Annotated in this window: 85 protein-coding genes, 7 tRNA genes and 1 riboswitch (1 of these 93 only partly in view); of the genes, 43 read left to right on the top strand and 49 right to left on the bottom strand. The window is 57.0% G+C overall.

Going from position 1 to position 115,343, the window contains the following annotated elements; translation table 11 throughout:
* Positions 1-164, top strand: partial view of a hypothetical protein gene (locus tag HMPREF6485_RS12390; protein WP_004346914.1) — the final stretch only. It extends 433 nt beyond the left edge of the window; only the last 164 of its 597 coding nucleotides appear in the window; the start codon falls outside the window, past its left edge; it ends in the stop codon at positions 162-164.
* 263 nt (positions 165-427) lie between these two features.
* Here the strand turns inward: HMPREF6485_RS12390 and HMPREF6485_RS12385 are convergent, their stop codons facing one another.
* Both HMPREF6485_RS12385 and HMPREF6485_RS12380 read right to left on the bottom strand, forming a co-directional pair.
* Positions 428-670: a hypothetical protein gene (locus tag HMPREF6485_RS12385; protein ID WP_004346913.1), complete on the bottom strand. Its 243-nt coding sequence runs from the start codon at positions 668-670 to the stop codon at positions 428-430.
* Positions 671-1,422: 752 nt separating this feature from the next.
* Complete coding sequence (locus tag HMPREF6485_RS12380; protein ID WP_004346912.1) at positions 1,423-1,890, bottom strand: hypothetical protein; 468 nt, start codon at positions 1,888-1,890, stop codon at positions 1,423-1,425.
* A 380-nt stretch (positions 1,891-2,270) separates the two neighbouring features.
* On the opposite strand from HMPREF6485_RS12380, the gene HMPREF6485_RS12375 reads away from it, so the two are divergent.
* From HMPREF6485_RS12375 to HMPREF6485_RS12365, 3 genes are all read left to right on the top strand, one after another.
* Positions 2,271-3,605, top strand: a complete 1,335-nt coding sequence (locus HMPREF6485_RS12375; RefSeq protein ID WP_004343240.1) for an NADP-specific glutamate dehydrogenase — start codon at positions 2,271-2,273, stop codon at positions 3,603-3,605.
* 269 nt (positions 3,606-3,874) lie between these two features.
* Positions 3,875-3,948 (top strand) — tRNA-Asp (locus HMPREF6485_RS12370).
* Positions 3,949-3,978: 30 nt separating this feature from the next.
* Positions 3,979-4,052: transfer RNA gene (locus HMPREF6485_RS12365), tRNA-Asp, on the top strand.
* A gap of 236 nt (positions 4,053-4,288) precedes the next feature.
* On the opposite strand, the gene HMPREF6485_RS12360 is transcribed toward HMPREF6485_RS12365, so the two are convergent.
* Positions 4,289-5,569, bottom strand: a complete 1,281-nt coding sequence (locus HMPREF6485_RS12360) for a CobW family GTP-binding protein (protein ID WP_004346909.1) — start codon at positions 5,567-5,569, stop codon at positions 4,289-4,291.
* A gap of 259 nt (positions 5,570-5,828) precedes the next feature.
* Here HMPREF6485_RS12360 and uvrB point away from each other — a divergent pair, with 259 nt between their 5' ends.
* The 6 genes from uvrB to HMPREF6485_RS12330 all read left to right on the top strand — a co-directional run bounded on the left by uvrB (position 5,829) and on the right by HMPREF6485_RS12330 (position 13,484).
* The gene (gene uvrB, locus HMPREF6485_RS12355) at positions 5,829-7,871 is read left to right on the top strand and encodes an excinuclease ABC subunit UvrB (RefSeq protein ID WP_004346908.1); all 2,043 of its coding nucleotides are present in this window, start codon (positions 5,829-5,831) and stop codon (positions 7,869-7,871) included.
* A gap of 145 nt (positions 7,872-8,016) precedes the next feature.
* The gene (locus tag HMPREF6485_RS12350; protein ID WP_004346907.1) at positions 8,017-8,964 is read left to right on the top strand and encodes a DUF4468 domain-containing protein; all 948 of its coding nucleotides are present in this window, start codon (positions 8,017-8,019) and stop codon (positions 8,962-8,964) included.
* Positions 8,965-8,987: 23 nt separating this feature from the next.
* Positions 8,988-9,257 carry a hypothetical protein gene (locus HMPREF6485_RS12345; protein ID WP_004343040.1) on the top strand — a complete coding sequence of 90 codons (270 nt, stop codon included), beginning with the start codon at positions 8,988-8,990 and terminating at the stop codon, positions 9,255-9,257.
* A 23-nt stretch (positions 9,258-9,280) separates the two neighbouring features.
* On the top strand, positions 9,281-11,620 hold the full coding sequence (locus HMPREF6485_RS12340) for a putative porin (protein ID WP_044126111.1): 2,340 nt from the start codon (positions 9,281-9,283) through the stop codon (positions 11,618-11,620).
* Between the two features lie 323 nt (positions 11,621-11,943).
* Positions 11,944-12,846 (top strand): 1,4-dihydroxy-2-naphthoate octaprenyltransferase, encoded by a 903-nt coding sequence (menA, locus tag HMPREF6485_RS12335; protein ID WP_004346905.1) that lies wholly within the window; start codon positions 11,944-11,946, stop codon positions 12,844-12,846.
* On the top strand, positions 12,843-13,484 hold the full coding sequence (locus tag HMPREF6485_RS12330; RefSeq protein ID WP_004346904.1) for an HD domain-containing protein: 642 nt from the start codon (positions 12,843-12,845) through the stop codon (positions 13,482-13,484). Before menA ends, HMPREF6485_RS12330 begins: the two co-directional genes overlap by 4 nt.
* A 93-nt stretch (positions 13,485-13,577) precedes the next feature.
* Here the strand turns inward: HMPREF6485_RS12330 and rprY are convergent, their stop codons facing one another.
* From rprY to HMPREF6485_RS12275, 11 genes are all read right to left on the bottom strand, one after another.
* A complete protein-coding gene (rprY, locus tag HMPREF6485_RS12325) occupies positions 13,578-14,276 on the bottom strand; it encodes a response regulator transcription factor RprY (protein ID WP_004343045.1) in 699 nt (232 codons plus the stop codon).
* Between the two features lie 141 nt (positions 14,277-14,417).
* Positions 14,418-15,980, bottom strand: a complete 1,563-nt coding sequence (locus tag HMPREF6485_RS12320; protein WP_004343046.1) for a sensor histidine kinase — start codon at positions 15,978-15,980, stop codon at positions 14,418-14,420.
* A gap of 196 nt (positions 15,981-16,176) precedes the next feature.
* A complete protein-coding gene (locus HMPREF6485_RS12315) occupies positions 16,177-16,761 on the bottom strand; it encodes a thiamine phosphate synthase (RefSeq protein WP_004346903.1) in 585 nt (194 codons plus the stop codon).
* Entirely contained in the window at positions 16,761-17,540 is a 780-nt protein-coding gene (locus tag HMPREF6485_RS12310; protein ID WP_004346902.1) for a sulfide-dependent adenosine diphosphate thiazole synthase, read from the bottom strand. Before HMPREF6485_RS12310 ends, HMPREF6485_RS12315 begins: the two co-directional genes overlap by 1 nt.
* A gap of 129 nt (positions 17,541-17,669) precedes the next feature.
* Entirely contained in the window at positions 17,670-19,280 is a 1,611-nt protein-coding gene (gene thiC, locus HMPREF6485_RS12305; protein ID WP_004346901.1) for a phosphomethylpyrimidine synthase ThiC, read from the bottom strand.
* 5 nt (positions 19,281-19,285) lie between these two features.
* Positions 19,286-19,930, bottom strand: a complete 645-nt coding sequence (locus HMPREF6485_RS12300; protein ID WP_004346900.1) for a thiamine phosphate synthase — start codon at positions 19,928-19,930, stop codon at positions 19,286-19,288.
* Entirely contained in the window at positions 19,927-20,742 is an 816-nt protein-coding gene (gene thiD / locus HMPREF6485_RS12295) for a bifunctional hydroxymethylpyrimidine kinase/phosphomethylpyrimidine kinase (RefSeq protein WP_004346899.1), read from the bottom strand. Before thiD ends, HMPREF6485_RS12300 begins: the two co-directional genes overlap by 4 nt.
* Before the next feature lie 63 nt (positions 20,743-20,805).
* A riboswitch (TPP riboswitch) is annotated at positions 20,806-20,903 on the bottom strand.
* A 799-nt stretch (positions 20,904-21,702) separates the two neighbouring features.
* A tRNA-Ser gene (locus tag HMPREF6485_RS12290) sits at positions 21,703-21,790 on the bottom strand.
* A 199-nt stretch (positions 21,791-21,989) separates the two neighbouring features.
* On the bottom strand, positions 21,990-23,225 hold the full coding sequence (gene serB, locus HMPREF6485_RS12285; protein ID WP_044126451.1) for a phosphoserine phosphatase SerB: 1,236 nt from the start codon (positions 23,223-23,225) through the stop codon (positions 21,990-21,992).
* A gap of 14 nt (positions 23,226-23,239) precedes the next feature.
* Positions 23,240-23,704: a MaoC family dehydratase gene (locus HMPREF6485_RS12280; protein ID WP_004346896.1), complete on the bottom strand. Its 465-nt coding sequence runs from the start codon at positions 23,702-23,704 to the stop codon at positions 23,240-23,242.
* A 103-nt stretch (positions 23,705-23,807) separates the two neighbouring features.
* Complete coding sequence (locus HMPREF6485_RS12275) at positions 23,808-25,217, bottom strand: amidophosphoribosyltransferase (protein ID WP_004346894.1); 1,410 nt, start codon at positions 25,215-25,217, stop codon at positions 23,808-23,810.
* 452 nt (positions 25,218-25,669) lie between these two features.
* Here HMPREF6485_RS12275 and HMPREF6485_RS12270 point away from each other — a divergent pair, with 452 nt between their 5' ends.
* Both HMPREF6485_RS12270 and HMPREF6485_RS12265 read left to right on the top strand, forming a co-directional pair.
* The gene (locus HMPREF6485_RS12270) at positions 25,670-25,903 is read left to right on the top strand and encodes a YecH family metal-binding protein (RefSeq protein ID WP_004346893.1); all 234 of its coding nucleotides are present in this window, start codon (positions 25,670-25,672) and stop codon (positions 25,901-25,903) included.
* A gap of 104 nt (positions 25,904-26,007) precedes the next feature.
* Positions 26,008-26,304 (top strand): hypothetical protein, encoded by a 297-nt coding sequence (locus tag HMPREF6485_RS12265; protein ID WP_004346891.1) that lies wholly within the window; start codon positions 26,008-26,010, stop codon positions 26,302-26,304.
* 124 nt (positions 26,305-26,428) lie between these two features.
* On the opposite strand, the gene HMPREF6485_RS12260 is transcribed toward HMPREF6485_RS12265, so the two are convergent.
* The 9 genes from HMPREF6485_RS12260 to HMPREF6485_RS12220 all read right to left on the bottom strand — a co-directional run bounded on the left by HMPREF6485_RS12260 (position 26,429) and on the right by HMPREF6485_RS12220 (position 34,870).
* A complete protein-coding gene (locus tag HMPREF6485_RS12260) occupies positions 26,429-26,944 on the bottom strand; it encodes a DUF4890 domain-containing protein (protein WP_004346889.1) in 516 nt (171 codons plus the stop codon).
* A gap of 167 nt (positions 26,945-27,111) precedes the next feature.
* Positions 27,112-27,816, bottom strand: a complete 705-nt coding sequence (locus HMPREF6485_RS12255) for an HAD family hydrolase (protein ID WP_004346887.1) — start codon at positions 27,814-27,816, stop codon at positions 27,112-27,114.
* A 16-nt stretch (positions 27,817-27,832) separates the two neighbouring features.
* Positions 27,833-28,612, bottom strand: a complete 780-nt coding sequence (locus HMPREF6485_RS12250; protein ID WP_004346884.1) for a hypothetical protein — start codon at positions 28,610-28,612, stop codon at positions 27,833-27,835.
* A gap of 503 nt (positions 28,613-29,115) precedes the next feature.
* On the bottom strand, positions 29,116-30,384 hold the full coding sequence (gene nqrF, locus HMPREF6485_RS12245; RefSeq protein ID WP_004346882.1) for an NADH:ubiquinone reductase (Na(+)-transporting) subunit F: 1,269 nt from the start codon (positions 30,382-30,384) through the stop codon (positions 29,116-29,118).
* A 19-nt stretch (positions 30,385-30,403) separates the two neighbouring features.
* Positions 30,404-31,030, bottom strand: coding sequence for an NADH:ubiquinone reductase (Na(+)-transporting) subunit E (gene nqrE, locus HMPREF6485_RS12240; RefSeq protein ID WP_004343749.1), 627 nt, complete (start codon positions 31,028-31,030; stop codon positions 30,404-30,406).
* A gap of 3 nt (positions 31,031-31,033) precedes the next feature.
* Positions 31,034-31,657, bottom strand: coding sequence for an NADH:ubiquinone reductase (Na(+)-transporting) subunit D (locus HMPREF6485_RS12235; RefSeq protein WP_004346880.1), 624 nt, complete (start codon positions 31,655-31,657; stop codon positions 31,034-31,036).
* Positions 31,658-31,679: 22 nt separating this feature from the next.
* Positions 31,680-32,294, bottom strand: a complete 615-nt coding sequence (locus tag HMPREF6485_RS12230; protein ID WP_169310388.1) for an FMN-binding protein — start codon at positions 32,292-32,294, stop codon at positions 31,680-31,682.
* 26 nt (positions 32,295-32,320) lie between these two features.
* Positions 32,321-33,484, bottom strand: coding sequence for an NADH:ubiquinone reductase (Na(+)-transporting) subunit B (locus tag HMPREF6485_RS12225; protein WP_004346877.1), 1,164 nt, complete (start codon positions 33,482-33,484; stop codon positions 32,321-32,323).
* Between the two features lie 36 nt (positions 33,485-33,520).
* Positions 33,521-34,870: a Na(+)-translocating NADH-quinone reductase subunit A gene (locus HMPREF6485_RS12220; protein ID WP_004346876.1), complete on the bottom strand. Its 1,350-nt coding sequence runs from the start codon at positions 34,868-34,870 to the stop codon at positions 33,521-33,523.
* A gap of 218 nt (positions 34,871-35,088) precedes the next feature.
* Between HMPREF6485_RS12220 and HMPREF6485_RS12215 the strand changes: the two genes are divergently transcribed.
* The 6 genes from HMPREF6485_RS12215 to HMPREF6485_RS12190 all read left to right on the top strand — a co-directional run bounded on the left by HMPREF6485_RS12215 (position 35,089) and on the right by HMPREF6485_RS12190 (position 45,154).
* On the top strand, positions 35,089-39,531 hold the full coding sequence (locus tag HMPREF6485_RS12215; RefSeq protein WP_004346874.1) for a translocation/assembly module TamB domain-containing protein: 4,443 nt from the start codon (positions 35,089-35,091) through the stop codon (positions 39,529-39,531).
* Positions 39,532-39,667: 136 nt separating this feature from the next.
* Positions 39,668-40,420, top strand: a complete 753-nt coding sequence (locus tag HMPREF6485_RS12210) for an MBL fold metallo-hydrolase (protein WP_004346872.1) — start codon at positions 39,668-39,670, stop codon at positions 40,418-40,420.
* 57 nt (positions 40,421-40,477) lie between these two features.
* Complete coding sequence (gene carB, locus HMPREF6485_RS12205) at positions 40,478-43,696, top strand: carbamoyl-phosphate synthase (glutamine-hydrolyzing) large subunit (protein ID WP_004346870.1); 3,219 nt, start codon at positions 40,478-40,480, stop codon at positions 43,694-43,696.
* A 357-nt stretch (positions 43,697-44,053) separates the two neighbouring features.
* Positions 44,054-44,779 (top strand): sigma-70 family RNA polymerase sigma factor, encoded by a 726-nt coding sequence (locus HMPREF6485_RS12200; protein WP_244912434.1) that lies wholly within the window; start codon positions 44,054-44,056, stop codon positions 44,777-44,779.
* 184 nt (positions 44,780-44,963) lie between these two features.
* Positions 44,964-45,036 (top strand) — tRNA-Lys (locus HMPREF6485_RS12195).
* A 45-nt stretch (positions 45,037-45,081) separates the two neighbouring features.
* A tRNA-Lys gene (locus HMPREF6485_RS12190) sits at positions 45,082-45,154 on the top strand.
* Positions 45,155-45,916: 762 nt separating this feature from the next.
* On the opposite strand, the gene HMPREF6485_RS12175 is transcribed toward HMPREF6485_RS12190, so the two are convergent.
* From HMPREF6485_RS12175 to HMPREF6485_RS12160, 4 genes are all read right to left on the bottom strand, one after another.
* Positions 45,917-47,026 carry a PDDEXK nuclease domain-containing protein gene (locus HMPREF6485_RS12175; RefSeq protein WP_004343648.1) on the bottom strand — a complete coding sequence of 370 codons (1,110 nt, stop codon included), beginning with the start codon at positions 47,024-47,026 and terminating at the stop codon, positions 45,917-45,919.
* Positions 47,027-47,155: 129 nt separating this feature from the next.
* The gene (locus tag HMPREF6485_RS12170) at positions 47,156-47,794 is read right to left on the bottom strand and encodes a trimeric intracellular cation channel family protein (RefSeq protein ID WP_004346863.1); all 639 of its coding nucleotides are present in this window, start codon (positions 47,792-47,794) and stop codon (positions 47,156-47,158) included.
* A gap of 5 nt (positions 47,795-47,799) precedes the next feature.
* A complete protein-coding gene (locus HMPREF6485_RS12165) occupies positions 47,800-49,086 on the bottom strand; it encodes a replication-associated recombination protein A (protein WP_004346862.1) in 1,287 nt (428 codons plus the stop codon).
* Entirely contained in the window at positions 49,074-49,343 is a 270-nt protein-coding gene (locus tag HMPREF6485_RS12160) for a hypothetical protein (RefSeq protein WP_044126108.1), read from the bottom strand. Before HMPREF6485_RS12160 ends, HMPREF6485_RS12165 begins: the two co-directional genes overlap by 13 nt.
* 89 nt (positions 49,344-49,432) lie before the next feature.
* Between HMPREF6485_RS12160 and pflB the strand changes: the two genes are divergently transcribed.
* Positions 49,433-51,679 carry a formate C-acetyltransferase gene (gene pflB, locus HMPREF6485_RS12155; RefSeq protein ID WP_004346861.1) on the top strand — a complete coding sequence of 749 codons (2,247 nt, stop codon included), beginning with the start codon at positions 49,433-49,435 and terminating at the stop codon, positions 51,677-51,679.
* Positions 51,680-51,897: 218 nt separating this feature from the next.
* Positions 51,898-52,647 carry a pyruvate formate-lyase-activating protein gene (gene pflA / locus HMPREF6485_RS12150; protein ID WP_004346860.1) on the top strand — a complete coding sequence of 250 codons (750 nt, stop codon included), beginning with the start codon at positions 51,898-51,900 and terminating at the stop codon, positions 52,645-52,647.
* A 155-nt stretch (positions 52,648-52,802) separates the two neighbouring features.
* On the opposite strand, the gene HMPREF6485_RS12145 is transcribed toward pflA, so the two are convergent.
* Entirely contained in the window at positions 52,803-55,019 is a 2,217-nt protein-coding gene (locus HMPREF6485_RS12145; RefSeq protein WP_004346859.1) for a S9 family peptidase, read from the bottom strand.
* A gap of 894 nt (positions 55,020-55,913) precedes the next feature.
* Between HMPREF6485_RS12145 and HMPREF6485_RS12135 the strand changes: the two genes are divergently transcribed.
* The 9 genes from HMPREF6485_RS12135 to rpiB all read left to right on the top strand — a co-directional run bounded on the left by HMPREF6485_RS12135 (position 55,914) and on the right by rpiB (position 69,032).
* The gene (locus HMPREF6485_RS12135) at positions 55,914-57,146 is read left to right on the top strand and encodes an aldose epimerase family protein (protein ID WP_004346856.1); all 1,233 of its coding nucleotides are present in this window, start codon (positions 55,914-55,916) and stop codon (positions 57,144-57,146) included.
* A gap of 279 nt (positions 57,147-57,425) precedes the next feature.
* Complete coding sequence (locus HMPREF6485_RS12130) at positions 57,426-59,387, top strand: sodium/sugar symporter (protein WP_004346855.1); 1,962 nt, start codon at positions 57,426-57,428, stop codon at positions 59,385-59,387.
* 89 nt (positions 59,388-59,476) lie between these two features.
* Positions 59,477-60,157, top strand: a complete 681-nt coding sequence (locus HMPREF6485_RS12125) for an NUDIX hydrolase (protein WP_004346854.1) — start codon at positions 59,477-59,479, stop codon at positions 60,155-60,157.
* A 28-nt stretch (positions 60,158-60,185) separates the two neighbouring features.
* A complete protein-coding gene (locus HMPREF6485_RS12120) occupies positions 60,186-60,881 on the top strand; it encodes an L-ribulose-5-phosphate 4-epimerase (RefSeq protein WP_004343741.1) in 696 nt (231 codons plus the stop codon).
* A 107-nt stretch (positions 60,882-60,988) separates the two neighbouring features.
* The gene (araA, locus tag HMPREF6485_RS12115) at positions 60,989-62,533 is read left to right on the top strand and encodes an L-arabinose isomerase (RefSeq protein WP_004346853.1); all 1,545 of its coding nucleotides are present in this window, start codon (positions 60,989-60,991) and stop codon (positions 62,531-62,533) included.
* Between the two features lie 196 nt (positions 62,534-62,729).
* A complete protein-coding gene (locus tag HMPREF6485_RS12110; protein ID WP_004346851.1) occupies positions 62,730-64,322 on the top strand; it encodes a xylulokinase in 1,593 nt (530 codons plus the stop codon).
* A 146-nt stretch (positions 64,323-64,468) separates the two neighbouring features.
* On the top strand, positions 64,469-66,031 hold the full coding sequence (locus HMPREF6485_RS12105) for an alpha-N-arabinofuranosidase (protein WP_004346850.1): 1,563 nt from the start codon (positions 64,469-64,471) through the stop codon (positions 66,029-66,031).
* A 227-nt stretch (positions 66,032-66,258) separates the two neighbouring features.
* The gene (locus HMPREF6485_RS12100) at positions 66,259-68,268 is read left to right on the top strand and encodes a transketolase family protein (protein WP_004346849.1); all 2,010 of its coding nucleotides are present in this window, start codon (positions 66,259-66,261) and stop codon (positions 68,266-68,268) included.
* 317 nt (positions 68,269-68,585) lie between these two features.
* A complete protein-coding gene (gene rpiB / locus HMPREF6485_RS12095) occupies positions 68,586-69,032 on the top strand; it encodes a ribose 5-phosphate isomerase B (RefSeq protein WP_004343174.1) in 447 nt (148 codons plus the stop codon).
* Positions 69,033-69,125: 93 nt separating this feature from the next.
* Here rpiB and HMPREF6485_RS12090 read toward each other — a convergent pair whose 3' ends face one another.
* Positions 69,126-69,305, bottom strand: coding sequence for a hypothetical protein (locus tag HMPREF6485_RS12090; protein WP_004346848.1), 180 nt, complete (start codon positions 69,303-69,305; stop codon positions 69,126-69,128).
* A gap of 343 nt (positions 69,306-69,648) precedes the next feature.
* Positions 69,649-70,971 (bottom strand): DUF3078 domain-containing protein, encoded by a 1,323-nt coding sequence (locus HMPREF6485_RS12085; protein ID WP_004346847.1) that lies wholly within the window; start codon positions 70,969-70,971, stop codon positions 69,649-69,651.
* A gap of 173 nt (positions 70,972-71,144) precedes the next feature.
* Here HMPREF6485_RS12085 and HMPREF6485_RS12080 point away from each other — a divergent pair, with 173 nt between their 5' ends.
* From HMPREF6485_RS12080 to HMPREF6485_RS12060, 5 genes are all read left to right on the top strand, one after another.
* Positions 71,145-72,755, top strand: coding sequence for a CTP synthase (locus tag HMPREF6485_RS12080; protein ID WP_004346846.1), 1,611 nt, complete (start codon positions 71,145-71,147; stop codon positions 72,753-72,755).
* Positions 72,756-72,770: 15 nt separating this feature from the next.
* Positions 72,771-74,669, top strand: coding sequence for a membrane protein insertase YidC (yidC, locus tag HMPREF6485_RS12075; protein WP_004346845.1), 1,899 nt, complete (start codon positions 72,771-72,773; stop codon positions 74,667-74,669).
* A gap of 13 nt (positions 74,670-74,682) precedes the next feature.
* Positions 74,683-76,854, top strand: a complete 2,172-nt coding sequence (locus HMPREF6485_RS12070; protein ID WP_004346844.1) for a S9 family peptidase — start codon at positions 74,683-74,685, stop codon at positions 76,852-76,854.
* A 107-nt stretch (positions 76,855-76,961) separates the two neighbouring features.
* Positions 76,962-78,374: an MFS transporter gene (locus HMPREF6485_RS12065; RefSeq protein ID WP_004343168.1), complete on the top strand. Its 1,413-nt coding sequence runs from the start codon at positions 76,962-76,964 to the stop codon at positions 78,372-78,374.
* A gap of 134 nt (positions 78,375-78,508) precedes the next feature.
* Positions 78,509-79,189: an NAD(P)H-dependent oxidoreductase gene (locus HMPREF6485_RS12060; protein WP_004346842.1), complete on the top strand. Its 681-nt coding sequence runs from the start codon at positions 78,509-78,511 to the stop codon at positions 79,187-79,189.
* A 402-nt stretch (positions 79,190-79,591) separates the two neighbouring features.
* Here the strand turns inward: HMPREF6485_RS12060 and HMPREF6485_RS12055 are convergent, their stop codons facing one another.
* The 4 genes from HMPREF6485_RS12055 to HMPREF6485_RS12040 form a co-directional block, all read right to left on the bottom strand.
* On the bottom strand, positions 79,592-80,815 hold the full coding sequence (locus HMPREF6485_RS12055) for a glycosyltransferase family 2 protein (protein ID WP_004346841.1): 1,224 nt from the start codon (positions 80,813-80,815) through the stop codon (positions 79,592-79,594).
* Positions 80,816-80,863: 48 nt separating this feature from the next.
* A complete protein-coding gene (locus tag HMPREF6485_RS12050) occupies positions 80,864-81,289 on the bottom strand; it encodes a hypothetical protein (protein ID WP_004346839.1) in 426 nt (141 codons plus the stop codon).
* A gap of 66 nt (positions 81,290-81,355) precedes the next feature.
* On the bottom strand, positions 81,356-81,967 hold the full coding sequence (gene recR / locus HMPREF6485_RS12045) for a recombination mediator RecR (protein WP_004346838.1): 612 nt from the start codon (positions 81,965-81,967) through the stop codon (positions 81,356-81,358).
* A gap of 11 nt (positions 81,968-81,978) precedes the next feature.
* On the bottom strand, positions 81,979-83,505 hold the full coding sequence (locus HMPREF6485_RS12040; protein ID WP_004346837.1) for a carbon starvation CstA family protein: 1,527 nt from the start codon (positions 83,503-83,505) through the stop codon (positions 81,979-81,981).
* 297 nt (positions 83,506-83,802) lie between these two features.
* Between HMPREF6485_RS12040 and HMPREF6485_RS12035 the strand changes: the two genes are divergently transcribed.
* Positions 83,803-85,578, top strand: a complete 1,776-nt coding sequence (locus tag HMPREF6485_RS12035; RefSeq protein WP_052296825.1) for a glycoside hydrolase family 10 protein — start codon at positions 83,803-83,805, stop codon at positions 85,576-85,578.
* 18 nt (positions 85,579-85,596) lie between these two features.
* Here HMPREF6485_RS12035 and HMPREF6485_RS12030 read toward each other — a convergent pair whose 3' ends face one another.
* Positions 85,597-86,820, bottom strand: a complete 1,224-nt coding sequence (locus tag HMPREF6485_RS12030) for an anaerobic sulfatase-maturation protein (RefSeq protein WP_044126104.1) — start codon at positions 86,818-86,820, stop codon at positions 85,597-85,599.
* A gap of 794 nt (positions 86,821-87,614) precedes the next feature.
* Between HMPREF6485_RS12030 and HMPREF6485_RS12020 the strand changes: the two genes are divergently transcribed.
* The 4 genes from HMPREF6485_RS12020 to ccsA all read left to right on the top strand — a co-directional run bounded on the left by HMPREF6485_RS12020 (position 87,615) and on the right by ccsA (position 94,471).
* Positions 87,615-88,925: a hypothetical protein gene (locus HMPREF6485_RS12020; RefSeq protein ID WP_004346829.1), complete on the top strand. Its 1,311-nt coding sequence runs from the start codon at positions 87,615-87,617 to the stop codon at positions 88,923-88,925.
* A gap of 128 nt (positions 88,926-89,053) precedes the next feature.
* Positions 89,054-90,379 carry an imelysin family protein gene (locus tag HMPREF6485_RS12015; RefSeq protein WP_004346827.1) on the top strand — a complete coding sequence of 442 codons (1,326 nt, stop codon included), beginning with the start codon at positions 89,054-89,056 and terminating at the stop codon, positions 90,377-90,379.
* 75 nt (positions 90,380-90,454) lie between these two features.
* Positions 90,455-92,221 (top strand): di-heme oxidoredictase family protein, encoded by a 1,767-nt coding sequence (locus HMPREF6485_RS12010; RefSeq protein ID WP_004346826.1) that lies wholly within the window; start codon positions 90,455-90,457, stop codon positions 92,219-92,221.
* A 33-nt stretch (positions 92,222-92,254) separates the two neighbouring features.
* Positions 92,255-94,471, top strand: a complete 2,217-nt coding sequence (gene ccsA, locus HMPREF6485_RS14485; protein ID WP_004346824.1) for a cytochrome c biogenesis protein CcsA — start codon at positions 92,255-92,257, stop codon at positions 94,469-94,471.
* A gap of 156 nt (positions 94,472-94,627) precedes the next feature.
* On the opposite strand, the gene HMPREF6485_RS12000 is transcribed toward ccsA, so the two are convergent.
* The 3 genes from HMPREF6485_RS12000 to HMPREF6485_RS11990 form a co-directional block, all read right to left on the bottom strand.
* Positions 94,628-95,926, bottom strand: coding sequence for an McrC family protein (locus HMPREF6485_RS12000; protein WP_004346822.1), 1,299 nt, complete (start codon positions 95,924-95,926; stop codon positions 94,628-94,630).
* Entirely contained in the window at positions 95,923-98,280 is a 2,358-nt protein-coding gene (locus tag HMPREF6485_RS14415; protein WP_004346819.1) for an McrB family protein, read from the bottom strand. The genes HMPREF6485_RS12000 and HMPREF6485_RS14415 overlap by 4 nt, the downstream gene beginning before the upstream one ends.
* 85 nt (positions 98,281-98,365) lie before the next feature.
* Complete coding sequence (locus HMPREF6485_RS11990; protein WP_004346817.1) at positions 98,366-99,412, bottom strand: IS1595 family transposase; 1,047 nt, start codon at positions 99,410-99,412, stop codon at positions 98,366-98,368.
* A gap of 272 nt (positions 99,413-99,684) precedes the next feature.
* Here HMPREF6485_RS11990 and HMPREF6485_RS11985 point away from each other — a divergent pair, with 272 nt between their 5' ends.
* Positions 99,685-101,829: a M3 family metallopeptidase gene (locus HMPREF6485_RS11985; protein WP_004346813.1), complete on the top strand. Its 2,145-nt coding sequence runs from the start codon at positions 99,685-99,687 to the stop codon at positions 101,827-101,829.
* Between the two features lie 245 nt (positions 101,830-102,074).
* Here the strand turns inward: HMPREF6485_RS11985 and HMPREF6485_RS11980 are convergent, their stop codons facing one another.
* The 4 genes from HMPREF6485_RS11980 to serC all read right to left on the bottom strand — a co-directional run bounded on the left by HMPREF6485_RS11980 (position 102,075) and on the right by serC (position 106,157).
* Positions 102,075-102,704: an IMPACT family protein gene (locus tag HMPREF6485_RS11980; RefSeq protein WP_004346812.1), complete on the bottom strand. Its 630-nt coding sequence runs from the start codon at positions 102,702-102,704 to the stop codon at positions 102,075-102,077.
* A gap of 132 nt (positions 102,705-102,836) precedes the next feature.
* Positions 102,837-104,081: a DUF1015 domain-containing protein gene (locus HMPREF6485_RS11975; RefSeq protein WP_004343438.1), complete on the bottom strand. Its 1,245-nt coding sequence runs from the start codon at positions 104,079-104,081 to the stop codon at positions 102,837-102,839.
* Between the two features lie 21 nt (positions 104,082-104,102).
* The gene (locus HMPREF6485_RS11970; protein ID WP_004346811.1) at positions 104,103-105,020 is read right to left on the bottom strand and encodes an NAD(P)-dependent oxidoreductase; all 918 of its coding nucleotides are present in this window, start codon (positions 105,018-105,020) and stop codon (positions 104,103-104,105) included.
* A gap of 69 nt (positions 105,021-105,089) precedes the next feature.
* The gene (gene serC, locus HMPREF6485_RS11965; protein ID WP_004346810.1) at positions 105,090-106,157 is read right to left on the bottom strand and encodes a 3-phosphoserine/phosphohydroxythreonine transaminase; all 1,068 of its coding nucleotides are present in this window, start codon (positions 106,155-106,157) and stop codon (positions 105,090-105,092) included.
* 37 nt (positions 106,158-106,194) lie between these two features.
* Here serC and HMPREF6485_RS14040 point away from each other — a divergent pair, with 37 nt between their 5' ends.
* Entirely contained in the window at positions 106,195-106,767 is a 573-nt protein-coding gene (locus HMPREF6485_RS14040) for a hypothetical protein (protein WP_155814414.1), read from the top strand.
* A 104-nt stretch (positions 106,768-106,871) separates the two neighbouring features.
* Here HMPREF6485_RS14040 and HMPREF6485_RS11955 read toward each other — a convergent pair whose 3' ends face one another.
* The 7 genes from HMPREF6485_RS11955 to ftsY all read right to left on the bottom strand — a co-directional run bounded on the left by HMPREF6485_RS11955 (position 106,872) and on the right by ftsY (position 114,346).
* Positions 106,872-108,188 carry a DEAD/DEAH box helicase gene (locus HMPREF6485_RS11955; protein WP_004343442.1) on the bottom strand — a complete coding sequence of 439 codons (1,317 nt, stop codon included), beginning with the start codon at positions 108,186-108,188 and terminating at the stop codon, positions 106,872-106,874.
* 23 nt (positions 108,189-108,211) lie between these two features.
* A complete protein-coding gene (locus HMPREF6485_RS11950; RefSeq protein ID WP_004346807.1) occupies positions 108,212-109,420 on the bottom strand; it encodes a tetratricopeptide repeat protein in 1,209 nt (402 codons plus the stop codon).
* 83 nt (positions 109,421-109,503) lie between these two features.
* Positions 109,504-110,301, bottom strand: a complete 798-nt coding sequence (locus HMPREF6485_RS11945) for a tetratricopeptide repeat protein (RefSeq protein ID WP_004343445.1) — start codon at positions 110,299-110,301, stop codon at positions 109,504-109,506.
* Between the two features lie 7 nt (positions 110,302-110,308).
* The gene (locus tag HMPREF6485_RS11940; protein WP_004346806.1) at positions 110,309-111,790 is read right to left on the bottom strand and encodes an HU family DNA-binding protein; all 1,482 of its coding nucleotides are present in this window, start codon (positions 111,788-111,790) and stop codon (positions 110,309-110,311) included.
* Complete coding sequence (locus HMPREF6485_RS11935; RefSeq protein ID WP_004343448.1) at positions 111,768-112,061, bottom strand: HU family DNA-binding protein; 294 nt, start codon at positions 112,059-112,061, stop codon at positions 111,768-111,770. Before HMPREF6485_RS11935 ends, HMPREF6485_RS11940 begins: the two co-directional genes overlap by 23 nt.
* The gene (gene rimO / locus HMPREF6485_RS11930) at positions 112,054-113,358 is read right to left on the bottom strand and encodes a 30S ribosomal protein S12 methylthiotransferase RimO (RefSeq protein ID WP_004346804.1); all 1,305 of its coding nucleotides are present in this window, start codon (positions 113,356-113,358) and stop codon (positions 112,054-112,056) included. Before rimO ends, HMPREF6485_RS11935 begins: the two co-directional genes overlap by 8 nt.
* A 31-nt stretch (positions 113,359-113,389) precedes the next feature.
* Entirely contained in the window at positions 113,390-114,346 is a 957-nt protein-coding gene (gene ftsY, locus HMPREF6485_RS11925) for a signal recognition particle-docking protein FtsY (RefSeq protein WP_004343451.1), read from the bottom strand.
* Positions 114,347-114,613: 267 nt separating this feature from the next.
* On the opposite strand from ftsY, the gene HMPREF6485_RS11915 reads away from it, so the two are divergent.
* Positions 114,614-114,687: transfer RNA gene (locus tag HMPREF6485_RS11915), tRNA-Arg, on the top strand.
* 30 nt (positions 114,688-114,717) lie between these two features.
* A tRNA-Arg gene (locus HMPREF6485_RS11910) sits at positions 114,718-114,791 on the top strand.
* Positions 114,792-115,343: the final 552 nt, after the last annotated feature.

Below are 115,343 nucleotides of genomic sequence, written 5' to 3'. Positions count from 1 at the left end.
ATCCGGTCTATATGCTTTTCAAGTCGAAAAGCACCGAGACGGGTATCAGCAACGTGAAGACCACGGCACGTGGCACGGGCATAGCCTACGATTTGCAGGGCCGCCGGGTGACGGACAGCTACCGCGGCATCGTGATTGTCGATGGGGTGAAGAGAGTGAGGTGAGGAAAGCCCCCTAAGTTAGGGGGTTGGGGGTCTGAACAACCACCCTCCGCCCCATCCAATCCTCTACGAGCGGATGCAAAACGCGGGATACATCAAAACTCTAATGCACCCTCTTATCTGACGGCAGCCACACGGCTGCCGTTTTCATTTTCATCTCTTCATCTTCCCACCTTAATATAGATGCCGAATAAAAGCAAAAAGACACAAAGAGTGGAATGCTTTTATGGCCGACGCTCCTTTACGGGGAGTTTTTAGAACATGCCTTAATTGACAAGGTAACACCAGACCCTCCCTACACTGTCTGTAACACGGTCTATGGACATCCACAAACAAAAGCCCAGCAGACACACGCCAAGCAACAAAGAGTTGATCTTGATGCAGCCTACATCTTTGGCCTTGACGGCTTTAGAAATGACACCTGCCCGTTTGACCAACTGCACGGCTATAAACAGTAAAAGGCCTAATGTCCACAGACTGTAGAAAAGATCGAAAAAACTGACTTCCATCCCGCTTTTGATGCTTTAATTTGTAAATTTGCTTTCTATATGCCTTGCGATGTCGGCCCCTTTGCTGTATGGTCACTAACAAAGGCTCGCCCATGAGTTTTTCTTATCCGGCATTTATTCTGCAAATGTAGCGAAAAAACACCATGACTACTCTTTTCACTTTCATTTTTTAAGCTATATTAGCACTGTCGGGAAAACGCACGCCGGAAGAGCCCGCTCCCTTTCAAGGATTGGCGACCTTCCCGGGATAGGGCCTTTTCCGTTTGGGGCATACGCTTCCGCTTTCGTTGGACCAATCACTCTCCCTCTCCCCTTGGAGAGGAGGCGGGGCAAGGCCACCTATAGCACGAACTATTAAATCTTTAGAAAAAGCCTGACACGGTTTTTCTCTACATCCGTTTATTTACACAAAATCATCCGTCTTATTCGCCTTATCCTCCCCATCAATTTTCTCATCAAGCCCGACCGACATCGCAAAACGGCCACACTCAAGAGCTCACTCGGGCCGAACGAGAAGTTCAAAAAGCCCCTTCCACAACGGCCATTCGGCTCTAATTGTCCGTTGGTGGATTGGTAATCAAAAAAAGGGAACGCCTGCGCGCTCCCTTTGCCATTGCAAAGATACAACATAAATGGGCGAAATGCAAATCATGAGCGAAAAATGCGGACATCCCAAGAAGCGACTGTCGGAAACCAATGCTCCCACACAGGTTCCGCCACCCGCCATGGCTTGCCTCGCCACCCGGCCTGCTTCAGATTTCCTCCGTCACCACCTTACGCCCCGCATAGGCTTTGTCCACGAAGATAAGCAGCAGCGGACGGATGGTGTACGACCGTTTGTCGCCACGCTTCACGCGATAGGTGAACCTCAATGTGCCGTCGGCAGCGACTGTCAGCTTGCCGGGCGTGATGTCGGTGGAGCGGTCGGTCTCGGGCAGTGCCACGAAGATGGCGAAGCTGCGGGCGAAGTCGATGGGCGTGGGCTGACCGTCGGGGCCCATCACCGTTGCCATACCGAAAAGGCGGTTGAAGTCGGCCTCATTGTCCACCTTGGCTGAAGCGGGCATTCTCACATCGCCATTGAGGAAATATCGCTGCGCCACGGTGTAGGCTATGCCTTTCCCTGCGCCCTTTGTCTGCCGGAGCCCCGAAGCGCACGCCGACACGACCATCATCACCGCTGCCGCAGCAGCCACACACCACATCATTCTCTTTTTCATTGTCTTTGTCCTTTAATTTACAATTACTTTGTTTGTTCTTTCCACCGACTTAAACTCACGGGGCGGGAAAATCTTGTCTGAAGGCATCGCCGTTTAACATGTCTTAAACTTGTTTCACCTCATCAGCAGACACCCCTTCTATATATATAATAAGGTGTAAAGAACCCGAACAACAAAAAATCGGACCATCGCAGCAACTGAAAGTTACTTTTTTCTACTTTTCAAGCACTTTCTCTGTCTTTTTGATTGTTTTTCAAAAGAAAACCTATACCTTTGCAATCGCAACCACGGCAAAAAAGCGAGACGAAGGTCTCGAGCCGTCTGCTGACAACAATTACACGAAAGAAGAAGTAAACCAACCTATAAAAAGTAAAAAGATGATGAAAGCTACAGAAGTGGTGGAGAGTCTGAAACAAAGATTCCCGAACGAGCCGGAGTATATTCAGGCTGTGAGTCAGGTGCTGGGCACCATCGAGGAGGAGTATAACAAGCATCCCGAGTTTGAAAAGGCCAACCTCATCGAGCGCCTCTGCATTCCCGACCGTCTGGTGCAGTTTCGCGTCACTTGGATCGACGACCGCGGCAACGTGCAGACCAACATGGGCTACCGCGTGCAGCACAACAACGCCATCGGCCCCTACAAGGGCGGTCTGCGCTACCACGCATCGGTGAACCTTTCCATCCTGAAGTTTCTCGCCTTCGAGCAGACATTCAAGAACTCACTCACGACGCTCCCCATGGGCGGTGCCAAGGGCGGTTCCGACTTCTCGCCCCGTGGCAAGAGCAATGCCGAGGTGATGCGCTTCTGTCAGGCTTTCATGACCGAACTCTACCGACACATCGGACCCGATGAAGACGTACCCGCAGGCGACATCGGCGTGGGTGGCCGCGAAGTGGGCTACATGTTCGGTATGTACAAGAAGCTCACCCACCGCTTCGAGGGCATCCTCACGGGTAAGGGGCAGGAGTTCGGCGGTTCGCGCATCCGCCCCGAAGCCACGGGCTATGGCAACGTGTACTTCCTCCAGAACATGCTCAAGACGGCAGGCAAAGACCTCGCCGGCAAGACGGTGCTCGTCTCCGGTTCGGGCAACGTGGCCCAATACACGGTGGAGAAACTCATCCAACTGGGTGCCAAAGCCGTCACGCTGTCCGACTCCGATGGCTACATCTACGACCCCGACGGCATCGATGCCGAGAAACTAGCCTACGTGATGGAGCTGAAAAACGTGGAGCGCGGACGCATCAGAGAGTATGCCGAGAAATACGGCGTGAAATATGTGGAGGGGGCCAAGCCTTGGTTTGAGAAGGCCGACATCGCCACGCCCTGCGCCACCCAGAACGAAATCAACGAGGAAGCAGCCAAGGCACTCGTGGCCAACGGCGTGATCGCCGTCTCCGAGGGGGCCAATATGCCCACCGTGCCCGAAGCCATCAAGGTGTTCCAAGATGCCAAGATACTCTATTGCCCGGGCAAGGCCTCCAATGCCGGCGGCGTGGCCGTGTCGGGACTGGAGATGAGCCAGAACTCGGAACGCTTGCGCTGGAGCCGCGAGGAAGTGGACCAAAAACTCCACGACATCATGGACGACATCCATGCCAACTGCGTGAAGTATGGCACACAGCCCGACGGCTATATCAACTACGTGAAAGGTGCCAATGTGGCAGGTTTCCTCAAGGTGGCCAAGGCCATGATGGCCCAAGGCATCGTGTAGGTCTCCCTACTCCACCGGCAACATCCACCGCCCGCACTCCTGTGCAGGAGCCGGACATGACGAAAGTCCCGGCAGCTGTCTCCGCCTCTCGACGGAGCATGGCTGCCGGGACTTTCTCTGTGTGAAAGGCCACCAAACGGTTCTTCAAAACCGTTTTCTCCCAATCCGCTGCCGGGTGTTTTTTCACTATAAAAAAATACAAAAATTGTTTGGTGGTATCAAATAATCTTATTACCTTTGCAACCGCAATTAAGGAATGGCCTTTTCAAGGTGCGTTAGTTCAGTTGGTTAGAATGCCTGCCTGTCACGCAGGAGGTCACGAGTTCGAGTCTCGTACGCACCGCACCATCGGCCCGTTCCAAGAGAGCACAAAGGTGCGTTAGTTCAGTTGGTTAGAATGCCTGCCTGTCACGCAGGAGGTCACGAGTTCGAGTCTCGTACGCACCGCACAAGTCCTTCAAGCGCATTTGCCTTGAAGGACTTTTTGTTTAGCGGAAACCCTGACCCTCCCTGTAGGGGACTAATGAGTGAAAATAGCAAGCCTGAATTATTGGAACGGAACCGCATCCGCACGTATATATTAGAAACACGAAAAAGGGAAGCACGCCGTGTGCTCCCCTTACTCATGTCGAAATATCATTTCTGCGGCCGCCATGCGGGCCGAATGCGCTAACGACGGGCCATCAGTCGACCAGACACTTGTCGAGTTCGCGGATGATGGCCTCCTTGTCGAGATGCTGCCCGATGAACACGAGCTTCTGCATGCGGTCGCCGTAGGTCTCGTCCCAGTCGCGGCGCAAGCCTTCCTCACGGGCTTTCAGGGCATCCAGTTCGTCTTTGGGCATGGTGGCATACCAGCGGCCGGCATTGCGCAGCCCCATCTGTTTGCCGGCCTGCTCAAACACGTAGCAGGTGTCCGGTTCGTCGCGGAAGTAGCAGATGCCCTTGGCGCGAATCACACTCCGGGGCCACTTGCGGGCCACAAACTCGTCGAACAGAGCCAAATCGAACGGCCGGCGGCGATAGTAGACAAACGTGCCGATGCCATATTCCTCCACTTCGCCGCCTTCGTGGTGGTGATGGTGGTGATGGGCGTGCCCGGCATGGTGCCCCCCGGAGTGGCCGTGATTGTCGTCATGGTCGTGATGATGGTGGTCGTGACCGTGATGTTCTTCCTCATCCTCGTCGTGGTCGTGATGCTTCCCTTCCCCGTGTTCGTCCTCCTCGCCGTGATGGTTCTCTATCTCGTCTATCCATGCTGCTGAGGTGGCCACGGCATCGAAGTCGAACATGTGGGTGTCGATGAGCTTGCCGAGATCCACATCGCCGTAGTTGCACTCGATGATTTCAGCCTTGGGCTGGATGGCGCGGATAATCTCCTTGATGCGGCCCAGTTCGCGAGGCTCCACCTCGGCAGCCTTGTTGAGCAGCACGATGTTACAAAACTCGATCTGCTGGATGACAAGATTCTCGAGGTCTTCCTCCCCGATGTTCTCCTTCACCAGTTCCTCTCCGTTGCCAAATTCGTCTTTCAGTCGCAGTGCGTCCACCACCGTGGCGATGCAGTCGAGGCGCACGAGCCCGTTTTTGATGTACTTCGGCCCCATCGCGGGAATGGAGCAGATGGTCTGCGCGATGGGAGCAGGCTCACAAATGCCGCTGGCCTCGATCACGATATAGTCAAACTTGCGCATGGCTGTGATTTCGGCGAGCTGCTCCACGAGATCCATTTTCAGCGTGCAGCAGATGCAACCGTTCTGCAAAGCCACCAGCGAGTCGTCTTTCTGCCCCACTACGCCGCCTTTCTCTATGAGGTCGGCGTCGATATTGACCTCCCCTATGTCGTTGACTATCACGGCAAACTTGATGCCGCGCTCGTTCGTCAGGATTCTGTTTACAAGGGTTGTTTTGCCGCTGCCTAAGTAGCCCGTGAGCAGCAATACGGGGATTTCTTGAACCGTCATTTTATCTTTTCTTTTGTTCGTTTAACGCAAAAAGGTGGCTATTCCAAAACCGGAAACCACGCTAAAGGACATTGCAAACACCATGCCAAAAGCGGGACAGGGCGGATGCCCAGCCTCCTTTTTATTGTTTTTTGTGATAAGTCGGCCTTCAGTGCAAGTAGGCATCCACCCGGCATGAAAAACCGGCGGCGAGACGGGAAAATCATTTCCGGCTGTTTCTTCGTCAGTTACGGATTTTTTATGTACTTTTGCGGTAACTATGCAATTTGAACTTACATCAAAATACAAGCCCACCGGCGACCAGCCTGAAGCCATCAGGCAGCTCACCGACGGCATCAAAGACGGGATGCCGGCACAGGTGTTGCTCGGCGTGACAGGCTCGGGAAAAACCTTCACCGTGGCCAATGTCATACAGAATGTGGAGAAACCCACGCTCATCCTCAGCCACAACAAAACGCTTGCGGCACAGCTCTATCAGGAGATGAAGGGCTTCTTCCCCCGCAACGCGGTGGAATACTACGTGTCCTATTACGACTATTATCAGCCCGAAGCCTATCTCCCCACCACCGACACCTACATAGAGAAAGACCTGGCCATCAACGACGACATCGACAAACTGCGGCTCTCAGCCGTATCTGCTCTGTTGTCAGGCCGGAAGGATGTGATTGTTGTATCGTCTGTTTCATGTATCTACGGCATGGGAGGCCCCGTGGCCATGCAGCAGAGCGTGATCAAACTCAAGAAGGGAGAGACGCTCGACCGCAACGAGTTTCTGCGACGGCTGGTGGATGCGCTCTACGTGCGCAACGACATCGACCTGCAACGGGGCTGCTTCCGCGTGAAGGGCGACACGGTGGATGTATTCATGGCCTACAGCGACAACGTGCTGCGCGTCACGTGGTGGGACGATGAAATCGATGCCATTGAGGAAGTGGATGCAGAGACCTTCCACCGCGTGGAGTCGTTTGAGAGCTATGAACTCTATCCGGCCAACCTCTTCGTCACTTCCAAAGAGCAGACGGAGCAGGCCATACGCATGATTCAGGACGACCTTGTGAAGCAGGTGGACTACTTCAACGAGATAGGCGACACCATTAAGGCACAGCGCATTAAGGAACGTGTGGAGTATGACATGGAGATGATCAAGGAACTGGGGCACTGCTCGGGCATCGAAAACTATTCGCGCTACTTCGATGGGCGGCAGGCCGGCGAACGCCCCTACTGCCTGCTCGACTTCTTCCCGAAAGACTTCCTGCTTGTGGTGGACGAGAGCCACGTGAGCGTGCCGCAAATCAGTGCCATGTACGGAGGCGACCGGGCCCGCAAACAAAACCTCGTGGAATACGGATTCCGCCTGCCGGCAGCTTTCGACAACCGTCCGTTGAAGTTTGACGAGTTTCTCAGTCTGCTCCATCAGACCATTTATGTGAGTGCCACGCCGGCCGACTTTGAACTGCGCGAAGCCGAGGGTGTGGTGGTGGAACAGATTATCCGTCCCACCGGACTGCTCGACCCGCAGATAGATGTGCGCCCAAGCGAAAACCAGATAGACGACCTGCTCGACGAGATACTCACCCGAAGCCACCGCAACGAGCGTGTACTGGTGACCACGCTGACCAAGCGGATGGCTGAAGAACTGACCGAATATTTGCTCAATAACAACGTGAGAGCCAACTACATACACAGTGATGTGGCCACACTCGACCGCGTGAAAATCATGAACGACCTGCGGGCCGGCGTCTACGATGTGCTCGTGGGGGTCAACCTGTTGCGCGAGGGGCTCGACTTGCCCGAGGTTTCGCTCGTGGCCATCCTCGATGCCGACAAGGAAGGTTTCCTGCGGTCGCACCGCAGTCTGACGCAGACGGCAGGCCGCGCCGCACGCAATGTCAACGGCAAGGTGATTATGTATGCCGACACCATCACCGAGAGTATGCAGCGCACCATCGACGAGACGGCCCGCCGCCGCTCGATACAGTTGAAATACAACGAGGAACACGGCATCACACCGCAACAGATTGTGAAGGCCATCAGGTCGGCACTGCCCACCAAGGGCGACGAAGATGGCACGGCAGCAGCCCGCAGCGGACACTACCCCAACCTACAGGCCTATCTCGAACCCGACAGTGCTGCCTTTGCCGCCGACCCGATAGTGATGCAGATGACCCGCGAGCAACTCGAAAAGAGCATCGCCAACACCACCGCGCTCATGAAGCAGGCCGCCAAAGACCTCGACTTCATTCAGGCAGCACAGTATCGCGACGAAATCATCCGGCTGCAAAAACAGTTGGAGGAGAAATAAAAAGCGGCAGGAGGAAAGCCGGAGAGCGGCAGGCTGTCGACAGATGGGCCGCGAACGTTAAATTGTGCTTAACAAATCCGGTTATTCAAAGATTATTCCTATCTTTGCAAGACAGAACTTATCGACTCTAAAAATATTGCGATTTATGAAGAAACTTGTAATAGCCTTGATGCTCTGCCTGCCGATGATGGCGTTGGCGCAGACCGTGCTGACACCCGAGGAGCAGCTTGAGCAGGCACAGAAGCAGCTCAAGGAGGCCCAAAAGGCTGTGGAACAGGCCAAAGCAAAGGCGGCGGAAGCGGCACAAGCCAAGGCCAGAGCCGAAGCGCAAGCCAAGGCGAAAGCAGATGCCGCCGCCAAACAAAAGGCCGAAGCGCAAGCCAAAGCCAAGGCAGAGGAGATACAGAAAAAGATTGCTGCGACCAAGGCGGAGGCTGCCCGGCTCAATGCCGAGGCCGAAAAACTGCAACGCGAAATGGCCCCCACGCAATCGTCGGCAGGATGGAGCATACCGGAATCGGCTTCCAAGACGACTTCCTCCCCGGCAGCCAACCGTAACAAAGGGGCACAGGAGGTCAATCCCAACGTACGCTATCTGGACGGAGCGGTATCCACCACAGCCGACGGCAAGGTGATGTTTACCCTCGACACGGAGGCAGCCGGCAAGTCGGCCGGGCAGATCTACGACATCGTGTACGACTACCTCAACCGCCTCACCACCGCCGACGGACAACTTGAGGGCAGTCGGGTGGCACTGGTGAACAAGGCGGAGGGTATCATCGCCGCCACGGTGAAAGAGTGGCTGGTGTTCCAAAACTCCTTCCTCTCTCTCGACCGCTCCAAGTTCGACTACATACTCGTCGCCAAATGCACCGACAATCACCTGCAACTGACGATGGAGCGCATGGTCTACACCTACGAAGAAAACCGCCCCACGGGCTTCAAGGCTCCTGCCGAAGAGGTCATCACTGACCGCTACGCGCTGAACAAGAAGAAAACGGAGTTGGCACGCATCTACGGCAAGTTCCGTCGCGCCACCATCGACCGGAGAAATGAGATCTTCAACGATATCGCGCGGCTGATCCATCAATAATTCATCCCTAAACGAAGCCGATCATGACAGAAAAAGAGAAGCATAACGGACAAACTGCCGAAAAGTCGCAGGAGTCGACAGCCGTGCGCCCGCATCACCGCCAGCAACGGTATAGTGAGCCCGACCAGTTCTACAAATTGCGCAACATTCTGAACATTATTTTTATCGTGACGGCCTTGGTGGGCATCGCGCTCTATCTGCTCACGACATACAGAAGCGCAGCCGTCATCACGATGATAGTCGGCGTAGTCATCAAATTTGTGGAGGCCACCCTGCGCATGATTCGCAGGTGATGCCCCTTTTGACCCAACCATCAATGAAGAAGATTCTCATAGCTCTGTGCCTTCTTTGTGCCGCAACCTCCCCGGTTGTGGCACAAATCGATTATAACAACGGCTACAACTCAATAGACGAAAACGGCACGCTCACCACCGCCGACCGGCGCAATGGGCGGCAAGACTCGCTCCACTCAGACAAAGAGATACCCAAGGGGGTGCATGTGTGGACGATAGACGAACGCTTCGGCGACCGCACGAAGGCCGAAGTGGACACCATGCCCCACATGTATATGAACAGTGTCTTCACCACCGGTCTGCGGGGGGAATACAACTCGACGGGCAATCTGGGCGCACCGCGCATCAACCGCGTCTTTGCCGACCGGCCCGAGGAACGGCAGTTCATGTTTCTCTCGCCCTTCGACTATTTTGTGAGACCGGTATCCACCCACCATTTCACCAACACCTACTCCCCCATCACCAATATCACCTTCAACTCTGCGGGCGACCGCACCAACGGCGAAGACGACTTCAAGGCCATCTTTGCCGTCAATGCCGGCAGGCGGCTGGGCGTGGGCTTCCGCTTCGACTACAAATACGGGCGCGGCTACTATACCAACCAAGCCACCTCGCACTTCGGCTACACCATGTGGGGCTCCTATCTCGGCGACCGATATCAGGCCCATCTGTTGCTTTCCACCAACCACCAAAAGGTGACAGAGAACGGTGGCATCACCAATGACTACTACATCACGCACCCGGAATCGTTCAACGAGTCGTTTTCGACCGACGAAATACCCACCGTGCTCTCGCAAAACTGGAACCGGAACGACAATCAGCATGTGTTTCTCTCCCACCGATACAGCGTGGGCTTCAACCGAAAAGTGCCTATGACACAGGAGGAAATCAAGGCGAAGAAATTCGCTATGGAGGCTAAAAAAGAAGAGGAGGAACGCAAACGGAAGGAGAAAGAGCAGAACCGAAGCAAGCGCGAAGGGCGCAACTTTGACGAAAAAGGAAGTGTCCGACGGCAGACGTTCGGAGGCCGGCCAGACGGAGCGAAAATTGCAGGAGACGAACCGGCTGACTCCACAAGCGGGGCGAACGGGCGCATAGCCGTGGGCGGAAAGGCCGCAGCCGACAGTCTGATAGCCAGGGCCGCCAAGGAAAAGGAGGACACCTCATGGCTGAAAAACGAATATGTGCCCGTGACGAGCTTCATCCACACGGTGCAGCTCGACAACTACCGGCGCATCTATCAGGCCTACGCCACCCCGACCAACTACTATCTCAACGACTATTATGCCAACACGGGCATAGCCCGGGGCGACTCCATCTTCGACAAGACGCGCCACTACGAACTCCGGAACACCCTTGCCATAGCCCTGCTCGAAGGTTTCAACAAGTGGGCCAAATCAGGCATCAAGCTGTTTGCCACCCATGACCTACGCCACTTCGAACTGCCCGACAGCACAGGGGGTGTCTCCAAATACAACGAGCACAGCGTGTCGGTGGGCGGACAACTCACCAAGGCGCAGGGACAAACTTTCCACTACAACGTGACGGCGGAGGTGGGTGTGGCCGGAGAGGATGCGGGCACACTGCGCGTGGACGGCAATGCCGACCTCAACTTCCCGCTGCTGGGCGACACCGTGCAACTGGCGGCTACGGGATTCTTCCACCGGCTGAACCCCACGTTCTACTACCGCCACTACCATGCGCGCCACCTGTGGTGGGACAACAGTCTCGACAAGGTGATACACACGCGGCTGCAAGGCATCTTCACGCTGAAGAAGACACAGACACAGTTGCGCGTGGCCGTTGACGAACTGAAGAATTACAGCTACTTCTCGCGGAGTTACAATGTGTCTTCGACCTACGCCCGCAGCGGAACCACGGTGACTCCCGTGCAGACCGGCGAACCTATCAACCTCATCACCGTGTCGTTGAGCCAGAACGTGAAGTTCGGTCCGGTACACTGGGAGAGTGTCCTGACCTACCAGAAGTCGAGCAAGCAGGATGTGATACCCGTGCCGGCACTCAATGCCTACACCAATATCTTCCTGCGTTTCAAGATTGCCCGGGTACTGGCCACTGATTTAGGAGCCGACATGCGCTATTTCACGCGCTACTACGCACCCGACTATTCACCGCAATTAGGGGTCTACACCGTGCAGGGCAACACCGACACACGTGTGCAGATAGGCAACTACCCGCTCATCAATGTCTATGCCAACTTCCACTTGAAGCATACGCGCTTCTTCGTGATGTACAGCCATGTGAACAGCGGCAGCGGCAACAAGGAGTATTTCTTCGTGCCGCACTATCCCCTCAACGAGGGTATCTTCCGCTTCGGGGTGAGCTGGAATTTCTTTAATTAGGGAGGCCTCCCCCGACCCCTCCGAAGGAGGGGAGGGCCTCGCGGAGGAAAGCCTGCCAAGCCCATAGTTGGCTAAGCCCCTTAAGTTAGGGGGTTGGGGGTCTGAACAAGTTCTCTAAACATTTCTCCCTAAGCTACTCCCCAGCAGCTAAAGCCCCCTAAGTTAGGGGGTTGGGGGTCTGAACAAGCTATCCAAGCATTTCTCCCTAAGCTACTCCCCAGCAGCTAAAGCCCCCTTTAGTGGGGTTGGGGATCTGAACAAGCAACACATAACAAGCCATTCCCCAGTTGGCAAAGCCCCCTTTAGGGGGGTGGGGGTCCGTAATGATCGACGAAAAAATTATAGAAACCAATTCACTAAAAGCCTGGCTACTTGCCACCCGGCCGAAAACTCTCACCGGAGCCATCGTGCCGGTGATGATAGGTGTGGCCTTGGCATGGAAGGATACGCCTGCCGACGAGTTCCAGCAGACGCCTGCCTTGCTCTGTTTCCTCTTTGCCTTTATCATGCAGATAGACGCCAATCTCGTCAACGACTACTTCGACGGACTCAAAGGCAACGACGACTCTGCCACGCGGTTGGGTCCGCGGAGAGCCTGTTCGGAGGGGTGGATCACGAAGCGCGCCATGAAACAGGCCATCCTTGCCGCCACATTTCTGGCTTGCCTTGTGGGACTGCCTCTGGCCTATTACGGAGGGGCGCAGATGGTGGCCGTCGGACTCGCGTGCGTGTTCTTCTGCTTCCTCTACACCACCCGACTCTCCTATCTCGGACTGGGCGATGTGCTGGTGCTCGTGTTCTTCGGTCTTGTGCCCGTGTGTTGCACCTATTATGTCTGTTTGCCGTGGAACCACCAGACCGTCACCCGCGATGTGGTTCTGCACTCGCTTGTCTGCGGCCTCGTCATCGACACGCTGTTGCTTGTCAACAACTACCGCGACCGCGACAACGACCGGCGCGACGGCAAGCGCACGCTCGTGGTGCGCATCGGCCCCACAGCCACCGAATGGCTCTACCTTCTGTTGGGCTTTGCGCCCTTGGCATATATCTTCCTGACCGGCCACGGCTATCTCGCACTGGCCTACCTGCCCTTCCACCTGCTCGCATGGCGCGACATGAGACGCATCCATCACGGCCGCCCCCTGAACATCATCCTTGGCCGCACGGCCCGCAACATGTTTATCTACGGACTTTTCACCACCCTTAGCATCATCATCGGAATATGAGACAACAGGTCAGCCTCGACATCATGGAATTTGTCGAAAAGCAAATCCTGCCCCGCTACACGGAGTTCGGACATAGCCACGGACTGCGCCATGTGACCCGTGTCATCAAAAACTCGCTCGTGTTGGCACAGACCGTCGGGGCCGACATCAACATGGCCTATGTCATCGCGGCCTACCACGACTTGGGCATGAGCGGTCCGCGAGCCATACACCACATCACGAGCGGGAAGATACTCATGGCCGACGCCCGTCTGCGCAAGTGGTTTACCGCCGAACAGCTCCACGTGATGAAGGAGGCCGTGGAAGACCACCGCGCATCGAGCAGCCGGCAGCCCCGCAGCATCTACGGCAAGCTCGTGGCCGAAGCCGACCGCGACCTTGAACCCGAGGAGGTGTTCCGGCGTGCCGTGGAATTTGGCTTGGAGCACAATCCGGAGATGGGAAAAGAGGAACAGTGGGCGCGCTTTCATACCCATATCCTCGAAAAGTATTCCCGTGAGGGCTACATCAAACTGTGGATACCCAACAGTCCCAACGAGCAGTATCTCAAGGAGATACACAACATCATCGACGACAAGGACAAACTGCGCCGCACCTTCGACACCCTCTACGGCCAACTGACGCACGGCACCATTTGATAGACAGTCGTGCGAGCTACCGGAAACACACAGCCCCACCCCGGCCATCCCTGTAGGGAGGGCCGGGGTGGGGCTTTCGGCCGGGGGGCTCCATCAATCCTCGTCGGGCGTGATGAGTTTGTAGCCTTTGCCGTGGATGTTGATGATTTCTATCTGGTCATCGTCACGCAGATGCTTGCGCAGTTTGGTGATATACACATCCATCGAACGAGCATTGAAATAGTTGTCGTCTATCCAGATGGTCTTCAGAGCAAAATCGCGCTGGAGTATCTCGTTGCGGTGGGCGCAGAGCAGGGCCAGCAGTTCGTTCTCCTTGGTAGTGAGTTTGGTCTGCTTGTCACCGATGGTGAGCAGTTGCTTCTGGGTGTCGAACATGAAGCGGCCGAGACGATAGAGGGTAGACTCCTTGCTCTTCTTGCCGCGCACACGACGCAGGATGGCCTCAATGCGGAACACAAGCTCCTCCATCGAGAAAGGCTTGGTGATGTAGTCGTCGGCACCAATCTTGAACCCTTCGAGTATATCGTCCTTCAAGGTCTTGGCCGTGAGGAAGATGATGGGTATTTCGGCATTGGCCTGACGAATCTCCTGTGCCAGGGTGAAGCCGTCTTTCTTGGGCATCATCACGTCGAGCACGCAGATGTCAAACTTGGTTTTGAGAAACTCTCTGTAGCCCACTTCACCGTCGGGACAGAGTACAGCCGTATAGTTTTTGGCTTGCAGATATTCGCGAAGCAACATGCCGAGATTCTCGTCGTCTTCGCAAAGCAGGATTTTCAATTTTTCTTCCATAATCGTATTGGTTTAAATGAATAATCAGTAAAAAAAGACCCCCAACCCCCTAAAGGGGGCTTTACCATCCACTTATGGGAGGAATGGATCTCTTATTTCTAAAGGGCATCTGTTGCTTGTTCAGACCCCCACCCCCCTAACTTAGGGGGCTTTGATCACCGGCAGCTTGACGGTGAACTTCGTTCCCTTGCCCAGTTCGCTGTCCACCTTGATTTCACCGTCGTGCAGGTCCACCACTTTCTTCACGTAGGCCAGTCCGAGGCCGAACCCTTTCACGTCGTGTACATTGCCGGTATGCACCCGATAGAACTTTTCGAACACCTTCTTCAGATTCTCCTTCTTGATGCCCATTCCTGTGTCGCGCACGGAGAAGTAGAGATTGGAGTCGTCGTTCCAAGTCTTGATGTAGATGTCAATCGGCTGGTCGGGCCGGCGATACTTCACAGCGTTGTCCAACAAGTTGAATATCATGTTCTGAAAGTGTACCTCGTCCACATAGATGGTGGAGTCGATGGCCTCTATCTGCGTGTACACCTTGCCACCCGTGTGCTCCACGCGCAGCGTAAAGGAGTTGGCGATATTCTCTATCAGTTCGTTGAGGTCGAGTTCCTTCTTCTTGAAGACCGCCTTCTTGCGGTCGAACATCGACATTTGCAGTACCTTCTCCACGAGGAAGCGCAACCGCTTCGACTCATCATTGATCACCCCGCCGAGGTGGGCCATCATCGTAGGACTCTTCGTCACACTGTTGTCGTTCAGCATCTGGGCCGCCAGCGAGATGCTCGCGATGGGAGTCTTGAGCTCGTGGGTCATGTTGTTGATGAAATCGTTCTTGATTTCGGTGTACCGTTTCTGCCGGAAGATGACCACGATGGTGAAGATGAACGTCACGAGCAGCACCAGCGTAAAGATGATGGACGGAATCATGAAGCGCACGGACGAGAACACATAGCTGTTCATGTCGGGGAAATGCACACGGATGATGCCTATTTTCGACTGCGGGTCGTTGCGGAAGAGCACCTGCGAGTAGGCGTATTCCTCACCGTCTTCGGTGTAGTCGGGACAGCGGTACACCTCGCGCCCGTCTTGTGTAGACACCGTGAAATGATAGGGGATGTTGATACCGTTGTTCATCAACTCGGCCTTGAGGTCTTGATCCAGCAACTTGAAGTTGATGCGCTCCTTGAGCGGCTTCTCCGATGCCGAGTAGAGAATGGAGTAGACCACCTCGTCGAGCAATGCCTTCTGATAGACGTAGCGGTTTTTCACTATCTCCTGAAGCGACTTCTGCGCCTCCGAGATGGAGTTGCGGTCGTTCTTCACGATCATCGCCTTGGGCATCTGCGAAGGCTTGCTGCTGATAGTCTTCAGTTCAAACGAAGAATAGACCGTCCCGTCCTTGCCCGTCACCGAATATTGGTGGGAGTGCTGCACGGTGCCATCGGGCATACCTGAACGAGTGCCGGCAGAGTCTACGCGATAGGCGCGACGCTCGGTCTCGTTGACATCCTTCTCCAGATAGCGGAGCGTCTCGTTGAGTTCGAGATTGCGGGATGCCTGATAGAGGGCTCTGTTGACCGACTCGTCAAACTGTTCCTTCTTCATCTCTGCCATTTCCCTGATGTAGTTCAGTTGCAGGAAGAGCAGTCCGAGGAACGAGAGCCCCATGATAATGGCAATAGTCCAAATGGTTTTCTTCTTCATACGGTGACAAAGATACGTTTTTTCTTAAATGGTTAACACAATTATGTTAACTATTTGAAATGTTTTTCGAGTATTTAACAAATAACAAGCAGTTTGATTACAAATATCAAACTATCTTCATTCCACATTGCCCAAGAAACCGGGAAAAGGCCCCGGCGGCTTGCAGCGCACGTGCCCGGCCATCCCGCCGACGTTTTCAGAGAGCTGCAAGCCGCCGGAGATAGTCGCCAAAGTGTGCGCCGGCAGCCTGTCTCCACACCTCTCCCAAGAGTGCCACGCCGCCGAAACCGCAGGTCCGGAGCAGCGCCACATTGTCCACCGACACACCGCCGAGGGCCACCACGCGCCTGTCGATGATGCCCCGGCGGGCCGCACTTTGCAGTTCGGCGGGCGTGAAAGCAGCCCGGTAGCCCGGTTTGGAGATGCTGTCGAAGACGGGGCTCAGGAACACATAGCTGCTCAAAGGTTTGCCCTCCTCCACCTCGCACAGCGAATGGCACGAACGAGAGACCGCCCCCTCAAACCCCACGGGAATCTCGGGACACCGGCCATTGAGGTGGATGCCCCGCAAGGCGAAACGGCGGCAGAGCACAAAGTGGTCGTGAACGACGATGCGGCCGTGGCACCACGCAGGCACAAGCGACAGCAACCGGGCGCAATCGGCCTCACTCCACGCAGGCTTGCGCAGGTGAACAAAGTCCACACCGGCCTCCAACAGCCGTGGAATGACGGTCTCCTCGCCCGGCCGGTGGTCGGGCGAGGTAATGACGATGGTCTTCATCAGAGCCGCCCCTTGATGCGGGCGATGATGTCATCAGCCACCTTTTTGCCCGAGAGGAGCATCCCGCCGAAGATGGGTCCCATGCGGGGCGTGCCCGAGACTGCCGAGGAAGCCATGCCGCAGACATAGAGACCGGAATAGATTTCCTTGGTGCCCTCGACCACGAGCCGCTCTCCTTCCACCACATCGAGCGACCGCTCGCCCACCACTTCGCCCGTAGCCGTGGCAAGGGAAATGCCATTTTTGCGGGCCACCACCCTGCACATTTCGCTGTCGTGCCCCGTTCCGTCGACCACAAAGCGCGCCATGATGTTGAGCGGATCAACATGCAGCCCCTCGCGCAGCACGGGTGTCCAGTTGACCACCACCCCGCTCACGGCATTGTCTTTGAACACCACGTCTTCCACCGAGTAGCAGTTGAAGAGCGTGGCCCCCTCATGCACGGCTTTGTAGAGCAGTGCCGAGGTGCTCTCGATGGAGTCCACGGTGAACAGTTCGTCTTCGTAGGGCTCATAGCGGATGCCGAAATCCTCGATGATGCCGAGGGCTTCGCGCTGCACCACAATCTGGTTGAACATCATCGCGCCGCCCCACATGCCCCCGCCGGGAGAGAGTTTGCGGTCGAAGAGTGCCACACGCAGACCGGCTTTGGCCATGTAGTAGGCCGCCACGATGCCCGACGGCCCGCCGCCGACGATGGCCACATCGAGTTCAAGATTACGGTCCAGTTTCTCGAAATAGGTACGGATGATACCTCTTGATACTTGTTTTTCTATCATTGTTGCTTTGTTGATTGATGAATGTATTTTTTAGGAGTTAAGGAGTTAAAGGGAGTTAAGACAACAGCTTTGCTGATTGCGTGCCGGTCGGAGTCGTCAAGGGGCGCTATAAGAGACAAAGCTGTTGCCTTAACTCCCTTTAACTCCCTTTAACTCCTTAACTCCTAAATCACAACCCCTCGCTTCCAACTCTCCGCTGATGCGCATGGCGCAGAAGTCGGGGCCGCACATGGTGCAGTATTTTCCGCCCACGCTGTTGGAGGTCTTGTAGTATTCGACCGCACGTTCGGGGTCGAGCGAGAGGTTGAACTGGTCTTTCCACCGAAACTCGTAGCGGGCCTTGCTCAGCGCATTGTCGCGCACGGCCGCTCCGGGGTGTCCTTTGGCCAGGTCGGCTGCATGGGCGGCTATCTTGTAGGTGACGACACCCGTGCGCACATCCTCCTTGTCGGGCAGGGCCAAATGCTCCTTGGGCGTGACATAACAGAGCATGGCCGTGCCCTGCCACCCTATCTGGGCCGCCCCGATGGCACTGGTGATGTGGTCGTAGCCCGGCGCAATGTCGGTCACGAGAGGGCCGAGCGTGTAGAACGGTGCACCGTGACACTTCGCTATCTGCCGGTCCATGTTGGCCCGTATCTTCTGCATCGGCACATGTCCGGGGCCTTCAATGAACACCTGCACGTTTTTGGCCCACGCCCGTTCCACGAGTTCGCCCATGGTGTCGAGTTCGGCAAACTGCGCCGCGTCGTTGGCATCAAACGTGCAACCGGGCCGCAACCCGTCGCCCAGCGAGATGGCCGCATCGTAGCGGGCGCAGATGTCGCAGATGTTGTCGAAGTGAGTGTAGAGGAAACTCTCCTCGTCATGTACCATGCACCACTTTGAGATGATGCTTCCGCCGCGGCTCACCATCCCTGTGAGACGACCGTTGGCCAGCGGCACATTCTTCCGCCTGATGCCGCAGTGTATCGTGAAGTAGTCCACCCCCTGCTCGCACTGCTCGACGAGTGTGTCGCGGAACACCTCCCACGAGAGCCTTTCGACCCGGCCGCCCACCTTCTCGAAGGCCTGATACATCGGCACCGTGCCCACCGGCACCGGACTGTTGCGCAATATCCGCTCACGGGTTTCGTGTATGTCAGTGCCCGTGGAGAGATCCATGAGCGTGTCTCCGCCCCACTTGCAGCTCCACACGGCCTTCTCCACCTCCTCGCCGATGCCCGACGTGGAGGATGAGTTGCCGATGTTGGCATTGATTTTCACAAGGAAGGCCGGGCCGATGATCATCGGTTCCGACTCCGGATGGTTGACATTGGCCGGTATCACAGCCCGACCCGCCGCCACCTCACTGCGCACAAACTCGGGCGTGATGTGGGTCTCGATGCCCAACGCCTCGCAGTTCATGTTTTCGCGGATGGCCACATACTCCATCTCTTCGGTGATGATGCCCTGCCGGGCGCACGCCATCTGTGTGCCGTGGCGGCGTTGCGTCCACGGCTTTCGCAGTGGCGGCAGTCCGCGGGCAAGGTCGATTTCCACGTCGGGATCGCTGTAGGGCCCGCTCGTGTCGTAGACCACCACGGGTTCGTTCTCCACCGCCACGCGCCGGCCTCCCACCGTCTTCACGGTGGGCGTGAGCATGATGCGGCGCATCCCCACCCGGAGGTCGGGATAGATCGTGCCCTGCATGTACATCTTCTCCGATGAGGGATAAGAAATTCTGATGTTGTTGTTCATTGGTTTTATGTGTTTTGATTGTGTCGGCAGCAAATTGTCCCATGCACCATCCGCCTCATTTCCTCCGCCGGATGTTCCGCCCCGAGCACGGCCCCGCTCACGGCGATGCCGTCCACTCCGGCAGCCATGAGGGCCGGAATGTCGGCAAGTGTGATGCCGCCGATGGCCACGAGGGGCACGTGCATACCCGACGCCCGCATCCGGGCCGTGAGCCGCCGGTAGCCGTCGAGCCCCAACAGGGGCGACAGACGCTGCTTGGTGGCGGTGAAGCGGAACGGGCCGCAGCCGATGTAATCCACCCCGAGGGTGCAAAGCCGCCCGATGTCGGTAAAGGTGTTGGCCGTGCCCCCGATGAGGGCGTGGGGGCCAAGCAGCCGGCGAGCTTCGTCGGGCGGCATGTCGTCTCGTCCGAGATGCACACCGTCGGCTCCAAGAGGAGCCACGAGGTGGGCACGGTCGTCCACCGTCAACCGCGCACCGTGGGCGCGGCAGAGCGGCACAAGCTGTCGTCCGACCTCCAGAAACTCCTCGTCGGAGGCTTCTTTCATGCGCAGCTGAATCCACCGGCAACCGCCGAGCAGGGCCTGCACGGCCCCTTCCAGATAGCTGAAACGCGCGTTGTGGTGGGTGATGAACTGAACGGGTGTCATAGCGTGATAAGTTTTTCGGGGGCGAAGAAATGGTTCACGGGGCCCTGTCCCCGGCCCACTTCCAAGGCGGCTCCGGCCTGCAGGGCCTGCGTGACATAACCTTTGGCCGCACCGACGGCCTCGGCGAGCGACAATCCGCGGGCCAACCATGCCGTGATGGCACTCGAGAGTGTGCAACCCGTGCCATGGGTGTGGCGCGTGGCGACAGCAGGAGCGGTGAATTCGGCCACCTGCCGACCGTCCACATAGAGCCGGTCGGTCTTCTCGGTGCCTTCCCGATGGCCGCCCTTGATGAGCAGTTGCCGGCAGCCGCGGCGCAGGAGGAGACGGGCGGCCAGGTCGGCATCATCGACCGAACGGATGGTGATGCCCGTCAGCATCTCCGCTTCGGGCAGATTGGGGGTGAGCAGCGTGGCCTGCGGCAGCAGTTGCCGGCAGAACGCGTCGAGCGCGTCGGGGCGCATGAGACACCCGCCCGTGGTGGCCACCATCACGGGATCCACCACCAAGTGCTTCACCTTATATAATAGGAGGGTCTCGGCCACGGCATCCACCGTAGCGGCATCGGCCACCATGCCCACTTTCACGGCATCGGGGCGCAGGTCGTCCATCACGGCGCGTATCTGGGCGGCCACCATCGGGGGGCTCACCGGCTCTATCGCACTCACGCCGAGCGTGTTTTGTGCCGTCACAGCCGTCACCACCGAGGCGGCATAGCAGCCCAGAGCCGACATGGTTTTGATGTCGGCCTGTATGCCTGCCCCGCCACTACAGTCGGAGCCGGCGATTGTCAATGTCTTGAAACAAGTCATGCCCTTCTTTCCGTCAAAGCGCAAAGAGGGGCATGATTCTACGAGGTATAATGATAAAGTGCGGCAAACGGGTTGCGCAATTCCTACGGCAGCATTACCTGCATCAGGTTATACGGGTATAATCTCAGCCGCCCGCAAGGGCAGCACCCCTCTTTGTGAATACAAAGTTTATCGGTGGCAAAGGTAGCACTTTTATTCTTAACACCGCCATCGCTGCTCCGTTTTCTTTCGCTTTTTTGATAGGTTAACACTTCCGGCCGGCGATTTCGCACAGCCTGATTCGGTTTTGTGGAAGCTGGGAAGATTACGTGTTTTCTTGACAAAACGGTTTCATCAAAACTCCTCCATCCGGTGCGGGAAAACAACGGGGAAGAGCCGGAAACCGTAAATGCAAACAGCAAAAACCCACTCCGCCCCGTCAAAGGGCCACAGTCAGCGTGCCAAACGGGCACAGTCGGCATCTCAAACGGCCCGAACGGCGGCCTCGCCCGGGCTGTTTTGCTCCCTCATTCGGGCTCTCCGACACGCTGTTTAAGGTGGTTTGAGATGTCAAGAAAAGTCAAACCGCTGACCGTCAACAGGTTGGCATCCTCGTCATTTTTCGCGTATTCCCGACCAAAAGGGAAACGCTTGCAAATATCGCAAGCACAAGGCGCGAAACCGGCCAAATAGTTTGACAAACTTTCTGTCTGAATCTGTCTTTCCCCTTCCTCCCCTTTTCTCCTTCCTCTCCACACGGAGATGGGACTTCCCCTAAAGTGGAGACAGCCGCATCTTCAAGCTGTCTTTTGTCCTTTCCTCCTCCCTACAGGTAGGACCGGGGTGGGTATTGCCCCCAAGGTGGGTCTGTCACACGCCGTTCAGGCACAAAAAAAATCGCTGCAAGAACGTAGTCTTACAGCGATTTGGTAATCTTTTAGCTCATTGCCGCCCCATCAAGGACGCAGGCAACAGCCTTAGCGGAAGGTGAGGGATTCAAACCCCCGATACCCGAAAGGGGTATACCGGATTTCGAGTCCAGCGCGATCGATCACTCTGCCAACCTTCCTGAGATACATTGGCACGGCAACAGCCTGCCGCGAATGTGGATGCAAAAGTACAACTATTTTTCTTAACCGCAAAACATTTGGTGGAAAAAATGCAAAAGATTTGCAGAGCCGGAACACAGCGTGGCATGGACCGGCACACCGGTAGAAAACCGGCGGCCGGCAAGAGGAATGTCGCCTCTCCCACCGGCGGACATGCCGTCAGAGTTTCCCCTGCTCGCCAAGGTAGCTGTCCTTGAATCCCAAGAAGTAGAGCACGCCGTCGAGGCCGAGCGTGTTGATGCTCTGGTCGGCATTGGCCTGCACGCGGGGTTTGGCATGGAAGGCGATGCCGAGACCGGCTTCGCTGATCATGGGCAGGTCGTTGGCCCCGTCGCCCACGGCAATGGTCTGAGCAAGGTTCACCTTCTCCACCTGTGCGATGAGGCGGAGGAGCTCGGCCTTGCGGTGGCCGTCGACTATCTCGCCCACGTAGCGGCCCGTGAGTTTGCCGTCTTCACCTATCTCCAACTCGTTGGCATACACGTAGTCGATGCCATAGCGGCGCTGGAGATACTCGCCGAAATAGGTGAATCCGCCGCTGAGGATGGCTATCTTGTAGCCGCAACGCTTGAGGACGGACATCAGGCGGTCCACGCCTTCGGTGATGGGCATGGTCTCGGCTATCTCCTGCATCACGCCGGCATCAAGCCCCTTGAGCAGGGCCACGCGTTCGGTGAAGCTCTCCTTGAAGTCTATCTCGCCGCGCATGGCGCGCTCGGTGATGGCCTTCACTTGCTCGCCCACACCGGCCCGGGCGGCAAGTTCGTCGATGCACTCGGTCTGGATGAGCGTGGAGTCCATGTCGAAACAGATGAGCCGGCGCATGCGGCGGTACATGTCGTCGCGCTGGAAGGAGAAGTCCACCTCCATCTCCGAACTGAGTTTCATCAGCTGGGCTTGCATGAGCGGACGGTCCTCGGGCGTGCCGCGCAGGGAGAACTCGATGCAGGCGCGCACGTTCTGGGCCTCCTTGCGGATGCTCCGGCGACCGGAAAGGCGCAGGATGGAGTCGATGTTGAGCCCCTGACGGGCTATAACCTTGGTGGCGGCCTCTATCTGCCGGGCCGACAGACTGCGCCCGATGATGGTGAGGATGAAGCGGTTTTTGCCCTGACGGGCCACCCAATTCTCGTATTCCTCGTCGTTGATGGGTGAGAATCCGATGTTCACACCCAGTTCGGAGGCCTTGAAAAGCAGCTCTTTCATCACCTGTCCGGAGTTGCGCTCGTCGAGACGCATGAGTATGCCGAGCGAGAGCGTGCTGTGGATGTCGGCCTGTCCGATGTCGAGTATCTGTGCGTCGTAGCGCGCCAGAATCTCCATCACCGAGGCCGTGAGTCCGGGACGGTCACGCCCGGTGATGCGCACAAGTATCTGTTCTTTCTTCTCGTCCATAAGGGTTGACTTGTTCATTTGAAGTAGTAGAGGAAGGTGGCGATGCCCTGCAGTGCGGGCTTGCGCTGGCCTTCTATCTCTATCTTGAAGTCGATGGCCGCCCGGCAGATGCCGCGCAGGTTGGTGATGTCCTTGAGCTTGGCCACCAGACGGATGCGGCTGCCCGTGACAACGGCCTGGCCGAACTTCATCTGATCCATGCCATAGTTGACCATCATCTCGAGATTGTTCACCTTGATGATCTGATTCCACAGGTAGGGCAGCAGCGAGAGCGTGAGATAACCGTGGGCGATGGTGCTCTTGTAGGGGCTTTCGCGCTTGGCACGCTCCACATCGACGTGAATCCACTGGGGGTCGAGAGTGGCATCGGCAAACTTGTTGATGCGTTCCTGATCTACGGGCAGCCAATCGGACACGCCGAGTTCTTTGCCGAGATAGGCGGCAAACTCATCATAGGAATTGATAACTAACTGTTGCATAATCTTAAAAGGTAAAAAAGTGAATGGGTAAGAAAGTAACTATCACTATTCGAGAACTCCCGCGTCGAGGGCCGCAAAGCCCCCGAAAACAGGGCCGGAGCCCCTATCGGCTGCATCCGCTGCCGTCGAAGCAATGGGTGCAAAGGTCGCATTTGGGCAGGCCTATGGCCTTGACGAGGGTCTCTATCTTGTTGAATTTGAGCGTGGTGAGGCCCAACCGACGGGCTATCTCGTCTACCATGCGGGTGTATTCGGGCGAATCGGTGGTGGCATACTCCTTGAGTTTGGCATCGGGATTGCCCTCAAAGTCGTTGATGATGCGGCGTGTGATGAGTTCGAGGTCGCTCTTGGAGGTGGTGAATCCGATGTAGGGACACCCGTAGACGAGCGGCGGACAGGAGATGCGGGCGTGCACCTCGCGGGCCCCGTCGTCGAAGAACGTGCGCACGTTGTCGCGCAACTGCGTGCCGCGCACGATGCTGTCGTCGCAGAACACCACCCGCCGGCCCTCCAGAATGGCCTTGTTGGGGATGAGCTTCATCTTGGCCACGAGACTGCGACGGGTCTGTGTACCGGGTGTGAAGGAGCGGGGCCATGTGGGTGTGTACTTCAACACGGCGCGCTTGTAGGGTATGCCGTGGCCCTCGGCATAGCCCACGGCCATGCCCACTCCCGAGTCGGGGATGCCGCACACGAGGTCGGCCTCGGTCTTGTCTTCCTCACCCAAGGCCTTGCCGCTGCGCTCGCGCACGTCTTCGGCATTGATGCCCTCGTAGTCGCTCGACGGGAAACCGTAGTAGACCCACAGGAACGAGCACACCTGCTTGCGCCGCGAGGGCTCTTGCAACACCTCCATGCCATCGGCCGTGAGCCGCACAATCTCGCCCGGACCAAGGTCGCGCACCACCTGATAGTCGAGATTGGGAAAGCTCGTCGTCTCGCTCGTGGCTGCATAGGCACCGTCCTTGCGCCCTATGACGATGGGGGTGCGCCCCATGAAGTCACGGGCGGCGATGATGCCGTCTTCGGTGAGGATGAGCATGGAGCACGAACCCTCTATCTTTTCGTAGACTTTGTTGATGCCCTCCACAAAGGAGTCGCCCATGTTGATGAGCAGAGCCACCATCTCGGTCTGGTTGATTTGGTTGGCCGACATTTCACTCAGGTGCATCCGCTTGGCCAACATCTCCCCCGCTATCGCTTCAAGATTGTTGATTTTGGCCACGGTCGCCACCGCATAGCGGCCCAAATGGGAGTTGACGATGATGGGTTGCGGGTCGGTGTCGCTGATGACTCCTATCCCCTGATTGCCCGTAAACTTGGCCAGTTCGTCTTCAAACTTGGAGCGGAAGTAGTTGCGCTCCAGACTGTGGATGCTTCGACTGAATCCCTGCTGCTTGTCGAATGTGACCAACCCGGCACGCTTCGTGCCCAAATGAGAATTGTAGTCGGTGCCATAGAACAGGTCGTCGACACAGCTCTTCACCGAAATGGTTCCGAAAAAACCTCCCATAAATCTTTAATTTAAGTTTCGCACGCTCAACTTTAGGAGTTAAAGGGAGTCAAAGGGAGTTAGCACTCGCTTCGCTCGTTAGGAGTTAAGACAACAGCTTTAATGCTTGAGTCCCTTGGAGAATAGGAGGAGAGAGCTATCGTCTTAACTCCCTTTTTTTCGCTATCGCCCAAGGAACTTCTCCTTAACTCCTTTAACTCCTGCTGAACTTGCAAAAGTTCAGTCTTTAATATGCGTGTGTATGTAATTTCCCGCTGCCTGTGGCACGGTGTGTGGGGGTGATATCGTAAGACGAGGCAAAAGTACAAAAAAAATTGCTGAACGATTGCAAAACTTGAGCAAAATTAGTTAAATCGCAACCCAAGGTCACATTTGTGCCCCTCCGTCTTGAACAAAAGTTCTACCTTTGCCGCCACAAACAAACACATCATCAATAGAGAAAAGAAAAGTATATGGCACACGGACACGACGTACTCCACATGATGGAGGGCAACTGTTATCCCACCAAGGAAAGCCTCGTAAAGGCTATCATCGAGAAGTTTGGCGCCGACGAGCGTTTCCACACCTGCTCTGTCGAGAGCATGACGGCTGCAGAACTGGTCGACTTTCTCGAAGAGCGGGGCAAATTTATGCCCGCCGGCACGGAGAGTTTCACGGTGGATGCAACGAAAATCTGCAACCACTAAGGGGAGTTGCCGAACTTAACGGAACCGGAGGCACCCCGCTTCCGACTCCCGACAACAGCTCCGACTTCTCTAATTTTTCACCTTATCATATAGAAAGGAACATCATGATCAAGATTTATGGCATGAAAACCTGCCCCGACTGCATGGCAGTGGAGGAGCAGGTGAAAGGCGACAGTCGCTATCAGGTGATAGACATCGGCGAACATGTACGCCATCTCAAGGCTTTTTTGCAGCTGCGCGACAACAGTCCGGCCTTCGCGGAAGCCAAGCGGATGGGCTATGCAGGCATCCCGTGCTTCGTGCTGGAAGACGGCACCGTCACCCTCAACCCCGAGGAGGCCGGCATCCGTCCCGCCGCCACGGATGCCCCCTCATGCCGGCTCGACGGCTCGGGCTGCTAAGTGCAAGGCTCTTGCAAGGGCTTCCGGAGGCACAATGCCGGGCCACACAAACGCGAAGAGGCAGGAATTGACGGTTTCAATTCCTGCCTCTTTGTGTCCATACGGTTCATGCCGGCGGCGAAAGTCACTTCCGGGCACAGTCTCCGTAGCCGTTGCAATCGGCATCAGGCTTGCCCTCGGCGTCGCAGCCGCTGCGATGGGTCTTGCGCAACTCGCGGAACTTGGCAAACTGTTCGGCGGTGAGAATCTTCTCCAGTTCGCCGTCATACTCCTTGTATTTGGCGCGACGCTTCCCCATGTCCCTCTTCATCCCGTCGTTCCGGTCGGGGCATTTGCCATTCTGCATCGTGGCCCCGGTCATGCCGTCGGGCTGCGGTTTACAGTCAGATTTGGCATCGCAATGACGGCGGGGTTTCATCGGACCGGCTGTGATGAGCTTCTCGTATTTCTTGTTGAGCTTGGCCAACTTCTTGGCCTGCACGTTGTCAAGCCCCAAATGCTCCACCATGCGCGAAGTCATCATCTCGGCCGTGGGGGCATGTCTTTCTCCTCTTCTATCATTCTGCTTGCAGCAACCGGGCTGCGCCATAGCCACCGACAGCGTCATGGCAGCTATGAGAGTCATAAAAATCTTCTTCATTGTCTTGTTGTTTTTTGTTTAAATAATTATCCTGTCGGGACACATCCCCAACATCGGGGACCCCGTTGCTTTATTGGATAGACAAAAGGACAAATGGTTTAAAGCGCAAAGCGTTAAAAAATCTCAACACACTACGCCCGGCAGACCGGCTCCCCCACTCCGGCTCCCTACTCCACGAGCAGCGGAAGCAATTCGGAGATATGCTGTAAGGTGACAAGTCGGCGATGCGAAAACTCGTCGATCACCTCATGCTGCCACGTGACACGGAACGGCACATGTACTCCCCAACCACCGATGCGCAACACGGGGTCGATGTCCGACTTGAGCGAATTGCCCACCATGAGCAGGTTTTCGGGCTCCACCTGCATTTTGTCGCAGAGCCCGCAGAAAGTCTCGGGAGTCTTGTCGGAGACAATGGTCACGTCGTCGAAGAAGTCGCTGAGCCCCGAGCGATACAGTTTGTTCTCCTGGTCGAGCAGTTCGCCTTTGGTAAACACACTGAGGCGATAGTTGCCCGAAGAGCGCAACCTGTCCAGCACCTGCTTCACACCGTGCAGAGGCGTGGCGTCGAGATGGAGCAACTGCTTGCCCAGCGCCACCACTTGGGCTATCTCGCGAGCCCTCACCTGTCCGCCGCTCACGTTGACGGCATTCTCTACGAGCGAGATGGTGAACGCCTTGGAACCGTAGCCCAACAGCTTCATGTTCTGCCCCTCGGTGGCAAAGAGCCCCCGGCTCACGGTCTCGGCATCGGCGTAGGAGGAGAGCAGGCGGCAGTATTCGCGCTCCACGCGGTCGAAGTGGGACTGGCAGTCCCACAGGGTGTCGTCGGCATCGAAGGCCACGACGGATATGTCTTTTATCTTATTCATTTCCAACGGGTTCAGTTTATCGGTTATACATTCTGTTATGTGAATAGTCGTCGGGAAACAATGCATCGAGCAGCAGGTTTATCAGGCCCTCGCCGTCGCGCGTGGTGAAGCGGAAGGGGAAGGCTATCTTCAAACCTATGGAGAGGGCATGGCGATGGAGTGTGCCGTGGTCGTGGCTGACGGGGCCGTTGCCCGAGAGGGCGCGGGAGCGGATGTCTACGTGCGACCCTACAGCGAGCCGGTAGCTGTATTGCATTTGCAGATAGATGGACGAGAACATACGGATGTCTGCCCCCACCACGGAGGCCGCCCCGAAGCGTGGTAGGCGCACCCTCGCCTCGCGCCGATAAGAGGGGCGGACGGCAGAGGAGGAATAGCTTTCCATGCTCTGATTGTCATTCACCGCCCCGATGTTGACCAGCAGGTCGGCTCCGGTGTATGGCTGCACCACCCAGTGGCGTGGCAACGGATAATAGCGGCCACCGAGACTCAGACTTTTCATCGTGGAGCTGATGTCTTGGTTCACGAAGTTCAGTTCCTCGTGTTCATATCCTGCTTTCAGCGAAAAGGGCGCGTAGGGCAGGAAATATTCCACATGCACACCCGACGCAAAGCCCTCGCGCACAGACGGGAGCGTGCTTCCAAAAACCTGTCCGTCGGTCTTCATGTGCATGGGGCCTGCCGTACCAATGAAGCCGTCAACAGCCCATCGGCGCGTATCTTCATCGCCGGTTTGCGCCGAAACGGCGACCGGCACGAGGAGTGGCAAAAGAAGCAAAAAGACTCTTTTCATCATCTGGTCATACGTGTTGGAGACGGAGAAAGGGAGTGCCGGGGAGCAACGCCCGCCACACGATCACCCTCTCCACGCGTAGGGGCAGTGCTTTATGCCTGCCCGCACGATTTGAAAAATCGTATGTCGTCGGACGATTGCCATGCGCTTGGGATGGATACGTTTCTGCGAAACGTGCGGGCAGGCATAAAGCGCTGCCCCTACACGCTGGAGGGTACTCCCTCTCCGGAACTCTTTATCGGGTGCAAATTTAGCAAAAATCTGCCAATATCAGAGCTTTAACGGCTAATATTCAATAAGAGACCCCCCATTCCCCTAAAGGGGGGCATCCTTCCTGCGAACAAGTGGATGGCAAAGCCCCCCTTTAGGGGGATGGGGGGTCTTCTCGGGGGCCTGTTGGTGGATTGGAAACTAAAAAAAGGGGAGCGCGTGTACACTCCCCTTGCTACTGCAAAGATACGGCAAAAAAGCCGTCTATGCAAATCGGTTGCGAAAAATGCGGACGATTATCCGAAGTTGTCGAACATGATGGACGACGGATCCACGCCGATGCTGTCGAGCATACGCTGGACGGCCTGCGACATGGGGCCGGGGCCGCACATGTAGTATTCGATGTCTTCCGGGGCCTCGTGGTCTTTGAGATAGGTCTCATACATCACCTGATGCACGAAGCCTGCAGTGTAGGGCACACCGGCTTCATCGGCTGCGGGGTCGGGACGGTCGAGTGCCAAATGGAAATGGAAATTGGGATATTCCTTCTCCAGCTCGTAGAAATCATCGAGGAAGAAAGCCTCACTCAGACTGCGGGCACCGTAGAAATAGTGCATCTCACGGTCGCGGCAGTGGAGCGTCTTGGTCATGTACATGATCTGCGCACGCAGGGGGGCCATACCGGCACCGCCGCCCACCCATATCATCTCGCGCTTGGAGTTGATGATGGGGTGGAAATCGCCGTAGGGGCCGCTCATGGTCACCTTGTCGCCCGGTTTGAGCGAGAAGATGTAGGAAGAGGCGATGCCCGTGGGCACATCCTGAAAGCCCACCTGCGGACGGGGCTTGAAGGGCGTGGTGGCTATGCGCACGGTGAGCATGATGATGTCGCCCTCGTCGGGATAGTTGGCCATGGAATAGGCCCGCACGGTGGGCTCGGGATTGTGGGCCTTGAGCGAGAGAATGTTGAACTTCTCCCACACGGGCAGATACTCGCTGCCGATGTCGGCTTTGTCGAAGTCGCGGTCGTAGTCGATGGTGTCGTAGGCCGGAATCTTGATTTGTGCATAGGAGCCGGGCATGAAGTCCATGTGCTCGCCCGGAGGCAGAGCCACCTTGAACTCCTTGATGAAAGAACTCACGTTCTTGTTGGAAATGACGGTACACTCCCACTCCTTCACGCCGAGCACGCTCTCGGGAATCTTGATTTTGAGGTCGCCCTTCACCTTGCACTGGCAGCCGAGCCGCCAGTGGTTTTTGATCTCCTTGCGGGTGAAATGGGGCCGCTCGGGGTCGAGTATCTCGCCGCCGCCCTCCATCACCTGCACGCGACACTGTCCGCAGCTCGACTTGCCGCCGCAGGCAGAGGGCAGAAAGATGCCCTGTTCGTTGAGCGTGGCCATGAGACTGGAGCCCTGGGCCACGGAGAGCACCTTGTCGCCGTTGATTTCGATATTCACGTTGCCGCTCGGACTGAGATATTTCTTGGCCACAAGCAGGACAATCACCAAGAGGAGTATCGTGACGAGAAACACTCCGATGGTAGCTGATATAAATTCCATCATAATAGAAAATCCTCCCTCTTTAAATTTTAAGACCGCTGAAACAGAGCATGGCCATCGCCATGAGCCCTACCGTGATGAACGTGATGCCCAGTCCCTGAAGGGGCTTTGGCACATCGCAATACTGCATGCGCTCGCGTATGGCCCCCATGGAGACGATGGCGAGTGTCCAGCCCAGACCGGAGCCCACGGCATAGACGATGCTGTCCCACACGCTGGTGATGGCCTGCGAGTTGGAGGGGTCGAGCAGGATGCGCTGCTGCATGAAGAGCGAAGCACCCATGATGGCACAGTTGACAGCGATGAGCGGCAGGAAGATGCCGAGTGCCGCATAGAGCGATGGCGAGTATTTCTCGACCACCATCTCCACCAACTGCACGATGCCGGCAATGACGGCGATGAAGAGGATGAAGCTCAGATAGCTCAGGTCGACACCCTCCAGCAGACAGTCGGGGCCGAGCACGCGGGTCTGCAACAGATAGTCCACGGGCACGGTGACGAGCAGCACGAAGGTCACGGCGATGCCCAGACCCAGGGAGGTCTTCACGTTCTTCGACACGGCAAGGAACGAGCACATGCCGAGGAAGAAGGCGAAAATCATGTTGTCGACGAAAATCGAACGGAAGAATAAACTTATTGCGTGTTCCATATCTTATTTCTCCTTATAAAAATAGGCGCGATGCACCCAGATGACACACCCCAAGAGGATGAGTGCCATGGCGGGCATGGTCATCATGCCGTTGTTCATGTAGCCGGCGGCATAGAGGGCCTGCGGCACCACTCTGAACCCCAGAAGCGAACCGTTGCCGAGGAGTTCGCGCACGAAGCCCACCACCACGAGTATCATGGCATAGCCGAGACCGTTGCCGATGCCGTCGAGAAACGAGGGCCAGGGCTTGTTGGTCATGGCGAAGGCTTCGAGCCGGCCCATGAGGATGCAGTTGGTGATGATGAGACCCACATAGACCGAGAGCTGCACGCTCACGTCGTAGGCCACCGCCTTGAGCACCTGGCTCACGATGGTCACCAGCGCGGCCACGACCACCAGCTGCACGATGATGCGTATGCGGTTGGGGATGGTGTTGCGGATGAGGGAAATGATCACGTTGGAGAAAGCCGTGATGACGGTCACGGCCAGCCCCATGACAATGGCCGGCTTCAACTGCGAAGTGACGGCCAGGGCCGAGCAAATGCCCAACACCTGCACCATGATGGGGTTGTCAAGGTTGAGCGGGTTGCAGAAGACCTCTTTATTCTGTTTTGAAAATAGACTCATAATGCTGTTTCTGTTTCGGTTGTCATTTCTTTTCGAGGAACGGCCTGTACTTCTCGATGCCTTCACGCAGCATGTCGCTCACGCCGTTGGAGGTGAGCGTGGCGCCGGTCACGGCATCCACCTGCGTGTCGGGGTCGTCCACTTTCTTCTTCACTGCGAGAGCCACATCGGCCGAGCCCTTCTTGAAGAGGTGCTTGCCGCGGAACTTCTCCTGCCAAGCGCGGTTGTCCTTGATTTCGGCCCCGAGGCCGGCCGTCTCGCTCTCGTGGTTGAAGTAGGCCCCGTAGACGGTCTGCCGGTCGTCGTTGACGGCTATGAAGCCACTGATGCCGCCCCACAGGCCCATGCCCTTGAGGGGAATCACGTACTTGGGTTTGCCGTCCACCTCACACACGTAGAGCGTGTTGCCGTCTACCTGCTCCTCGCGCTTCACCACCTCGCTGTAGGTGCGTTCGGCCTGTGCATTGTCAAGGTCGCGCAGGTTGAGCGAATAGAGTATCTGCTTTTTCAGGTCGAGAGCCACGTTGGCATCCTGCATGGGCTTCAAAGCCTGATACACGAAAGCCAGCAAGAAGGCCACGACTATCACCATCACCGAAGAATAAATCAGCGTGTAGGTGTTTGAATTTGTTTTCATCGCCATGTCGTTTTGTCTTTTGTCATTCATTGGTTATCACTTGTCCAGCGCTTCACGCGGCGGCTGACATTTCTGTCGACGACGCAATAGTCGATGAGCGGGGCAAACATGTTGCCGAAGAAGATGGCGAGCATCATGCCCTCGGGGTAGCCGGGATTCATCACGCGCACGATGATGGCCATCGCGCCGATGAAGAGGCCGTAGATGTATTTGCCGGTCTCGGTGCGCGCGGAGGTCACGGGGTCGGTGGCCATGAACACGGCGCCGAAGCTGAAACCGCCGAGCACGATGTGCTCATACCAGCGGATGGGGGTCATGCCCAAGGCTTGGAACACGAGTGCCATCAAGATGCCGCCGGCAAACACGCTGCCCATCGTCTTCCAAGAGGCGATGCCTGTCCAAAGGAGGATGGCCGCGCCCATGGCAATGGCGATGACGGAGGTTTCGCCGATGGAACCGGGGATGAATCCGAATATCATGTCGGAGAGGCTGGCCGTGGGGGCTATGCCCTGTCCGATGAGTCCGAGGGGTGTGGCAGCGGTGGTGCCGTCGGGCAGTGTGTTGCCGAGGCCGAAGATGGCGTTCTGAGCCACCCACACGGTGTCGCCCGTCATCCGGGACGAGTAGGAGAAGAAAAGGAACATGCGCGCGCCTACGGCCACATTGAAGATGTTCATGCCCGTGCCGCCGAATATCTCCTTGCAGAAGATCACGGCAAAGGCGCAGGCCAGGGAGAGCATCCACAGCGGAGTGGTCACGGGCACGATGAGCGGAATGATGATGCCGCTCACGAGGTAGCCCTCCTGTATCTCCTCGTGCTTCCATTGCGCCCAGGCAAACTCGATGCCCAGCCCCACGATGTAGCTCACGAGAATCTTGGGTAGCACGGCCAGAAAGCCGAAGGCAAACAGCTGGAACCACGAGGCTCCGGCCAGTGTGCCGGCGGCGAGATAGTTTTGATAGCCCACATTGTACATGCCAAACAGCATGGCCGGCATCAGGGCGATGACCACCATGCTCATGATGCGCTTCGAGTCGATGGCGTCGTGGATGTGGACACCGCTCTTCGACGTGTCGTTAGGCACGTAGAGAAACGACTCAAAACCATCGAACACGCTCTCAAGGGCGTGCAGCTTGCCCCCCTCGCGGAAGTTGGGCCTTATCTTGTCAAGATAGTTTCTTATACTCATTTTGATTGGTTTATCTTTTATTCGTGAAGCAGAACTTTAAGCATTCTCCTTGCGCAGGATGTCGAGGCCCTCGCGCACGATTTTCTGCAATTCGAGCTTGGAACTGTCGACAAACTCGGCCAGCGCAAAGTCTTCGGGACTCACCTCATAAATGCCCAACTGCTCCTGCTTGTCGATGTCGCCGGAGATGATGGCCTTGATGAGATACTCGCCGTAGATGTCCATAGGCAGCACCTTGTCGTATTCGCCGCTCATGATGAGGTGGCGCTCGCCGCCTTTGAGACGCGCGTCAAGGTCGTACTCCCTCTTGCCCAAGAGCCACGAGAAGTAGCTGCGGGAAGTGGAGAACTGCCCGGTGCGAGGCATGATCCAGCCCAGCAACTCGTCGGCGTGGTCGCCTTCGGGCAGAGCGGTCACCTCTGATGTGTGCGCCCCCAGATAGTCGGCGAGCGTGGCGCGGCGGCCCGTGAGCGGATTGCCGTTGATGACGCGTGTGTCCCCGGCAGTGTCAACCCGGCCGTCGAGCAGGGTCTTGAGGGGTGTGCCCACAAGGGCTTCCACATATCCCGTAACGGTCATGCGGCTGCCGGCGAGTGCCACCGTGCGGCGCAAATCCACCTTGCCTGTGAGCATCAGCCTGCCGAAGAATATCACGGCCGTGGGGTCTACCGTCCACACCACTTCGCCCTTGTTCACCGGCGAGAGGTGATTCACCTGCACGCCCACGTTGCCTGCTGGGCACGGGCCGTCAAACACGTTGACTTCCACGTCGCGGGCCTGCACGAGTGCCCCGGCCGTCTGGTGAGCACCAATGCCGAGATAGGTCTTGGCCACCCTGCCGAGTGCGGTGAGTCCGGCCTGAAAAGCGTCTTCATTGCCTTCAAGTTCCACTTCAAAGTCACCGGCCAGCGGCATGTCCCGCAGGGCGGAAACGAAAATTGCCTTAGGCGTCGTATCCGGTGTGGTGGATACCGCATAAGGCAACTGGTTGATATAACCAAAAAGACCCGCGTCGAGCAGAGCTTTTCTCACCTCCTCGCCACTGAGCGCACTTGCATCCCTGCGCCCGAAATCGACAGCCGACGGCTGCGCATCGGCTTTCACCTTCACGCAGAGCACCTTGCGACGCTCGCCACGCTCGATGGCCGTCACCGTGCCGCTGAGGGGCGAAGCAAACTTCACCTCGGGGCAGTTTTTGTTGACAAACAGGGCTTCGCCTGCCTTGACATGGTCGCCTTCGCGCACCACCACTTTCGGAACGACACCCACGAAGTCGTCGGGGATCAATGCGATCTCCTCAACAGCCTTCAATGGCAATTTGTCCGAAGCGGCCTTCCCCTTGAGGTTGATGTCCAAGCCCTTTCGCAACTTAATTACATTTGCCATAACTACATTCAATATGTTTAAGGTTTATACTTTCTCTGAATAGTTCCAAACCGCTGATCTAAAAACGATGCAAATATAGTGAAAAAATGTGTGGTGGGAAAGATTTTAGCCCTTTTTGTTGGACGGTCTGACAAAAATACCGTATTTTTGCAGTAAAATTCACGGAATATTCGCATCTGAAAAAACTTAAACATATCACCAACGGGGTCATCTGGACATTGGCAAGTGTCTATCTGGCCGTTATCCTGCTTTTGCAAATACCCACGGTGCAGGCCTTTCTCGGTGCCCGCGTTGCCTCGGCCATCGGCCAAAAACTGGGCACGACGGTCACCGTGGGGCGCGTCGATCTGGGGTTTCTCAACCGTGTCATCATCGACAAGGTGATGATACTCGACCGGCAACGAGACACGATGCTCGTGGCTTCGAGACTCTCGGCCAAAATCGAACTGGCTGCACTGGGCAAGGGGCGCATTGCCATCTCGTCGGCGCAGATATTCGGACTCGACGCCCGACTCAACCGGGCGAATGCCGAGGCGGAGCCCAACTACCAGTTTGTGCTCGACTCGCTGGCCTCGAAAGACACCACGGCACACACGCCCCTCGACCTGCGCATCAACTCGCTTGTGGTGAGGCGCGGCGCCATCCGCTACGACCGGCGCGACGCACCCTTCACACCGGGCACATTCAATGCCGACCATCTGGCCCTGACCAACCTGAGCGGCCATTTCATGCTCAACCAGCTCACCGACACGGCCATCTCGGCCAACGTGAAGATGCTGGCTTTCAGAGACCGGTCGGGATTCACTCTGAAAGACCTCCACTTCAAGTTTGAGGCCGACAGGCGACAGGCTTCGCTGAAAGACTTTGTGCTCGAACTGCCCCACACGCGGCTCGTCTTGGGGCCGGTCACCGCCACCTACAGCTACAAGGACGGGCGCATGGAGATGCCCACGTTGCAGTTTGAGGGCAGCATCGCCCCTTCCACCGTCACGCCGGGCGACCTGCGGAGCTTTCTGCCGCCCCTCGGCAAGTGGCAGACGGCTATCCGACTGAAGGCCGGTTTCAGCGGGACGAGCACGAGCATCCGCATCAAGGGACTGGGCATCGATGCGGCCGACGGCAGCGTGAGACTCTCGGCCGACGGCACCGTGGACGGTTGGAACTACCGCCCACGGTGGTTTGCGGCCGTCAGAGACCTGCGCATGAGTGCCGAGGGCATCCGCTTCATCGTGGAAAATCTGGGGGGGCGGCTCGACATTCCGCAGGAGGTGAGGCGCATGGGCAGTATCGCCTTTGTGGGAGAAGTGGGCGGCTACGGAAGCAACTTCGCCGCCAAAGGCATCATGCACACGGAGGCCGGCAATGCCAACATCGCACTCGGAAAAAGCGGACGTCAGTTTTCCGGGCGCATAGAGACCGCGGGGCTCAATCTACGGCGGCTGCTCGACGATCCGCGCTTGGGCACGCTCGCCACACGTATCAACATCGACGGCACACTGAGGGGGCACGGAATGCCCGATCTGCTGCTTCAAGGAGTGGTGTCGAAACTGGACTATAACACCTACACTTACAGCAACATACACATCGACGGAACCTACCGTAAAGGCACGTTCAACGGCACGCTGGGTGTGGAAGACCCCAATGTGACCCTCCAACTGAAAGGCAACTTCAATCTGTCCCGGCAGGAAACTCATGCCAATCTGACACTAGAGGTGGAACGCTTCAATCCCTCGGCACTCAACATCAGCCACGCTTACCCCGGCACCGATTTCAGTTTCAACCTCACAGCCGACTTCACGGGCCGCACGTTGGCCGAGCTCGACGGTTCGGTGAGACTGAACGACTTTGCCATGAAGTCGGCAAAGGACGAATACACCATTGACCACTTCCTCCTCGAAGCACGGCGCAACGGCACGCAACGGGTGATCTCGCTCGACAGCGACTTCGCCCAAGTGAGGCTGGAGGGCCGCTACGACTACAAAACGCTGGCCAAGAGTTTCATCAACATGGTGGGCGACAAGCTCCCCACCCTGCCCGGTCTGCCGCCGCGCACCGGCAGCCGGCACAACGACTTCAGCATCGATGCCACCATCACCCGCAGCGACTGGCTGCAACACTTCTTCCACCTCCCGCTCACACTGACAATCCCGGCACGCATCAGCGGTACCATGAGCGACCACAACCGTGCGCTCGACATGCAGATGAGCCTGCCCGCCTTTGCCTACGACGGCACAGACTATCGCAACGGCAGCATCGTCATCGACACGCCGGGCGACACGCTGAAAGCCGACATCAGTGTAGACAGGGTGGACAATGCCACCCACCGGTCGCACTTGAAGGTGAGTGCGGCGGCAGCCGACAACAAGTTGGCCACGCTGATCACCTACCGCAACCGCAGCGGCAAACTCGACATGCACGGCAGTCTCAATGCCGAGACCACCTTTTTCAAATACACCAACGGTGTGGCGGCAGCCCATGCGCGCATCATGCCGAGCGACATCGTGGTGGGCGACTCGGTGTGGAAGGTGCAGCCGAGCGACATCGTGTACAGCAAAAACCATCTCACGATAGATCATTTCGCCCTCGTGCATAACGACCAGCATGTCATCGTGTCGGGACTGGCAACCAACCGGGGCGAAGACTCGCTGCTGGTGGACTTGCGGGATGTGGACGTAAACTATATACTCAACCTCGTCAATTTCCACTCTGTGGAGTTTGCCGGACGGGCATCGGGCCGCGCCTGCATCTCGTCGGCCTTCAACAGTCCGTCGGCCTACGCCAATCTGACGGTGAACCGCTTCCGCTTTGAGGGCGGCCGGATGGGCACGCTCTCGGCCCATGTGGATTATAATAAGGTGGAAGGCCGGATAGACATCGATGCCACTGCCGACGACGGGCCCGGGGCGAAGACCCTCATCAGGGGCTACGTGTCGCCCAAGCACGACAACATCGACCTGGGTATTGAGGCACAGGGCACACGACTGGAGTTTCTGGAGAGTTTCTGTGGCAGCTTCATGAGCAATGTCGATGCCCGCGCCCACGGCAAAGTGACTGTCGCCGGACCGCTGAGCAGCATCAATCTCACGGGCGACCTGAAGGCATCGGGCAGCCTGCATGTCAAGCCCACCAACACCGACTACACGTTCAAGGATATCACCATACACGCCGTGCCCAACGAAATCTACCTCGTGAAAGACAGCGTGAGAGACCGCAACGGGCATCTCGGAATCGTCGACGGAGCCATCCACCACAAGCATCTCACGCAACTCAGCTACGACATTGACATCAAGGCACACAATCTGCTGGCCTTCGACACCCACGAGTTTGGCGGCAACACCTTCTATGCCACCGTCTACGCCACGGGCTCCTGCGGCATACACGGCAAGAGTGGCGAGACAGTCTTCGACATCGACGCACGGCCGGAGAAAGGTTCCGTGTTCGTCTACAACGCCGCCAGCCCCGATGCCATCGGCTCGGGAGACTTCATCCATTGGCACGATGCCACCCCGCACGACACCCTCCCCACCTTGCTCCGAGCTTGTATACGGCCCGACGACGGGCCCGCTCCCCGTCTGCCGGAGGACGGAGAGGAGGAGAACGCGCCCGACATCCCGTCGGACATGCGCATCAACTTCGTCATCAACTGCAACCAAAACCTGACGCTCAAACTGATGATGGACAACCAGACGGGCGACTACATCGCCCTCAACGGCGACGGGGTGCTGCGGGCCAACTACTTCAACAAGGGGGCGTTCGACATGTTCGGCACCTACGTGGTGGATCACGGTATCTACAAACTCACCATCCAAAACATCATCAAGAAAGACTTTATCTTCAACCAAGGGGGCACCATCACCTTCGGCGGCGATGCCTACAATGCCAACCTCAACCTCGCGGCCCAATATGTGGTGAACGGCGTGAGCCTCTCCGATCTCAACATAGGGCGCAGGTTCTCAAGCAACAACATCCGTGTGAATTGCCTGATGAACATCACCGGCACCCCCAAGGCCCCGAAGATAGACTTTGCCCTCGACCTGCCCACAGTGAACAGCGACGCCAAACAGATGGTGTACAGTCTCATCAACAGCGAGGAGGAAATGAACCAGCAGGTGCTCTATCTGCTGGCCGTGGGCCGATTCTACTCGCAAGGCAACAACAACGCACCGGCCGAGCAGGAAGCAGTGCAGCAGAGCCAGACCTCGCTGGCCATGCAAAGCCTGCTGAGCGGCACCATCTCGCAGCAGCTCAACAATGTGCTGTCGACCGTGGTCAACAACACCAACTGGAATTTCGGAGCCAACATCTCCACCGGTGACGAGGGATGGAACAACGCCGAGTATGAGGGCATACTCAACGGGCGGCTGCTCAACAACCGGCTGCTCATCAACGGACAGTTCGGCTACCGCGACAATGCCAACGCCACCACCTCGTTTATCGGCGACTTCGACATCAGATACCTGCTCTTCCCCAACGGCAATCTGGCCGTGAGAGTCTACAACCAGACCAACGACCGCTACTTCACCCGCAACAGCCTCAACACGCAGGGGCTGGGATTCATCATCAAGAAAGACTTCAGCGGAATAAAGGATTTATTCGGTTTTCATTCAAAAAAGAAACTAAAAACGGTAAAAGAAGAGAAAAAAGCGACGGACAAGCCTTAAAATGCACCGTCATTGAAACTTTTTACCTACCTTTGTAGAAGATTTGCGGCGTTCGGCAATCAGAGGGCAAACATTCATTGCGCTCACCGATGGAATCTTTGTAGAAGATTTGCCGACACCCCATAGCAACCCGACTATGAACAAATGGAAAACGACCATAGCCCTACTGGCACTGCTCGGTCTGTGCGGATGCAATCCCAAAACGGATGGCAGATTTGATGTCTTTTTCTCTCCCTCGGGTAAAAAACTCACCGTGATACCCATCAAGCACGCCAGTCTGCAACTCAATTTCGACGGCGTGGAATTTGAAATCGACCCCGTTTGCAGCCACGTGGAACCCATCGTGGAATACATCGACAAGCCCAAGGCCGACTTCATCCTGATTACCCATGCCCACAACGACCACTTCGATCCCTACGCCATCCACGTGTTGCTCGACCCGAAGAAGACCAACATCATCTGCGACTCCGTGAGCAATCACCTGCTCCACGGCAAGGGCATCGTGCTCCGCAACGGACAGCGGGCCGACCTCGGGCGGGGAATGAGCGTCACGGCCATACCGGCCTACAACACCGACAAGAAGCTGGCCAAGATTCACCCCAAAGGGCGCGACAACGGCTATCTGCTCGACCTCGACGGACTGCGCATCTACATAGCCGGAGACACGGAGCTTACGCCCGAAATGAGACATCTGGGCAAGGTTGACATCGCCTTCCTGCCCTGCAACCGCCCCTACACCATGACCCTCGCGCAACTGCGCAAGGCGGCTGAGGTCATACGCCCCAAAGTGCTCTACCCCTACAACTTCAACCGCACCCGACCGGAAGACATCGCCCGCACACTGGCTCACTTGCCGGGCACGGAGGTGAGGATGAAAGACATGCGATAGCCTGTCGGCGGCCCGGGGCACACCCATCAAGACAAACCACTAAACCATCACACCACAATGACCAAGAAACCAAGCAAAGTGCTCGTACTCGGATCGGGCGCATTGAAAATCGGACAGGCCGGCGAATTCGACTATTCGGGTTCGCAGGCGTTGAAAGCACTCAGGGAAGAGGGCATCCACTCGGTGCTCGTCAATCCCAACATCGCCACCATCCAGACCTCTGAAGGCATCGCCGACAAGGTGTACTTCCAACCCGTCACCACCTACTTCGTGACCGAAATCATCAAGAAAGAACGCCCCGACGGCATCTTGCTGGCTTTCGGCGGACAAACGGCCCTCAACTGCGGCACCGAACTCTATCGTAGCGGCGTGCTCGGGGAGTATGGCGTGGAGGTGCTCGGCACGAGCGTGGAAGCCATTATGGACACCGAAGACCGCGACCTCTTTGTCAAGAAGCTCGACGAGATAGACCTGCTCACGCCCCGCAGCCGTGCCGTGGAGAACATGGCCGATGCCCTGCAGGCTGCCCGTGAGCTCTCGTTCCCCGTGATGATACGTTCGGCCTACGCCCTCGGCGGACTGGGTTCGGGCATCTGTCCCGACGAGCAAACGTTCCGCGAAGTGGCCGAGTCGGCCTTCACCTTTGCCCCGCAAATACTGGTCGAGGAGTCGCTCAAGGGCTGGAAGGAGATAGAGTTTGAGGTGATACGCGACGCCAACGACCATTGCTTCACCGTGGCCTCGATGGAAAACTTCGACCCGCTGGGCATCCACACGGGCGAATCGATCGTCGTGGCCCCCACCTGTTCGCTTGCCGAGGAGCAGGTGAAGATGCTACAAGACATCTCCGTGCGCTGCGTGCGCCATCTGGGCATCGTGGGCGAGTGCAACATCCAGTTTGCCTTCAACGCCGAAACCAACGACTACCGCATCATCGAGGTCAACGCGCGCCTCTCCCGTTCGTCGGCCTTGGCTTCCAAGGCCACAGGCTATCCGCTCGCCTTCGTGGCCGCCAAGATAGCACTGGGCTACACGCTCGACCAAATAGGCGAAATGGGAACGCCCCACTCGGCCTACACGGCTCCGCAGCTCGACTACATGATATGCAAGATTCCGCGCTGGGACCTCACCAAGTTTGCCGGCGTGAGCCGCCTCATCGGGTCGTCGATGAAGTCGGTGGGCGAGATCATGTCCATCGGCCGATCCTTCGAGGAGATGATACAGAAAGGCCTGCGCATGATAGGCCAGGGCATGCACGGCTTCGTGGGCAACAACCACGTACACTTCGACAACCTCGACGAGGAGCTCTCCCACCCCACCGACCTGCGCATCTTTGCCATCGCCGAAGCCATGGAGCGGGGCTACACCATCGGGCGCATCGAGGAACTCACCAAGATAGACAAGTGGTTTCTCGAACGGCTGCGCCACATCGTCGACCTCAAGCACCGGCTCGAAGCCTGCCACGGGCTCGACGACATCACGCCCGACTTCATGCGCGAGGTGAAGGCCGCGGGCTTCTCCGACTTCCAGATAGCCCGCTTCGTGCTCAAGGGCGAGACCAACATGGAGCAGGCGGGCCTGAAGGTGCGCGCCCGGCGCAAGCGGATGGACATCGTGCCGGCCATCAAGCGCATAGAGACCGTGGGCGGCGAGCATCCCGAACTCACCAACTATCTCTATGCCACCTACCATGCCGAGGGCTACGACGTGCCCTACCGCCACAACGAGAAGTCGGTGGTGGTGCTCGGTTCGGGAGCCTACCGCATCGGCTCGTCGGTGGAGTTTGACTGGTGTTCGGTCAACGCCATCACCACGGCACGCAGTCTGGGCTACAAGTCCATCATGATCAACTACAACCCCGAGACCGTCTCCACCGACTATGACGTGTGCGACCGCCTCTATTTCGACGAACTCACCGAGGAGCGCGTGCTCGACATCATCGACCTCGAACAGCCCAAGGGCGTCATCGTGAGCGTGGGCGGACAGATACCCAACAACCTCGCCATGAAGCTCTACAGGCAGGATGTGCCCATCCTCGGCACGTCGCCCGTCAACATCGACCGTGCCGAAAACCGCGACAAGTTCTCGGCCATGCTCGACAAACTGGGCATCGACCAGCCGGCCTGGCGCGCCCTCACCTCGTTCGACGACATCAAGAGCTTCGTCAGTCAGGTGGGCTTCCCCGTGCTCGTGCGCCCCTCCTACGTGCTCTCGGGTGCGGCCATGAACGTGTGCTACGACATGGACGAACTCAAGCGTTTCCTCCGCATGGCCACCGAGGTGTCGAAAGACTATCCCGTGGTGGTGAGCCAGTTCATGCAGGAGACCAAGGAGATAGAGTTCGATGCCGTGGCCGACAAGGGCGAGGTGGTGGAATATGCCATCTCCGAGCACATCGAATATGCCGGCGTACACTCGGGTGATGCCACGATATGCTTCCCCGCCCTGCACATCTACTACTCCACCATACGCCAAATCAAGAAAATCTCGCGGCAGATAGCCCGCGAACTCAACATCTCGGGACCGTTCAACATCCAGTATCTGGCCAAAGACCGCACGGTGAAGGTCATCGAGTGCAACCTGCGTGCCTCCCGTTCGTTCCCCTTCGTGTCGAAGATATTGAAGCGCAACTTCATCGAGACGGCCACGCGCGTCATGCTCGATGCACCCTACACCAAGCCCGACTCCTCCGAGTTCGACATCGACCGCATCGGCGTGAAGGCCAGCCAGTTCTCCTTCGCCCGCCTGCAAAATGCCGACCCCGTGCTGGGCGTGGACATGAGTTCCACGGGCGAGGTGGGCTGTCTGGGCGACGACTTCGACGAGGCGCTGCTCAACGCGCTCATCGCCACGGGCTACCGGTTGCCGGAGAAGAACATCCTCATCTCCAGCGGCGGTGTGAAGAGCAAAGTGGACATGCTCGACGCGGGCAAAATGCTGGTGGAAAACGGCTACAACATCTTTGCCACGGCAGGCACGGCACGCTTCTTCAACGACAACGGCGTGCGGGCCACGGCTGTGGCATGGCCCGACGAACCGGGTGAGAACAACGTGACCGACATGATAGCCCGGCACTGTTTCGACCTCATCGTCAACGTGCCCAAGAACCATACGAGCCGCGAACTCACCAACGGCTACAAGATTCGCCGCGACGCCATCAACCACAACATTCCGCTCATGACCAACACGCGCCTTGCCAAAGCCTTCATCGAGGCGTTCTGCACGCTTGGCCGACAGCCGCTCAAGGTGAAAAGTTGGCAGGAGTTCAACAGCTGATGCCCTGTGCCCGGAACCGCCTCCCGACGGTCTTCGCCATGCAGGAACAACGCTTCTCGGGGCAGTTCAAGCCCCACCACAGCATAAGCCTCCCGGACAGCCAACGCCTCCGGGAGGCTTTTTCGATAAAGGCAGGCTACCGAAAAGGGCAATTTGCCCAAAGACCGTAACAATTTTTCTACCCGTTTCAACAATGTTTCTCGTTTTTTATTTTTATCTTTGCATAAGATAGGCGGCACTCGGCAATCAGAGAACAAGTTCTCATTGCTCTCATTGGCACTATCTTTGCATAAGATAGGCGGCCCCACCCCACTCCCACGGCGGCCTACGAAAAACAAGACGAAAAAGAGTAAGGATATGGACAGCAACGAAAGAAATGCCCTGAACACCTATCTTGACGAGATAGGTCAGGAGTCGCCCCTCACACCGGAAAAGGAACAAGACCTCGCAGCCTGCATACAAGCCGGAGACCGAGGGGCATTGGAACAACTGACACGGGCCAATCTGAAGTTTGTCGTGGCAATGGCCCGGCGTTTCCGTGGCCGTGGACTGGCACAGAGCGACCTCATCTCGGAGGGCAACATCGGACTGATGGAAGCGGCCGGAAAGTTTGACGGTTCGCGTGGCAACCGTTTTGTGGCATACGCCGCCCCCTATGTGCGCAAGGCGATGGAACGGGCCGTGGAGCAGCAGGCAGGCCTCTACCGTGTGCCGCGTGACATCATGCGGCAGAAGTCGCGCCACGAAGTGCAGCCGGCATCGGTCGACGCACCGCTCTCGGAGGGCAACAAGTTTACCTTGCTCGACATCTTGGAAAACAAGGATGCCATACATCCTGACGACGACTACAACGTGCAGGCCATGATCGAGGCGTTGGAGTCGCTCGTGGCCACACTCGACGAGCGCGAACAGCGAGTGGTGCGCGGTTTCTACGGACTGGGCACGGGCCGCATCTCACTGGCCGAAATAGCCGAACAGATGGGCATCAAGCGCGAACGCGCCCGCCAGATTCGCGACCGGGCCTTACGCAAAATCGCCCGCTCCACCCAAAACCGGGCGTTGAAGATTTTTATCAGGAAGTGATCAGTAGCATCAAGCAGAGAGGGTGTCCATGCCCGTTGGGCCGCTGATGGCACACGGGTTATTATATGCACAGGGCATGTATTGAAACAACTTACATACAAGAAAAAGTTTGTAAAAAAGTTTAGGATTTATTTGGTGGTCTTGAAAAAACACCGTACCTTTGCAACCGCTTAACAACCAAGAGGCGCCCTTAGCTCAGCTGGTAGAGCAACTGACTCTTAATCAGTGGGTCTAGGGTTCGAGTCCCTAAGGGCGCACTTCTTGATGGCTCCTAAAGACCCGCAGCCGTGTTGTTATGACCTGCACCCTTAGCTCAGTTGGTAGAGCAACTGACTCTTAATCAGTGGGTCTAGGGTTCGAATCCCTAAGGGTGTACAAAGAGAATCTCATGCGAGATTCTCTTTTTTCGTTTAGAGACCCTCAAGAAGACCGAAGATCCTCCTTAGAGACCCACCCCGGCCCTCCCTGTAGGGAGGGAGGGAAGGACAAAGGCTGCTTGAAGAGGGAAGGATGTCCTCACGGTGACAGTCATTACATTTATGGCGAAAACATATTCTCACACGGTTGGAGAACATTCCCGACTCGATAGAGATATAAAGTAGGTATTGATGACGATACAAGCATATTCCGTCAAGCGCGACAAAAGAATCCGGAACCCTGATTTTCCTTGACAAAAAGCCTCTTCTAAAAACCGGCCAAATAGCACAGAATGGTGGGCGGAAAACGACTAAAAGGCATGGATGGGATAGAGAAAAGGCCGGATGACAAGGCGAAAGGGGCACAGTCAGACTGCCAAAGCGGCACGACGGCCGGCCAAAAAGGCCCGAACGGACTTCTCGTTCGGGCCTTTTCACATCCCTTTGGAGATGGTTTCACGTGTCAAGAAAAATCAAAAGACTGACAGTCAAAGGGTTACATGCCTCGTCAAAATCGGCGTATTTCCGGCCGGCGGGGTTTTAGTCGGGAATATCGCAAGCACGGAGCCGTTTTTCGCATAAATGGTTTTACAAAAGTGTGAGATGGTGTCTTTCTGATGCCATTGGGCAGATTCAGGCTTCTCCGCGCCCCACAGACAATCTCCGCCAACAGATTTCCCTTCATTCCTCCGCTCATTTTCCGTCGTCACTCCGTCGTCACTCACAGCAATTTCTTCAACTCCTCAATATCGGGAAGAGCATCCCGGAGTTTCTTGGGCATGTCCTTGGTAGTTCTGTATGTTGCCACGCCCATCGGCTTGGTATAGTCACGCACGGCATACTCCGCAACCATCTTGTCGGCATTCTTGCACAACACAAGGCCTATGGACGGATTTTCGCCCGGCATCCTGACCTGATCGTCCAAAGCCTGTAAATAGAAATTCAGCTGCCCGAGATAGGACGGCTTGAACTCGCCGGCCTTGAGTTCGATGGCCACAAGGGAGGAAATCTCGCGATTATAGAAAAGAAGATCCACGAAGAATTCCTTTTCTCCAACCATCAGCCTGTATTGATTGCCGATGAAGGCAAAACCACGGCCAAACATCATGACGAACTTCTTGATGTTGTTGACGATGCTCGTCTCGACCACCCGCTCGTCGATGTCTTCGCGGTCTTGCTCGTCTAACTGCTCCACATTGATAAAATCGAGGAGATACTCGTCTTTGAACATGCTCACAGCTTTCAAAGCTTGATGGGAATCGGCCATCGCCTGACTGAAATTATTGGGGAGCATGCCCCGGTGATGGAAGTCGTCGGCTTTCAGATGGTCGCGCAAAGCGTATTTGGACCAATGGTTCAAGTATGTCTGGTGGATATAAAAAGCCCGTTCCTCCAAAGAAGTTGTCTGGCGAATGATTTCCATGTGATGGGTAAAACTTATTCCAAAAAATTCATCCATACTGATTCCGCTCGCCAATGGCGAGCATTTTCTGATGAGCACATTAGTATCTATTTTGCTCGCCAGTGGCGAGCAATCTTCAACATCGCTCCAAGTCTCATAGAACAATCGCATACTCCGGATATGCGGAGAAGAAAACCCTCGCAGGCCGGGCAACTCCCTTTGCAGCGACAAACTGATTGTATCTATCGCGTGCTTTCCCCAATGGCCGTGTCGGGAGTTAGCCGACACATATTGTCCAATGGCATAATAAAGGGACAGTTGTATCTTGTTTACCCCTTTAGCCGCCTGATACTGACTATGAAGGATAGCCTTCTTCATTGCCTCCACAGCTTGTAGATACTCTTGTGGTATAGTCGTTTGTATCTCCATTCTATCTGTTTTTTCTGTTTTCAAAATCTTTCATTCTTCCTCCCGCTTCCGGCAACGGCCCACACGAGCCGTCAGGCAGGCCTAAAGAGCTGCCCCCACGCGTCGGGAAGAATTTGCTGCCCGTGATGCTCACCGCTCTTCCCCGCGCAGTTTGGGCAGCGAGATGTGGTATTTCACGGCCAGCAGACGGATGAGGCAGATGGTGAGGAAAGTGGCTGCCACAGTGACGCTCACATCCACGCCGAGGCGGAAGAGGAGCCAATAGAGCAGGCCTCCGGCCACACCGGCCATGGCATAGATCTCCTTGCGGAAAATGACGGGCACGTTGTTGAGCAGCACATCGCGGATGATGCCGCCGGCGGAACCGGTGATGCAGCCCATGGCGATGGCCACCCAGAAGGGATGGCCGAGGGCAAGGGTCTTCTGAAGGCCGGCGATGGTGAAAAGGGCAAGGCCGAGCGTGTCGAACACAAACCAGGCGTTGTCGAGCCGTTTGAGTGAACGGCTGAACACAATGACCACGCCTTGGGCCACAAACGTGCAGACAATGTAGAGGGCGGAGGTCATCCAAAAGGGGGTGACACCGAGGCAGACATCGCGGATGGTGCCGCCCCCGATGGCCACGGCAATGCCGCAGACGAAACCGCCAAACCAGTCGAAATGCTTGGCGGCGGCATGGCGGATGCCGGAAACGGCAAACGCAAAGGTGCCTACAAACTCAATGATGTGCTGGAGCGTTCTCACAAACTCCGGATTCTCGTACAGCATGGAAGCTATTTTTGGTTTTTCTCTTCAAATCTATCGCCCCAGCAGGTCTTCATCCACTGATACTGCCGCTCCTCGGCAGGCGAATGCTGGACGTGCCACAGGCGGCGGTCTTTCACCTCGTCGGGCAGATACTGCTGCGGGGTGAAATGGCCCGGATAGTCGTGGGGATACTTGTAGCCGTCGTGATAGCCGAGGTCGGCCATGAGCTTGGTGGGCGCGTTGCGCAGATGGAGCGGCACGGGCAGGTTGCCCGTCTGCCTGACGAGGGCCAGTGCGGCGTCGATGCCCAGATAGGCCGAGTTGCTCTTGGGGCTCGTGGCCAGATAGACGGCGGCCTCGGCCAGCGGTATGCGGCCCTCGGGCCACCCTATCTTCGTCACCGTGTCGAAAGCCGCGTTGGCCAGCAGCAAAGCGTTGGGGTTGGCCAGTCCGATGTCTTCGGCCGCACTGATCACCAGCCGGCGGGCGATGAATTTCGGGTCTTCGCCCCCCTCTATCATGCGTGCCATCCAGTAGAGTGCCGCATCGGGGTCGCTGCCGCGTATGCTCTTGATGAAGGCCGAGATGATGTCGTAGTGCATCTCGCCGTCTTTGTCGTAGGCCAGCGGATTCTGCTGCAACCGTTCCTCCACCAAGCGGTCGGTGATTTCCACCGTGGGCGCGTCGCCGCAGGCCTCCACCACCAGCTCCAAGATGTTGAGCAACTTGCGCGCGTCGCCGCCACTGTAGCGCAGCAGCGCGTCGGTCTGGGTGAGACGGATGTCGCGCTTGCGTAGTTCGGTGTCCTCGGTCACGGCCCGGTGGAGCAACCGGAGCAGGTCTTCTTTCTCCAAGGGCTTGAGCACATAGAGCTGACAGCGCGAGAGCAGCGGGCGTATCACCTCGAAGGAGGGATTCTCGGTGGTGGCCCCGATGAGCGTCACCACGCCCTTCTCCACGGCCCCGAGCAGCGAGTCTTGCTGACTTTTGCTGAACCGGTGTATCTCGTCGATGAAAAGAATGGGCGACAGGGAGTCAAAAAAGCGGTTGCGGCCGGCCCGTTCGATGACCTCACGCACGTCTTTCACGCCGCTTGTCACGGCGCTGAGCGTGTAGAAAGGTGTCTTGAGGCGGTTGGCGATGATCTGCGCCAGCGTGGTCTTCCCCACTCCCGGCGGGCCCCAAAGGATGAAGGAGGAGATGCGCCCGCCCTCTATCATGCGGCGCAGCACGGCCCCGGGGCTCACGAGATGCTGCTGCCCCACGTAGTCGTCGAGTGTGCGGGGACGCATTCTTTCGGCTAATGGTTCCATTGGCTTATACCTGTTACTGATTCATCTTGCAAACTTACTGATTTTTTCGGAGTTAAAGGAGCTTTTTCGGGAGTTTTATCCATAATTCCGCCGACATATAATAATAGGTGGAAAAGAAGCGCGGCAGAATGGTTAAGGAAGTTAAACGAAAACTGAGGAAAAGTTAAAGGATTTGAACGGAATATCCCCTTTAATGAAGCCGTTTGCCAACTCCAGTTTGCAAAATACCCATAAATGATGAACCTTTTTATTTCCATATCATGAAAAAAAAGGTTAACTTTGCACTCGAATTACAAGATTCAGGATTTATACCCAGTATTATTCATCAATAACAAATAAAAAAATTATGAGAACAGAATGGCGAGGTTTCAAAGGAAACAAATGGTCTTCTGAAGTGGATCTGAGAGATTTCATTCAGAACAACTACACCGGCTATGAGGGCGACGAGTCCTTCCTGGCAGGGCCCACCAAAGCTACCGACACACTGTGGGGCCGACTCAAGGAGCTCCAGAAGGAGGAGCGTGCCAAGGGCGGTGTTCTTGATATGGAGACGGAGGTGGTCTCCGGACTGACGGTCTATGGCCCGGCCTACATCGGCGAGGGTACGAAGGAGTTGGAAAAGGTGGTCGGCCTGCAAACCGACAAGCCGCTCAAGCGCGCCTTCATGCCCTACGGAGGCATCAAGATGGCCGAGCAGGCTTGCACCACCTACGGCTATCAGCCTTCTGAAAAGATTCACGAGATATTCACCAAATATGCCAAGACACACAACGACGGGGTGTTCGACGCCTACACCACGGAGATGAAGCGTGTGCGTCACAACCACATCCTCACCGGACTGCCCGACACCTACGGCCGCGGCCGCATCGTGGGCGACTATCGCCGCGTGGCCCTATACGGTGTGGACTTCCTCATCGAGGAGAAAAAGAAAGACCTTGAAGGCATCGGCGACCAAGGGATGATCGACGAGGTGGTGCGCCTGCGCGAGGAGGTTGCGATGCAGATTCGCGCCCTCAACGGCCTGAAGGAGATGGCCGCCCTCTATGGCTACGACATTTCCCGCCCTGCCGCCAACGCCCGCGAGGCCGTGCAGTGGCTCTACTTCGGCTATCTGGGAGCGGTGAAGACGCAGAATGGTGCCGCCATGTCGGTGGGCCGCGTGTCCACATTCCTCGACATCTACATCGAGCGCGACTTCCGCGAGGGCACGCTCACCGAGGAGGAGGCGCAGGAACTCATCGACCATCTGGTGATGAAGTTCCGCATGGTGAAGTTTGCCCGCATCCCCTCCTACAACCAGCTCTTCTCCGGCGACCCCGTATGGGCCACGCTCGAGGTGGCAGGCATGGGCATGGACGGACGCTCGATGGTCACCAAAAACGACTTCCGCTTCCTCCACACGCTCATCAACATGGGCCCGTCGCCCGAGCCCAACCTCACCGTGCTCTACAGCAGCCGCCTGCCCAAGGCCTTCAAGCGTTATGCCGCGTGGATCTCGGTGAAGACAAGTTCCATCCAGTATGAGAACGACGACGTGATGCGCCCGGTGTGGGGAGACGACTACAGCATCTGCTGCTGCGTGTCGGCCACGCAGACAGGTAAGGAGATGCAGTTCTTCGGCGCCCGTGCCAACCTCGCCAAGTGTCTGCTCTACGCCATCAACGGCGGTGTGGATGCCAAGAGCCGCGAGCAGTGCGGACCGGCCCTGCGCCCCATCACGGGCGATGTGGTGGACTACGAGGAGTTCATGCCCCGCTTCATGGACATGATGGACTGGCTTGCCAGCATCTACGTGAAGACGCTCAACCTCATCCACTACATGCACGACAAATACTTCTACGAGGCTGCCGAGATGGCACTCATCGACACCGATGTGCGCCGCACGTTCGCTACGGGCATCGCAGGCTTCAGCCACGTGGTAGACTCCATCTGCGCCATCAAGTATGCCAAGGTCAACATCGTGCGCGACGAGACGGGCTTCCCCATTGATTTCAAGACCGAGGGCGATTTCCCCCGCTACGGCAACGACGACGAGCGGGCCGACGAGATAGCCGTGTGGTTGCTCAAGACATTCATGGGCATGATTCGCAAATACCACACCTACCGCCATTCGGAGCCCACGACGAGCATCCTCACCATCACTTCCAACGTGGTGTATGGCAAGTACACGGGTGCCATGCCCGACGGCCGCGCTGCCGGAACACCGCTTGCGCCGGGTGCCAACCCGTCGTATGGCGCCGAGAAGAACGGTCTCTTGGCTTCGCTCAACTCCGTGGCCAAACTGCCCTACGAGTATGCGCTCGACGGCATCTCCAACACGCAGACCATCAGTCCGGGTGCACTGGGCCACGATGACGAGGAACGCGCCAACACGCTCGTAGGTGTGATGGACGGCTACTTCGACCAAGGGGCACACCACCTCAACGTGAATGTCTTCGGCGTGGAGAAGCTCAAAGATGCCATGGAGCATCCCGAGAAAGAGGAATACCAGAACTTCACCATCCGTGTGAGCGGCTACGCCGTGAAATTTATCGACCTCACACGCGAGCAGCAGCTCGATGTGATTGCCCGACAGGCACACGGAAGGTTGTAAGAAAAGGAATAGGCTTAGGCAGCCGGAACGGTCTCACTCCCGACACAGCCTCACCCCCGGCCCCTCGCCAAGGGGAGAGGGCCGGGGGTGAGGCTTTTTCTTTTGCTACATAACATTATGGATGATAACATGGATAACAACAAGAACATACAAGATATCTTTCACCCACAAGGCACTTCACTCCCCTCTCCCCTCGGAGAGGGGCCGGGGGTGAGGCCGTGCCGGGGGTGGGGCTACCCCTTTTCGGCTTCATCCACAGCATCGAGACCTTCGGCTCGGTGGACGGCCCGGGCATCCGGTTTCTCATCTTTCTGCAAGGTTGCCCCATGCGCTGCCAGTTCTGCCACAACCCCGACTCGTGGCAGACGGGCGTGGGGGAAAAGATGACGGCCGACGAACTGCTCGACCGGGCCGAGCACTACCGCTCCTATTGGGGCCGGGAGGGCGGCATCACCGTGAGCGGCGGCGAAGCATTGATGCAGATAGACTTCCTCACGGAACTCTTCCGCAAGGCTCACGAGCGGGGCATCAACACGTGTCTTGACACCTCGGCGCAGCCTTTCACGCGGCAGGGGGCGTGGTTTGCCAAGTTTGAAGAGCTGATGAAGTACACCGACACTATCTTGCTCGACATCAAGCACATAGACGACGATGAGCACCGCAAGCTGACAAAGCACTCCAACCGCAACATTCTCGACTGCGCCCGCTACTTGAGCGACATTCACAAACCGGTGTGGATACGCCATGTGCTCATCCCCGGCATCACCGACCGCGACGACTATCTCGCCCGGCTGCGGACTTTCCTCAACACGCTGACCAATGTGGAGCGCGTGGATGTGCTGCCCTATCACACGTTGGGCACGTATAAATATGAGAAACTCGGGCTTGACTATCCGCTCAAAGGGGTGGAACCGCCCACACCGGAACGCATAGAAAACGCGAAAAGGAAGTTGGGAATTAGGAGTTAAAGGGAGTTAAGGAGTTAAAGGGAGTTAAGACAACGGCTTTATTGCTTGCACAAAGACCATATAGCTTTATAAGCGATGAGACTATTGTCTTAACTCCCTTTAACTCCTTAACTCCCTTTAACTCCTTACAAAAAAACTCCCAATAAAACTCCTAACTACTTTAATTCCCTCTCAAACCACTGCGAAATCTGGCGCAGCAGATGCGTGCGGGTGTTGCCGCCGCGGATGCCGTGGTTGCGGTTCACGTAGAAGTTTTCCTTAAAGTCTTTGTCTGCCTGCACCAACGCTTCGGAATATTCGAATGCGTTTTGAGGATGCACATTGTCGTCGGCCAGTCCGTGGCAGATGAGCAGCGAACCGTGCAGACGGTCGGCCCGCTCAATGGGATTGGTCTTGTAGCCCTCGGCATTTTCGCGGGGCGTGCGCATGTACCGCTCGGTGTAGATGGTGTCGTAGAACTTCCAGTTGGTGGGCGGCGCCACAGCCACACCGGCCTTGAACACCCCGCGGCCCTCGCTCATGCTCATGAGCGTGCAGAAACCGCCGAAACTCCAGCCCCAGATGCCGATATTGTCTTTGTCCACGTAGGGCAGCGTGCCGAGATAGAGGGCCGTCTCCACTTGGTCGCGGGCCTCCAGTTCGCCCAGTTTCAGATAAGTGACCTTCTCAAACTCCGCCCCGCGGCCACCCGTTCCGCGCCCGTCCACGCAAGCCACAATGAAGCCCTGCTGCGCCAGATAGTGGTCGAAGGCCCCACCCTGCCCCATGCTGCCGGTGCTCCAGGCGTTTATCACCTGTTGGCTGCCGGGGCCGGAATACTGGTAGAGAATCACGGGATAGCGGCGGGAGGGGTCGAAGTCGGTCGGCTTCACCATCCATCCGTCGAGCCGCACGCCCTCGGAGGTGACAAACGAGAAAGTCTCGCGGCGGCCGAAACCATAGTCGGCCAACCGGCCTGCCAACTTGTGGTTGTCTTCGAGCACGGCGAGCGTCTTGCCCCCATTCGTGCGCAAGGTGAATACATAGGGATGGTCATAGTCGCTCCACACGTTGACGAAATAGCGCAGGTCGGCCGAGAAGACAGCTGAGTTGTTGCCCTCGCGGTCGGTGAGCCGTTCGGTGCGTCCGTCGGCCCGGGTCACATACACCTGCCTGTCGTGGGCATTGAGCCGCGCAGCCTGATAGTAGACATCGCCCCGCCGCTCGTCGAAGCCGCAGACCGCCGTCACATCGTAGTCACCGCGCTCCACCTGCCGCAGCAGACGACCCTCCATGTCGTAGAGATAGAGGTGCATGTAACCGTCGCGGTCGCTGGGCACGAGGATGTGGCGGTCGAGCACGGTGATGCCCTCCATCGCCTCCTCCTTCACGTAGCGCGGCACACTCTCGCTGATGAGCAGCCGCGAGAGGCCCGTGACGGGGTCGGCGCGGTAGAGGCAGAGCGTATCCTGATGGCGGTTCATGGTGTAGACAATCATGGCGCGGCTGTCGGCTGTGGCCTTGATGCGGGGCATGTAGCCGTCGGCGGCCAACGGCACTTGCAGCCGGCGCACCTCACCACTCCCGAGGTCGCAGCTCCACGCGCTCACGACGGAGTTGTCATAGCCTGCCTTGGGATATTTGTAGGAGTATTCGCCGGGATAGTCGGCCAGTGCCTCACGCTCGGGACACTCGCCCTTGAAGAGTTGCAGGGCGTAGGTCTTCACCCGCGACTCGTCGTAGCGGAGCCAGCAGAGCCGCGTGCCGTCGGCATTGAAGGCAAAGGCGCGATTGAAGCCGAACTCCTCCTCGTTCACCCAGTCGGGTATGCCGTTGATGATTTCGTTAAACCGCCCGTCGGTCGTCACCTGCCGCTCGTGCCCGTCGGCCACCACAAAGAGGTTGTTGTCGCGCACGAAGGCTATCTTCCGCCCGTCTGGCGAGAAGGCCGGCACCTGCTGCGGCCCGCCCTCCGAGAGTTTCGAGAGCCGGCGGGTGGCGATGTCGTAGCGGTAGAATTCGGCCTTGTAGGAACGCCGGTACACGGCCTCGGTGCGGGTGCGGATGAGCAGTTGGCGGCCCTGCCGGTCCATCTCGTAGCCGTCAAACGCGTCGATATGTTCGCCCTCGGTGGCGGCCACGTCGAAGAGCACAGCCCGTTGCCGCCCCGTCTTGAACGAGCGGCTGACGATTTGCCGACCGTCGGCACTCACCTGCGCATAGAGATCGGTACCCGCAATGGGGTTGATGCCGGTGATGTAGGCAGGCGCGAGTTCGCCCGAGGTGATGGTCTGCAGGTCGAGGCGGCCTTGCTCCCGTGCGGCGGAAGTGCCGGCCAATAGGGTTGCACACATAAGGGTAAGAAACTTATTCTTCCATGAAAACTTGTCCATAGTTCGGTTTTGCTTTATTGCGCACAAAGTTACAAAGAATTTGCGGAACGGGGAGGAGAAAGCGGATTATTTCTCAAACGGCATTCGCGTAATCCGCACCATTCGCCGAAGAATATTTTTGTCGGCGAATGGTGCGGATGAAACGAATTGTTCCGCAAGCTGCATTCGCATAATTCGTATAATTCGCCGAAGAGTGTTTTTGCCGGCGGATGGTGCGGATGAAACGAATATCCCCGTCCCCCTCCCCTCGCAGGCCAGCAAGGGATTGCCGGAGGGTATAGTCATAAACTTATTTAGATTTCGAAAAAGCCTTACACGACTTTTCCCCACGACCATTTGTTCCACCAAATATAGTTGTCCCATTTGCCTCATCCGCCCCATCAAAATTCTCACTCGGCCCGACCGACCTTGCAAAACGGCCACACTTAGAAGCCCACTTGGGCCGGATGACAACGCCAAAGAGGCCCTTTCAGAAAGCCGTTGGGGCCGAACAGCAACCCATAACTGGTTGGAAAAGCCCCCTTTAGGGGGTTGGGGGTCTCTCAGGGAGGTTTTTTGGGGGGCTTGTTGGGGACTATTCAATAAAAAAAGGAAGCACTTCCGCACTCCCTTTCCTACGGCAAAGGTACAACAAAAAAAGGCGAAATGCAAATCGGAACAGAAAATATCGGACAATCACCGGGCGACAGACAGCCATCGCCCTCCCACCCTCTCCGAAGTCCGGGAAGCGGCGCGGCGCAGCCACCCCTGCCGCGCGACGAAGACAGAGGGACTATTAAAAAGTGTTATATTTACACCGTTGCGCGAAAAAACCGATGCCAAAGAGATACAACTTTAGGGGAAAAGTTGTAAATTTACACCCAAAATAACTAATAACCTACAAAACCTCGACAAATGAGACAAATCAACCATCTGATTCTTGGAGCCGCAACGGCCACCATGATGCTCACGGCCTGCGGAGCGGGCGGAGAGACACAGCTCACGGTTTCCGGGCTCAATCCGGCAGCCTTCGATTCGACCATCGACGGCAAGAAGACCGAACTCGTGACACTGCACAACAACAACGGCATGGAAGTGTGCCTCACCAACTATGGCGGCCGGGTGGTGTCTATCACCGTGCCCGACAAGGACGGCAAGCCCACCGACGTGGTGCTGGGCTACGACAACATCGCGCAGTATGCCGACACGCTCAACTCGCCGTCTGACTACGGTTCGACCGTGGGCCGCTACGCCAACCGCATCAAGGGGGCACGGCTCACCGCCGGCGGCAAACAGTACACCCTGCGCGACAACGACAACGGCAACTGTCTGCACGGGGGCGGCAACACGGGCTGGATCAACAAGATATACGACATCGAGAGCCGCACCGACTCGAGCGTGGTGTTCACGCTCACCTCGCCCGACGGCGACAACGGTTTCCCCGGCACGGTGAAGGCCAAGGCCACCTACACCGTGAAAAGCGACAACACGCTCGACATCGCCTTTGAGGCCACGACCGACAAGGAGACCGTGGTCAACATGACCAACCACTCCTATTTCAACTTGAGCGGCGACCCGTCGAAGGATGCCTTCGACGAGGTGATGTACATCAATGCCGACAGCTTCACACCGAGCGACAAACTCTATATCCCCACGGGCGAAATCAAGAGCGTGGAGGGCACGCCTATGGACTTCCGCAAGGCCAAGGCCATCGGCGAGGCCTGCGACACGACATTCGAACAAATCAAGAATGCCACGGGCTACGACCACAACTGGTGCCTGAACACCTTCAAGGACGGCAAGGGCAACATGGCCGAAGTGGCCGCCAGCCTCTACTCGCCCAAGACGGGCATCCTGCTCGAAGTGTTCACCGACGAACCGGGCCTGCAGGTCTACACGGGCAACTTCCAGGGCACGGGCATCCCGGGCAAGCACGGGGTGAAATATCCCAAGCACGTGAGCGTGTGCTTCGAAAGCCAGAAATATCCCGACTCGCCCACCAAGACGGTGGCCAAGACCAAGGGGTGGGAGGTCTCCAACCCCTATCTGAAACCGGGAGAGACGTATGTCTCGCACTTGGCATATAGGTTTAGCCTCCCCCGGCCCCTCCAAAGGAGGGGAGTGCCTGGCGGGACACAGGCTGAATGAGTGTTATCCTTGAAACAGGAGTGCTTTAACAAATGTTTTAACGAGTGCTTTAACAAATGTTCTAACAAATGTTTTAACGATTGCTCTAACAAATGTTCTAACAAATGTTTTAACGAGTGCTTTAACAAATAACAGAAATATCAATTAACCAATAAACCAACAGCCTCTCCCCCAAACGGGTTTCCACCAGTGGACTAAAACATCACCCCATATCCACCCGTGTCCCGCGAGGCACTCCCCTCCTTCGGAGGGGCCGGGGGAGGCTCTCACTCACCAACAATGAACAACATTTCACAAGCCTTGGCCACATCGGGCTTCAAGACCATCGACTTTCTGATTCTCATCGTCTACCTTATATTATTGGTAGGACTGGGACTGTTTCTGAGCCGCAACAAAGGCGGCAAGGAAAAAACCGCCAACGACTACTTCCTCGCCGGCAACACCCTCACATGGTGGGCCGTGGGCGCCTCGCTCATCGCCGCCAACATCTCCGCCGAACAGTTTATCGGCATGTCGGGCACGGGCTTCCGCGACGGCATCGCCATCGCAGCCTACGAGGTGATGGCCGCCATCACGCTCGTGGTCATCGGCAAGTTCCTGCTGCCCGTGATGCTCGACCGCAAGATATTCACCATCCCCCAGTTCCTCCGCGAACGCTACAACGACGGTGTGGGACTGGCCTTCTCCATCCTCTGGCTCTTCCTCTACGTGTTCGTCAACCTCACCTCCGTGGCCTGGCTCGGCGCACTTGCCATTGAGCAGATACTCGGTCTGCAGGGCATGGCCGTGAGCATCTTCGGCATCGAGGTGTCCATGCGGATGCTCATCATCTTCGGACTCTTCCTCGTGGCCGGCATCTACTCCATCTACGGTGGTCTGGCCTCGGTGGCATGGACCGATGTGATGCAGGTGACATTCCTCGTGGGCGGCGGTCTGGTCACCGCCTATGTGGCCCTCAGCGAGATGGCCGGCGTGTTCGGCACCGACACACTCGGCGCACTGGGCAAAGTGTTTCACGACCTCACCACGGGTGCCCACGCGCAAGACGTACACTTCCATCTCGTGATACAGCAAAGCCACAATGCCGATGCCTTCGCCAACGTGCCCGGCATCGCCGCCGTGGTGGGCGGCGTGTGGCTCACCAACCTCGGCTACTGGGGCTTCAACCAGTATATCATCCAGAAAGGACTGGCCGCCAAGAACATCGACGAGGCCAAGAAAGGACTCGTCTTTGCCGGCTTCCTGAAGATTCTCATTCCGTTTATCGTGGTGCTGCCCGGTATCTGCGCCTACTACATCATGCAGAATCCCGACGCCTTCGCCGGCATGAACCTGCAAGGCAAAATCAACGTGGCCGACGACGCCTATCCCTGGCTCATCCGCAACTTCACCCCCACGGGTATCAAGGGTCTGAGCTTCGCCGCCCTCACGGCAGCCATCATCTCGTCGCTGGCCTCGATGTTCAACTCCACCTCCACGCTCTTCACGATGGACATCTACAAGAAATACATCAACCGCAATGCCGGCGACAAGCAGCTCGTGGGCGTGGGCCGGTTGGTGGCCGTGGCCGCCCTCGTCATCGCTCTGGTGGCCGTGAAACCCCTGCTCGGCGGTCTCGATCAGGCCTTCCAGTACATTCAGGAGTATTCCGGCTTCATCTATCCGGGCATCATCGTTGTGTTCGGTCTCGGCCTGCTGTGGAAGCGGGCTTCCTCGCTGGCTGCCGTGTGGACGGCCATCCTCACCATCCCGATGGGCGTGCTCTTCAAGGTGACGCTCGGCGACGTGGCCTTCCAGTTCCGCGCCGGCTACATCTTCATCATCCTCTTCACGTTCTTCGTGATTGTATCCTACTTCGACAAGAAGACCGTGGGCTGCGAGCAACCCTCCGAGAGCGACCGCAAGGCCATGCTCCTGTGGTCGAAGATACTCGGCGGTGCAGGCGTGCTGATGATTGTGGCGGCTGCCATCGTCACCACGCTCGGGGCCATGAATCCCGGTGCCGACCCCGACAGCAACCTCATCGCCTATCTCAACGACATCGGCTTCCAGGCCTTCTTCTTCTTCGGCGTGCTCGTGGGGTCGTCGGCCGTGTGGCTTTACAGCAACTCCATGGACAAGGTGCGCGACGAGAAGGCACTGCCCATCAACCTCGGCCTCTTTGCCACCACGCGCAGCTACACCTACGGCACCATCGGCATCGCCGTGATCACGCTGCTGCTCTACGTTATCCTCTGGTAAGCGTGCGGTGAAGCGGACTGCGGGTCACAAGTCCCCTGCCCGCTTCACCGGCACACCAATATCAACGAAACAAAAAACAACCAATACTCATGACAGGATTTTATGGCGAACACTCCAAGGTCTTCGTCTCCGTGGACTGCCTCATCTTCGGATTTGAGGAAAACAAACTGAGAATACTCATCGGCAAGCGGCAGATGGATCCCGGACGCGGCGAATGGTCGCTCTACGGCGGATTCGTGGGGGCCGAGGAGAGTCTGGAAGATGCCGCCAACCGGGTGATCTACGAACTCACGGGCATGCGCAACCTCTATATCCGGCAGGTGGGGGCCTTCGGTGCCATCGACCGCGACCCGGGAGAGCGCGTCATCTCCGTGGCCTACTGCACGCTCATCAACGTGAAAGACTACGACGACAGTCTGCGCGAGCAGTATGGGCTGCAATGGGTCAACCTCGACGAACTGCCCACGCTCTACTCCGACCACAACATCATGGTGCGCAACGCGCTCGCACAGATACGCCGGCGCATCAACACCGAGCCGCTGGGCTTCCGGCTGCTGCCAAGCCTCTTCACGCTCACACAGCTGCAACACGTCTACGAGGCCGTGCAGGGCAGCCCCATCGACAAGCGCAACTTCCGCAAGCGCATCAAAGACATCGACTTCATCGAGAAGACGGAACTCATCGACAAGGTGACATCCAAACGGGGAGCCGCCCTCTACCGCTTCAACAAGCGCATCTACGAGGACGACCCCACCTTCAACCTGAAGTGACAACAAGCAACCCATAACTCAAAAAAGCATGTTAGAAGAACTGAAACAAAAGGTGTTCAAGGCCAATCTCGACCTTGTGAAACACCATCTCGTCATATTCACATGGGGCAATGTCTCGGGCATCGACCGCGAGAAGGGCCTCGTCGTCATCAAACCGTCGGGTGTGAGCTACGACAACATGAAGGCCGACGACATGGTGGTGGTCGACCTGCACACCGGCAAGGTGGTGGAGGGCGACCTCAAACCCTCGTCCGACACGCCCACCCACTTGGTGCTCTACCGTGAGTTTCCCGAGATAGGCGGCGTGGTACACACCCACTCCACCTACGCCACGGCGTGGGCGCAGGCCGGTCTCGACATTCCCAACATCGGCACCACTCATGCCGACTATTTCCATGACGCCATCCCCTGCACCGACGACATGACAGCCGGCCAGATGGCCGAATACGAGCACAACACGGGCGTGGTGATTGTCGACCGCTTCAAGCGCGACAACATCAACTACGTGCATACGCCGGCTGTGCTCGTCAAGAACCACGGGCCATTCACTTGGGGCAAGGACGCCGACGAGGCCGTTTATCATGCCGTGGTGGCGGAGCAGGTAGCCAAGATGGCCCACATCTCGCTGGCCGTGAATCCGCAGACAACGATGAACCCGCTGCTCGTGGAGAAACACTTCAGCCGCAAGCACGGGCCCAACGCCTATTACGGACAGAAGAAGTAAACAAACAATCAACAAATAACTATTCCCCCACCCGGCCGGGACCTGTAAGGCCCTTGTTTCTCCTGCCAAGGAGAAGGCCGGCGAGGGGTTCCTAAATTCAAACGATTATGGTTAAAGCATTTGAGAATTTCGAAGTATGGTTTGTCACCGGCGCACAGCTTCTCTACGGGGGCGACGCCGTGGTACAGGTAGACGGTCACTCCAAGGAAATGGTGGAGGGACTGAACAACTCCGGCCGCCTGCCCGTGAAGGTGGTGTATAAAGGTACGGCCAACAGTTCGGCCGAAGTGGCCGATGTGATGGCCCGGGCCAACAACGACAAGAAGTGCATCGGCGTGATCACATGGATGCACACGTTCTCTCCCGCCAAGATGTGGATTCACGGATTGCAGATGCTCCGCAAACCGCTGCTCCACCTCCACACCCAATATAACCGGCAGATACCTTACGAGTCCATCGACATGGACTTCATGAACCTCAACCAGAGTGCCCACGGCGACCGCGAGTTTGCCCACATCCTCACCCGTCTGCGCAAGCCCCGCAAGACCGTCATCGGCTACTGGAAAGACGAGAAGACACAAGAGCGCATCGCCGTGTGGGAGCGGGTGTGCGCCGGCTGGGCCGACTCGCAGGACATGCTCATCCTCCGCTTCGGCGACCAGATGAACAACGTGGCCGTGACCGACGGCGACAAAGTGGCTGCCGAGCAGGTGTTGGGCTACCATGTAGACTACATGCCGTTCTCGGAAGTGATGACCTTCTTCAACGAAGTGAAAGATGCCGACGTTACGGCACTCGTGAAAGACGTTTACTTCAAGGAATATCAGGTGGCCGAAGACATCAAGGATGAAAACTCTGAGGCCTACCGGAAGGTGTGGAATGCCGCCAAGGCCGAACTCACCCTGCGTGCCGTGATGGCTGCCAAGGGGGCCAAGGGCTTCACCACCAACTTCGACGACTTGGGCGATGTGAACGTAGAAGAGACCGGCAAGGGCTTCGACCAGATTCCGGGACTGGCCTCCCAGCGCATGATGAGCGACGGATTCGGCTTCGGTGCCGAGGGCGACTGGAAGAGTGCCGCGCTCTATCGCACTGTCTGGTTTATGAGCCAAGGCCTCGACGGCGGCACTTCGTTCCTCGAAGACTACACGCTCAATTTCGACGGCGACAACACTTCCATCCTCGAATCGCACATGCTCGAAATCAATCCCGACATCGCGGAGGAGAAGCCCCGGTTGGAGGTACACTTCCTCGGCATCGGTGTGCGCAAGACACCGACGGCCCGTCTCGTGTTCACCGCCAAGCAGGGACACGGCACCACGGCCACCATCGTGGACATGGGCAACCGCTTCCGCCTCATCGCCAACGATGTGAACCTCATCAAGAGCAAGCCGCTGCCCAAGCTGCCCGTCGCTTCCGCGCTCTGGATTCCCGAACCCACCTTCGAAGTGGGCGTGGGCTGCTGGCTCAATGCCGGCGGCACGCACCACAGCTGCTTCAGCTTCGGACTCACCGACGAATACTGGCGCGACTATGCCGAGATTGCCGACATCGAGTGCTGCATCATCAACAAGGACACCGACATCGAGCACTTCCGTCAGGATCTGCGCGTGAACGAGGTGTACTACATGCTCAACAAGGCCCTCCGATAAGGAGGGCAGACGAGCGGACGGACAAACAAGCAGGCAAGTTGGCGGCCCTATTATATAAAAGGTGGGCAGTTTGCCGATTCGGAATCGGCGCGTCAACTGCACACAACTCGTCTACTTGTCAACTCGTTTACTCGTCCACTCGCCTACTTGTCAACTCGTTTACTCGTCTACTCGCAAACTCGTAAACTCAAACAACATGGAAGCAAAATCAACCATCGAAGCCGGCAAAGCCGTTCTGGGCATTGAGTTCGGCTCCACCCGCATCAAAGCCGTCCTCATCGACGGGGAAAACAAGCCGATAGCCCAAGGCAGCCACGAATGGGAAAACCAGCTCGTGGACGGACTGTGGACTTACAGCATCGATGCCATCTGGGCCGGACTGCAAGATTGCTACACCAATCTGCGCGCGGATGTCAAGCGGCAGTATGGCACGGAGATACGGTCGCTGGCCGCCATCGGCATCAGCGCCATGATGCACGGCTACATGCCTTTCGGCGCCGACGACAAGATACAGGTGCCTTTCCGCACGTGGCGCAACACCAACACCGCACAGGCTGCGGCCGAACTATCGGAGCTCTTCGCGTTCAACATCCCCTTGCGCTGGAGCATCTCGCATCTCTATCAGGCCATCCTCAACGGCGAGGAGCACGTGAAAGACATCAAGTTTCTCACCACACTGGCCGGCTATATCCACTGGCAGCTCACGGGCGAGAAGGTGCTGGGCATCGGCGACGCCTCGGGTATGCTCCCCATTGACCCCGACACGAAAAACTATGACGCCCGCATGGTGGAGCAGTTCGACCGCCTCGTGGCCCCCAAAGGCTTCGGCTGGCGGCTCTCCGACCTTCTGCCCCGGGTGCTCCCGGCAGGCGAAAGTGCCGGGCGGCTTACTCCCGAGGGTGCCAAACTCCTCGACCCCTCCGGCCATCTGGAGCCCGGCACACCGCTCTGTCCCCCCGAAGGCGATGCCGGAACGGGCATGACCGCCACCAACTCGGTGAAGCAGCGCACGGGCAACGTGTCGGCCGGAACTTCCTCATTCTCAATGCTCGTGCTCGAGAAGAATCTCTCGAAGCCCTACGAGGTGATAGACATGGTGACCACGCCCGACGGCAGTCCTGTGGCTATGGTGCATTGCAACAACTGCACCTCCGACCTCAACGCATGGGTCAACCTCTTCAAGGAGTATCAGCAGCTGCTGGGCGTGCCCGTCGACATGAACGAGGTGTTCGGCAAACTCTACAACCATGCGCTCACGGGCGATGCCGACTGCGGCGGACTCGTGGCCTACAACTATTTCTCGGGCGAACCCGTGACAGGCTTGGCCGAGGGCCGGCCGCTCTTTGTGCGCTCGGCGGGCGACAAGTTCAGCCTCGCCAACTTCATGCGCGCCCATCTGCATGCCGCCGTCGGTGTGCTCAAGATAGGCAATGACATCCTGTTCAAGGAAGAGAAGGTGGCCGTCGACCGCATCACCGGCCACGGCGGACTGTTCAAGACCCCCGGCGTGGGACAGCGCATCCTGGCCGCCGCGCTCAACTCTCCCATCTCTGTGATGGAGACAGCGGGCGAAGGCGGAGCGTGGGGAATAGCCCTGCTTGCCTCTTTCCTCGTGAACAACGAGGCCCACCTGTCGCTCCCCGACTTCCTCGACAGCCGGGTGTTTGCCGGCAACAAGGGCACGGAAGTGGCTCCCACGCCCGAAGACGTGGCAGGCTTCAACGCCTACATCGAAAACTACAAGGCGGGCCTCGGGATAGAACAGGCCGCCGTGAAGTGGAAGAAATGACCCGCAGCGAGATGCAGGGAGTGGTAGGACAGTCCGCTACGGCCATGTCTTTCCACTCCTTGCACGCTCCGCTCCCCCTCCTCCGTCCGCCTCTCGGGCGCATGGAGACACCGAACCAAACAATCACTCAATAATTCAACAAAATCATGAAACGACTTATTACCACCACGCTCCTTTCTGCAGCGTTCGCCCTCGGCGTGAATGCCCAAGACGCAACAGCCACCATCCATGCCGACAAGGGCACTCAAAAAATCAACAAGGAAATCTACGGACAGTTTGCCGAACACCTCGGAACCTGCATCTACGGCGGTCTGTGGGTGGGCGAAAACTCCCCCATCCCCAACACCAAGGGTTATCGCAACGATGTGTTTCAGGCCTTGAAAGACCTCCACGTGCCCGTGCTGCGCTGGCCGGGCGGCTGCTTTGCCGACGACTATCACTGGATGGACGGCATCGGTCCGCGTGACAAGCGACCTTCCCTGCGCAACAACAACTGGGGAGGCACCATCGAAGACAACTCCTTCGGTACGCACGAGTTCCTCAACCTCTGCGAGATGTTGGGCTGCGAACCCTACATCAGCGGCAATGTGGGCTCCGGCACGGTGAAGGAAATGGCCCAATGGGTGGAATACATGACCAGCGACGGCGACACACCGATGGCCAAACTGCGCCGCCAGAACGGGCGCGAGAAGGCATGGAAAGTGAAATACTTCGGCATCGGCAACGAGGCGTGGGGCTGCGGAGGCAACATGCGCCCGGAATATTACAGCGACCTCTTCCGCCAATACAACACCTATCTGCGCAACTACGACGACAAAAACCGCCTCTTCCGCATCGCCAGCGGGGCCAATGCCGGCGACACCAACTGGACGAAGGTGCTCATGGAGCGCATCGGCGACCGGATGCAGGGCGTGTCTCTACACTACTATGCCGTGCGCGACTGGCGCAAACACGGGTCTGCCACCCGCTTCACCGACGGCGAATACTACAACACACTTTTCACCAGCCTCAAGATGGACGAACTGGTGAAAGACCACATCACCGTGATGGACAAGGCCGACCCCAAGAACCACGTGGCCCTCATGGTGGACGAATGGGGCACTTGGTGGGACGAGGAACCGGGCACCATACGCGGACACCTCTACCAGCAAAACTGTATGCGCGACGCGATGGTGGCCGCCCTCACGCTCAACATCTTCCATAAGTACACCGAACGGGTGAAGATGGCCAACATCGCACAGGTGGTGAATGTACTCCAGTCGATGATTCTCACCGACACCAAGGGCACGGGACACATGGTGCTCACACCGACCTACCATGTGTTTAAGATGTATCGCGACTTCCAAGAAGCCACCTATCTGCCCGTCGACCTCCAGACGGCTGTCTATCCGCACGCCGACGGACAGGAGAACATTCCCGAGGTGAGCATTTCCGCAGCCCGCAAAGCCGACGGCTCCATCGTGGTGGCACTGGCCAACGTGATGCTCGACAAGGCCCGCGAGGTGAAGGTGAGTCTCGACGGCATGGGCGCAAAAGCCGTGAAGACAGCCACGGGCAGCATCCTCACGTCGAAGAAAATCAACGACTACAACGACTTTGAGCACCCCGATGTGGTGAAACCGCAGGCTTTCAACGACGCCAAGGTGAAGAAAAACACCCTTACGGTAAAAATTCCTGCCAAATCAATCGTCGTTTTAAATTTAAAATAGTATATTTGCAACACGTGATGTCCGCTGCCTGCCCGCCAAAAGGACAGGCTGCGGATTGTCAATAGGTAGAGGGACACAGCCGGGCTATAAGGCTGTCGGCTCCGATGTCTGACGGGCGAAGCGAGTGCCGGTCTCCAATGTCTGTAAGCGACAAGGCCGTTGCCTTAACTCCTTAACTCCCTTTAATTCCCTTAACTCCTCAAGAAAGATAACCCATCATCAAACACATGAACGATAAAAAAACAATGAATCTTGCAGCCGACAACATCCGTATTCTGGCTGCTTCAATGGTCGAAAAAGCCAAATCGGGCCACCCCGGAGGTGCTATGGGCGGAGCCGACTTTATCAACGTGCTCTACTCCGAATTTCTCGTCTACGACCCCGAAAATCCCGAGTGGGAAGGCCGCGACCGCTTCTTCCTCGACCCGGGCCACATGGCTCCCATGCTCTACTCGCAGTTGGCACTCATCGGCAAGTTTTCGCTCGACGACCTGCAGCAGCTCCGCCAGTGGGGCTCGGTGACTCCCGGCCACCCCGAGCGTGAACTCGCCCGCGGTATCGAGAACACTTCCGGGCCGCTGGGACAGGGGCACACGTTTGCCGTGGGTGCCGCCATCGCCGCCAAATTTCTCAAGGCCCGTCTGGGCGACGTGATGCGCCAGACCATCTATGCCTACATCTCCGACGGCGGCGTGCAGGAGGAAATATCGCAGGGCGCAGGCCGCATCGCCGGCACATTGGGCCTCGACAACCTCATCATGTTCTACGATGCCAACGACATCCAGCTCTCCACAGAGACCAAGGTGGTGACCGTGGAAGACACGGCCAAGAAATATGAGGCGTGGGGATGGTTTGTCCAGAAGATAGACGGCAACGACTGCGACCAGATTCGTGAAGCCCTCCGCAAGGCGCAGGCCGAGACCGAGCGTCCCTCGCTCATCATCGGGCACTGCATCATGGGCAAAGGTGCCCGCAAGGACGATAACTCCAGCTATGAGCGCAACTGCAAGACCCACGGTGCTCCGCTTGGCGGCGAGGCTTTCGTGAACACGGTGAAGAATCTCGGCGGCGACCCGGAGCATCCCTTCAAGATATTCCCCGAGGTGGAGAAACTCTACGCCCACCGCAAGGAGGAACTCAAAAAGATTGTGGCCGCGCGCCATGCCGAAAAGGCTGCGTGGGCCAAAGCCAATCCCGAGAAGGCCGCCCGGATGGAAGAGTGGTTCAGCGGCAAGGCCCCGAAGATAGACTGGAGCAAGGTGCAACAAAAAGCCGGCGCCGCCACCCGCGGTGCTTCGGCCACGGTGCTGAGCGTGCTGGCCGAGCAGGTGCCCAACATGATTTGCGCCAGTGCCGATCTTTCCAACTCCGACAAGACCGACGGCTTCCTCAAGAAGACCCACGACCTGCAGCGCGGCGACTTCAGCGGTGCTTTCTTCCAAGCCGGCGTGGCCGAACTCACCATGGCCTGCTGCTGCATCGGCATGGCCCTGCACGGCGGTGTGATTCCTGCCTGCGGCACATTCTTCGTGTTCTCCGACTACATGAAACCGGCGGTGCGCATGGCTGCACTGATGGAACTGCCCGTGAAGTTCATCTGGACCCACGACGCTTTCCGCGTGGGCGAAGACGGCCCCACCCACGAGCCCGTGGAGCAGGAAGCGCAAATCCGGCTCATGGAGAAACTCAAAAACCACCACGGGCGCAACAGTATGCTCGTCGTGCGTCCGGCCGATGCCGAGGAGACCACTGTGTGCTGGCGCATGGCCATGGAAAACACGGCCACCCCGACGGCTCTCATCCTCTCGCGCCAGAACATCGAGATGCTGCCCGAGGGCAACGACTACGGTCAAGCCGAGAAAGGAGCCTACATCGTGGCCGGCTCCGACGAACAGTTCGATGTCATTCTGCTCGCTTCCGGTTCTGAGGTTTCCACGCTCGAAGCCGGTGCCAAGCTGCTCCGCCAAGACGGCGTGAAACTGCGTGTGGTGAGCGTTCCCTCCGAGGGTCTCTTCCGCAGCCAACCCAAGGACTATCAAGAGCGCATCCTGCCCGCAGGCAGCAAAATATTCGGTCTGACAGCCGGTCTGCCCGTCACCCTTGAAGGTCTCGTGGGAGCCAACGGCAAGGTGTGGGGCTTGGAGAGCTTCGGATTCTCCGCTCCCTACAAGGTGCTTGACGAGAAACTCGGCTACACGGGCGAGAATGTCTACAAGCAGGTGAAAGCCATGCTGTAGAGTAAGATGCAAAAATTCAAGCATTCAAAGATTCAAAAGCCTTTCCCCAACGTGTAGGAGCAGTGCTTGATGCCTGCCCGCACGATTTGAAAAATCGTATCACACGCCATCGGCCGGTCGCACCCGCAGACTCGGGAATGTTTCTGCCAAACGCGTTCGTTCGGCCGCAGATGTGGGAGAACGTTTCTCCGAAACGTAGGGGCAGGCATCAAGCACTGCCCCTACTGCCCGATATTTTTGAGTCTTTGAATGCCTGAATCTTTGAATGTTAGAAACATTTGAATATTTAACTATTTGAATTTTAAATTTATACGACTATGGAAGTAAAGACAGTTGGACTGGCCTGCGACCACGCCGGTTTCCCCTTGAAGCGATTTGTGTTAGACTATTTAGAGAAGAAGGGCTACCCCATCAAGGATTTCGGCACCTACAGTGACGAGAGTGTAGACTATCCCGACTTCGCCCATCCACTGGCCAAAGCCATCGAGAGCGGGGAAGTCTATCCCGGTATTGCCATCTGTGGCAGCGGTGAGGGCATGGCCATCACGCTCAACAAGCATCAGGGTGTGCGTGCCGGACTGGCTTGGAGCAAGGATATAGCCGAACTCATCCGCCAACACAACGACGCCAACGTGCTCGTGCTCCCCGGCCGCTTCATCGACAACAAGACAGCCGAGGCCATTATGGACGAGTTTTTCAAAGCTTCCTTCGAGGGCGGCCGCCACGAACGCCGCGTGAAGAAGATACCTGATAGTGGCGAATAATCCCAACAAAAACACATCCGCCAAAACTCTCCAACCGGAACGGGAAGTCGGCTTCAGACAACAGAAAAGGTTCGCTTGTCTTCTCGTCCGGGGTCATTGAGTTTGCGAAAGAGCCACACTTGGAAGCAAAAATGGGCACAGTTGCGATGCAACTGTGCCCATTTCGTAATCCCGGTTGGGCCCTTTCAAGCCCGTTTTCAAGTCCGGATAGATGTCAACAAAAATCAAACGGTTGATAATCAGCGTTTTAAAAACACCGTCAAAATCGCCCATTTACGGCGAGTGGCCTTTCCTTTGAAAATATCGCAAGCACAGAGGCCGAAAACGAACAAATAGTTTGACAACCATCTTTTCAGAATGCCCCCCACCAACTATCAGCCGGCCCGTCCTTTATTAGAAAACTCCATCTTGCCAACTATCAACCCAATCGTCCTTCAGTAGAAAATTCCGTCTTGCCAACTATCAACCCAATCGTCCTTCAGTAGAAAGTTCCGTCCCCCCAAATATCAACCACCCCACCCTTTGGTGGAAAGTTCCGCCCCACCAAAGGCTTGGGCAGGCTTTCCTCCGCGAGGCCCTCCCCTCCTTCGGAGGGGTCGGGGGAGGCTCCCCCTCCTCAAAACGAATAGGAGAAACCGAGGCTCAAATACTCCTTGAGCTGAAAGTAGCCGTGGCGAACATCGTACTTGGCCCCATCGTCGAAGCGGGGATAGAGGAAGATGTTGGCCGCGATGTAGCGGTTGAAGCGGAAGACAAACGTATTCTCCCACTCCAGTTCGGCACGCTTATAGGTGGTGTAGCCGTAGAAGCGCGTCTTCCAGTTGATGTTGTCGCAGAACTTCCACGACAGATCCACGGTTAACTCCGAACCGTAGTCGGTCAGCTGCCTCTTGCCGTCATCGATGCCGTAGCGGGTGGCCAGTTCCGGACGGCGCACATATTTCCAGTTCATGGCCATCGGGGCGAGATGCACACTTCCCGTGAGCCGCTTGCGGAACAGTTCTACGTTGTAGTCCATACCGACAGACAGGTTCAAAGAAAAAGGAGCCATGAACGAAGCATAGATGCGCTGGTCGTTGGTCTTGTAGGTGCGCAGCGACTGCGTCTGCGCGATCACCTGCACGGTGTAGTACCACCGTCGGGTGGCCTGCAAGCCCAGTTTGGTGGTATAGCGGAGGAGGTCTTCAGTCATGCGGTAGGAGTGGATGGAGTCGCCGCGCGATGTCTGCAAACCCAGTTTCACCTCCAGTTTGTTGTCCCACTTCACCTTCTGCTTGTTGTTGTAGTTGGCCTGCATCACCACGTAGCCCAGCATCGAGTAGTTGCTCTCGCCGCCCTTATACCAGTTGCCCGACACATAGTTTTGCATAAACTGCAGGTTGTAGTCACCGAGAATCGTCCAAAAGTTAGGTTTTTTCACCAACACATCCACCGGCACCACATCCGTCTGCATGGGCTGCACCACGATGTCGTCCACGATTTTAGGCTCCACGCGCACGGGCCGCTCGGCCTTGTCAGCCGGTATGATGTTCACGATATCGAGGTCGCCCTCCCCCGTTTTCACAAGGTCGGGGCGTTTCAAGTAGATATTCATCAGTGCGCCGTCTATCAGTTGGTTTGCAGTCGATTGCCCGGTTGATGTACTGTCGAGACTGAACAAGCGGGCCGCAGGCCGGTGATAGAACGTGAGCGGTGTGAAAAGCACCGAGGTCGCAGCCCGCAGGCCGCCCCCCCCCGTGGTGCTACTCTTGGCCCGGAGCGAATCGACGCGCCGGTGAAGCAACGAAAGAGAGTCAAGATAATTCGCATAGATTCCGGCCACAGGCCGCCCCGCGGAATGACCGTTCTGAGCCCCCCTGCCCTGCCCTGCCGCCGGCATGGCCGCAAACCACGTGAGGACGGCTGTCAGGCCGAGGATATATCTGTTAATGTTCGTCATGTCGATGTCAGTGAAAGATATTCTACAATGTGTATCTTTTTCGCCGGCAAAGGTAGAAATAAAAAAGTGAAGCAGCAAAAAACTTAGCCTTTTATTTCGCTGTACGCGAAAAAACCACTACCTTTGCAACTTGTTATAACAGAACATATTTTCTTAAAAAACTTTCATACATCGTGGCTGAAACAAAGTATATTTTCGTCACCGGCGGAGTGGTCTCCTCGCTTGGCAAGGGCATCATCTCATCGTCGATAGGCAAACTCCTGCAAGCCAGGGGCTACAACATCACCATCCAGAAGTTCGACCCGTATATCAACATCGACCCGGGCACGCTCAACCCCTACGAGCACGGCGAGTGCTACGTCACCGTGGACGGCATGGAAACCGACCTCGACCTCGGACACTACGAGCGGTTTACGGGCATACAGACCACCAAAGCCAACTCGCTCACCACGGGCCGCATCTACAAGGCCGTGATAGACAAGGAGCGGCGGGGCGACTATCTGGGAAAGACCATACAGGTGGTGCCGCACATCACCGATGAAATCAAGCGCAACGTGAAGCTCCTCGGCAAGAAATACCACTACGACTTCGTCATCACCGAGATAGGCGGGACCATCGGCGACATCGAGAGTGCGCCCTTCATGGAGGCCATCCGGCAGCTCAAGTGGGAGCTGGGGCGCGACGCGCTGAGCGTACACCTCACCTACGTGCCCTATCTGAAGGCCGCCGGCGAACTGAAAACGAAGCCTACGCAGCACAGCGTGAAGGAGTTGCAGAGTGTGGGCATACAGCCCGACGTGCTCGTGCTGCGCACGGAGAAGCATCTCGACGAGAACATCCGCAAGAAGGTGGCCGCCTTCTGCAATGTCGACTTCGACTGCGTGATACAGAGTGAAGACCTGCCCAGCATCTATGAAGTGCCCATCGGTATGCAGGCCCAAGGCCTCGACACGGCCATCCTGCGCAAGATGGGCATCACGCCGGGCGAGACACCCACCCTCGGCCCGTGGCGCGCATTCATCGAGCGGCGCAACAAGGCCACCAAGACCGTCAGCATCGGACTCGTGGGAAAATACGACTTGCAGGATGCCTACAAGAGCATCCGCGAGAGCCTCTCCCATGCCGGCACCTATAATGACTATAAGGTGAACATCAACTTCATCAACTCCGAGACCATCACCGAGGCCAACGTGGCCGAAAAACTCAAGGGACAGGACGGCATCGTCATCTGCCCGGGATTCGGACAGCGCGGCATCGAGGGCAAGATCGTGGCTGCCCACTACACCCGCACCCACGATATTCCCACCTTCGGCATCTGTCTGGGTATGCAGATGATGGTGATCGAGTTTGCCCGCAACGTGCTGGGCTATGCCGATGCCAATTCGCGCGAGATGGACGAGAAGACACCCCACAACGTGATCGACATCATGGAGGAGCAGAAAAACATCTCCAACATGGGCGGCACCATGCGTCTGGGGGCCTACGAGTGCGTACTGCGGCAGGGCTCGCGCGTGTTCGACATCTACAAGCAGGAGCACATACAGGAGCGCCACCGCCACCGCTACGAATTCAACAACGACTACCAGACCGAATATGAGAAACACGGTATGATGTGCGTGGGACGCAATCCCGAAAGCGACCTCGTGGAAATCGTCGAGATACCCGGCCTCAAGTGGTACATCGGCACGCAGTATCATCCCGAATATCAGTCTACGGTGCTCAAGCCACACCCGCTCTTCGTGGATTTCGTGAAGACGGCGATAGAGAACAAGGATAAAAAGTAAACACATAGCATATCAATGGATAAGAATACAATCATCGGCATGGTGCTGATAGCCGCGCTCCTCTTCGGATACAGCTGGTACAGCCAGCCATCGGCCGAGGAACAGCGTGCGGCATTCGTGCAGGATTCCATAGCGCAGGCAAAAAAGAGAGAACTCGAAAAGGCGCAAAAGGCTGATGCCGCCGCCCGCAAGCAAACCGAACAGCAACAGGCGGCTGCCGACACCACAGCACTCTTCCATGCAGCCATGCAGGGAGAGGAACAGCGGGTGGTGCTGAAAAACAATAAGGTGGAGCTCACGCTCAACTCCAAGGGAGCCACCGTGGAGCGGGCGGTTGTAAAGAACTATGTGGGCCACGACATCAACGTGAAAGACGGCTCCAAAGACCGCAAAGACGTGACGCTCTTCGAGGGCAAAGACCAGAGTCTGAAGTTCATGCTCGCTGCCAAAGAGGCCAACATCAACACGGCAGACCTCTACTTCACGCCGTCGGCACAGACCGACTCCACTGTCACCTTCACGGCTTCGGCCGGTGCAGGGCGCAGTCTGTCGCTGAAATACACGCTCGGCCGGGATTATCTGCTCCACATGCAACTGAGCGTGGAGGGCATGGGCGGCCTCTTCGCCCCCGACATGAAGACGCTCGACATTAACTGGCAGGACAGGGTGAAGCAGCAGGAGCGCGGTTTCACTTTCGAGAACCGCTATGCCACACTCACCTATCACGAAACCGCCGGGGGCACTGACTACCTGAGCGAAACGAGCGAAAAGGTGGACGAACCCTGCAAGGAGTCCATCGACTGGGTGGCGTTCAAGAACCAATTCTTCTCGGCTGTGATGATCGTCAAGGACGATTTTCAGAAAAACGCGCTGCTCACGAGCATACCGCAGGAGAAGGGCTCGGGCTACCTGAAGCAGTATCAGGCACGGCTCAAGACGGCCTTCGACCCCAACGGCAGGCAGCCATCGGAGTTTGAGTTCTATTTCGGCCCCAACGACTTCCGCCTGCTCCAAAAGGTGGAACATGAGAGCCGGTTCGGCAAGTCGCTGGAGATGGAACGTCTTGTCTATCTCGGATGGCCGCTCTTCCGCTGGATCAACCGCTTCTTCACCATCTACGTGTTCGACTTCCTGCGCAACTACTTCCCCATGGGCATCGTGCTCATCCTCATCACGCTGCTGCTCAAGGTGCTCACCTACCCCATGGTGAAGAAGAGCTACATGAGCTCGGCCAAAATGCGCGTGCTCAAACCGAAACTCGAAGAGGCCACCAAGCAATATGACAAGCCCGAAGACCAGATGCAGAAGCAGCAGGCCATGATGGCCGAATACAGCAAGTATGGCGTGAGCCCGCTCTCGGGCTGTCTGCCCATGCTCATACAGATGCCCATCTGGATAGCCATGTTCAACTTCGTGCCCAATGCCATACAGCTGCGCGGACAGAGTTTTCTGTGGATGAAAGACCTGAGCACGTTCGACCCGCTCTTTGAGTGGAACCACAACCTGTGGCTCATCGGCGACCATCTCTCGCTCACATGCATCCTCTTCTGTGTGGCCCAAGTGCTCTATTCGTGGATGACCATGCGCCAGCAGCGCGACCAGATGGTGGGCCAGCAGGCCGAGCAGATGAAGATGATGCAGTGGATGATGTATCTCATGCCGCTCATGTTCTTCTTCATGTTCAACGACTATTCCTCCGGACTCAACTTCTACTACTTCGTGTCGCTGTTCTTCTCGGCAGCCATCATGTGGACTTTGCGCAAGACCACCAACGACAAGAAACTGCTCGAAATACTCGAAGCGCGCTACCGCGAAAACAAGAACAACCCCAAGAAGCAGAGCGGACTGGCCGCCCGCCTGCAGGCCATGCAGGAAATGCAACGCCGGCAGATGGAACAGACCAAGAAGAAATAAACACACCAATACAATGAACAAGACTATCGCCATCATGGCTGCCGCCCTCACGCTGGGTGGCAGCCTTTCGCAGACCGAAGCACAAGTGAATATCCAAAAGAACAACATCACGCTCCAAAGCGACCGCATGACTCCCGAGGCTCTCTGGGCCATGGGGCGCATCGGGGGGGCGCAGGCTTCGCCCGACGGCCGGCGGATAGCCTACCAGGTGGGCTATTACAGCGTGAAGGAGAACAAGGGGCACCAGATACTCTATGTCATGGATGCCGACGGAAAGAACATCAGGCAGCTCACCACCGACGCCAAGAACGAGACCGACGCCGCTTGGATAGAGGGCGGACGGCGCATCGCCTTCCTGCGCGACGGACAGCTGTGGGCCATGAATGCCGACGGCACCGGCCGCCGGCAGCTCACCAATGACAAGACCGACATCGAGGGATTCAAGTTTTCGCCCGACGGACGGCACGTGCTCCTCATCAAGAGCCTCCCCTACCACGGCACCATCAAGGCCAATCCCACAGACCTGCCGAAAGCTACGGGCCGTCTCGTCACCGACATGAACTACCGGCACTGGGATCACTACGTGGAGACCATCGCCCATCCGTTTGTCGCCGAGGTCAACGACGGTAAGGTTGACGGGGGCGTGGACATCCTCGAAGGGCAACCCTATGAGAGCCCGCTGGCTCCTTTCGGCGGCATCGAGCAGTTCGACTGGAGCAAGGACTCCAAGTGCGTGGCCTACACGTGCCGCAAGAAAGAGGGCGTGCAGTATGCCATCTCCACCGATGCCGACATCTACCTTTATAATATAGACACCCGCGAAACGCGCAACCTGTGCAAGCCGGCCGACTATCGGGAACCGGCCATCGATGCCACCAAGACGATGAAGACACAGGCCGTGAACCACCAGAGCGGCGACATGAACGTGGGCTACGATGTGAATCCGCGCTTCTCGCCCGACGGAAAGTACATCGCTTGGCAGAGTATGGCGCACAATGGCTATGAGAGCGACCGCAACAGATTGTGTGTCTACGACCTCCGGACGGGCGAAAAGAAATATGTCGCCGAGAGTTTCGACTCCAACGTGGAAGACTTCTGCTGGGCTGCCGACTCCCGCACGCTCTACTTCCTGGGCATCTGGCATGCCTGCGTGATGGTCTATCAGACCAATCTCGACGGACAGGTGAAACAGCTCACCGACGGCTGGTACGACTACGGCTCGGTGCAACTGCTGGGCAACGAGGGCAAGCAGCTGCTCGTCACCCGCCACTCCATCAGTCATCCCGACGACCTTTTCGCCGTCACTCCGGCCAAGAAGGCCAAGGCCTCCAAAGTGGTGCAACTCACGGATGAGAACAAGCATATCTTCGACCAGCTCGCTTTGGCCAAAGTGCAGGAGCGTTGGGTGAAGACAACCGACGGTAAGGAGGAGCAGGTGTGGATCATCCTGCCGCCCCACTTCGACCCCACAAAGAAATATCCCGCCCTGTTATTCTGTGAAGGCGGGCCGCAGAGCCCCGTCTCCCAGTTCTGGAGCTACCGCTGGAATTTCCAAATCATGGCGGCCAACGACTATGTGATCGTGGCCCCCAACCGTCGCGGACTTCCCGGCTACGGCTCTGCGTGGAACGAAGAGATTTCCGGCGACTGGACCGGGCAGTGCATGAACGACTATCTCAGTGCCATAGATGATGCCGTGGCCAACCTGCCGTTTGTCGACAAAGACCGACTCGGGGCCGTGGGTGCCTCGTTCGGCGGCTTCTCGGTCTACTATCTGGCCGGTCATCACGACAAGCGTTTCAAGGCGTTCATCTCCCACGACGGTGCGTTCAACCTCGAATCGATGTACACCGACACCGAGGAGGCATGGTTCTCCAACTGGGAATATGAGGATGCCTACTGGAACAAAGACCTCACGGCCAACGCCAAGAGAACCTATGAGAACAGTCCGCACAAGTTTATTGACAAATGGGACACGCCCATCCTCTGCATCCACGGCGAGAAAGACTATCGCATCAATGCCAATCAAGGCATGGGAGCGTTCAACGCCGCCCGCCTGCGTGGCATTCCGGCAGAGCTGCTCATCTTCCCCGACGAGAACCACTGGGTGCTCAAACCGCAAAACGGCATTCTCTGGCAGCGCACGTTCTTCAACTGGCTCGACCGGTGGCTGAAGAAGAAGTAAAGAGGGAAAGAGGTAAAAAAATAAAGGAATAAAGTAGTATAAAAAGCTCTTTTCTCATTGTCTCTTTGGTAGGGCAAAGGGAAAAGAGGTAAAAATAATGTGAGACAATGACACAACAAATTCAAGCAAAACTAAGTGACAGCAAAGCCATGCGCTGGACTGCCCTCGTATTGTTGGCAGGGGCGATGTTCTTTGCCTACATCTTCATGGATATCCTCTCGCCCCTGCAAAGTCTTTTGCAGACCAGCCGGGGATGGACACCCGAGGCCTTCGGCCACTATGCCGGTTCGGAGACATTCCTCAATGTGTTTGTCTTCTTCCTCATCTTTGCCGGCATCATCCTCGACAAGATGGGCGTGCGTTTCACCGCAGTGCTCTCCGGCACAGTGATGTTCATTGGCGGAGCCATCAACTACTACGCCGTCACCGACGCCTTTGCAGGCAGTGCGCTCGACACGTTCTTCACCAATCATCTCAACCTGCCGCAGGCCTGGTGGAATGTCACCCCGTGGTTTGAAGGCATGCCCGCCTCCGCCAAGTTGGCCGCCTGCGGCTTCATGGTGTTCGGTTGCGGTGCCGAGATGGCCGGTATCACCGTCAGCCGAGGCATCGTGAAGTGGTTCACAGGCCACGAAATGGCTTTGGCCATGGGCGTGGAGATGGCCATTGCCCGTGTGGGTGTGGCCGTGGTGATGGCCGGTTCGCCACTCATCGCATCGATAGCCCCCGTCAGTGTGAGCCGTCCGGCAGCCGTGAGCCTGCTGCTTCTCTGCATCGGCCTCATCAGTTTCATTGCCTACGGCTTCATGGACAGAAAGCTCGACGCACAGGGAGTGGTAGAAGAAAAGGAAGAACCCTTCAAGGTGAGCGACATCGGGAAGATACTTTCCAGCAAGATGTTCTGGGTTGTGGCCCTGCTCTGCGTGCTCTATTACAGTGCCATCTTCCCCTTCCAGAAGTACGCCATCAACATGTTGCAGTGCAACCTCGGCTTCTCGGCCGAGTCAGCCGGCTACGTGTTCTCCGTGTTCCCGCTCGGTGCGGCAGCCGTCACCCCGGCTCTCGGCGGCTTCCTCGACCATCGCGGCAAGGGTGCCACGATGCTCATTCTGGGTGCCATTCTGATGATTGCGTGCCATTTGACATTCGCTTTCGTCGTGCCCGCCACCCAGAATGTGTTCATCACCCTCACGGCCATCGTGGTGCTCGGCATCTCTTTCTCGCTCGTGCCCGCCGCCCTCTGGCCTTCCGTTCCCAAGCTGATAGAACCCAAACTCCTCGGCAGTGCCTACGCCTTGATATTCTGGATTCAGAACATCGGCCTCTATGCCTTCCCGATGGTCATTGGCAACGTGTTGCAAAGTTCCAACCCCGGTGTCACCGACCCGCTGAAATACAACTACACGGCTCCGATGTGTCTCTTCGCCTCGCTGGGTGTGGCTGCACTGCTGCTCGGTCTCTACCTGAAATTCATCGACAAGAAAGGCGGCTACGGACTGGAAGAGCCCAACATCAAATGACATTCGCTGCACCGGGACGGCCAATGCGACCTGCGGAGCACAAGATTTCCACATGAGGTGTCAAGTGTCTTGCCTCCCGGCAGGCGGCAGACCAACCGCCAAAAGCGAACAAGCACCATCAAAGAAAAAGCAAAATGAACATCCTGATCATTTCCGGTCATAACGACCTCAACAACTCCGTGGCCAATGCGGCCATCCTCGACGAGACAGCCCGGCAGCTTCCCGAAGCCGAGGTGCGCAAGCTCGATGCCCTCTATCCCGACTACCGCATCAATGTGGAAGCCGAACAGGAAGCCTTGCGCAAGGCCGACCTCATCGTCTGGCAGTTCCCCTTCTACTGGTATTCGTTGCCTGCACTGATGAAGAAATGGCTCGACGAAGTGTTTGTCCACGGTTTTGCACACGGTTCGACAGCCGTACTTGGCGGCAAGAAATTTCTTGTTTCGTTCACCACCGGTGCCCCGGCCGAGTTCTATACCGGAAAAGAAGGCTCCGTGGGCGACATCCACCACATGATAGAGATGTTCTCCGCCACCGCCATGCTCTGCCGCCTCGACTATCAGGGGGCCATGTGGCTCAACGGCGTGAGCTATGCCAACCGCCAGACGGAAGAGGCCATCAGGCAGCAGCAAGCCGAGGCCCGCAAGTATGCCGGCAAACTGATAGCCCGCATCAAGGAAATCAATCGCCAAGGGCTGATCTCCTGTCCGAACACCGATACAAAGAGCGGATGCACCTGCGACACAACGATCGTGTCAACAGGTGCATCCGCTTTTTTCGTGCCCTCCGCCCTATGGTCCTTAAAGTCCGGTTGATGGATGGTAGAAAGTTCTCGGGGGTAGAACAGTTTGTCAAACTATTTGTCCGTTTTCGGGCTCTCTGCTTGCGATGTTTGCAACAAGCAAGCCACCCGGGTGCAAATGAGCGATTTTGGCGATGTTTCCAAAACGCTGACAATCAGTCATTTGAACTTTATTGACATGAGACGGGGGCCGAAAACCGGTCTGAAAAGGCCCAAACGGGTTTGAAAAATGGCCACAGTTGCGTTGCAACTGTGGCCATTTCAGCTTTCAACTGTAGCCCTTTTGCAAGTTCGGAGAACCCGAATGAGAAAACAGGCAGACTTTTCCGGTGGCTTGAAGCCGATATTCCGCCCTCATTGGAGAATTTCTGCAGAGGTGTTTTTGTTAATATTATTCGCCACTGTCCGGCAACCTTCAGTCCTCAAGGCACATCACCTCGTCGGGCAACACAATCTTGCCCGTGGCGGCACTGTAGGTGCCCATCACGAAGCGGTGGCCGGCATCGGCTGAGAAGATGCGGAAGAGGTCGTCATAGCGGTAGGCGTCGGTGTCATAGACCACGCAGGCCGGCGCCGCCTTGCCGGCTTCCCGGCCGCCGGACAATGACAGGGCAAGATGGCCCTCGGGCAGCGACAGCCGGTCGCCGACGGTGAAGGAAGCACGCAAACCATGGCGTGCAGCATGTTTCCGGCAACGCGCCGTCATCGCTTCCGAACCGATGAAATGATAGTGACAGCCTGCGGATGAGTCGGCATCCGTGAAGCCCAACATGCGCCGGGTGTGCCATGCCACCATGCGCAGCAGTGCCAGTGAGGCCTTGAGATAGATGGCCGTCTTGATGGGCAGTGCCAGCAGACGGCTCATGCCCCCGTAGTGCTTGCGGAAGAAAATGAGCATTGCGCCATAGAACACATGCACATAGCGGAAGCTCGAATGCTGGGTGCTCTCGCCCTTGTAGTGGAGTATCTTGGCCGGCAGGTAGTAGTTGTGATAGCCGCCTTTCAGCAGACGGTAGGAAAGGTCGATGTCTTCCCCATACATGAAGAAGTCTTCGTCGAGCAGCCCCACACGGTCGATCGCCTCCCGACGGAGCAGACAGAAGGCACCGCTCACCACCTCGATGCGTGCCGGGGCGTCCCAAGGCAGGTGGCCCATGTAGTAACGGGCAAACCGCCGGCTGTGCGGAAAACGACTGCACAGCCCCACCATCTTGTAAAAAGCCACGACGGGCCGTGGCAGTCCGCGCCGAGACTCGCGGGCATCGCTGCCGTCGGCCTGCAACATGCGCACCCCGAGTGACCCGGCATCGGCGTGCGCATCCATGAAGCCGAGTGCCTCGTGCAGCGTCGTCTCACCCACGATGGTGTCGGGGTTGAGCAACAGCACATACTCACTCGCCGTATCGGCAATGGCCAGATTGTTGGCCCGGGCAAAACCGAGGTTGTGCCGACCGGCGATGACCGTCACTTCGGGAAACTCCCGCGAGAGATATTCCACGCTGCCGTCGCGCGAATGGTTGTCCACCACCACCACCTGCGCGTCGATGCCCGCCAAGGCTCGCCGCAGCGAACAAAGGCATTGCCCGGCATAGTCTTTCACATTGTAGTTGACAATGACAACCGTCAGTTTCTTCATCATGAATCGTTGGTTTCTCCGGAGACATGTTTTCGTTTCCCGTGCCGGCGACTATCCCTGCCGGCCGGCTTCCCCCTCACACCGCTTGCGGGTGGGCACCACGAGCAACAGACAGAGTAGCAGGATGATGGCCAGATAGCCGAAAGCCGCCTTCACGAAGAGATAATAGAGCAGCGTGTTGGCCACAAGCAGACTTTCGAGCAGGACCAGCCTCAGCAGGCCCCACTTCTTCAAGGCCTCTGCGGGCCGGACTTCGAGGGCGGCCCGCACCGCCCCAAACCTGAACAGGCGCAACGCGAGCGGAATGGTTGCGATGGTGAGCAGTTCGAAGCCGGCAAGCACCATGAATTCAAGGCCGTGACGGCCTTCGAGCCCACCCGGCACGAGCACCTCGGCCTCGAAAGCCGCACTCAGCAGCAGGGCCGCCAGAATGCCCACCCACCATGTTGTCATCAATGTCTTTTGAGTCTTTTCCATTGTCTTGTTGATTGTCTTTTTGTTCTGTCGGGCCGGTAAGCACACGATGTCCGCGGCTCCACGGCCCTATGTCCCGAAGGGCACGCGGTTGACGATGGAGCGCCCGAGCGTCACCTCGTCGGTATATTCCAGTTCGTTGCCCACGGAGATGCCACGGGCGATGGCCGTGATCTTCACGCCCGCGGCCTGTAGCCGGCGCGAGATGTAGAAGTTGGTGGTGTCGCCCTCCATCGTGGAACTGAGTGCGAGTATCACCTCCTCCACACCGCCCTCTTCCACCCGCCGGCAGAGCGAGTCTATCTCGATGTCGCCGGGGCCTATGCCGTCCATGGGCGAGATGATGCCTCCGAGCACGTGGTAGACCCCGTGAAACTGCTGGGTGTTCTCGATGGCCATCACGTCTTGCACGTTCTCCACCACGCACACCGTCGTCCGGTCGCGCCGCTCGTCGGCACAGATGGGGCAGATGTCGGTGTCGCTGATGTTATGGCACAAGCGGCAGTATTTCACTTCATGCTTGAGCGTGGTGATGGCCGCGGCAAAGCGTTCCACCTCCTCATCGTTGCGCCGCAGCGTGTGGAGCACGAGCCGCAAGGCCGTCTTGCGCCCTATGCCGGGCAGTTTGGCAAATTCGCCCACCGCTTTTTCGAGCAGGGCCGAGGGATATTGTTTTTCCAAAAGTTCTGTTTTTATTGTTCGGCAATCGACCGCCTATACCACATCAGAAACCACACACAGGCCGTCACCAGTGCGGCAGCCCCCAGTCCATAGCCCACAGTGGCGGGCAGGAAACGGCCGAAGGCCTGCGGACTGACGAAAAGGAACGTGGAGCACACCGTGGTCATGAACAGGGCAGGCACGAGGGTGATGACAAAAGGCTTACGCCGCTGCGTGAGATAGACAGTGATGGTCCATAGGGTGAACACGCTGAGCGTCTGGTTGGCCCAGCCGAAGTATTGCCAGATGATGTTGAAGCCGTTGGGATTCTCCATTTGCCATACGAGCAGGGCCACCGCGGCGGCAAACATGGGCACGCAGATGGCCAACCGGTTTTTGATGCTGCGCTGCCCCACGTGTATGGCTTCGGCAATGATGAGCCGCGCCGAGCGGAAAGCCGTGTCACCACTGGTGATGGGAGCGGCCACCACACCCAGCAGGGCGAGAATGCCACCAGCCACGCCGAGCCAGTTTTCGCACACGAGTTTCACCACCGTGGGGGCATCGAAATACTGCACGAGTGTCTTGCCATCACCGGCGGCATACTGGGCCAGAAAGGCTTCCACGCCCTCGCTGCCGACCACCTCGCGCCAACCGCCGTAGTAGAAGAAATACATCGACACCGTGGCCCAGATGAGTGCCACGAGCCCTTCGGTGATCATAGCCCCGTAGAAGATGGGGCGGCCCAGCTTCTCGTGCTTCATGCAACGGGCCATGAGCGGACTCTGCGTGGCGTGGAAACCGCTGATGGCCCCACAGGCGATGGTGATGAAGAGGCAGGGAAAGAGCGGATTGGTGCCCATGAAACTGTCGGCCCCCAAGAGAGCCGCAGGCACATTGCTGTTGGCCGCGGCCGTGGCCGTCCACAGTTCGGGCAGGTCGGGCCGTTTCACGAGCAGTCCCACGAGCAGGGCGGCGGCCATGAAGAGCAGCGAGAAGGCGAAGAGGGGGTATATCTTGCCTATGATCTTGTCGATGGGGAGCATCGTGGCCACGATGTAGTAGATGAAGATGGCGACAATCCACTCCATCTTCGTGCCGGCAAGTGTCTCGAGAATGATGGCCGGACTGTAGACAAACACCACGCCCACCATCATGAGCAGCAGCACGGAGAAGACGAGCATGAGCCGACGGGTGTTGCGGCCGAGGTAGGCACCCACCAGTTCGGGCAGGTTGGCTCCCTCGTGGCGCACGCTCAACATGCCGCTCAGATAGTCATGCACGGCACCGGCAAACACGCATCCCAACACAATCCACAGATAGGCCGCAGGCCCATACCACGCCCCCATGATGGCTCCGAAGATGGGCCCCGTGCCGGCGATGTTGAGAAACTGTATCATGAAGATCTTCCATGTGGGCAACGGCACAAAGTCCACACCGTCGGCTTTGGCCACGGCGGGAGTGGGCCGGTCGTCGGGGCCAAACACCCGTGCGACGAATTTCCCGTAAATCAGATAGCCGACAAGGAGTGCCAGCAGACTCAAACCCAAAGTTATCATTTGTTCGGAATCGTTTTAAGTTGGTTCAAATCTTTTTTTTCAGGAGTCAAAGAAAACTTTCTCTCAGAAGTAAAGGCGGCAAAGAGAGTCGGCATTCGCTCCGCCCGTCAGGAAAAGTGGCTTGAGCATAAGCGAAAAAAGACAACAGCCTTATGGCCCGACCTTCATCGAACCTCCTGCTCCTACCGGACTTGCCGTCCGGCAAATTGATATGCAAATGTACATATTATATTTGATATAAGGAAAAAAATAAGTATCTTTGTGGCGTTTTTTCAAGATAGACAACAAGAATTCGTCATGCTCATGAGATACATCTTCTGCCTGACCCTGTGGTGTGCAGGCCTCCTTTTTCCATCCCCGGCACTCCGGGCCGCCCGCTCCGGCGACGGCGGAGCTTTCAAGGCCGTGTGGTCGGCGGTGGCTCCGCAGGCCCCCAAACACGAGGTGAGGGCCGTGTGGCTCACCACCATAGGGGGCATCGACTGGCCCCACTCCTACTCGCAGTCGCGCTTCTCCATGGAGCGGCAGCAGGCCGAACTGTGCCGCCTGCTCGACCTCTACCACCGGGCGGGCATCAACACCGTGCTGATGCAGACGCGCATACGCGCCACCACCATCTACGACGCGCCCTACGAACCGTGGGACGGCTGCCTCTCGGGCTTCCCCGGCCGCTCCCCGGGCTACGACGCGCTGCGCTTCGCCATCGACGAGTGCCACAAGCGGGGCATGGAACTGCACGCGTGGGTGGTCACCATACCCGTGGGCAAGTGGAACGGCGAGGGCTGCCGGCGGCTGCGACAGCACTTGCCGGGAGTCGTAAGACGGATTGGCACCGACGGCTACATGAACCCCGAAGACCCGCGCACGGGCGACTATCTGGCGCAACTCTGCGGCGACATCACCCGCCGCTACGACATCGACGGCATCCATCTCGACTACATACGCTATCCCGAGACGTGGAACATCCGTGTTGGTCGCGACGCGGGCCGGGTCTGCATCACAGACATCGTGAGCAAGATAGCCCGCGAGGTGAAGCGGCAGAAGCCATGGGTGAAAATGAGCTGTGCGCCCATCGGCAAGCACGACGACCTCGCACGCTACCGCAGCCACGGCTGGAATGCCTACACCCGCGTGTGTCAGGATGCGCAGGGGTGGCTGCGGCAGGGGTTCATGGACGCGCTTTTCCCCATGATGTATTTCCGCAACGAACAGTTTTTCCCCTTTGCCATCGACTGGGCCGAACATTCCGCCGGGCGCATCGTGGCCCCGGGACTGGGCATCTACTTCCTCGACCCGCGCGAGGGCAACTGGCGGTTGGACGACATTGTGAGGCAGATGAACGAACTGCGCCACCTCGGATTGGGGCACACGTTCTTCCGCGGCAAGTTCCTCACCGACGACGTGCAGGGCATCTACCGCTTCGTGAGCCGCCGCTTCAACCTCTATCCCGCCCTCGTGCCGCCCATGACATGGGAGAGTCGCGACTTGCCGCCGGCCCCCACCGACCTGCTCGTGCGCCGGCAAGGGGCCACGTTGCAGCTCTCGTGGCACTATCGTGAGACCGAGGCGCAACGGCTCATGCCACCCGGTGTGCAACGCGTGGCGTTCAATGTCTATGCCTCCACCTCATCGCCCGTTGACATCGGCGACGCGCGCAACCTCATCGCCACACGCCTGCCCCATGCCGCCATGAGTCTGCCGGCACAGGCGGGCGGCCACCTCCGCTTCGCCATCACGGCCATCGACCGCTACGGCAACGAGAGCCTTGCCTTGCAGAGTGCCCCTGCCGACAGCGATACCGACCACGCCCCCACCCTGCTGCGCTGCGATGGCTATCGCTTGGAAGTGCCTGCCGGGGCCCGCATGGCCGACACGGGGCTCCTGCTCATCGAGAGCCTGCAAGGCCAGACGGTGGCTTCGCGCTCGTGGCGCGGTTCGCAGATAAGCGTGACCGACATCGCCCCCGGAATCTATGTGCTGCGCTCCATCAACCGCAAGGGCGTCACCCACCGTCTCGGGTATTTCATCAAAAAGCCCCTTCCCCGCCCACTTTCCGGGGGAAGGAGGCAGTAAGCCCCCGCACAACAAGCTTTATATCCGTTTCCGTTTGACGGCCTCCATCACGTTTGCAGGTGGGCGTTGATTCATAAACTCTTTCTTCATGAAATCCATATAAGGTGCCACATGCTCGTAGAAATGACGGTAACCGGAACAGAGATAGTTCAGTCCCGGATTCCCATACCGGTCGTTCACAAACCGGTTTTTGGGACATTCGCCATGACACGCAAACTCCCACTCACACTCCTTGCACTGCTTGGGCAGTGAGGCATGCTTGAGGCAGCTGAACTGCCGCTGCTGTTCGCCATAGAGCATTTCGACGAGTGTCTTGTCTCTGATGTTCCCGAGTTTGTATTCCGGGAACACAAAGTGGTCGCATGAATACACATCACCGTTGAATTCCATCACTCCCGCATGTCCACATTCCTTTGCATAGACACAGATACCCGGCCGCTCGCCCACCCAATTAGCAAGGGTACAGTCGAAGATTTCCACATAGGTCTGCCCCACATCGTGCCGCACCCATTCGTCAAAGATCGCGCAGAGGAAGTCGCCCCATTGTGCCGGTGAGACGGAGAAATCGGCCACAGGACACTCTTGGTCGACAAGCGTGGCAAGGTGGCGGCCGTCGGAATGCGCAGCCATGCGTTCAACGACAGGTGCAAACTGAATGTATTTTGCCCCCATTTCCTTGAAGAAATGATAGAACTCGAGCGGATAACCGGCATTGAAATCATTGACGACCGCCATGGCGTTCCATTCCACTCCATGTTTCCGGAGCAGCCGGATGCCACGCATCACCTTTTGCCAAGAAGGCTTGTCGGATGCCGTGCGGCGATATTCGTCATGAAATTCCTGTGGGCCGTCAATGGAGATGCCTACAAGCCAGTTATGCTCTTTGAAAAATTCGCACCACTCATCGGTAAGCAGCGTGCCATTGGTCTGTATCGTGTTGTCTATCTGCCGACCAAAGGCATACTTCTCTTGCAGTGCGACCGCTTTCCTGTAGAATGAAAGCGGGCGCATCAAGGGCTCTCCCCCGTGCCAAGTGAAGAGCACCTGACTCATGGTCTGGGCCTGTATGTATTCCTGCACGAAGCGTTCGAGAAGTTCGTCCGACATGACGCGGGCAGGCGCATTCCGGTAAAGATGCGACTTCTCAAGATAATAACAGTACTTGCAACGCAGGTTGCACGAGGCACCCACCGGCTTTGCCAAGACATACAGGGGTTTGGAGAAGGGGGATATTGTATTCATCTATGTTTTTGTTTTTTATTCATCATCCATCCCGTCGGCGGAATACAAGCACGCGCACTAACCATCATTCCGCCAACGGGTCAATATGATGATTGCAAATATAGATGAAATCTGACAAAAATCAAAACTTATGCCGCATATAGTGCGAAACTTACCAAGGTTGTGAAAAAGCCTTACATGGCATTTCTTCCCGCTCCGCCATCCACCCCATATTATCCGTCTTATTCGCCACATCCAACCTGCGAATTTTCCCACCCGGCCCAAACGAGCCTGCAAAAGAGCCCGAACGACAACCTCAAAGAGGCTCTTTGAGAAGGCCGTTCGGGCCGGACTGCAACCCAAAACAGGGCCGGGAAAGCCCTTTTCGGAGGGTGAGGGGGCGGCAGCAGGCGAAAGATCGAAAAAGGGGAGCGCGCCATGCACTCCCCTTTGCCATTGCAAAGATACAACCAAAATGGGGAAAATGCAAACCGACGGTAAAAAAGGCAGACATGGTTTCTTCCTCATAAATGATGACGGAAAGGGGAGCCACTATCTTTATATCACCATAAATGATGACGCGAAGAGGCAAAACGGGCACAAGGGGAAAGATATTTACCGAGTTCTAAGTATTGCGGAGATTCTTAAATATTCCTAATTTTGCAGCGGGAACAGACATTATTTTGAAAGGGGTTCCGGCTTGTGGAGTGCGGCCCGTAGGCCTGCCTTCAGCCCCATCGCCACGCAGGGTGGCACGGCTTCCGTCCCGGACCCTTTCATGACAGGGAATATACATTATTTATATACACTCAAGAATGAATACTCTTAAAAACGGCCTCTTGGCCGGTGTGTTTGCCATAGGATGTGTGTCCGCGGCAAACGCCCAAGTGAACGCATCCGACTCGGTGATGAACCACGTCAAAGGCAATCGCCTGAGTGTGGGCGGATATGGTGAAGTGGTCTACAGCCGCATGTTCTACAGCGACAGCTACTACCGCTACCAAGACGCTCCGGGACACAAAAACGACAAGAGCAACGGGCGGTTTGACATTCCCCACGCCGTGGTCTATCTGGGCTACGACTTCGGAAAGGGGTGGACCATGGGCACCGAAATAGAGTTTGAGCACACGGGCACGGGCTCGGCCATCGAAGTGGAAAACGACGAGGGCGGCGAATACGAGCACGAGATAGAGAAAGGCGGAGAGGTGGAAATCGAGCAGTTCTGGCTCAACAAGCGTTTCGCCGACTGGGCCAACGTGAAGCTGGGGCACATCATCGTGCCCGTGGGACTGAACAACGCCCACCACGAGCCGCTCAACTTCTTCACCGTCTACCGCCCCGAGGGCGAGAACACGGTGCTCCCCTCCACGTGGCACGACACGGGCATCAGCCTCTGGGGCCGCCACGGCGACTTCAAGTATGAGGTGATGATGGTGGCCGGACTCAACGCCATGATGTTCTCCCGCGACGGATGGGTGCATGGCGGGGCAGGCTCGGCCTACGAGTTCAAGCCCGCCAACAAATACGGCTTCGCCTTCCGCGTGGACAACTACACGCTGCCCGGACTGCGGTTGGGCCTGAGCGGCTACTACGGACAGTCGATGCACAACACCTACCCCAACGATATGGTCAACGGACCTTACAGAACCGTGAAGGCCAACACTTACATCGGTTCGTTCGACTTCACCTTCAACCGCTACAACTGGATTTTGCGCGGACAGGCCGACTACGGATACATCTCCGACACGCCCATGCTCAACAGTGCCAAGCGCAACAGCATCAAGACCTCGCCCTACAACAAGACGCAGGTGGGCAAGAATGCCGTGGCCATCGGCATCGAGGCCGGCTACAACGTGTTCTCGCAAATCAGCTGCATGAGGGCGGCCAACAAGAAGCTCTATCTCTTCGGCCGCTACGACTACTACGACTCCTACATCAACGAGGCCTCACAGCCCGAATCCACCCACAACTACACCAACCGCCGGGTGTTCACCGTGGGAGCCAACTACTATCCGCTGCCGCAGATAGCCGTCAAGTGCGACTACTCCTACCGCAAGCTGCGCAGCCCGCTCAACAACGAGCCGAGTCTCAACATCGGCATCGCCTACGAGGGATTCTTCTTGTAAGATGCAAAAATTGAAACATTCAAAAGGTAAAAGATTCAAGCTGCTGTAGGGGCTCACATATTGGTGCTTCGGGCTGCCCGCAAATGAAATCAGTATCATTGCAATTAACATAAAAAACGGAAAACAACATGAAAAAGATGTTTAAGTATGCCATGCTCTTCGCAGCAGCATGTACGCTGACATGGAGCATGACTTCGTGCAGCGACGACGACAAAGGCGATGACGGCAAAACCACCATCGAGAAGCAGGAACAGGCCGTGAAAGACCTCACCGCAGAGTATCTCAACAACGTGGTCTACCCCACCTATGGCAATCTGGCCTCCGAGGCTGAAGGGCTCTACGCCAAGATCAACGCCCTCAAGGCCAAGCTGAAAGCCGGCACAAGGGTGGAGCAGAGCGAAATCGACGCCATCTGCACTTCCTACAAGGCCGCCCGCCAGTATTGGGAGGAGTCGGAGGCATTCCTCTACGGGGCTGCCAGCGACTTCGAGATCGACCCGCACATCGACAGCTGGCCCCTCGACGTGCCCACACTGGCCAAAGACTTGGCCAGCGACGCCAAGATAAAGACCCTCGACAAAGAGGCTGAAGACATCGAAGTGACCCGCAAGAACCTCACTGCCGAGAACCTCGGTTTCCACGGCATTGAGTTCATCTTCTTCCGCGACGGCAAAAACCGCCCCGCATCTTTCTTCAACAACGACGAGGTGGAGAAGTATGAGAACATCTTCGACGGCAAGAACGTGACTGCCAAGGAAGAAGTGATCTTCGCCACAGCCGTGGCCGGCGACCTGCGCGACAAGTGCTACCAGCTCGTGGTGGCTTGGAATCCTGCCGCCTCCGCTGCCTACAAGGCCCGCATTGCCGAGTGCGCCAAGCACTTCGACGACTTCAAGACCCTGACCAAAAAAGGCCTGACCTACGGTGAAGACCTGCTGCAGGCCGGCACGGCCAAGAGCACACAGAGCTCGGTGAAGAAAGTGGTGGAGACCATCCTCGTGTCGGGTTGCTCCAACATCTGCGCCGAGGTGGCCGACCAGAAGATGGGACAGGCCTACCGTGCATCGAAAGACCCGAACTCACAGCATCAGGGTGAAGACGGCAAGATGGAGCCCGATGACCCCAACTACATCGAGTCGCCTTACAGCTACAACTCGTTCACCGACTTCTACGACAACATCATGAGCATCCAGAACTCGCTCTATGGCAACTACAACGGGAACACCTACGCAGCCAAGTCGCTGATGAGCTACCTCAACACCTACAATGTGGTGGAGGCTGCCCTCATCAACGCCAAACTCACGGCTGCCCTGAAGGCCCTGAAGGCCTGCCAGACCAGCGGCACGCCGTTCGTGCTTAACCCGGGTGCCCCGCTCGTGAAGGCTGCCATGGACGCTGTGGGCGAGCTCGACAGCGAACTGAACAAGGCCTCGCAGTGGATTCTGAAGAACTGATTATTACAACAAACCAAAAAGAATAGTGTCCGAAGACCCAAGGCCTCCGGACACTATTTCCCATAAAACAAAAACATGATGAAAACATTCAAGACATACGGGCCGCTGATGCTGGCAGCCATGATGGGCCTTTCGCTCACCGCCTGCCACGACGATGACAACGGCGGCACCACGGCCGGCGGCATCAGCACCAACGGCGAAGACGACTACAAATATGTAGGCAAGGCCACCAACGGCTTCACCCCGAGCGAGTGGTATCCCGGAGGAGAACAGGGAACAACCGAAAACACCACCGCCTCTTGCTATGAAGACGAGACGCCAGCCGTCGGAAACGCCAATCTGCTGGATGCCTTCAAGCGCGGGGAAATCTTCTTCGAGCACGATTTCCTCCCCTCTTCCACCCCCTCTACCAAAGACTTTGCAGGCCTTGGCCCGGCCTACGTGCGCTCGTCTTGCATCCACTGCCACCCCGGCTACGGCCACGGCAAGCGCGTCGAGTCCTACGATGCCGACCACAAAGGCAACGGCTATCTGCTCGTGATCTATCACCCCGTAGACGGTGCCAACAGCGACGACGGGCCCTACATCTCCGAGGTGACGGGCATGCCGCAGACGCGCGCCGTGTCGCCCTTCCTGCCGCCTGTAAACGAGAAAGGCATCACCATGAAGTGGGAGACCGTCACCGCCATGGAGAGCGGACTGCCCATGCAGTTCCCCGACGGCGAGAGGTATGAGCTCATCTACCCCGAAGTGACCATCCTGCCCACCGCCTTCAACACCAACCCCATACCCACCAACTATGCCGTGAGGCTGGAGTCGACCATCGGCCTCTACGGCACGGGACTGCTCGATGCCATCCCGCAAGACAGCATCAAGGCCGAATACATCCGGCAGGCGGCTGCGGCACAGAAGCGCGGCGTGGACATCGCCAAGGTGCTCAACCCCGGTTTCTGGGATGCCTCCAAGGGCGACTGGGCCGGAGACCCCACACTCGGCAAACCCAACGGGGCGTGGTATAAACTGGCCGATGGCCAGATGAAGGTGAAACGCTTCACCTACGCCATGACGCGCGCTTCGCTCCAAGACGGTGCGGGAGCCAACGCCATGTGGAACATCCCCAACGTGAGCCGCAGCGACCGGCCCTACCTCTACACCACCACGGCCTGGGCTAAGGCCATGAGCGAGAACAAGAAGGTGATTGCAGCTATCAAGAAAGACCCCTCGTCGCCTTACTACAATGACGGCACCGAGGCCGGAATCGCCGCTGCGGTGAAGGCTTTGCTCGACCCGAAGACCAACCAGTTTAACAACGCCTACCACAACTTCAAGCCCGAAATGACGGACAACAACTTCTGGCAGTACATGGTGTGGCACCGCGGACTGGCCGTTCCACGCGCCCGCGACCTCAACGACGCTACCGTACAGCGCGGCAAGAAGCTCTTCATGGAGATGGGCTGTGCCAGCTGCCACCGTCCGAAATGGGAGACGGGCGACGACAACTATTGGGTGCCCTCCCCCATCAAGAACAACAACCTCAACCTGCCGAAGTATGCCCATCAGACCATCTATCCCTACACGGACATGATACAGCACCGACTCTACATGAAAAACGGCATACACGGAAGCTGGTGCCGCACCACACCGCTGTGGGGCCGCGGCCTGAGCCTGCTCAACACGGGTGCCGAAGACCGTCTGCACGACTGCCGGGCACGCAACGAGGTGGAGGCCATCATGTGGCATGCCTACAGCAAAAACAGCGACGCCTACTGGAGTGCGGTGAAGTTCTACCACCTGCCCAAGGCCGACCGCGACGCTGTGGTGAAATTCCTGCGCTCCATCTAAGGGCGCATACAACCGACACGGAAGGTCTGATCAATGATCAAGAAAATAACTTTCTCTCTGTATATCGTGGTGGTGGCCGTCATGGCTGCCGCCACATTTTGTGAAAAGCTGGGCGCGGGCGACCTCTACCACACGTGGTGGTTCACCCTGCTGTGGGCCATGCTCACGGCTGCCGGCATCGTCTACATCGCCCAAAGCCGCCTGCACCGGTGGCCCACTCTGCTGCTCCACGCCGCTTTCGTGGTCATCCTCGCCGGCGCATTGCTCACCCGGCTCACAGCCCGTCGGGGGGCCATACACCTGCGGCAAGGCCAGTCCACCGCCGAATATATGGCGGCCAAGGATGGGCAAGGCATGGAACCGGCCCGCCTGCCCTTCAAGGTGAAGCTCGAGAAGTTCAACATCCGCTATCACGAAGGCACCAAGGCCGCAGCCGACTATGAGTCAATTATCAGCATCGGGGGCGACGGAGCGGCCAACCGCTACACGGTTTCGATGAACAGGATAGCCTCCCACGGCGGCGTGCGCCTCTATCAGAGTTCCTACGACGAGGACGGCCGGGGCAGCGTGCTGGCCATCAACAGCGACCCTTACGGCATTCCCGTCACCTACGTGGGCTACGCCCTGCTCTTCTTCTCGCTCCTGTGGCTGCTCGTCGACCCCCGGGGCACTTTCCGCCGGCTGCTCCGGAGCGATGTGCTGCGCAAGGGCGCGCTGGCTATCCTCGCCCTCATGGCCCTGCAACAGCCGGTTGCAGCCACCACCACCTTCCCCCGCCGCACAGCCGACCACTTCGGCCGCATGAGCGTGCTCTACAACGACCGCATCGCGCCGTTGCAGACCTATGCCTACGACTTGACGAAGAAGCTCTGCGGCAAGCGCAGCTATCGGGGTTGCACGCCCGAACAGGTGCTCACGGGATTCATCTTCTGGGGCGACCAGTGGGCGGGCGAGAAAATCATCAAGGTGAAAGGCGGACAACTGAAATCCACGCTCCAGTTGCCCGACTACGTGTCGGTGAACGACCTCTTTCTGGCCGGCGACTACCGCCTCAAGCAGTATGTGGAGGAATACTACCATGGGGCGCAAGACGGTTTTCATCAGGATGCGGTGGAACTCGACGAGAAAGTGCAGCTCATCATGGAACTGCGTGGGGGCGCACCGCTGAAGATATTCCCCCACACGGCAAAGGGCTCTACGCAGTGGTATGCCCCCAACCGAAGCTACAAGGGGGCTGTGAGTGCCCGCGACAGTGCCTACATGCAGCAGGTGTTTGCCGACCTCTACCGCTATGCGCTCTCGGGCAGCAATGCCGATGTGAACAAGACCATCGACGAGGTGATGGCCTATCAGCAGCGCAACGGCGGAGCGGGTATGCCCTCTCCACGGGAGGTGGAGGCCGAGCGTCTCTACAACAGTGTGCCGTTTGCCACGATTCTCTTCGTCGTGAACCTCACGTTGGGGCTCATCGCCCTCGGCCTCACCATCCGCAAACTGACGGGTAAGGATGACACTTCGGCCCGCCCCACCGGGAAGCGAAGCCTCATGGCAAGGCTGTCGGCCGCCTCCGGCCCGCTGTTTGTCGTGCTCATGGTGCTCTCGATGCTCGCCCTGACGGTGGCACTGGCACTGCGCTGGATCATCAGCGGCTACGTGCCCATGAGCAACGGTTACGAGACGATGCTTGTCGTGGCGTGGTTCACCCAACTGCTCTCGCTCCTTGCATGGCGCAAGGCCCACATCGTGGTGGTGTTCGGCTTCCTGCTCTCGGGCTTCTTCCTGCTCGTGAGTCACATCTCGCAGATGGATCCCGCCATCGGGCGGATGATGCCCGTGCTCAACAGTCCGCTGCTGAGCATCCACGTGGGCATCATCATGATGAGCTATGCCCTGTTGGCCATGACCTTCATCTGCGGCCTCATGGGTCTGCTCCTCCCCCGCAAGGGCGTCGAGTTGCAGGCACTCAGCCGTCTGTTCCTCTATCCGGCCGTCACCACGCTGGGCCTCGGCATCTTCATCGGTGCCATCTGGGCCAACATCAGTTGGGGCACCTACTGGAGCTGGGATCCCAAGGAGACATGGGCGCTGATCACTTTCATGGTCTACGCCGTGGTGCTCCACACCCGCTCTTTCCCCCTCTTCAGCCGCCCCACGGCCTACCATCTCTACACCACCATCGCCTTCCTCACCATTCTCATGACCTACTTCGGCGTCAACTACTTCCTCGGCGGCATGCACAGCTATGCCTGATGCACACCGCCGGGCTGCACCCTGAGGCGATTGTGAAGCGCATCGGCATCAACAAGATGCCCTTTTCATGAAGCGGGATGCCCTTTCTATACAAAAGAGGCAGGTGACTTGAGTTGACAAGCCACCTGCCTCTTGATATAAAATCATCTAAGAAAATTACTCCTCCGGCCTTTGCAATTCATCTAAAAGCTCTCGTTCTGCCACCTCCATGTTGTGAACAAACTCCCCATAAGAAACAGCTGACGAATCCACCGACAGACCGTATAAAGAAATAATACCACCATAGCCGCAAAGTTTCTTGCTCTCCGTCGATTGCTCCCGACTTTGAAGCGGAACCACCAAACCTCCGTAGCAAGCTTTAGTCATATACATATAGGTGACGAGCTGATGTAAATCTTCTCTGCCCACAGCATTGACTTTCACCCCTTCATAGCGTTTGTATTTGGCATCGAGCACTCTGTTTTCTTTGTAAAAGTCGGGATAACGCTTTCCCGTACCGTCAGTAAAAAGGCACAAGCCGTCTGTCCGAAGATTGTTTTGAGGATGCTTGAAACCTATCTTGCGAAACACCGTGGCCAGATAAGCTTCCCACAGCCAAGCCCCATCGAAGAGAACACCCCGGATTGTGTCGTCACAGACTCCATATTTCAGTTCCTCTCGGCGGAGAATGCGCAGGCACACTGATTGTAAGTCGGCATATCCAGAGAAATAAGGATGGGTGAAAGGATGAAGGTTGTCATCGATCACCCGCTGTCTGTCCACTCGCTGATAGCGACCGGTGGCAGCTCTGATGCGCGCCACATTATCCATCGTCTCGGCATCGGCCGACAGAATGATGTTGCCCAACGATTGCTCACAGACATACTCAATGGTGTGGCGGACAAGCTCTGTCATAGGATTGTCATATTCCAGTTCGCGGGTGGAATAAGCTACCCGTCCGTCAAAAAGAGGATTGAGGCGGATATGCCTGTTGATGTCTATGCGCCCTCTGAGGTTAGCATCATTGTGCATCCGGGTCTGATATTCCCGATACAATCCCTGCTGCAAAGCCCTATTCAGGAAATGGGGAAACATGAAAACGAGCAAGTCGAATATCTGCTCATCGTCACTGGTGGTGTCCAGTTTTAAGAGATGGGGCGCAAACACCTTTTGCAGCATGTAGTGGAGGAAGTAGTCTCTGCCATCGGAAGCGAAACGTGAGCGAATGCAGACCTGCGTGCCCCGATAGCCCACAAAGCCCATCACGTTGCCCGTAATCATATATCCGTCTTCCAACCGGAATATGTGCTCTTTCCCTATCTGCTCTCCATGAGCGTCAAGTCGACTTGGAAACACCAACAGATCAGCCCCCATCTTGGCACAGAGCCCCTCTATCGTATGTTCGGAGAGTACGCGCAGATACTCTGTATGCTCTTCCAGAGCAATCTCTTTACGTGAGTTGTCGTTGGTAATCATTCTCCATCCACGTCATCAGTCAGCCGTCCGTTATAGGCATCATGAAGTCTCGCCAACTGTTCTGCACCATCTCGCCGTCCTCGCAGATACTCGTCGAGCACACCTTTTATACAAGTCTCCCACAAGGCATCAAAGCTCCTGACACGCGCATATTTCAAGAAATAAGCCCCGCCAAGCTGATAGGCCGTGCTCAGTCCGGGAGTGGCGGCTATCGCTTCGTTCAACCGGCGCATACGCCCTTTGATTTCTTCCAACGGTGCTCCTATCGTTTGCAGCTCGTCCGACAAGTCGATGATGGCCATACTGTCTTCAGCCGTCACCTCCAACCAAGCGAAGCGGCGGCGCATGGCAAAGTCCATGCTCTCCACACTACGGTCGATGTCATTCATTGTGCCTATCACATACACGTTTTCGGGGATAAAGAAATGTCCGTAGCAGGTGGATTTAAGCACGCTGTCAAAAGCATTGGCACTTGTCTGCATATTGGCATACTGCGTTCTCACCCGTCCTTCCGTCCCTCTATATCCGGGGTCTATGGAGAAGAACAATTCGCCGAAGATCTTTGAAAGTTCTCCACGGTTGATTTCATCGATGATAAACACATATTTCTTTTCGTTGACAGCAGAAGCCTTAGATGCTTTGGCTGCCATTTCGCGCAGTTGCCGGTAAAGTACAAAGACATAGGAATCTTGCTGTGTATTATGCTTTCTGCCAAAATAAAGCTTCACATCGCCCACTGATTCTATACGCACCTCTTTGTCGCTCAACAGCGTAACAAGGTCATTTCTGTTGACGATGAGCAGATTCACCTTGGGGTTATTGGGAATATAAACCGTAATGGTGGATTCCGAAGCATCAACTATTGAGAACTTGTTCTTGGTGGATGAAGTATGAAACTCTCTACCGCTCTCAATGGCTTCAGCCACAAACTGGTCCAAACGTTCGCGCGCATCGAGTTCTCTCTGCAACTCCGTCACCGACTTGCGGGAATCTACCAGATTGTTCAATGCATTGATGCAAAACGACTTAAAGACTCCATCACGCATTTCAAATCCTACCTGTCCGTCACCATCGGGAGCCGTCGGGCGCAGCCCTTCCACAAAATCAGTGTAATCATACGACGGATGGAACTGCACAAAACCCGGTTCGTCATCAGGATTCATCGCCCGGGCTATGGCCTTGGCCAAAAAAGTTTTCCCCGTTCCCGGAGCCCCCACAAGTATCAAATTGTGGTTGGCCTCCAAAAGGTCTATATACTTTTGATAAGGATTAGACTGCTGCATATTATCCATTCTGGCGTTTTCTGTATCTTGTATTGTCCCCATAAAGGTGTTTTTATGAGTGGGTAGAAATGACGGTTCACGCACCAGTATCATCCAACAAACATCTTGGGCCAATAACAGATCGCTCTTGATTTTACCTTCAAGACTTGTCCCGACAATGTTCCGCAATTCATCATCGCCTGCAATAAGGGTCACTAAAGGTTGCAGAAGCTCCAGAAAATGACTGTATTTGGAGTACACACGGTTTGAAGGAACTCCAAGATAGCGACAAAGACGCATGTAAACGCCATTTGTATAAAACGTATATCGTTGAGGGTCGTGGCACGTAAGAATCACAGAAGCCGTCCGTTCATCATTGGCAAACAACTTTTGTTTGTCATTGGCAGGGTCATTAGCAACTGTTTTCATGATGTTGGAGTAGTGTAGTATACGCTCATCCAAAGGTTTAGAACTGTCACACAAACCCTCAAGAACCTTTTGAAACTGCGCAGGATTGTTGCGCAATGCAAAATTCAGCGTAGGGCCAACCAAACTTGTGTAAATCAGATTTGTCCGTCTGACCAAATCCACTATTTTCAACAAAGGCTTGCCGATACTATCTGTTATCAAATCCCACTTATAAGATTCATCCCCGTCATACGTTTTAATGGGCAGTATCCGTCTTTTTTCTTTATAGACCTCAAGGAGCTGTCCATAAAGATATTGCCTGACTGCCTCTACCAGTTCGGTTTTCAATTTCCAGGCAAAAAGTCCATTTTCCTTTTGCCCGTCCATCACTGTCACCCAGTAAGTGTATTGGCCGTCAAGTCCTTCAACCGTGAAATCGAACTGTGACTGAACTCTCTTGCCAAAATTCATGATCTCGGCATTAAACCATTTTGCCGATTCCAGATACTTGCTTCCAAGATTGGCACACGTTGACTTGTGTTCCGGTTCATAATAGAATTTCAACACCGCATAAACATAGTCATCCGGTGTATCTTCATTCTGTAAAACTTGAAGCCAATCGGCCGTCGTCAACGGAATGTCCGCATGAATCCATCCGTTTATTTCGTTTGCTCGTATTTTCATCTCCGTTGTTTAGTCCGACAAAGTTACTAAAAAATGCTAAACAAATCATCAAGTCCACAATCTTTTCTGTGTGGTGATGTTATGCTTAATAACCGTTAATTTCTGTTCCGTAGTTTCTCCATTTGATATTTGATGTATATTGTGCCGCTATTCGGATCAGCCCTTCAAAGAGGTCATACTTGTTCTCTTTGCTGTCCCGAAAGAACCTACGATTGAACTTCCAGCAGTATTCATTAAGGTAGAGTTGCAGGAATCTCTCGTCTATGTCTTTATGTATGGCCTCGATTCCACTTCGGCATTCCCCGGTAACGATATGTACCCATGGCAGGATTTTTGTTACGACGTCATGGGCATCCGTCTCTGTTTCTAAATGCGCCTCATGCTCGCCAACCACTTCTTCCAGCCTTAACAGATTATGTCCTCCGTCTGTAAGAACTTTGGCATCGTCTTTGACGGCAGCCGTAACGAAAGGCTTGATGGTTTCGAACCGGATGTCAGGCAGCGCACGCATCTTGATGTAACGGACAGCTTTCTGGATTTTTGTCTGTGAGCTTTTAGCCAACAGTATAGATGCCTTGTTAACCTTCTCCGTATCAGTGAGGTCTGTAAGGTATCTGAGCATTATTTCGTCAACAGGCCTGCTCTCAGCCATTACCAAAACACCGGTCTTTCTGCGCTTCCTTGTCTTTTCTCCATCTTTGTTCGTAATGGAGGAGGTCGGGAAATACGAAATGTCGAGCTCTATTTGGTCCGCCATCTTATACAAGGAATCTCTTTGCCCCATGATGTCCCGGTACTTCATCATCATAAGCCAGGCGGGTGGGTAATACTTCATTTCCAACTGGTGCTGGATTTCCTTGGCTGAAAGCACCTGTTTGAAAGACGTCATCATGTGAGCAGTAAAGAACCATGGATATAAGGGCAGATGGCTTTTCTCCATTACGGTACCTTGGGTAAGGGTGGTCCAATTTCCACACTCCATGCATTGGAATACGCTGCGTCTCTCAACCCATTTATGGCTCGTGCAGCCACATTTCGGACATACGATACCAACAGAATGCCGTATTTCCTTGAAGTATGAGATACAATCGTCCTCATTGGTAAAACGAGAAAAGAAATCTTTCAGCAACATGGGCGTTCGATTTCTTGCAAAAGTACTTATATTACAGTGCATTATATACTAATTAGGACTTTTTAAGTATAACATCACCACACAGAAACAATCTTTTACAAACTTTTTGATACCTCAAGCGATAAAGATACCTCGAGAATGGGGATATGAGCGGTATTTTGCTTATATTTGCATAAGATAGGCGGCGTTCGGCAATTTGAAAACAAGCTTTCATTGCCCTCACTTGCACTATCTTTGCAGAAACAAAGTATCATCAACAACAAACAAAAACTATGAACATCAAACTCGGAAAGGCGTTGCTCGCCGCCGCACTGGCTGCTGCCATGATGCCGGGCACAGCTGCAACGGCTCAAAACAAGAAAGGAAATCTGATGGAAAACAATCCGCTGATGCGCCCGGGCACGTTGCCTTACGGTGCACCTGACTTCAGCAAAATCAAAGGAGAAGACTATCTGCCGGCCCTCAAGGAAGGCATACGCCAACAGCGGGAGGAGATAGCGCGCATCGTGGCCGACAAGGCGAAGCCTACGTTCGCCAACACCATTCTGGCCTACGAGAAGAGCGGACTGCTGCTCGACCGCGTGTCAAGCATCTTCTTCGCGCTGGTCAGTGCCGACAAGACACCGGAGATAGAACAGGCGGAGAAGGAGGCCGTGCCCCTGCTTACCGACTTTGAGAACGAAATATCGTTCAACCAACGCTTCTTCCAACGCATCAAATATGTTTACGACCATGAGCGCAACACGCTCAAGGGGGAAGACCGGAAACTGCTGGAGGAGGTCTACAAGAAGTTTGTGCGCTCGGGGGCCCTGCTTCCGGAAGACAAGATGGCACGTATGCAGCAAATCAACAAGCGCATAGCGGCCTTGCAGCAGGAGTTCGGCAACATGCTGCCCAAGGCGACCAACGCCGCAGCCGTGTGGGTGGAAAGCGAGGGCGAACTGGCCGGACTTGGTGCGGCCGACATCGCCCAGTGCCAAAAAGATGCCGAGAGCCGTGGGGGAAAAGCACCCTACTGCATCGTGATCACCAACACCACCCAGCAACCCATCCTCGCTTCGCTCGACAACCGGGCCCTGCGCGAGCGCGTCTACCGGGCGTCCATCCACCGGGCCGACGGGTCGGGCGACTTCAACACCTTCCCCATCATCGCCGAGATGGCCCGCCTGCGGGCCGAGAAGGCCAGGCTCATGGGCTTCAAAGACTATGCGTCCTACTCGCTCGACAACGCGATGGCCAAGAACACCGACAACACCTACCGCTTCCTCAAGCAGCTCATCGCCGCCTACACGCCCAAGGCCCAGGCCGAAACACAGGCCATCGAAGCCTACGCCCGGCGCACGATGGGTCCTGACTTCAAGCTCGAGCCCTACGACCGCTTCTACTATTCGGCCAAGATGAAGAAGGAGCAGTACAGCTTCTCGGACGACGACGTGAAACCCTATTTCAACATCGACAGCGTGCTCGTCAACGGGGTGTTCTACGCCGCCCACCGCGTCTACGGTCTGTCGTTCAAACAGCGCACCGACTTGCCCACCTACCATGCCGACATGAAGGTGTTTGACGTGCTGGACAAAGACGGCCACCAGCTTGCCCTCTTCTACTGCGACTACTTCCGCCGGCCCACCAAGCGCGGCGGAGCGTGGATGAGTGCCTTTGCCAAGCAGAGCCGCCTGCGCCGTCAGCTGCCTATTATATATAATGTGTGCAACTATGCCAAGGCTCCCGAAGGCCGTCCCACGCTCCTCACATGGGACGAGGTGACAACCCTCTTCCACGAGTTCGGGCACGCCCTGCACGGCATGTTGTCCGACTGCCGCTACAACACGCTGAGCGGAACGGCTGTGGCCCGCGACTTTGTGGAGATGCCCTCGCAATTCAACGAGTCGTTTGCCTCCATCCCCGAGGTGTTCGACCACTACGCCCGCCACTTCGAGACCAACCTCCCCATGCCCGAAACGCTCAAGGAGAAGATGCTGGGCTCCATCAACTTCCAGCCGGCCTATGCCCTGGGTGAGAATCTGGCTGCCACCTGCCTCGACCTCGCGTGGCACACACTCACGGCGGAACAGGTGCCCTCGGCCGACGGGGCCAAGGATTTCGAGACCTCGGCACTGCGGGAAATCGGACTGCTCAACAGTCAGATTCCGCCCCGCTACTCCACATCCTACTTCAACCACGTGTGGGGAGGAGGCTATGCAGCAGGCTATTACAGCTATCTGTGGAGTGAGGTGCTGGCCGTGAACATTGCCGACTACTTTGCCGCCCACGGTGCACTCACGCCGGCTGTAGGCCAGTCGTTCCGCGACAAGGTGCTGAGCCGGGGCAACACGCTCGACCTCATGCAGATGTTCTCCGACTTCACCGGTCTGCCGGCTCCCGACGCCACAGCCCTGCTGAAAGCCAGAGGTCTGTAAACACACACGCCATCTGCGTCGCCTTGACAGAGGACGATGCAGATGGCGTGCAGTTGTTTTTTACCCCTCTACCCCTTTATTCTCACAAAGGCAAAAGCCTTAATCAGCTTTTGCCTTTTATTTTTCCAACTCTTAGCTTCCAAACGCCTGGCCTTGTTTCCTTGTCAAGACTCCCTAACTTGGCGACTTAGATACAGGGGAAAGAAATGCCTCCCCCCCCCAACTTAGGAAGCTTTAAACAGCTTTTATCCCGCGAGGCCCTCCCCTCCTTCGGAGGGGCCGGGGGAGGCCTTCCCGCCCACACCCAGTCTACTCCTCAACTCCTCCGCCATGCTGCGGCGGATGGCAAGACGGATGGTGCAGTCGTTGTCGAACTGCTGACTGACAATGCGGGGAGAGAGGTCTTTCACCACGCGCATCACATCATTCATCATGAGATAGGGGAAACAGAAGTCGATGATTTCCTCCACTTGCCGTGTCTCCACCTCCGCAGCATCGAGAGCGGCTGCGGCTGCCGTGCGATAGGCTACAATGAGCCCGCCGGTGCCGAGGTTCACACCGCCATAGTAGCGCACCACGACCACGAGCACATCTGTGAGTCCGCGCGAGTTGATCTGCCCCAAGATGGGCTTCCCCGCCGTGGACGAAGGCTCCCCGTCGTCAACGGCACGGAAGTCGGTGCGCCCGGGCCCCAACATGTAGGCATAACACACATGGCGGGCATCGTAGTAGCGGCGGCGGTAGTCGGCGACAATGGCCTTCACCTCGTCGGCATCGTAGACATGATGCGCGAAAGCGAGGAACTTACTCCGCTTCTCGGAGTAGAATCCCTCGCCGACGATATTTTCTTTGATAGTTGTATATTCGTCGAGCATAGATGATAGGAGACCCCCAATACCCCCCTAAAGGGGGGCTTTGCCATCCACCTGTTCGCAGGAATGAAGCCCCCCTTTAGGGGGGTGTGGGGGGTCCGTGGTCTGTGGGGAGTCCGTGGGGTGTGGGTCTTTCTACAACTTATGTATCACCAGCCCGGAGCGCAGCTTCGGTTCAAACCACGTGGCCTTGGGCGGCATGATTTTACCGGAATCGGCGATGTCCATAATCTGCTGCATCGACACGGGATAGAGTGCCAACGCCATGCGCATCTCGCCCGAGTCGACACGGCGCTTGAGCTCACCCAAGCCGCGCAGGCCGCCCACGAAGTCGATGCGCTTGTCGGAACGCAAGTCTTTGATGCCCAGCAAGTCGTCAAGGATGAGCCGGCTGGAGATGTCTACATCGAGCACCCCGATGGGGTCGGCATCGTTGAAAGTGCCCTCCTTGGCCTTGAGACTGTACCAACGGCCGTCGAGATAGAGCGAGAACTCATGCAGCCGTTGCGGTTTGTAGCACTCGGTGCCCTTGTCCTCCACGACAAAATTCTTCGCCAATGCCGCCAGAAACTCCTCCGACGACATGCCGTTGAGGTCTTTCACCACCCGGTTGTAATCGAGGATGGTGAGCTGTGAAGCCTGAAAGCACACCGCCATGAAGTAGTTATACTCCTCGTCGCCCCTATGGTCGGGATTCTGCCGTGCCTTCTCCGCCCCCACCAGTGCTGCCGCCGCCGAACGATGGTGGCCGTCGGCAATGTAGAGCGCGGGCATCTTGGCAAACTCCTCTGTGACGGTGGCGATGTCGGCATCGTCGGCAATCACCCAGAAACGGTGGCGGAACCCGTCGACGGGAGCGATGAAATCATACTCGGGCGCAGTGGCCGCATAGCGCATAATGAGACTGTTGAGCACCTCATTGTCGGGATAGGCAAAGAACACCGGTTCGATGTTGGCATTGTTGACACGCACATGCTTCATGCGGTCTTCCTCCTTGTCGCGGCGCGTGAGTTCGTGCTTCTTGATGACGCCCGAGAGATAGTCGTCCACCCGTGCGCCCACCACGAGCCCGTATTGCGTCTTGCCCTCCATGGTCTGGGCATAGATGTAATACTGCTCCTTGTCGTCTTGCACAAGCCATCCACGCTCCTGAAACTTCCTGAAGTTGTCGGCCGCACTCTCATAGACGCGCGGATCATACTCCGACGTGCCCTCCGGGAAATTGATTTCGGGCTTGATGATGTGGTAGAGACTCTTTTCGTTGTCGCCGGCTTCGAGGCGAGCCTCAGCCGAGTCGAGCACATCGTAGGGGCGGCTCTCCACCGCCTCCACGAGATGCTTGGGGGGACGAATCCCCCTGAATGGTTTGATGGTAGCCATAGCTTGAGGTTGTAGCGGTGGTTACTTGTTGACTTGGAATTTCGTGCAGCCGTCCTTGAAGAAGGCATTGATCTGCCGGGCGGCGGCTATGCCGGCATTGGTGTTGGCCTCTGCCGTCTGTGCCCCCATCTTCTTGGGCGTGCTGAAGTAGCGTCCCTCAAACTTGGCAAACTCGGCATCGGCATCGGGCTTGATGTCGGTGATGAACTTCAGGTCGGTGCGCTCGCCCATGAGCTTGATGAGTCCCGGTTCGTCGATCACCTCCTTGCGGGCCGTGTTGATGAGTATGCCGCCCTTCTTGAGCTGCCCCACGGTGTCGTAACCGATGCTGCCACGCGTCTCGGGAGTGGCAGGGATGTGGAGCGACACCACGTCGCAGGTGCGGAAAAGTTCGTCGCCGCTCTTCACGGCATGCACCCCGGCCTGCTCTATCACGCCGGCAGGGCAAAAGGCATCGTAGGCATAGACCTCCATGCCGAAGCCCTTGCCCACCCGTGCCACGTTGCGGCCCACATTGCCGAAAGCGAGGATGCCGAGCTTCTTGCCCATGAGCTCCGTACCGGCCTTCCCGTTGTAGAAATTGCGCACGGCATAGACCAGCAGTCCGAACACCAGTTCGGCCACAGCGTTGGAGTTTTGGCCCGGCGTATTCTCGGCCACCACGTGGTGGGCCGTCGCCGCTTCAAGGTCGATATTGTCGTAACCGGCCCCGGCGCGCACCACGATTTGGAGTTTCTTGGCCGCGTCGAGCACCTCGGCATCCACCTTGTCGGACCGGATGATGAGTGCCTCCACATCTTTCACCGCTTCAAGCAGTTGGGCCTTCTCGGTGTATTTCTCCAGCAGGAGCAATTCGTGACCGGCGTTTTCCACTTCTTTTCTGATACCCTCGACGGCGGCAGCCGCAAACGGTTTTTCTGTTGCTACTAAAACTTTCATTGTCAGTCGGATTTTATGTAACGAATAAAGGGCGAACCGAAATTCGCCCTATAGTATCTGCATGTACGATTAGTGTTCGGCCTCGAAGTCTTTCATGGCCTGCACGAGGGCGTTCACGCCTTCGAGCGTCTGGGCATTGTAGCAGCTGGCACGGAAGCCCCCCACGGAGCGGTGGCCCTTGATGCCCACCATGCCACGCCCGGTGGCAAAGTCGAGGAACGGCTTTTCGAGCTCGGCATACTCCTCGTTCATCACGAAGCAGAGGTTCATCAGCGAGCGGTCTTCCACGGCTGCCGTGCCCTTGAAGAGCTTGTTGCGGTCTATCTCGCCATAGACGATCTCGGCCCGTTCGCGGGCGCGGCGATCCATCTCGGCCACACCGCCCTGCGCCTTCACCCAGCGCATCGTTTCCAGCAGCGAGTAGATGGGCACCACGGGAGGCGTGTTGAACATGCTGCCCTTCTCCACATGCGTGCGGTAGTCGATCATGGTGGGCAGCGGGCGCGGAGCCTTGCCCAACTCACTGTCTTTCACGATGATGACGGTCACGCCGGCCATGGCCATGTTCTTCTGCGCGCCGGCATAGATGGCCGTGTATTTCGACACATCCACGGGGCGGCTCATGATGTCCGAACTCATGTCGGCAATCAGGGGCACGGGACTGTCAGGGTCTTTGCGAATCTCCGTGCCGTAGATGGTGTTGTTGGTGGTGAAGTGGAAATAATCGGCATCGGCCGGAATCTGATAGTCTTTCGGGATGAAGGAGTAGTTGGCATCGGCCGACGAAGCCACCTCCACGGTCTCGCCGAAAAGCTTGGCCTCCTTGAGTGCTTTCTTGGCCCAGGTGCCCGTGTTGAGATAGGCGGCCTTCTTGATCAAGAAGTTTGCAGGAATCTGCATGAACTGAAGGGAAGCGCCGCCACCGAGGAAGATCACCGAATAGCCCTCCGGGATGTCGAGCAATTCCTTGATGAGCGTAACGGCCTCGTCAACAACCGGCTGGAAGTCTTTTGCACGATGGCTGATCTCCATGAGGGAAAGACCGGAGCCGTTGAAATCCAAAATCTGCTTTGCTGTGTTCTCAATCACTTCGCGTGGAAGCATCGACGGACCTGCATTAAAATTGTACTTCTTCATCTGAATGATTATTTAAGTTTTATTGGTTATAATCGTATTGCATGAATACGATGCGAATTTACACTTTTATTTTTATACCACCAAACGTTTTAGCAACAATTTAGCCAACGCCACCGTTTTATATCATATTGTAAACGCACACAGTCGCAAAGCTCTCTTGCGGGCACTTGACGGGGCTGTCGATATTGCATGGGGGAAAATCGGGGGCACCCGCGGGCAAATTTCAGTGAAACACTCCGCTGCAAGACACCGGAAGATGGCGAACAACCTTTACAAAATCATGTCTGCAAAAAGTCGGCAAATAGAATGGAAAAACGGTCTTGAAGCACGGGGGAAGCCCCTCGGTTTTCTCCTTCGGGCTCTCTGCGCTTGCAAAAGGGCCACAGTTGGAAACCGAAAGGGCCACAGTCGCAGCACGACTGTGGCCCTTTTGCAAGCCCGTTTGGACCTTTTTCAGACCGGTTTTCGGGCCCGAAAACGTGTCAATAAAAATCAAACCGCTGATTGTCAGCGTTTTAAAACCATCACCAAAATCACCCGTTTGCGCCCGGGCGGACTGCCGGTGGTGAATATCGCAGGCAGAGAGGCCGAAAACGGGCAAATGGTTTGACATGATGGCACGGCTGGAAATGCCTTTTGCCTTCCGCCACAGCCGATGCCGCCCGTGGCCCGCTCACGCTCCCGAGACGCCCGCCTCACTGAAAGTCTCCGGGACTATCTCACGGCTTCCACCACCGTCTTGACACCCTTGATTTTCTCGCCCTGCACGCGGTCGAGCAGTTCCTGCAACCGGGGATAGGCCACGGCGGCGTAGGCATAGCGGTCTTTCACGTCGATGCGCCCTATCTCCCCGTTCTCCAGCCCGCCTTTCTTGCAGAGGAAACCGAGGATGTCGCCCTTGCTGATTTTGTCTTTCTTGCCCTTGCCGATGTAGACGGTGGCCATGCGCGGACGGGCAGGCACGGCTCCGGCAGCCGGTTGCGGGGAGTGGTCGGCTGTCGCCGTGTGCAGGTAGTCGGGCAGGTGCTCTTCCGGCCCCAGCACAAAGAAGGAGCGGCCCTCGGCCTGCCAGCGGGCCGTGCGGCCCACGCGGTGGATATAGGCTTCCTCGGTCTCGGGCAGATGGTAGTGGATGATGTTGTCCACATCGGGAATGTCGAGGCCGCGGGAGGCGAGGTCGGTGCTCACAAGGATGTTGGCCGACCCGTTGGAGAACTTATAGAGGGCGTGCTCGCGCATCTTCTGGTCGAGCCCGCCGTGGAAGATGCTCGTGGCAAATCCCAGACGGCGCAGATAGTCGCCGGTGCGCTCCACGGCATCGCGGTGGTTGAGAAACACGATGCTGCTGTGGTCGCCCTGTTCGAGGAGCAGCGAAGAGAGGGTGGCGAGCTTGTCTTTCTCGGGACTGTGTACGCTGAAGATGGAGATGCGGTCGGGTATCTGCTCGTCGTCGGACAGATAGTCGACGCGCGTGGAGCGGCCAAGATTCACGAAGTGGGGAATGCTGTCGGCATCGGTGGCCGAGAGCAGCACGCGCCGGGCGTCGGCCGGCAACTTGCCCATGAGGGCCGCCATCTCGTCGTGGAAGCCCATTTCGAGACACTTGTCGAACTCGTCGATCACGACAAACCGCACCTGCGAGGCCTCGATGTTGCCTTTGTCGAGATGGTCGTTGAGCCGGCCGGGGGTCCCGAAGACCACCTGCGGGCGCACCTGCCGCATCGTGCGGTGCTCGTCCATCGCCGGACGGCCGCCATAGCAGGCCATGGCACGCAGTCCGCTGCCCATGCCGGCGAGCACCGTGGCACTCTGCAAAGCCAGTTCGCGGCCCGGCAGCACCACCACGGCCTGCACGGCATCGAGCGTGGTGTCGAGCAGTTCCACCACCGGCAGGAGGTAGGCCAGCGTCTTGCCCGAGCCGGTGGGCGAAAGCACCACCACGTCTTTGTTTGAGTGGAGGATGGCATGGGCCGTGTCGTTCTGCATGTCGTTGAGCGTGATGCCCAGTTTGTCTATTATCTTGTCTGTCATATCGGTTGTTGTTTTCGGTTATCTTATTTCTTGTTGCGCAGCAACTTGTCTATCTCGTCAAACTCCTCCCCCATGTTCAGGTTCAGATAGATGGTGTAGAGGGGCAGCGCCCACTTCTCGCGCTCGTTGGGGGCCAGCTCGCGGAAACGCCTCAGATAGGGCAGCGCGGCCTTGTAGTCGGCCATGATGCGGCTGCGGTATTTGCGGTGGCGCTGCACGTTCTTGTCCAGCTCCACGGCCCGGTTGAAGTAGGCCAGTCCGGCATTGAGCCAGGCATCGGCCATCAGACTGTCTTTCGCCAACAGGGCGTCGCAGATGGCGATGCACTCGTCATAGTGGCCGGCATTGAGCAGCAGGGTGCTCTTGGCATAACGGAAGGTCGGGTTGAGCGAGTCGGCCTGCAGCGCGCGGTCGGTCACACGCATGGCCGAGTCGGGGCGGTTGACCTTCAAGTAGTAGTCAATGAGTCGGGAGAAGAAAAACGGGAAGGTGGCATATTTGCCGAAGCCCTCGCGCAACGTGCTGACATAACGGGCCGTGTCGCCCTCCTGCCGATAGGTGTCGGCCAGATACTGGAGCATGAAGCGGTTGTGGGCCGTGTCTTTCAAAGCCCAGTAGGTGTGATGGAGGGTGGCCTTCGGGTCGCCGTTCATGTAGCCGCAGTAGGCGGCATAATAGGCGGCTTGGGGCAGCACCGAGTCGGTCTCGGAGTAATTGTATTCGCGGAAGAGCGGCTGCTTGGCGCAGCCGATATAGGCATTGAAGAACGCGTAGGCATCGGCGAAACGCCTGCGGTGGATGAAATAGGTGCCGCCGTTGTAGAGGTTGGGGCGTATCCGGTTGAGGTAGTCGGCGTGTTTCCTGCGGTATTTCGTCCGCACGCGCCCCCGCCGGTCGGGCGCCGCTTCCACGGAGTCGAGGCTTTCAGCCGTTTCAAACATCGCCTTGGTGATGTTGAAGAGGGCGGCCGTGTCGTAGGGCTGCTTGAGATAGAGCTTTTCGTTGCCCTGCTCGTAGAGTCCCGTGAGGGCATCGTAGAGTGTGAGCCAAATCTTCTCGTTGGTTCGGTTGGCCGGGTCTTTGAGCAGGTTGGCCATGCTCTGCCGGGCCTTGTCGAGATTCTTGCCGGCCTTGATCTGGTCTTGGGCAGCATAAATCTCTCTCTTCTGGGCCTGCGCTGCCATGAATGTCCACGCCAGCAACAGGGATATGATCAGTCGGAATTGTTTCACCTTATTATATATATAAGCGTTAAAGGAGTTATCGGAAGGAGGATTGGGCGCACTCGCGGAAAAGGTGGGAGCCCGTCTGCGGCCTACCGCTGTTCGAGCAGGGCTTTCACCTCGCGGGCTTTGTCGTTCTCTCTCAGCACGTAGTAAATCTGATAGAGGGCTTTGCGCCAGTCGACCACGGCCCACCGGGGATCCAGACTCCTCACCCGTTCGAGTGCTTTTTTGGCCTGCATGAACTCCTCGGAGACGAGTTTCTTCTCTTGGGCAGACAGCCGTTTCTTGCCGGTGAGGAAGCTGTCTTTCAGTTCCACGCCCTTCGAACAGTGGCAGATGCCGATGTTATAGATGGCTTCGACGAAAGAGGAGTCGATGGCCACGGCCTGACGGAAATGGCCGATGGCCTCATCCCACTTGCCGCTGCGCATGAAGGTTTCGCCCTTGAGCACCCATCCGAGGCGGTTGGTGGAGTCTTTGCGTATCTCGTCGGTGGCAAACTGGCGCATCTCCTGCTCGTGTCCCGGGAGGGTGAAAAACTCTATGAGCTGCTTGAGGAAGAGCTTGTTGCGCGGTGCCATGTCGTGGAGTTGGAGCAGGGCGACGAGGTATTGGGCCGAATCGGCCTTGCTCTTCATCAGTTCTTTCATGCAACTGATTTTGATTTCGGCTGCCTGCCGGGCTGTGAGCGTGTCGTGAAGGGCCTTGTCGGCGTAAAAGTTGGCCAAATTGTACTGCCTGTTCTCAAAGGCTTTGCGGCTCGCCAACAAGGCTTCGTAGCCGTTGTGCGGCACCGTGGGGAACGAGCGTTCTTGTTGTTGCGCCCGAACCATGCAGGGCAAGAGTACGGATAAGGCCAGCAATGCGGCCAACAGGGTCTTCGTCATGGGCCTTTCATTTTCGTTTCAACTCGAGCTTGGGTATCTTCACCCGCTGCCCTTCTTTCACTTCCGAGGTGCCGTTGAGTGCCTCCACATAGCATTCCATGCCCGGTCCGAGATAGGCGCGGCTTATCTTGGCCATCGTCTGGCCGCGCTTGGCGGTCACGGTCTGTGCCGTACCCACAATGCGATAGGCACCCGTGCGCACTCTCGGGTCGGCATCATAGCGGCCGGAGGCTGATTGTGGACGGGGGGCGGGCTGCTGCACTTTAGCCTTCGGGGCCGGGGCCGCTTGCTGCCGATTGGCTTCCCGGGTGTGGCGGCGGGTTTCCTCGCCGGCCGGGGCCGTGGCTGCAACAATGGCCGCCTGCCGGGCCAGCCGCGCACTGTCGGCTTTTGCCTTCATGGCGGCGGCGGAATCGACGGGGGCGGCGGAGGGGGAAGCCGCAGAGGCTGGGGCCGCAGGAGCCTGCCGCCGGGCAGAGGGAGCCTGCGGATGAGAAAGCTCGGAGAGCCGCTGGTGCAGATGGTCGCGCTCGGCGGCGAGCTTGCCGTAGGAGTAGGCCAGCCAGCAGGCTCCGCCCACGAGGGCAAACAGCAGCAGGCTGAACAGATAGACCACGGGGCGCGACACGCTGATGCGGCGGCTGTCGGGCGCAGGGGCAGCCGGAGTTGGGCGAGACGGGGGCTCGGAGGAGGGAGGTGGAGGGGCCGAAACAGCGTTTCGGCTTACCCGACTGTCGGAGAAACCGGCAGCTGCCGAGGACACCGAAGGAGCGGAAGGGGCAGACGGGGGCTCGGAAGAGACCAAGGGAGAAACGGGAGGGACAGAGGGGGAAGCGGAGGATAAGGGCCGGGGCTCTTGCTCCACGGGGGGCTCTGCCGCCACAGCCGGCTGTGCTTCAACAACCGGGGCAGGCCCTTCTTCAATAATCGGAGCCGGCTCTTCTTCCGTAACCGGGGAAAGAGCCTCCTCTACTATCGGGGCCGGGGCTTCTTCCACGACCTGAATTGGGGCTTCTTCTACACTGGCCTTCGTGGGCTCCTCTGCCTTTTGCGCTTGGTCTTCCATCGGGCCGGCCTGCTCGGGAGTATCGGAAGAAGGGGGAGCGTCGTCTCCGATGCTCTCATATTTCCTGTCGACGGCCTCGAAATCGACACCGTCGTTGACCATCACCGTTTCAAACTGGGCAAACGGACGGTTGACAAAATCGCGCAGAGCGTTGTCGGGCGTGAAGTTGATTTTGTTGCGTCCCTCGATGACAATGCGCTCGCCGGTGTTCACATCCACACTCTCACGGTCTTTCACACTGCCCATCTTGAATGTACCGAAGCTCTTGATCTTGACCAGTTTCTCCTGTTCGAGACCATCGCCCACCACGGCAAACATGAGCCGCACAAAGTTTTCGGCATTGGCCTGCGACATGTTGTGCTTCGACGAAAGCATCCGCGCCAGTTCCGTAATCCCTATCCTATTCATCTTCTTCCCCTCCATTCTTCAGTTTTTCCTTCACCGAGGCCACCGGACGGAAGCTCAACACCAGTTTCGGGGGGACGAGCATACGCTGCTTGGTGGATGGATTGACGAGGATGCGCTCCAGCCTCTTCTTCACTTCGAAAGACCCGAAGCCGGCGATCGACACCGTTTCCGACTCGCCGAGGCGGTCGGTCATTTCGGCCACCACATCATGTACCAGCTTGCGGGTCACCTCCTGAGTGTAACCGCTGCGGCGGGCCAGTTCGTTGATATATTCCTTGTTATTCATCGGCCAACTCTCCATAAAGGTCGAACTCTTCCGAGTCGACGATTTTCACGTTATAGAAACATCCCGTGCGCAAGCGTTTCCGACCGGCCGGGATGAGCACCTCGGGGTCTACCTCCGGCGAACAGAACTCTGTGCGCCCCACATAGTAGTTGCCCTCCTTGCGGTCGATGATGACGGGCATCACCTGTCCCACCTTCCCGGCCTCTATCTCTGCGCTGATCTCCTGCTGCACGGCCATGAGTTCGTCGAGCCGCCGTTGCTTCACGTCGGCCGGCACATCGTCTTCATAGTGCTCGGCACTGTAGGTGCCTTCCTCCTCCGAATAGGCGAAAGCCCCCATGCGCTCGAACCGCGCCTCCCGCACGAAGTCGACCAGCTGGCGGAAGTCGTCTTCCGTCTCGCCGGGGAAACCCACCAGCAGCGTGGTGCGGATGTGTATGCCGGGCACAGCCTCGCGCATCTTCCTGATCAGCTCCACGGTCTCCTGCTTGGTCACGTGGCGGTGCATGCGGCTCAGTATATGGTCGCTGATGTGCTGGAGGGCGATGTCGAGATAGCGGCACACGTTGGGCCGCTCGCGCATCACGTCGAGCAAATCCATGGGAAACTGGTTGGGATAGGCATAGTGCAGGCGAATCCACTTCACGCCGGGGATGTCGGCCATGCGGCTGATGAGTTCGGCGATGTGATGATGGCCGTCGAGGTCGATGCCGTAGTAGGTGAGTTCCTGCGCGATGACTTGAAACTCCTTCACACCACCGGCCACAAGTTCGCGCACCTCGTCGAGAATCTCATCCATCGGACGGCTCACGTGGCGGCCTGTCATGAGCGGTATGGCACAATAGGCGCAGTGGCGGTCGCACCCCTCGGCTATCTTGAGATAGGCGTAGTGGCGCGGCGTGGTGAGATGCCGGCGGCCGTTGCAAGACGGGAGTTCGGCCTTGCCGAGGTCGGCGAGCAACTGCTTGTAGTTGAACTTGCCGTAAAACTTGTCCACCTCGGGAATCTCCGCCTCCAGTTCGTCCTTGTAGCGTTGCGAGAGGCAGCCCATCACGTAGAGTTTGTTGAGCCGCCCTTCGGTCTTGGCCTGCACAAACTCCAGTATGGTGTTGATGCTCTCCTGCTTGGCCGTCTCGATGAAACCGCAGGTGTTGATCACCGCTATCTCTCCTTGGGGATGGGCGGCGTCGTGCACACAGCGGTAGCCGTTGGCCTCAAACTGCTTCATGAGCACCTCGCTGTCCACAAGGTTTTTCGAGCAGCCCATCGTGATAATATCTATCTGGTTTTTCTTCATCACTTATCACCTATCATCTGACACCTACCACCTAATCTTCCTTAAACAGCGAGTCCACAAACTCCCGTTTGTCGAAGAGCTGCAAGTCTTCCATCCCTTCTCCCAGTCCTATATACTTCACGGGCACCTTGAGTTGGTCGCTGATGCCTATCACCACCCCGCCCTTGGCCGTGCCGTCGAGTTTGGTGATGGCCAGCGAAGTGATGTTGGTCACGGCCGAGAACTGCTTGGCCTGCTCAAAGGCATTCTGCCCCGTGCTGCCGTCGAGCACGAGCATCACCTCGTCGGGAGCCTCGGGGAGCACTTTCTTCATCACCTCTTTTATTTTCTTGAGCTCGTTCATCAGCCCCACCTTGTTGTGCAACCGGCCGGCGGTGTCGATGAGCACCACGTCGGCCCCGTTGGCCTTGGCACTCTGCAACGTGTCGAAAGCCACCGAAGCCGGGTCGGCCCCCATCTGCTGTTTCACCACCGTCACGCCCACGCGCTCGCCCCAGATGCTGATTTGCTCCACTGCGGCGGCGCGGAAAGTGTCGGCCGCACCGAGAAACACCTTCTTTCCGGCTTTCTTAAACTGGTAGGCCAACTTGCCTATGGTGGTGGTCTTGCCCACCCCGTTCACGCCCACCACGAGTATCACGTAGGGGCGGTGGTCGGCGGGCAAATCCCAGTTGCCATTGTCATCGGAATTGTTTTCAGACAAGAGGGCGGCGATTTCATCGCGCAGAATGCCGTTGAGTTCGCCCGTCGACACGTATTTGTCGCGTGCCACGCGCTCCTCGATGCGGCTGATGACTTTCAGCGTGGTGTCTACGCCCACATCCGACGTGACGAGCACCTCCTCCAAGTCGTCGAGCACATCATCGTCTACCTTTGATTTTCCGGCCACCGCACGCGCCAATTTCCCGAACACACTCTCCTTCGTCTTTTCGAGTCCTTTGTCGAGCGTCTCCTTCTTGTTCTTATTGAATAATCCGAATAATCCCATATTACCTTAAACTATTTTGGGGCAAAGTTAACAAAAAAAAAGCACAAACCGGCTATTACGCCTAAAAAATAGCGCAAGTCAGCCACCCGTCAGCCCTCGGTCCGGCTGCCACCCGGCAAACCGAAACGCCGTGCCTGCCCTCCCCTCTGCCCCCTTCCCTCCTCTCTCAACAGCAACAGTGCTTCCCACTTTTTTCTGAAAAAACAGCGAATATATTTGGCTGTTTTGGAAAAAAGCACTACCTTTGCACTCGCAAATGAGACTTGAGGCTCCGTAGCTCAACTGAATAGAGCATCTGACTACGGATCAGAAGGTTATAGGTTTGAATCCTATCGGAGTCACAACTCGTTCTTGCAAGGCCTCGTGCCCATGGCTTCGTAGCTCAACTGAATAGAGCATCTGACTACGGATCAGAAGGTTCCGGGTTTGAATCCCAGCGAAGTCACAACAAACAGGCTTACACCACTACCCGAGAATTGCTCGCAATTCTCGGGTTTTTTATTGCCGGGGTGGGTCTGTAAATTGTCAAACTATTTATTCGTTTTCGGCCTCTCTGCTTGCGATATTTGCAACGGGGGCGGCCCGCCCGGGGTAAACGCGCGATTTTGGCGGCGTTTAAAAAACACTGACTATCAGCCGTTTGAATTTAGTTGACACATCTTGGAGGCCGGAAACGGGCCTGAAAGGGCCCAAACGGGCGTGCAAAAGAGCTGCGGGGACATCGCAACGGGGGCCCTTTCAGCCGCCAACTGTGGCTCTTTCGCAAGCGCGGAGAGCCTGAACGGGAAAAACGGGAGGCTTCGTCCGGGATTCAAGGGCTACTTTCCGTTCTGGTTGGAGTATTTTTGCGGAGGTGTTTTTGTCGGAATTATTCGCCACCGTCCGGCATCTTGCGGAGGTGGCAGAGAGCGGCAGGCATAAACCCAAATCGGTCATTAGAGACAGTTTCCTCCTTTTTCTAATGACCGCCATTAGAAAATTACAATCATATTTATCT

The sequence above is a fragment of the Segatella buccae ATCC 33574 genome, assembly GCF_000184945.1.
Taxonomy (GTDB): domain Bacteria; phylum Bacteroidota; class Bacteroidia; order Bacteroidales; family Bacteroidaceae; genus Prevotella; species Prevotella buccae.
This window is presented reverse-complemented; position numbering and strand designations above follow the sequence as displayed.

What these genes read in the sequence shown, in the direction of transcription:
- HMPREF6485_RS12385 (WP_004346913.1), bottom strand. Translation starts at nt 670, where the DNA reads ATGGAAGTCAGTTTTTTCGATCTTTTCTACAGTCTGTGGACATTAGGC.
- HMPREF6485_RS12380 (WP_004346912.1), bottom strand. Translation starts at nt 1,890, where the DNA reads ATGAAAAAGAGAATGATGTGGTGTGTGGCTGCTGCGGCAGCGGTGATG.
- HMPREF6485_RS12375 (WP_004343240.1), top strand. Translation starts at nt 2,271, where the DNA reads ATGAAAGCTACAGAAGTGGTGGAGAGTCTGAAACAAAGATTCCCGAAC.
- HMPREF6485_RS12360 (WP_004346909.1), bottom strand. Translation starts at nt 5,569, where the DNA reads ATGACGGTTCAAGAAATCCCCGTATTGCTGCTCACGGGCTACTTAGGC.
- uvrB (WP_004346908.1), top strand. Translation starts at nt 5,829, where the DNA reads ATGCAATTTGAACTTACATCAAAATACAAGCCCACCGGCGACCAGCCT.
- HMPREF6485_RS12350 (WP_004346907.1), top strand. Translation starts at nt 8,017, where the DNA reads ATGAAGAAACTTGTAATAGCCTTGATGCTCTGCCTGCCGATGATGGCG.
- HMPREF6485_RS12345 (WP_004343040.1), top strand. Translation starts at nt 8,988, where the DNA reads ATGACAGAAAAAGAGAAGCATAACGGACAAACTGCCGAAAAGTCGCAG.
- HMPREF6485_RS12340 (WP_044126111.1), top strand. Translation starts at nt 9,281, where the DNA reads ATGAAGAAGATTCTCATAGCTCTGTGCCTTCTTTGTGCCGCAACCTCC.
- menA (WP_004346905.1), top strand. Translation starts at nt 11,944, where the DNA reads ATGATCGACGAAAAAATTATAGAAACCAATTCACTAAAAGCCTGGCTA.
- HMPREF6485_RS12330 (WP_004346904.1), top strand. Translation starts at nt 12,843, where the DNA reads ATGAGACAACAGGTCAGCCTCGACATCATGGAATTTGTCGAAAAGCAA.
- rprY (WP_004343045.1), bottom strand. Translation starts at nt 14,276, where the DNA reads ATGGAAGAAAAATTGAAAATCCTGCTTTGCGAAGACGACGAGAATCTC.
- HMPREF6485_RS12320 (WP_004343046.1), bottom strand. Translation starts at nt 15,980, where the DNA reads ATGAAGAAGAAAACCATTTGGACTATTGCCATTATCATGGGGCTCTCG.
- HMPREF6485_RS12315 (WP_004346903.1), bottom strand. Translation starts at nt 16,761, where the DNA reads ATGAAGACCATCGTCATTACCTCGCCCGACCACCGGCCGGGCGAGGAG.
- HMPREF6485_RS12310 (WP_004346902.1), bottom strand. Translation starts at nt 17,540, where the DNA reads ATGATAGAAAAACAAGTATCAAGAGGTATCATCCGTACCTATTTCGAG.
- thiC (WP_004346901.1), bottom strand. Translation starts at nt 19,280, where the DNA reads ATGAACAACAACATCAGAATTTCTTATCCCTCATCGGAGAAGATGTAC.
- HMPREF6485_RS12300 (WP_004346900.1), bottom strand. Translation starts at nt 19,930, where the DNA reads ATGACACCCGTTCAGTTCATCACCCACCACAACGCGCGTTTCAGCTAT.
- thiD (WP_004346899.1), bottom strand. Translation starts at nt 20,742, where the DNA reads ATGACTTGTTTCAAGACATTGACAATCGCCGGCTCCGACTGTAGTGGC.
- serB (WP_044126451.1), bottom strand. Translation starts at nt 23,225, where the DNA reads ATGGACGAGAAGAAAGAACAGATACTTGTGCGCATCACCGGGCGTGAC.
- HMPREF6485_RS12280 (WP_004346896.1), bottom strand. Translation starts at nt 23,704, where the DNA reads ATGCAACAGTTAGTTATCAATTCCTATGATGAGTTTGCCGCCTATCTC.
- HMPREF6485_RS12275 (WP_004346894.1), bottom strand. Translation starts at nt 25,217, where the DNA reads ATGGGAGGTTTTTTCGGAACCATTTCGGTGAAGAGCTGTGTCGACGAC.
- HMPREF6485_RS12270 (WP_004346893.1), top strand. Translation starts at nt 25,670, where the DNA reads ATGGCACACGGACACGACGTACTCCACATGATGGAGGGCAACTGTTAT.
- HMPREF6485_RS12265 (WP_004346891.1), top strand. Translation starts at nt 26,008, where the DNA reads ATGATCAAGATTTATGGCATGAAAACCTGCCCCGACTGCATGGCAGTG.
- HMPREF6485_RS12260 (WP_004346889.1), bottom strand. Translation starts at nt 26,944, where the DNA reads ATGAAGAAGATTTTTATGACTCTCATAGCTGCCATGACGCTGTCGGTG.
- HMPREF6485_RS12255 (WP_004346887.1), bottom strand. Translation starts at nt 27,816, where the DNA reads ATGAATAAGATAAAAGACATATCCGTCGTGGCCTTCGATGCCGACGAC.
- HMPREF6485_RS12250 (WP_004346884.1), bottom strand. Translation starts at nt 28,612, where the DNA reads ATGATGAAAAGAGTCTTTTTGCTTCTTTTGCCACTCCTCGTGCCGGTC.
- nqrF (WP_004346882.1), bottom strand. Translation starts at nt 30,384, where the DNA reads ATGATGGAATTTATATCAGCTACCATCGGAGTGTTTCTCGTCACGATA.
- nqrE (WP_004343749.1), bottom strand. Translation starts at nt 31,030, where the DNA reads ATGGAACACGCAATAAGTTTATTCTTCCGTTCGATTTTCGTCGACAAC.
- HMPREF6485_RS12235 (WP_004346880.1), bottom strand. Translation starts at nt 31,657, where the DNA reads ATGAGTCTATTTTCAAAACAGAATAAAGAGGTCTTCTGCAACCCGCTC.
- HMPREF6485_RS12230 (WP_169310388.1), bottom strand. Translation starts at nt 32,294, where the DNA reads ATGAAAACAAATTCAAACACCTACACGCTGATTTATTCTTCGGTGATG.
- HMPREF6485_RS12225 (WP_004346877.1), bottom strand. Translation starts at nt 33,484, where the DNA reads ATGAGTATAAGAAACTATCTTGACAAGATAAGGCCCAACTTCCGCGAG.
- HMPREF6485_RS12220 (WP_004346876.1), bottom strand. Translation starts at nt 34,870, where the DNA reads ATGGCAAATGTAATTAAGTTGCGAAAGGGCTTGGACATCAACCTCAAG.
- HMPREF6485_RS12210 (WP_004346872.1), top strand. Translation starts at nt 39,668, where the DNA reads ATGAACAAATGGAAAACGACCATAGCCCTACTGGCACTGCTCGGTCTG.
- carB (WP_004346870.1), top strand. Translation starts at nt 40,478, where the DNA reads ATGACCAAGAAACCAAGCAAAGTGCTCGTACTCGGATCGGGCGCATTG.
- HMPREF6485_RS12200 (WP_244912434.1), top strand. Translation starts at nt 44,054, where the DNA reads ATGGACAGCAACGAAAGAAATGCCCTGAACACCTATCTTGACGAGATA.
- HMPREF6485_RS12175 (WP_004343648.1), bottom strand. Translation starts at nt 47,026, where the DNA reads ATGGAGATACAAACGACTATACCACAAGAGTATCTACAAGCTGTGGAG.
- HMPREF6485_RS12170 (WP_004346863.1), bottom strand. Translation starts at nt 47,794, where the DNA reads ATGCTGTACGAGAATCCGGAGTTTGTGAGAACGCTCCAGCACATCATT.
- HMPREF6485_RS12165 (WP_004346862.1), bottom strand. Translation starts at nt 49,086, where the DNA reads ATGGAACCATTAGCCGAAAGAATGCGTCCCCGCACACTCGACGACTAC.
- HMPREF6485_RS12160 (WP_044126108.1), bottom strand. Translation starts at nt 49,343, where the DNA reads ATGGAAATAAAAAGGTTCATCATTTATGGGTATTTTGCAAACTGGAGT.
- pflB (WP_004346861.1), top strand. Translation starts at nt 49,433, where the DNA reads ATGAGAACAGAATGGCGAGGTTTCAAAGGAAACAAATGGTCTTCTGAA.
- HMPREF6485_RS12145 (WP_004346859.1), bottom strand. Translation starts at nt 55,019, where the DNA reads ATGGACAAGTTTTCATGGAAGAATAAGTTTCTTACCCTTATGTGTGCA.
- HMPREF6485_RS12135 (WP_004346856.1), top strand. Translation starts at nt 55,914, where the DNA reads ATGAGACAAATCAACCATCTGATTCTTGGAGCCGCAACGGCCACCATG.
- HMPREF6485_RS12130 (WP_004346855.1), top strand. Translation starts at nt 57,426, where the DNA reads ATGAACAACATTTCACAAGCCTTGGCCACATCGGGCTTCAAGACCATC.
- HMPREF6485_RS12125 (WP_004346854.1), top strand. Translation starts at nt 59,477, where the DNA reads ATGACAGGATTTTATGGCGAACACTCCAAGGTCTTCGTCTCCGTGGAC.
- HMPREF6485_RS12120 (WP_004343741.1), top strand. Translation starts at nt 60,186, where the DNA reads ATGTTAGAAGAACTGAAACAAAAGGTGTTCAAGGCCAATCTCGACCTT.
- araA (WP_004346853.1), top strand. Translation starts at nt 60,989, where the DNA reads ATGGTTAAAGCATTTGAGAATTTCGAAGTATGGTTTGTCACCGGCGCA.
- HMPREF6485_RS12110 (WP_004346851.1), top strand. Translation starts at nt 62,730, where the DNA reads ATGGAAGCAAAATCAACCATCGAAGCCGGCAAAGCCGTTCTGGGCATT.
- HMPREF6485_RS12105 (WP_004346850.1), top strand. Translation starts at nt 64,469, where the DNA reads ATGAAACGACTTATTACCACCACGCTCCTTTCTGCAGCGTTCGCCCTC.
- HMPREF6485_RS12100 (WP_004346849.1), top strand. Translation starts at nt 66,259, where the DNA reads ATGAACGATAAAAAAACAATGAATCTTGCAGCCGACAACATCCGTATT.
- rpiB (WP_004343174.1), top strand. Translation starts at nt 68,586, where the DNA reads ATGGAAGTAAAGACAGTTGGACTGGCCTGCGACCACGCCGGTTTCCCC.
- HMPREF6485_RS12090 (WP_004346848.1), bottom strand. Translation starts at nt 69,305, where the DNA reads ATGGGCGATTTTGACGGTGTTTTTAAAACGCTGATTATCAACCGTTTG.
- HMPREF6485_RS12085 (WP_004346847.1), bottom strand. Translation starts at nt 70,971, where the DNA reads ATGACGAACATTAACAGATATATCCTCGGCCTGACAGCCGTCCTCACG.
- yidC (WP_004346845.1), top strand. Translation starts at nt 72,771, where the DNA reads ATGGATAAGAATACAATCATCGGCATGGTGCTGATAGCCGCGCTCCTC.
- HMPREF6485_RS12070 (WP_004346844.1), top strand. Translation starts at nt 74,683, where the DNA reads ATGAACAAGACTATCGCCATCATGGCTGCCGCCCTCACGCTGGGTGGC.
- HMPREF6485_RS12065 (WP_004343168.1), top strand. Translation starts at nt 76,962, where the DNA reads ATGACACAACAAATTCAAGCAAAACTAAGTGACAGCAAAGCCATGCGC.
- HMPREF6485_RS12060 (WP_004346842.1), top strand. Translation starts at nt 78,509, where the DNA reads ATGAACATCCTGATCATTTCCGGTCATAACGACCTCAACAACTCCGTG.
- HMPREF6485_RS12055 (WP_004346841.1), bottom strand. Translation starts at nt 80,815, where the DNA reads ATGATGAAGAAACTGACGGTTGTCATTGTCAACTACAATGTGAAAGAC.
- HMPREF6485_RS12050 (WP_004346839.1), bottom strand. Translation starts at nt 81,289, where the DNA reads ATGGAAAAGACTCAAAAGACATTGATGACAACATGGTGGGTGGGCATT.
- HMPREF6485_RS12040 (WP_004346837.1), bottom strand. Translation starts at nt 83,505, where the DNA reads ATGATAACTTTGGGTTTGAGTCTGCTGGCACTCCTTGTCGGCTATCTG.
- HMPREF6485_RS12035 (WP_052296825.1), top strand. Translation starts at nt 83,803, where the DNA reads ATGCTCATGAGATACATCTTCTGCCTGACCCTGTGGTGTGCAGGCCTC.
- HMPREF6485_RS12030 (WP_044126104.1), bottom strand. Translation starts at nt 86,820, where the DNA reads ATGAATACAATATCCCCCTTCTCCAAACCCCTGTATGTCTTGGCAAAG.
- HMPREF6485_RS12020 (WP_004346829.1), top strand. Translation starts at nt 87,615, where the DNA reads ATGAATACTCTTAAAAACGGCCTCTTGGCCGGTGTGTTTGCCATAGGA.
- HMPREF6485_RS12015 (WP_004346827.1), top strand. Translation starts at nt 89,054, where the DNA reads ATGAAAAAGATGTTTAAGTATGCCATGCTCTTCGCAGCAGCATGTACG.
- HMPREF6485_RS12010 (WP_004346826.1), top strand. Translation starts at nt 90,455, where the DNA reads ATGATGAAAACATTCAAGACATACGGGCCGCTGATGCTGGCAGCCATG.
- ccsA (WP_004346824.1), top strand. Translation starts at nt 92,255, where the DNA reads ATGATCAAGAAAATAACTTTCTCTCTGTATATCGTGGTGGTGGCCGTC.
- HMPREF6485_RS12000 (WP_004346822.1), bottom strand. Translation starts at nt 95,926, where the DNA reads ATGATTACCAACGACAACTCACGTAAAGAGATTGCTCTGGAAGAGCAT.
- HMPREF6485_RS14415 (WP_004346819.1), bottom strand. Translation starts at nt 98,280, where the DNA reads ATGAAAATACGAGCAAACGAAATAAACGGATGGATTCATGCGGACATT.
- HMPREF6485_RS11990 (WP_004346817.1), bottom strand. Translation starts at nt 99,412, where the DNA reads ATGTTGCTGAAAGATTTCTTTTCTCGTTTTACCAATGAGGACGATTGT.
- HMPREF6485_RS11985 (WP_004346813.1), top strand. Translation starts at nt 99,685, where the DNA reads ATGAACATCAAACTCGGAAAGGCGTTGCTCGCCGCCGCACTGGCTGCT.
- HMPREF6485_RS11980 (WP_004346812.1), bottom strand. Translation starts at nt 102,704, where the DNA reads ATGCTCGACGAATATACAACTATCAAAGAAAATATCGTCGGCGAGGGA.
- HMPREF6485_RS11975 (WP_004343438.1), bottom strand. Translation starts at nt 104,081, where the DNA reads ATGGCTACCATCAAACCATTCAGGGGGATTCGTCCCCCCAAGCATCTC.
- HMPREF6485_RS11970 (WP_004346811.1), bottom strand. Translation starts at nt 105,020, where the DNA reads ATGAAAGTTTTAGTAGCAACAGAAAAACCGTTTGCGGCTGCCGCCGTC.
- serC (WP_004346810.1), bottom strand. Translation starts at nt 106,157, where the DNA reads ATGAAGAAGTACAATTTTAATGCAGGTCCGTCGATGCTTCCACGCGAA.
- HMPREF6485_RS11955 (WP_004343442.1), bottom strand. Translation starts at nt 108,188, where the DNA reads ATGACAGACAAGATAATAGACAAACTGGGCATCACGCTCAACGACATG.
- HMPREF6485_RS11945 (WP_004343445.1), bottom strand. Translation starts at nt 110,301, where the DNA reads ATGACGAAGACCCTGTTGGCCGCATTGCTGGCCTTATCCGTACTCTTG.
- HMPREF6485_RS11940 (WP_004346806.1), bottom strand. Translation starts at nt 111,790, where the DNA reads ATGGAGGGGAAGAAGATGAATAGGATAGGGATTACGGAACTGGCGCGG.
- HMPREF6485_RS11935 (WP_004343448.1), bottom strand. Translation starts at nt 112,061, where the DNA reads ATGAATAACAAGGAATATATCAACGAACTGGCCCGCCGCAGCGGTTAC.
- rimO (WP_004346804.1), bottom strand. Translation starts at nt 113,358, where the DNA reads ATGAAGAAAAACCAGATAGATATTATCACGATGGGCTGCTCGAAAAAC.
- ftsY (WP_004343451.1), bottom strand. Translation starts at nt 114,346, where the DNA reads ATGGGATTATTCGGATTATTCAATAAGAACAAGAAGGAGACGCTCGAC.